Annotated in this window: 102 protein-coding genes, 2 tRNA genes and 1 pseudogene (1 of these 105 only partly in view); 46 read left to right on the top strand and 59 right to left on the bottom strand. The window is 67.3% G+C overall.

The features are described from left to right. Together V2S85_RS11905 and V2S85_RS11900 are read left to right on the top strand one after the other, a co-directional pair. Positions 1-321: the 3' portion of a flagellar biosynthesis protein FlgN gene (locus V2S85_RS11905; protein WP_330703073.1), read on the top strand. Its footprint begins 126 nt before the window's first position; only the last 321 of its 447 coding nucleotides appear in the window; the start codon falls outside the window, past its left edge; its stop codon occupies positions 319-321. 78 nt (positions 322-399) lie between these two features. Beyond that, positions 400-1,641, top strand: coding sequence for an ectonucleotide pyrophosphatase/phosphodiesterase (locus V2S85_RS11900; protein WP_330703072.1), 1,242 nt, complete (start codon positions 400-402; stop codon positions 1,639-1,641). 111 nt (positions 1,642-1,752) lie between these two features. On the opposite strand, the gene V2S85_RS11895 is transcribed toward V2S85_RS11900, so the two are convergent. Next, complete coding sequence (locus tag V2S85_RS11895) at positions 1,753-2,844, bottom strand: helix-turn-helix transcriptional regulator (protein WP_330703071.1); 1,092 nt, start codon at positions 2,842-2,844, stop codon at positions 1,753-1,755. A 916-nt stretch (positions 2,845-3,760) separates the two neighbouring features. Between V2S85_RS11895 and V2S85_RS11890 the strand changes: the two genes are divergently transcribed. After that, positions 3,761-5,311, top strand: coding sequence for a phosphomannomutase/phosphoglucomutase (locus tag V2S85_RS11890; RefSeq protein ID WP_330703070.1), 1,551 nt, complete (start codon positions 3,761-3,763; stop codon positions 5,309-5,311). Positions 5,312-5,525: 214 nt separating this feature from the next. Continuing rightward, the gene (locus tag V2S85_RS11885; RefSeq protein ID WP_330703069.1) at positions 5,526-8,006 is read left to right on the top strand and encodes a ligase-associated DNA damage response DEXH box helicase; all 2,481 of its coding nucleotides are present in this window, start codon (positions 5,526-5,528) and stop codon (positions 8,004-8,006) included. Positions 8,007-8,061: 55 nt separating this feature from the next. Here V2S85_RS11885 and V2S85_RS11880 read toward each other — a convergent pair whose 3' ends face one another. The 4 genes from V2S85_RS11880 to V2S85_RS11865 form a co-directional block, all read right to left on the bottom strand. After that, positions 8,062-9,288: an NAD(P)/FAD-dependent oxidoreductase gene (locus V2S85_RS11880; protein WP_330703068.1), complete on the bottom strand. Its 1,227-nt coding sequence runs from the start codon at positions 9,286-9,288 to the stop codon at positions 8,062-8,064. Between the two features lie 207 nt (positions 9,289-9,495). After that, positions 9,496-10,491 carry an LLM class flavin-dependent oxidoreductase gene (locus tag V2S85_RS11875; protein ID WP_330703067.1) on the bottom strand — a complete coding sequence of 332 codons (996 nt, stop codon included), beginning with the start codon at positions 10,489-10,491 and terminating at the stop codon, positions 9,496-9,498. A gap of 10 nt (positions 10,492-10,501) precedes the next feature. Continuing rightward, positions 10,502-11,422, bottom strand: a complete 921-nt coding sequence (locus V2S85_RS11870) for a hypothetical protein (RefSeq protein ID WP_330703066.1) — start codon at positions 11,420-11,422, stop codon at positions 10,502-10,504. 26 nt (positions 11,423-11,448) lie between these two features. Continuing rightward, positions 11,449-12,207 (bottom strand): alpha/beta hydrolase, encoded by a 759-nt coding sequence (locus V2S85_RS11865; protein ID WP_330703065.1) that lies wholly within the window; start codon positions 12,205-12,207, stop codon positions 11,449-11,451. Positions 12,208-12,389: 182 nt separating this feature from the next. Between V2S85_RS11865 and V2S85_RS11860 the strand changes: the two genes are divergently transcribed. Further along, positions 12,390-13,736 (top strand): ArnT family glycosyltransferase, encoded by a 1,347-nt coding sequence (locus V2S85_RS11860; protein ID WP_330703064.1) that lies wholly within the window; start codon positions 12,390-12,392, stop codon positions 13,734-13,736. A gap of 10 nt (positions 13,737-13,746) precedes the next feature. Here the strand turns inward: V2S85_RS11860 and V2S85_RS11855 are convergent, their stop codons facing one another. Genes V2S85_RS11855 through V2S85_RS11845 form a run of 3 tightly spaced genes read right to left on the bottom strand, consistent with a single transcriptional unit; the run spans position 13,747 to position 14,554 of the window. After that, a complete protein-coding gene (locus tag V2S85_RS11855) occupies positions 13,747-13,890 on the bottom strand; it encodes a hypothetical protein (protein ID WP_330703063.1) in 144 nt (47 codons plus the stop codon). A 44-nt stretch (positions 13,891-13,934) separates the two neighbouring features. Beyond that, positions 13,935-14,129, bottom strand: a complete 195-nt coding sequence (locus tag V2S85_RS11850) for a helix-turn-helix transcriptional regulator (protein WP_330703062.1) — start codon at positions 14,127-14,129, stop codon at positions 13,935-13,937. Continuing rightward, positions 14,126-14,554, bottom strand: coding sequence for a hypothetical protein (locus V2S85_RS11845; protein WP_330703061.1), 429 nt, complete (start codon positions 14,552-14,554; stop codon positions 14,126-14,128). Before V2S85_RS11845 ends, V2S85_RS11850 begins: the two co-directional genes overlap by 4 nt. A gap of 380 nt (positions 14,555-14,934) precedes the next feature. On the opposite strand from V2S85_RS11845, the gene thrS reads away from it, so the two are divergent. From thrS to V2S85_RS11830, 3 genes are all read left to right on the top strand, one after another. Next, complete coding sequence (gene thrS, locus V2S85_RS11840) at positions 14,935-16,929, top strand: threonine--tRNA ligase (protein WP_330703060.1); 1,995 nt, start codon at positions 14,935-14,937, stop codon at positions 16,927-16,929. Beyond that, complete coding sequence (locus V2S85_RS11835) at positions 16,926-17,603, top strand: spermidine synthase (RefSeq protein WP_330703059.1); 678 nt, start codon at positions 16,926-16,928, stop codon at positions 17,601-17,603. Before thrS ends, V2S85_RS11835 begins: the two co-directional genes overlap by 4 nt. A gap of 284 nt (positions 17,604-17,887) precedes the next feature. Beyond that, the gene (locus V2S85_RS11830; RefSeq protein ID WP_330703058.1) at positions 17,888-18,247 is read left to right on the top strand and encodes a hypothetical protein; all 360 of its coding nucleotides are present in this window, start codon (positions 17,888-17,890) and stop codon (positions 18,245-18,247) included. 11 nt (positions 18,248-18,258) lie between these two features. Here the strand turns inward: V2S85_RS11830 and V2S85_RS11825 are convergent, their stop codons facing one another. The 10 genes from V2S85_RS11825 to V2S85_RS11780 all read right to left on the bottom strand — a co-directional run bounded on the left by V2S85_RS11825 (position 18,259) and on the right by V2S85_RS11780 (position 27,866). Further along, positions 18,259-18,930 carry a flagellar hook assembly protein FlgD gene (locus V2S85_RS11825; protein WP_330703057.1) on the bottom strand — a complete coding sequence of 224 codons (672 nt, stop codon included), beginning with the start codon at positions 18,928-18,930 and terminating at the stop codon, positions 18,259-18,261. Between the two features lie 15 nt (positions 18,931-18,945). After that, a complete protein-coding gene (locus V2S85_RS11820; RefSeq protein ID WP_330703056.1) occupies positions 18,946-20,118 on the bottom strand; it encodes a flagellar hook-length control protein FliK in 1,173 nt (390 codons plus the stop codon). Between the two features lie 68 nt (positions 20,119-20,186). Next, a complete protein-coding gene (gene flhA / locus V2S85_RS11815; RefSeq protein WP_330703055.1) occupies positions 20,187-22,301 on the bottom strand; it encodes a flagellar biosynthesis protein FlhA in 2,115 nt (704 codons plus the stop codon). 144 nt (positions 22,302-22,445) lie between these two features. After that, complete coding sequence (locus V2S85_RS11810) at positions 22,446-22,922, bottom strand: helix-turn-helix domain-containing protein (protein WP_330703054.1); 477 nt, start codon at positions 22,920-22,922, stop codon at positions 22,446-22,448. Continuing rightward, a complete protein-coding gene (gene fliN, locus V2S85_RS11805) occupies positions 22,922-23,293 on the bottom strand; it encodes a flagellar motor switch protein FliN (RefSeq protein ID WP_330703053.1) in 372 nt (123 codons plus the stop codon). Before fliN ends, V2S85_RS11810 begins: the two co-directional genes overlap by 1 nt. Positions 23,294-23,303: 10 nt before the next feature. Beyond that, the gene (gene fliF / locus V2S85_RS11800) at positions 23,304-24,884 is read right to left on the bottom strand and encodes a flagellar basal-body MS-ring/collar protein FliF (RefSeq protein ID WP_419198192.1); all 1,581 of its coding nucleotides are present in this window, start codon (positions 24,882-24,884) and stop codon (positions 23,304-23,306) included. Positions 24,885-24,991: 107 nt separating this feature from the next. Next, a complete protein-coding gene (locus V2S85_RS11795) occupies positions 24,992-25,843 on the bottom strand; it encodes a hypothetical protein (protein ID WP_330703052.1) in 852 nt (283 codons plus the stop codon). Between the two features lie 11 nt (positions 25,844-25,854). Further along, the gene (locus V2S85_RS11790) at positions 25,855-26,046 is read right to left on the bottom strand and encodes a hypothetical protein (protein ID WP_330703051.1); all 192 of its coding nucleotides are present in this window, start codon (positions 26,044-26,046) and stop codon (positions 25,855-25,857) included. A gap of 82 nt (positions 26,047-26,128) precedes the next feature. Continuing rightward, positions 26,129-26,821, bottom strand: coding sequence for a flagellar biosynthesis protein (locus V2S85_RS11785; RefSeq protein WP_330703050.1), 693 nt, complete (start codon positions 26,819-26,821; stop codon positions 26,129-26,131). 16 nt (positions 26,822-26,837) lie between these two features. Continuing rightward, positions 26,838-27,866, bottom strand: a complete 1,029-nt coding sequence (locus tag V2S85_RS11780) for a flagellar motor switch protein FliG (protein ID WP_330703138.1) — start codon at positions 27,864-27,866, stop codon at positions 26,838-26,840. Positions 27,867-28,004: 138 nt separating this feature from the next. On the opposite strand from V2S85_RS11780, the gene V2S85_RS11775 reads away from it, so the two are divergent. The 3 genes from V2S85_RS11775 to V2S85_RS11765 all read left to right on the top strand — a co-directional run bounded on the left by V2S85_RS11775 (position 28,005) and on the right by V2S85_RS11765 (position 32,534). Further along, positions 28,005-30,698, top strand: a complete 2,694-nt coding sequence (locus V2S85_RS11775) for a hypothetical protein (RefSeq protein ID WP_330703049.1) — start codon at positions 28,005-28,007, stop codon at positions 30,696-30,698. A gap of 11 nt (positions 30,699-30,709) precedes the next feature. Beyond that, positions 30,710-31,135, top strand: coding sequence for a flagellar basal body protein (locus tag V2S85_RS11770; RefSeq protein ID WP_330703048.1), 426 nt, complete (start codon positions 30,710-30,712; stop codon positions 31,133-31,135). A 97-nt stretch (positions 31,136-31,232) separates the two neighbouring features. Then, entirely contained in the window at positions 31,233-32,534 is a 1,302-nt protein-coding gene (locus tag V2S85_RS11765) for a dicarboxylate/amino acid:cation symporter (RefSeq protein WP_330703047.1), read from the top strand. Between the two features lie 22 nt (positions 32,535-32,556). Here the strand turns inward: V2S85_RS11765 and V2S85_RS11760 are convergent, their stop codons facing one another. Further along, a complete protein-coding gene (locus tag V2S85_RS11760; RefSeq protein ID WP_330703046.1) occupies positions 32,557-32,841 on the bottom strand; it encodes a J domain-containing protein in 285 nt (94 codons plus the stop codon). 11 nt (positions 32,842-32,852) lie between these two features. Continuing rightward, positions 32,853-33,665, bottom strand: a complete 813-nt coding sequence (locus V2S85_RS11755) for a division plane positioning ATPase MipZ (RefSeq protein WP_330703045.1) — start codon at positions 33,663-33,665, stop codon at positions 32,853-32,855. Positions 33,666-33,799: 134 nt separating this feature from the next. On the opposite strand from V2S85_RS11755, the gene panC reads away from it, so the two are divergent. Beyond that, on the top strand, positions 33,800-34,657 hold the full coding sequence (gene panC / locus V2S85_RS11750; protein ID WP_330703044.1) for a pantoate--beta-alanine ligase: 858 nt from the start codon (positions 33,800-33,802) through the stop codon (positions 34,655-34,657). Positions 34,658-34,819: 162 nt separating this feature from the next. Then, complete coding sequence (locus V2S85_RS11745) at positions 34,820-35,599, top strand: CsgG/HfaB family protein (protein WP_330703043.1); 780 nt, start codon at positions 34,820-34,822, stop codon at positions 35,597-35,599. 87 nt (positions 35,600-35,686) lie between these two features. Here the strand turns inward: V2S85_RS11745 and rplL are convergent, their stop codons facing one another. From rplL to V2S85_RS11710, 7 genes are all read right to left on the bottom strand, one after another. Next, positions 35,687-36,061: a 50S ribosomal protein L7/L12 gene (gene rplL / locus V2S85_RS11740; RefSeq protein ID WP_008829397.1), complete on the bottom strand. Its 375-nt coding sequence runs from the start codon at positions 36,059-36,061 to the stop codon at positions 35,687-35,689. Between the two features lie 88 nt (positions 36,062-36,149). Then, positions 36,150-36,665, bottom strand: coding sequence for a 50S ribosomal protein L10 (gene rplJ, locus V2S85_RS11735; RefSeq protein WP_330703042.1), 516 nt, complete (start codon positions 36,663-36,665; stop codon positions 36,150-36,152). Positions 36,666-36,960: 295 nt separating this feature from the next. Then, positions 36,961-38,127, bottom strand: coding sequence for a low temperature requirement protein A (locus V2S85_RS11730; RefSeq protein WP_330703041.1), 1,167 nt, complete (start codon positions 38,125-38,127; stop codon positions 36,961-36,963). Between the two features lie 83 nt (positions 38,128-38,210). Further along, entirely contained in the window at positions 38,211-38,438 is a 228-nt protein-coding gene (locus V2S85_RS11725; protein WP_008829400.1) for a helix-turn-helix domain-containing protein, read from the bottom strand. Then, positions 38,438-38,983 carry a DUF2975 domain-containing protein gene (locus V2S85_RS11720; protein WP_330703040.1) on the bottom strand — a complete coding sequence of 182 codons (546 nt, stop codon included), beginning with the start codon at positions 38,981-38,983 and terminating at the stop codon, positions 38,438-38,440. The genes V2S85_RS11725 and V2S85_RS11720 overlap by 1 nt, the downstream gene beginning before the upstream one ends. Before the next feature lie 24 nt (positions 38,984-39,007). Continuing rightward, the gene (locus V2S85_RS11715) at positions 39,008-39,175 is read right to left on the bottom strand and encodes a hypothetical protein (protein WP_155986405.1); all 168 of its coding nucleotides are present in this window, start codon (positions 39,173-39,175) and stop codon (positions 39,008-39,010) included. Between the two features lie 185 nt (positions 39,176-39,360). Continuing rightward, positions 39,361-40,467 carry a hypothetical protein gene (locus V2S85_RS11710; protein ID WP_330703039.1) on the bottom strand — a complete coding sequence of 369 codons (1,107 nt, stop codon included), beginning with the start codon at positions 40,465-40,467 and terminating at the stop codon, positions 39,361-39,363. 445 nt (positions 40,468-40,912) lie between these two features. On the opposite strand from V2S85_RS11710, the gene rpoB reads away from it, so the two are divergent. The 4 genes from rpoB to V2S85_RS11690 all read left to right on the top strand — a co-directional run bounded on the left by rpoB (position 40,913) and on the right by V2S85_RS11690 (position 50,643). Further along, positions 40,913-45,079, top strand: coding sequence for a DNA-directed RNA polymerase subunit beta (gene rpoB / locus V2S85_RS11705; RefSeq protein WP_330703038.1), 4,167 nt, complete (start codon positions 40,913-40,915; stop codon positions 45,077-45,079). 80 nt (positions 45,080-45,159) lie between these two features. Next, positions 45,160-49,458, top strand: a complete 4,299-nt coding sequence (rpoC, locus tag V2S85_RS11700; protein ID WP_330703037.1) for a DNA-directed RNA polymerase subunit beta' — start codon at positions 45,160-45,162, stop codon at positions 49,456-49,458. Positions 49,459-49,687: 229 nt separating this feature from the next. Continuing rightward, entirely contained in the window at positions 49,688-50,212 is a 525-nt protein-coding gene (locus V2S85_RS11695; protein WP_330703036.1) for a hypothetical protein, read from the top strand. After that, the gene (locus V2S85_RS11690; RefSeq protein ID WP_330703035.1) at positions 50,212-50,643 is read left to right on the top strand and encodes a hypothetical protein; all 432 of its coding nucleotides are present in this window, start codon (positions 50,212-50,214) and stop codon (positions 50,641-50,643) included. The genes V2S85_RS11695 and V2S85_RS11690 overlap by 1 nt, the downstream gene beginning before the upstream one ends. A 10-nt stretch (positions 50,644-50,653) precedes the next feature. Here V2S85_RS11690 and ispG read toward each other — a convergent pair whose 3' ends face one another. Then, a complete protein-coding gene (gene ispG, locus V2S85_RS11685) occupies positions 50,654-51,784 on the bottom strand; it encodes a flavodoxin-dependent (E)-4-hydroxy-3-methylbut-2-enyl-diphosphate synthase (RefSeq protein WP_330703034.1) in 1,131 nt (376 codons plus the stop codon). 91 nt (positions 51,785-51,875) lie between these two features. Here ispG and V2S85_RS11680 point away from each other — a divergent pair, with 91 nt between their 5' ends. Next, complete coding sequence (locus V2S85_RS11680; protein WP_330703033.1) at positions 51,876-52,898, top strand: zinc transporter ZntB; 1,023 nt, start codon at positions 51,876-51,878, stop codon at positions 52,896-52,898. Positions 52,899-52,905: 7 nt separating this feature from the next. Here the strand turns inward: V2S85_RS11680 and V2S85_RS11675 are convergent, their stop codons facing one another. The 10 genes from V2S85_RS11675 to V2S85_RS11630 form a co-directional block, all read right to left on the bottom strand. Next, positions 52,906-53,511 carry a hypothetical protein gene (locus V2S85_RS11675; RefSeq protein ID WP_330703032.1) on the bottom strand — a complete coding sequence of 202 codons (606 nt, stop codon included), beginning with the start codon at positions 53,509-53,511 and terminating at the stop codon, positions 52,906-52,908. Positions 53,512-53,635: 124 nt separating this feature from the next. Further along, a complete protein-coding gene (locus V2S85_RS11670) occupies positions 53,636-54,169 on the bottom strand; it encodes a GNAT family N-acetyltransferase (RefSeq protein WP_330703031.1) in 534 nt (177 codons plus the stop codon). Beyond that, positions 54,169-54,630, bottom strand: a complete 462-nt coding sequence (locus V2S85_RS11665) for a GNAT family N-acetyltransferase (protein ID WP_330703030.1) — start codon at positions 54,628-54,630, stop codon at positions 54,169-54,171. Before V2S85_RS11665 ends, V2S85_RS11670 begins: the two co-directional genes overlap by 1 nt. Before the next feature lie 19 nt (positions 54,631-54,649). Continuing rightward, entirely contained in the window at positions 54,650-55,558 is a 909-nt protein-coding gene (locus V2S85_RS11660) for an RDD family protein (protein WP_330703029.1), read from the bottom strand. Further along, positions 55,555-56,574 carry a stage II sporulation protein M gene (locus V2S85_RS11655; RefSeq protein WP_330703028.1) on the bottom strand — a complete coding sequence of 340 codons (1,020 nt, stop codon included), beginning with the start codon at positions 56,572-56,574 and terminating at the stop codon, positions 55,555-55,557. The genes V2S85_RS11660 and V2S85_RS11655 overlap by 4 nt, the downstream gene beginning before the upstream one ends. Continuing rightward, positions 56,571-57,914, bottom strand: coding sequence for a DUF58 domain-containing protein (locus tag V2S85_RS11650; RefSeq protein ID WP_330703027.1), 1,344 nt, complete (start codon positions 57,912-57,914; stop codon positions 56,571-56,573). The genes V2S85_RS11655 and V2S85_RS11650 overlap by 4 nt, the downstream gene beginning before the upstream one ends. A gap of 4 nt (positions 57,915-57,918) precedes the next feature. Continuing rightward, positions 57,919-58,890, bottom strand: coding sequence for a MoxR family ATPase (locus V2S85_RS11645; RefSeq protein WP_330703026.1), 972 nt, complete (start codon positions 58,888-58,890; stop codon positions 57,919-57,921). Beyond that, positions 58,887-60,212: a DUF4350 domain-containing protein gene (locus tag V2S85_RS11640; RefSeq protein WP_330703025.1), complete on the bottom strand. Its 1,326-nt coding sequence runs from the start codon at positions 60,210-60,212 to the stop codon at positions 58,887-58,889. Before V2S85_RS11640 ends, V2S85_RS11645 begins: the two co-directional genes overlap by 4 nt. Then, positions 60,209-60,865, bottom strand: a complete 657-nt coding sequence (locus V2S85_RS11635) for a hypothetical protein (protein ID WP_330703024.1) — start codon at positions 60,863-60,865, stop codon at positions 60,209-60,211. The genes V2S85_RS11640 and V2S85_RS11635 overlap by 4 nt, the downstream gene beginning before the upstream one ends. A 130-nt stretch (positions 60,866-60,995) precedes the next feature. Then, positions 60,996-61,895 (bottom strand): prephenate dehydratase, encoded by a 900-nt coding sequence (locus V2S85_RS11630; RefSeq protein WP_330703023.1) that lies wholly within the window; start codon positions 61,893-61,895, stop codon positions 60,996-60,998. A 136-nt stretch (positions 61,896-62,031) separates the two neighbouring features. On the opposite strand from V2S85_RS11630, the gene V2S85_RS11625 reads away from it, so the two are divergent. Next, positions 62,032-62,649 carry a cytochrome c family protein gene (locus V2S85_RS11625; protein WP_330703022.1) on the top strand — a complete coding sequence of 206 codons (618 nt, stop codon included), beginning with the start codon at positions 62,032-62,034 and terminating at the stop codon, positions 62,647-62,649. Between the two features lie 91 nt (positions 62,650-62,740). Here V2S85_RS11625 and queG read toward each other — a convergent pair whose 3' ends face one another. After that, entirely contained in the window at positions 62,741-63,787 is a 1,047-nt protein-coding gene (queG, locus tag V2S85_RS11620) for a tRNA epoxyqueuosine(34) reductase QueG (RefSeq protein WP_330703021.1), read from the bottom strand. Between the two features lie 79 nt (positions 63,788-63,866). Here queG and V2S85_RS11615 point away from each other — a divergent pair, with 79 nt between their 5' ends. Beyond that, the gene (locus tag V2S85_RS11615; protein WP_330703020.1) at positions 63,867-64,859 is read left to right on the top strand and encodes an ABC transporter ATP-binding protein; all 993 of its coding nucleotides are present in this window, start codon (positions 63,867-63,869) and stop codon (positions 64,857-64,859) included. Next, positions 64,856-66,067 (top strand): ABC transporter permease, encoded by a 1,212-nt coding sequence (locus V2S85_RS11610; protein WP_330703019.1) that lies wholly within the window; start codon positions 64,856-64,858, stop codon positions 66,065-66,067. The genes V2S85_RS11615 and V2S85_RS11610 overlap by 4 nt, the downstream gene beginning before the upstream one ends. Positions 66,068-66,099: 32 nt before the next feature. Here the strand turns inward: V2S85_RS11610 and V2S85_RS11605 are convergent, their stop codons facing one another. The 3 genes from V2S85_RS11605 to V2S85_RS11595 all read right to left on the bottom strand — a co-directional run bounded on the left by V2S85_RS11605 (position 66,100) and on the right by V2S85_RS11595 (position 67,326). Further along, entirely contained in the window at positions 66,100-66,714 is a 615-nt protein-coding gene (locus V2S85_RS11605; protein WP_330703018.1) for a PilZ domain-containing protein, read from the bottom strand. Positions 66,715-66,891: 177 nt separating this feature from the next. Then, a tRNA-Leu gene (locus V2S85_RS11600) sits at positions 66,892-66,975 on the bottom strand. Positions 66,976-67,041: 66 nt separating this feature from the next. After that, a complete protein-coding gene (locus V2S85_RS11595) occupies positions 67,042-67,326 on the bottom strand; it encodes an integration host factor subunit beta (protein ID WP_330703017.1) in 285 nt (94 codons plus the stop codon). Positions 67,327-67,639: 313 nt separating this feature from the next. Between V2S85_RS11595 and V2S85_RS11590 the strand changes: the two genes are divergently transcribed. The 3 genes from V2S85_RS11590 (at position 67,640) to V2S85_RS11580 (ending at position 72,023) form a co-directional block, all read left to right on the top strand. After that, positions 67,640-69,295: a peptide MFS transporter gene (locus V2S85_RS11590; RefSeq protein ID WP_330703016.1), complete on the top strand. Its 1,656-nt coding sequence runs from the start codon at positions 67,640-67,642 to the stop codon at positions 69,293-69,295. Positions 69,296-69,357: 62 nt separating this feature from the next. Beyond that, positions 69,358-70,734: an amidohydrolase gene (locus V2S85_RS11585; RefSeq protein WP_330703015.1), complete on the top strand. Its 1,377-nt coding sequence runs from the start codon at positions 69,358-69,360 to the stop codon at positions 70,732-70,734. After that, entirely contained in the window at positions 70,731-72,023 is a 1,293-nt protein-coding gene (locus tag V2S85_RS11580) for an amidohydrolase family protein (RefSeq protein ID WP_330703014.1), read from the top strand. Before V2S85_RS11585 ends, V2S85_RS11580 begins: the two co-directional genes overlap by 4 nt. Positions 72,024-72,411: 388 nt before the next feature. Here V2S85_RS11580 and V2S85_RS11575 read toward each other — a convergent pair. The 8 genes and pseudogenes from V2S85_RS11575 to rpe form a co-directional block, all read right to left on the bottom strand. Then, positions 72,412-73,434 (bottom strand): annotated as a pseudogene (locus V2S85_RS11575) (IS110 family transposase). Between the two features lie 958 nt (positions 73,435-74,392). Further along, positions 74,393-76,315, bottom strand: coding sequence for a 1-deoxy-D-xylulose-5-phosphate synthase (gene dxs, locus V2S85_RS11570; protein WP_330703013.1), 1,923 nt, complete (start codon positions 76,313-76,315; stop codon positions 74,393-74,395). 123 nt (positions 76,316-76,438) lie between these two features. Then, positions 76,439-76,900, bottom strand: coding sequence for a Fur family transcriptional regulator (locus V2S85_RS11565; RefSeq protein WP_330703012.1), 462 nt, complete (start codon positions 76,898-76,900; stop codon positions 76,439-76,441). A gap of 57 nt (positions 76,901-76,957) precedes the next feature. Further along, a complete protein-coding gene (locus V2S85_RS11560; protein WP_330703011.1) occupies positions 76,958-77,107 on the bottom strand; it encodes a hypothetical protein in 150 nt (49 codons plus the stop codon). 176 nt (positions 77,108-77,283) lie between these two features. Next, positions 77,284-77,484 (bottom strand): hypothetical protein, encoded by a 201-nt coding sequence (locus V2S85_RS11555; RefSeq protein ID WP_330703010.1) that lies wholly within the window; start codon positions 77,482-77,484, stop codon positions 77,284-77,286. A 36-nt stretch (positions 77,485-77,520) separates the two neighbouring features. Beyond that, positions 77,521-79,113, bottom strand: a complete 1,593-nt coding sequence (gene purH, locus V2S85_RS11550; protein WP_330703009.1) for a bifunctional phosphoribosylaminoimidazolecarboxamide formyltransferase/IMP cyclohydrolase — start codon at positions 79,111-79,113, stop codon at positions 77,521-77,523. Positions 79,114-79,569: 456 nt separating this feature from the next. Further along, positions 79,570-81,444 (bottom strand): heparinase II/III family protein, encoded by a 1,875-nt coding sequence (locus V2S85_RS11545; protein ID WP_330703008.1) that lies wholly within the window; start codon positions 81,442-81,444, stop codon positions 79,570-79,572. Positions 81,445-81,447: 3 nt separating this feature from the next. Then, positions 81,448-82,110 (bottom strand): ribulose-phosphate 3-epimerase, encoded by a 663-nt coding sequence (gene rpe / locus V2S85_RS11540; RefSeq protein ID WP_036525820.1) that lies wholly within the window; start codon positions 82,108-82,110, stop codon positions 81,448-81,450. A gap of 290 nt (positions 82,111-82,400) precedes the next feature. On the opposite strand from rpe, the gene V2S85_RS11535 reads away from it, so the two are divergent. Then, entirely contained in the window at positions 82,401-82,910 is a 510-nt protein-coding gene (locus V2S85_RS11535) for a DUF2141 domain-containing protein (RefSeq protein ID WP_330703007.1), read from the top strand. A gap of 111 nt (positions 82,911-83,021) precedes the next feature. Here V2S85_RS11535 and V2S85_RS11530 read toward each other — a convergent pair whose 3' ends face one another. From V2S85_RS11530 to V2S85_RS11520, 3 genes are all read right to left on the bottom strand, one after another. Continuing rightward, entirely contained in the window at positions 83,022-83,807 is a 786-nt protein-coding gene (locus V2S85_RS11530) for a nucleotidyltransferase family protein (RefSeq protein ID WP_330703006.1), read from the bottom strand. Next, entirely contained in the window at positions 83,804-84,721 is a 918-nt protein-coding gene (locus V2S85_RS11525) for a hypothetical protein (RefSeq protein WP_330703005.1), read from the bottom strand. Before V2S85_RS11525 ends, V2S85_RS11530 begins: the two co-directional genes overlap by 4 nt. Before the next feature lie 90 nt (positions 84,722-84,811). Continuing rightward, the gene (locus V2S85_RS11520; protein WP_330703004.1) at positions 84,812-85,855 is read right to left on the bottom strand and encodes a diacylglycerol kinase family protein; all 1,044 of its coding nucleotides are present in this window, start codon (positions 85,853-85,855) and stop codon (positions 84,812-84,814) included. A 174-nt stretch (positions 85,856-86,029) separates the two neighbouring features. Between V2S85_RS11520 and V2S85_RS11515 the strand changes: the two genes are divergently transcribed. Both V2S85_RS11515 and V2S85_RS11510 read left to right on the top strand, forming a co-directional pair. After that, a complete protein-coding gene (locus V2S85_RS11515) occupies positions 86,030-87,172 on the top strand; it encodes a CDP-alcohol phosphatidyltransferase family protein (RefSeq protein ID WP_330703003.1) in 1,143 nt (380 codons plus the stop codon). Then, a complete protein-coding gene (locus V2S85_RS11510; RefSeq protein ID WP_330703002.1) occupies positions 87,169-87,594 on the top strand; it encodes an HIT family protein in 426 nt (141 codons plus the stop codon). The genes V2S85_RS11515 and V2S85_RS11510 overlap by 4 nt, the downstream gene beginning before the upstream one ends. A gap of 163 nt (positions 87,595-87,757) precedes the next feature. Here the strand turns inward: V2S85_RS11510 and V2S85_RS11505 are convergent, their stop codons facing one another. Further along, positions 87,758-88,513, bottom strand: a complete 756-nt coding sequence (locus V2S85_RS11505) for a phosphocholine cytidylyltransferase family protein (RefSeq protein WP_330703001.1) — start codon at positions 88,511-88,513, stop codon at positions 87,758-87,760. Positions 88,514-88,661: 148 nt separating this feature from the next. Here V2S85_RS11505 and V2S85_RS11500 point away from each other — a divergent pair, with 148 nt between their 5' ends. The 4 genes from V2S85_RS11500 (at position 88,662) to V2S85_RS11485 (ending at position 93,230) form a co-directional block, all read left to right on the top strand. Then, positions 88,662-90,029, top strand: a complete 1,368-nt coding sequence (locus tag V2S85_RS11500; protein WP_330703000.1) for a lipopolysaccharide biosynthesis protein — start codon at positions 88,662-88,664, stop codon at positions 90,027-90,029. Between the two features lie 66 nt (positions 90,030-90,095). Beyond that, the gene (locus V2S85_RS11495; RefSeq protein WP_330702999.1) at positions 90,096-91,301 is read left to right on the top strand and encodes a M20 family metallopeptidase; all 1,206 of its coding nucleotides are present in this window, start codon (positions 90,096-90,098) and stop codon (positions 91,299-91,301) included. Between the two features lie 59 nt (positions 91,302-91,360). Further along, positions 91,361-92,362 carry an NAD(P)H-quinone oxidoreductase gene (locus V2S85_RS11490; RefSeq protein WP_330702998.1) on the top strand — a complete coding sequence of 334 codons (1,002 nt, stop codon included), beginning with the start codon at positions 91,361-91,363 and terminating at the stop codon, positions 92,360-92,362. A 160-nt stretch (positions 92,363-92,522) separates the two neighbouring features. After that, positions 92,523-93,230, top strand: a complete 708-nt coding sequence (locus V2S85_RS11485; RefSeq protein ID WP_330702997.1) for a DUF1013 domain-containing protein — start codon at positions 92,523-92,525, stop codon at positions 93,228-93,230. Between the two features lie 121 nt (positions 93,231-93,351). Here V2S85_RS11485 and V2S85_RS11480 read toward each other — a convergent pair whose 3' ends face one another. After that, complete coding sequence (locus V2S85_RS11480; protein WP_330702996.1) at positions 93,352-93,798, bottom strand: polymer-forming cytoskeletal protein; 447 nt, start codon at positions 93,796-93,798, stop codon at positions 93,352-93,354. Position 93,799: 1 nt separating this feature from the next. Beyond that, positions 93,800-94,885, bottom strand: coding sequence for a M23 family metallopeptidase (locus V2S85_RS11475; protein WP_330702995.1), 1,086 nt, complete (start codon positions 94,883-94,885; stop codon positions 93,800-93,802). 322 nt (positions 94,886-95,207) lie between these two features. Here V2S85_RS11475 and V2S85_RS11470 point away from each other — a divergent pair, with 322 nt between their 5' ends. The 5 genes from V2S85_RS11470 (at position 95,208) to V2S85_RS11450 (ending at position 98,711) form a co-directional block, all read left to right on the top strand. Further along, positions 95,208-96,497 carry a glutamate-5-semialdehyde dehydrogenase gene (locus V2S85_RS11470; RefSeq protein ID WP_330702994.1) on the top strand — a complete coding sequence of 430 codons (1,290 nt, stop codon included), beginning with the start codon at positions 95,208-95,210 and terminating at the stop codon, positions 96,495-96,497. Then, complete coding sequence (locus V2S85_RS11465; protein WP_370423933.1) at positions 96,461-97,171, top strand: nicotinate-nucleotide adenylyltransferase; 711 nt, start codon at positions 96,461-96,463, stop codon at positions 97,169-97,171. The genes V2S85_RS11470 and V2S85_RS11465 overlap by 37 nt, the downstream gene beginning before the upstream one ends. A gap of 113 nt (positions 97,172-97,284) precedes the next feature. Further along, positions 97,285-97,686, top strand: a complete 402-nt coding sequence (gene rsfS / locus V2S85_RS11460; RefSeq protein ID WP_008831383.1) for a ribosome silencing factor — start codon at positions 97,285-97,287, stop codon at positions 97,684-97,686. A 112-nt stretch (positions 97,687-97,798) separates the two neighbouring features. Further along, positions 97,799-98,224: a 23S rRNA (pseudouridine(1915)-N(3))-methyltransferase RlmH gene (locus V2S85_RS11455; protein WP_330702993.1), complete on the top strand. Its 426-nt coding sequence runs from the start codon at positions 97,799-97,801 to the stop codon at positions 98,222-98,224. A 109-nt stretch (positions 98,225-98,333) separates the two neighbouring features. Further along, positions 98,334-98,711 carry a ribonuclease HI gene (locus V2S85_RS11450; RefSeq protein WP_330702992.1) on the top strand — a complete coding sequence of 126 codons (378 nt, stop codon included), beginning with the start codon at positions 98,334-98,336 and terminating at the stop codon, positions 98,709-98,711. 9 nt (positions 98,712-98,720) lie between these two features. Here the strand turns inward: V2S85_RS11450 and V2S85_RS11445 are convergent, their stop codons facing one another. Beyond that, the gene (locus V2S85_RS11445; protein WP_330702991.1) at positions 98,721-99,011 is read right to left on the bottom strand and encodes a GNAT family N-acetyltransferase; all 291 of its coding nucleotides are present in this window, start codon (positions 99,009-99,011) and stop codon (positions 98,721-98,723) included. Positions 99,012-99,069: 58 nt separating this feature from the next. Here V2S85_RS11445 and V2S85_RS11440 point away from each other — a divergent pair, with 58 nt between their 5' ends. Both V2S85_RS11440 and V2S85_RS11435 read left to right on the top strand, forming a co-directional pair. Beyond that, positions 99,070-100,065 carry a threonine aldolase family protein gene (locus V2S85_RS11440; RefSeq protein ID WP_330702990.1) on the top strand — a complete coding sequence of 332 codons (996 nt, stop codon included), beginning with the start codon at positions 99,070-99,072 and terminating at the stop codon, positions 100,063-100,065. 8 nt (positions 100,066-100,073) lie between these two features. Beyond that, positions 100,074-100,994, top strand: a complete 921-nt coding sequence (locus V2S85_RS11435; protein WP_330702989.1) for a DMT family transporter — start codon at positions 100,074-100,076, stop codon at positions 100,992-100,994. Here the strand turns inward: V2S85_RS11435 and V2S85_RS11430 are convergent. After that, complete coding sequence (locus V2S85_RS11430; protein WP_330702988.1) at positions 100,971-101,762, bottom strand: SDR family NAD(P)-dependent oxidoreductase; 792 nt, start codon at positions 101,760-101,762, stop codon at positions 100,971-100,973. The genes V2S85_RS11435 and V2S85_RS11430 overlap by 24 nt on opposite strands. 94 nt (positions 101,763-101,856) lie before the next feature. On the opposite strand from V2S85_RS11430, the gene pepN reads away from it, so the two are divergent. The 6 genes from pepN (at position 101,857) to V2S85_RS11400 (ending at position 109,607) form a co-directional block, all read left to right on the top strand. Then, entirely contained in the window at positions 101,857-104,523 is a 2,667-nt protein-coding gene (pepN, locus tag V2S85_RS11425; protein WP_330702987.1) for an aminopeptidase N, read from the top strand. Then, complete coding sequence (gene pgeF / locus V2S85_RS11420) at positions 104,516-105,286, top strand: peptidoglycan editing factor PgeF (RefSeq protein ID WP_330702986.1); 771 nt, start codon at positions 104,516-104,518, stop codon at positions 105,284-105,286. Before pepN ends, pgeF begins: the two co-directional genes overlap by 8 nt. An 842-nt stretch (positions 105,287-106,128) precedes the next feature. Next, a complete protein-coding gene (gene petA / locus V2S85_RS11415) occupies positions 106,129-106,662 on the top strand; it encodes a ubiquinol-cytochrome c reductase iron-sulfur subunit (RefSeq protein WP_330702985.1) in 534 nt (177 codons plus the stop codon). A 23-nt stretch (positions 106,663-106,685) separates the two neighbouring features. After that, positions 106,686-107,996, top strand: a complete 1,311-nt coding sequence (locus V2S85_RS11410) for a cytochrome b (protein ID WP_330702984.1) — start codon at positions 106,686-106,688, stop codon at positions 107,994-107,996. Positions 107,997-108,022: 26 nt separating this feature from the next. Then, complete coding sequence (locus V2S85_RS11405; protein ID WP_330702983.1) at positions 108,023-108,862, top strand: cytochrome c1; 840 nt, start codon at positions 108,023-108,025, stop codon at positions 108,860-108,862. Positions 108,863-109,061: 199 nt separating this feature from the next. Further along, positions 109,062-109,607 (top strand): adenine phosphoribosyltransferase, encoded by a 546-nt coding sequence (locus tag V2S85_RS11400; protein ID WP_330702982.1) that lies wholly within the window; start codon positions 109,062-109,064, stop codon positions 109,605-109,607. Between the two features lie 161 nt (positions 109,608-109,768). On the opposite strand, the gene V2S85_RS11395 is transcribed toward V2S85_RS11400, so the two are convergent. Further along, positions 109,769-111,187 carry a malonyl-CoA decarboxylase domain-containing protein gene (locus V2S85_RS11395; RefSeq protein WP_330702981.1) on the bottom strand — a complete coding sequence of 473 codons (1,419 nt, stop codon included), beginning with the start codon at positions 111,185-111,187 and terminating at the stop codon, positions 109,769-109,771. A 296-nt stretch (positions 111,188-111,483) separates the two neighbouring features. On the opposite strand from V2S85_RS11395, the gene V2S85_RS11390 reads away from it, so the two are divergent. Together V2S85_RS11390 and V2S85_RS11385 are read left to right on the top strand one after the other, a co-directional pair. Continuing rightward, positions 111,484-111,557: transfer RNA gene (locus V2S85_RS11390), tRNA-Gly, on the top strand. Next, positions 111,539-112,216 carry a DUF6538 domain-containing protein gene (locus V2S85_RS11385; RefSeq protein ID WP_330703137.1) on the top strand — a complete coding sequence of 226 codons (678 nt, stop codon included), beginning with the start codon at positions 111,539-111,541 and terminating at the stop codon, positions 112,214-112,216. The genes V2S85_RS11390 and V2S85_RS11385 overlap by 19 nt, the downstream gene beginning before the upstream one ends. Positions 112,217-112,335 lie beyond the last annotated feature (119 nt).

The raw sequence follows: 112,335 nt of genomic DNA, 5'->3' as shown, positions 1-112,335 counted from the left end.
CTGGCCTCGGCCAAGGCGCGTCTCGTGGGCACGCTGGAGGAGCGCCTCGCCCGCGCCGGGCGGCAGGCACCGGGCTGGTCGGCCGGCATGGACGCGCCCTTGCGCGAAACGTTCGCCGAAGCGCTGGGCGAACTGCGCGCCGCCTCGATGGTCAACGCCGCGCTGCTGGAGCGGCACATAGAGCTGTCCGCCGACCTGATGGGCGCGATCTCGGCCGAGGCCAAGCGCCTGACCGGCAACCGCGCCTATGCCTACGGGGCGAGCGGCAATCTCGCCCGCGCCGACCTGACGACGCCGATCTCCCTCAACGGGGAGTTCTGAAGCGCAATTGCGGCGCGGGCAGCAAGTACCACCGCCTTTGCAATCGCGCCGTCATGATTGGCGCTCTAAAGCGCGGGCATGTCCAGACTTTTCGCGCTGTTCGCCGTCGTTCTCGCGACCTTTTCCGTCCCGCTGGCGGTCCGTGCGCAGGAGGCGCCGCCGCCGGTGACGATCCTCGTCTCGATCGACGGGTTTCGCGCCGATTACCTGGATCGTGGGGTGACGCCCAACCTCTCGGCGCTGGCAGCGCGGGGGATCAGCGCGGCGATGCGGCCGTCGTTCCCCAGCAAGACCTTCCCCAACCACTGGGCCATCGCCACCGGCAAGGTGCCCGACCACAACGGCATCGTCGCCAACCGCTTCGAAGACCCGCGCCGCCCCGGCGAAGTCTTCACCATGGCCAGCGCCGATCCGTTCTGGTGGGCCGAGGCCGAACCCATCTGGGTCGCGGCGGAACGCGCGGGCATCCGCACGGCGGCGATGTTCTGGCCGGGTTCGAGCGTCGCCTGGGGCGGCACCTATTCCGACAAGCCGTTCCCGCAAAGCGAAGGCGGCACGCGGCCGCAGGACTGGCAGCACTTCGATGGCGAGGTGAGCGCGGTGCAGCGCGTCGAGACCGTGCTCGACTGGATGCGCCGCCCCGAGGCCATCCGCCCGCGCCTCGTCACGCTCTACTTCGATACCGTGGACACCGCCGGGCATCGGTACGGCCCGGACGATGCGCGCACCACGCAGGCCATTGCCGAGGTCGACCGCAGTATCGGTGCGCTTGTCTCCGGGTTGCAGGCGCTGGGTCGCGAGGCTAACCTCGTGATCGTGGCCGATCACGGCATGGCGGCGATTTCCGACGCGCGCGTCGTCGCCCTGGACACCGTGGCCGACCCGTCGCTGTATCGTGCGGTCGAGACGGGGCCGTTCGCCTCGCTCTACCCGACCGAGGGTAACGCGGACAAGCTGGCCCAGGCGCTGCAGGGGCATCACGATCACATGCAGTGCTGGCCGCGCGAAAAGATTCCGGCGCGGCTGAATTACGGCACCAACCCGCGCGTGGCGCCGTGGTTCTGCTTGGCCGAGGTGGGCTGGACGATCACGGCCGCCCGGCCGGAGAAGCCGGTCACCGGGGGTACGCACGGCTATGACAACGCGGCGCCGGAAATGGCCGCGCTGTTCGTCGCGGCAGGCCCCTCCATCGCGCCGGCAGGGCGGCTCTCGGCGTTCGACAACGTGGATGTGACGGCGCTGCTGCGAGACCTGCTGCGGATGCCGGCGGATCCCACGGCGGACGGGAATGACGCGCCGTTCCGCAGGGCGCTGCGCTGAGGGAATTCCTCTCCCGGCGTGGGAGCGGGCCATGCGAAGCATGATGAAAGGGCGCCTGCCCCTGCGCCATCCTGTGGGTGGTCCCGCTCCCCGTCCGGGGGCGGAATGCGTTTACTCGAACACCGCCGAGAGCACGGCCGCCACGTCGGTCGGCGCGAGGGTATCGAGTGCAACCTCCAGGTCCGGGCTTTCCGAATAGCCCAGCATGCGCCCGTGGCGGTCGGCGGTGACGGAGAGCACGCGCAGCGCCTCACCTTCCCGCACGACGGCGAGGCCGCCGGTGGCGGGGTAGCGATCGGGGTCCACCACCAAGGTGGCGCGGCCGGGGAGGCCGGCGCCCAATGTCGGGCGGCCGAGGCGCAGCCCGTAAGCACGAGGACCAGCCCCGCGCGGCGCCTCGACTTCGGCGCCGGTGGGCGTCGGTGCGATCAGGCCGCCGGGCAGGGGGGTGCCCAGGACGGGGAGCAGGCGCAGGGTCGCGAGGTTGGCCGAAGCGACTGGCTCCGGCTTCGGCCCGGGTGCAGCGGGCGATGCGGGGGCGGGCACTGCAACCCCGGCTTTCGCGCCTGCCAGTTCGTCCTTCAGCGCGGCGATGCGCGCGCGCGACTTGGCGAGGCGGATCTCCGGGTTGGCGACCAGCGGCAGCACCGCGTCGAGCGCGCCGGAGGCATGGAGCGCCTCGATCTGCGCGGTCAGTGCGGCATCGCCGGCCGCGCCGAACAGGCGGCGCAGGGCGGCGCGTACGTCCTCGTTCCAGCGGTCGAACGGCTTGAGCGCGTTCTCGATCCGCGAGAGCACGACCGGGGCGATGCCGTATTCGCTTTCGAGCACGGCGATCGTCAGCGCCGGATCGCCGCCGCGCCGTGCACGCAGGGCGGCGGCAAGGAGCACCGCGCCGTGCTCACCCTCGGGATCGGTGGGCATGGGGCCGTGCAGCGGCGCCGCCCAGACGGCGATGTCGAAGCCGGGATCGTCGACGTCGATCAGCAGTTCCACCGGGTCCACCCCCAGCGCACGGCCAAGCTCGCGCAGTTCCCCGGCCCGGGCGAAAATCTCCCCCCGCTCGATCTTGGAGAGACGGATATAGGTTATTCCGGAAAGCCGTTCCGACAATTCGAGAAGCGATCCGATATTGAGTTGCTTGCGGAATTTGCGAATGCGATTGGGGAACACGAGCGCGCGATGGAAATCGATTGCGGTCATGGCCATGTCCATTACTTGCCGGTCACCGGCCCGCTGGCTTAATTCGGGCGACTTGTCATTCATCGCAGATCTTGTTCCATTCATGGGATGACCCGGGCTTTTCATGCCCGATCCTCCCGGTCAATGCGCCCGATTGCCTCCCATGCCGAATCGGGTCTTTTTCGGGACCGTCGCATCGGCAGTTGCAACCTGGGACGTGGCGTCTACCTTCTTGCGATATCCTTAAAATTTCACATTCCTCACGCAATACGGGCTTTCCACAGGCGAAAAACGCGTGCCCTTTCGCGCAAAGTGGGGAAATCGAGGCCCTTGCCATGCGTTCTGGGGCAGGCCGGAAGGTCCGTAACGGATGTGGATTTCGGGATAGGTCAAGGCGGCCGCGACCACCAACCGGCGCAAATCATGGATTGCTCCCGTAACTTTCTGCTCCTCCGATTGGTTCCCGAAATGGCGGTCATGGATGGAGCCATGTCCAAGACGAAGGTGGGTTGCGATCGAACGCCTTCTCGTCCCACCGTCGCGGTGAAGACGATAATCAAGCCTATGGCCGTGCAACTGGCGCCATCCGGGGAAGGGTTCCCGCCTTCGCGGTAATGACGAGCAGCCGGGCGTTCACGCGTCATTCGTTTCATGCAGGTACCATCGTACGCGCGGTTCTCCCGGCGGCAGCAGTTACCTCCTTCACGATCCTGCGAGTCCGGGCCTGCGAAGTCCGGGCCTGCGAAGTCCAAGGCGGTTCACCGTAATGCCTTGGGTGATTTCCGGGCGTCTCTCCGCCGGCGGACAGCAATAGCTCGTACCCGTAGCGGCGGTCGTCGCCCGGCCCCTTCGCCCAGCGCGCTCGCGGCGGCCTTGCACCACCTTGGCCTGATCGGGCAAACGGGCCGCCCCGCCACTCGCATCCCAGGCCGAGGCCATGATCGAACCACACCATTTCGACCCCACGATCCTGCGCGAATACGACATTCGCGGCGTATTCGGTGAAACCCTCCACGAAGCCGATGCGCATGCGATCGGGCGCTGTTTCGGCGCCCTGATATGCAATCTGGAGCGAGGTGGGCCGGAGCGCACTTCGGGATGCACGCCGGGACGCCCCGTAGTCGCGGTTGGGCGCGATGGCCGGTTGAGTTCTCCGGCACTGGAACGCGCCCTCGTTGCGGGACTGGCGCAGGGCGGTGTCGATGTTATCCGCATCGGCTTGGCGGCAACGCCGATGCTCTACTTCGCCGAAGCCTCAACCCCAGAGGTGCAGGGCGGCATTCAGGTAACTGGCAGCCACAATCCCCGCGATCACAACGGCTTCAAGCTGGTACTTGGCGGTGCTCCTTTCTTCGGGCCGGACATCGCCGGTCTGGGTGAGATGGCGGCGCGGGGAAGAGGCACCGCGCCGACCCGCTCCGACGCTCCTCTGGAGGGCGCGGGGAATCTGCGCGCGATCGATGCGACCCTCGACCAGACGATCGGCCCGGTCGGCGTCGAGGATCTCGGCATCGTCGGGGATGTCGGTACCGCCGAGGATCGGGATGTCCTGCCCGCCTACGTCGCGCGGCTGCTCGACGGGCTGGCGGGTATCGATGCGGATCACCTGGCCGCCCTGCGCATCGGCTGGGACGCGGGCAACGGGGCCGCCGGCCCCGCGCTGGAACTCCTGACCTCGCAATTGCCGGGCGAACACCATTTGCTTTTCTCCGAAGTGGATGGCCGGTTTCCCAATCACCATCCGGACCCCACGATCGAAGCGAACCTTGCAGACTTGCGCGCGCTCGTCGCCGCGAAGAACCTCGACTTCGGAGTAGCTTTCGATGGCGACGGCGATCGAATCGGCGTGATCGACGGGCGCGGCCGGGTGATCGACGCCGACCAACTGCTGATGATCCATGCCCGCGATGTGCTTGCCCGCCGCCCCGGCGCGACGGTGATCGCCGACGTGAAGGCCTCACGCGCGGTCTTCGAGACGGTCCGCGCGCTCGGCGGCCGGGCCGAGATGGCGCCCTCAGGGCATTCCCATATCAAATCCAGAATGAAGGAAACCGGCGCGCTGCTCGGTGGCGAGACGAGCGGACACTTCTTCTTCGCCGACGACTGGTTCGGCTTCGACGACGGGCTCTATGCCGCCGTGCGCCTGATCGCCGCGAGTGCGCGGCTGGGCATCGGCGTGACCGCACTGCGCGATGCCATGCTGCCGATGCACAATACACCCGAACTGCGCTTCGCAGTTGCGGAATCGCGGAAATTTGCGGTGATCGAGGAGGTGCGCGCATGCCTCCTGGCCAGCGGGGCCCAAGTGAACACGCTCGACGGCGTGCGCGTCGATACTGCCGACGGCTGGTGGCTACTGCGCGCCTCGAACACCCAGGCCGCACTCACCGCGCGCGCTGAAAGCGACGGGGCAGAAGGGCTTGAGCGGCTGGTGGCGCAGATCGATGCGCAGCTTGCAGCTTCGGGTGTGTCCAGGACCGGAAGCTGATTCCGGGGCCATCGCCCCGTCCCCCTTAACTGTAGACCTCGCGCGCGCAGCACCGCCGTGCGCCGATGCCAGGACGGACCGGGGAGGCCGCGTGCGTGGCTTCGCCGACAACGGGGGCCGGGTCGATGGCCCCGGAATCATTCCCTTATTTCCCTCCCATGAAACTGCATCCGCCACGGTGCTTTCCCCCTGACATGCCGATATGCTCCCAGCGATGACGACCGCCCCCGGCCATATCCCGCCCGAGATCGCCGCCTGGTTCGATTCGCGCGGCTGGCGGGTGCGTCGTCACCAGCGCGAGATGCTCGCCGCCGCCGATCGGGGGAACCATGCGCTGCTCGTCGCCGATACCGGCGCGGGCAAGACGCTGTCGGGCTTCCTGCCAACGCTGGCGGCGTTCTGCCCTTCGCGCCTGCAGGGCAAGGTGCCCGAGGGCCTGCATACGCTCTATGTCTCCCCGCTCAAGGCGCTGGCGACCGACGTGCAGCGCAACCTCCTCGCCCCGATCGAGGAGATCGGCCTGCCGATCCGCGTCGAGACCCGCAGCGGCGATACCCCGTCCGACCGCAAGGCCCGCCAGCGCGCCCGGCCGCCGCATGTCCTGCTGACGACGCCCGAATCGCTCTCGCTGCTGCTGACTTATCCCGAGGCGCCCGCGCTGTTCGCCGGGCTGCAGCGGGTGGTGATCGACGAGGTCCACGCCTTTGCCACCGGCAAGCGCGGCGACCTGCTGGCGCTTTCGCTGGCGCGGTTGCAGGCGCTGGCGCCGGGGATGCGGCGCGCGGCGCTCTCGGCGACGCTGGCGGACCCCGATGCCTATCGCGGCTGGCTGGCGCCGTGGGGCGAGATCGACAGTGTCGAACTGGTCGCGGGCGAGCCCGGTGCCGAGCCGCAGGTCGAGATCCTCCTCCCGCGCGAGGAGCGCATTCCCTGGAGCGGCCACGCCGCCACCTGGGCCATTCCGCAACTGATGGAGCAGATCGGCGCGCACCGCACGACGCTGGTGTTCACCAACACGCGGTTCCTGGCGGAGTATATCTTCCAGGAACTGTGGGACGCCAACGAAGGCAACCTGCCGATCGGCATTCACCACGGTTCGCTGTCGAAGGAGGCGCGGGCCAAGGTGGAAGGGGCGATGGCGGAAGGCCGGCTGCGCGCGCTGGTGTGTACCGCCAGCCTCGACCTCGGCATCGACTGGGGCGACATCGACCTGGTCGTACAGATGGGCGCGCCGAAAGGGTCTTCGCGGCTGCTGCAGCGAATCGGCCGCGCCAACCACCGGCTTGACCAGCCCAGCGAGGCGGTGCTGGTGCCGGGCAACCGCTTCGAGTTCCTGGAGGCCTTCGCCGCGCAGCAGGCCGTGCGCGAGGGGCAGCGCGACGGCGATCCGTTCCGCCCCGGCGGGCTCGACGTGCTGGCGCAGCATGTCATGGGCACCGCCTGCGCCGGGCCGTTCCGCGAAGGGGCGCTGCTCGCCGAGGTGCGCTCGTGCCTGAGCTATGCCTGGGTGGACGAGGCGACGTTCGCGCGGGTGCTCGAATTCGTGGCGACGGGCGGCTACGCGCTGCGCTCCTACGACCGGTTCCGGCGCATCGTGCGAGAGCACGACAAGGGAAAATTGCGGGAGCGCGGCGACGGGGAGTGGCGGCTGGCCCATCCCGAGCATGCCGCGCGGCACCGGCTGAACGCGGGCATCATCGTCGATTCCGAGATGCTCGACGTGCGGTTCCGGAACGGCCGCTCGCTGGGCAAGGTCGAGGAGGGCTTCGGCGCGAGCCTGGAGTCGGGCGACACCTTCCGCTTCGCCGGGATGGACCTGGAGGTCGAATCGCTCAAGGATCTGGAACTGATCGTGCGCGCGGCGAAGCGCTCGGCGACGATCCCAAGCTATTCGGGGCAGCGCATGCCGATCTCGACGCATCTGGCCGACCGGGTGCGGGCGATGCTGTCCGACCGTGCGGGCTGGGCGCGCTTCCCGGACGACGTGCGCGAATGGCTGGAAGTACAGGACTGGCGATCGCACCTGCCGGCGCCGGGGCGGCTGCTGGTCGAGAGCTTTCCGCATCGCGGCCTTGCCTATACCAGCTACTACACGTTCGAGGGCTGGAACGCGAACCAGTCGCTGGGCATGCTGGTGACCCGGCGCATGGAGGATCGCGGGCTCGGGCCGCTGGGCTTCGTGGCGACCGACTATACGCTGGTGGTCTGGGGGCTGAAGCCGGTGGAGGATCCTGCGGCGCTGCTCTCGCCCGATATCCTGGCGCATGAGTTCGTCGACTGGGTGCAGCAGTCGTATTTGCTGCGGCGTGCCTTTCGCGAGGTGGCGGTGATCTCCGGGCTGGTCGAGCGGCAGCAGCCCGGGAAGCGCAAGTCGGGGCGGCAGGTGACGTTCTCGACCGACCTGATCTACGACGTGCTGCGCAAGTACGAGCCCGACCATTTGCTGATCGAGGCGGCCTGGGCGGATGCGCGCGCGCGGATGACCGACGTGGGGCGCGTGGCCGACGTGCTCGAGCGCGCGGCGCAGCAGGTCGACCATGTGGTGCTGGACCGGATCAGCCCGCTTTCGGTTCCGGCGTTGTCGATGATCGGGCGCGAGAGCCTGCCCTCCGGCGCGGCGGACGACGACCTTCTGCTGGAGGCGGAGAGCCTGGCGGCGGTGGCGATGCGGGTGGACGCGCCGGAAGAGGATTAAGACGTAAACTCATAAACGGCACCTCCCCGAGACAGGCTCGGGGAGGGATCGGGGGTCAGGCCAGTTCCTTGAGAGGTACGCCGGTGTCGCCAAGGCGCTCCACATCGGGGGTGGCGCCGGCTTCCACCAGCTTGCGGCCCTGGACGTAGTCCTTGACCATGTTCACGCAGTCCAGCGCCACGACCTTGCCCTGCTTGAGGTAGACGACCGAGAAGCTGCGCCCCGCTACGTCGCCGCGCGTCACCGTCTGGTCGAAGCCCATGTTGATGCCTGCGGTCTGCAGCTTGAGGTCGTACTGGTTCGACCAGAACCACGGGAACGCCTTGTAGGGCTTTTCGTCACCGCAGATCGCCTTGGCCACGCACGTCGCCATGTCGTTGGCGTTCTGCACCGATTCGACGCGCATCACGGTCCCGCCCGCATAGTCGCAGGCGAAGGCCGCGCAGTCGCCGATGGCGTAGACGTCAGGCAGCGAGGTGCGGCAGAACTCGTCCACATCGACCCCGTTCGCGCCCGAGGCGCCGGCGAGGATCAGCGGGCCGACGGCCGGTACGATGCCGATGCCGACGATAACCGCCTCGGCCGGGACGATCTCGCCGTCCGCCAGCTTCACGCCGGTCACCCGGTGACCGTCACCCTCGAGGCATTCGACGGCGACGCCGGTGCGCAGATCGACGCCGTGGTCGCGGTGCTCCTGCTGGTAGAATTCGGACAGTTCCTCACCCGCCACACGCGCCAGAACGCGCGGCAGGGCTTCGAGCAGGGTGACGTTGAGGCCCATTTTCGAGAGCACCGCCGCCGCTTCCAGCCCGATGTAGCCGCCGCCGATGACGACGATGTTGCGCGTCCCCGCATCGACTTCGGCCATCAGCGTGTCGCAGTCCTCGCGGGTGCGCACGGCATGGATGCCCGCCAGGTCGGAGCCCGAGCACGACAGCCGGCGCGGATCGCCGCCGGTCGCCCAGACCAGCTTGCCGTAGCCGAACGTCGTGCCGTTCGAGAGCGTCAGTTCCTTCGCCGCCGGATCGACCTTCGTGACTTCGGTGCCCAGCTTGAAGGTTACTTCCTTCTCGGCCCAGAACGTCGGCGGGCGGATGTAGAGGCGGTCGAAGGTCTTCTCGCGCGCGAAGTATTCCTTGGAGAGCGGCGGGCGCTCGTAAGGATACTCCGGCTCGCGGCCGATGACGGTGATGGTTCCCGCGAACCCGTTCTGGCGCAGGGCGAGCGCGCACTGCGCCCCGCCATGTCCCGCTCCCACGATGACGACGTCTGATGTTTCCATGGGCGCCATGCGTTCCGCAATTTAATCGCGCGGTCAATAACCGTTCTTGAAATTCTGTTTGCCTTGTCAGGTATGAGCGGCGGTCATGCAGATAGGATCATGCCCCATTGCGCGCACATCGTCATTGCGAGCGCAGCGAAGCAACCCAGAGCCGCGCAAACTGGCCTGGGTTGCTTCGCTGCGCTCGCAATGACGAAAGGGGGCGATTTACGCCATGACTTGTCCGTGCAGCGCGTCCATCGTCAGTTCCAGCGAGCGGATCTGTGCTTCGGGGTCGTAAGTCGCGATGCTGACGATCAGTTCGTCCGCCTGGGTGCGGGCGATGAAGTCCTCGATCCCGGCGCGTACCGTGGCCGGGGTGCCGACCGCGCTGACCGAGCGGACCTGTTCCAGCATCGCCCGGGCCGCGCCCGGCAGCGTGGCACGGTAATCGGCCACCGGCGGCTTGAGACGGCCCGGATTGCCCGAGCGCAGCGCTACGAAGCTCTGGTCGGTGGACGAGGCGAGCAGCGCCGCCTCTTCGTCGGTGTCGGCGGCGACGACGTTGATCGCGGCCATGAAGTGCGGCTTGTCGAGCATTTCGGAAGGTTCGAACCGCTCGCGGTAGATCCGTGCGGCATCGTCCAGCGCGGCGGGCGCGAAATGCGATGCGAAGGCGTAAGGCAGCCCCAGCATCGCGGCGAGCTGCGCGCCGAACAGGCTGGAGCCGAGAATCCACATCTCCACGTCCGCGCCCGCCGCCTGCGGCGAGGGCACCCCGCCGGCCGCCTGCCCCTCGAACCGCGCGCGCAGTTCGACGACGTCGTTGGGGAACCGTTCGGAGGCGGCATGGATGTCCTTGCGCAGCGCATGGGCGAGCCGTCCGTCGGCGCCCGGCGCGCGGCCGAGGCCAAGATCGACGCGGCCCGGGAACAGCGCGGCCAGCGTGCCGAACTGCTCGGCGATCACGTAAGGCGTGTGATTGGGCAGCATGATCCCGCCGGCGCCGATGCGGATCGTCGAGGTCGCGTTGCCGAGGTGCGCGAGCACCACCGAGGTGGCTCCGCCCGCGATCCCGTCCATGCCGTGATGCTCGGCCACCCAGTAGCGCTTGTATCCCGCCCGCTCGGCCGCCTGCGCGGTGCGGACCGAGATGTCGAGCGCCTGGCCGACGGTGCCGCCTTCGCGGACGGTGACGAGATCGAGGACGGACATCGGGATCATGCGGTGAACCTTATCTTGAGGGCGGGCCCGCCACCTCGGGGGGCTTGGTGGCGGGGGTATCGGTATCGACGCCGAGCTGGGCGAGGTACTGCTTCGCGGTCACCGCCGCTTCGCTGGAGGGGGCGGTCTTCATCACCGATTCCCAACTGCGCCGCGCCGCGTCCTCGTTGCTCGAGAGCATGGCGATGACGCCCGCCTCGAGGCCGATCTCGGGATCCTGCGGGGCGAGGCTGGCGGCCTTCTCGATCTGCGTCTGCGCCACCGCCAGCTTGTCCTGACGGCGCGACAGCGTGGCCGAGAGCAGCCAGGCCTGCGCGTTGTCGGGCTGAGCGGCGCGCGCCTCGGCCAGGGCGTTGGCGGCTTCATCGGGCTGTTTCACCGCGACGAGGCCGCGCGCGCGGTCGAGCGCGATCGAGGCGGTGAGGTCGGTGTCGCCGACGATCTTGGCGTCGGTCGCGGCGGGTGCCAGCAGCGCGAGCGCCTGCCCGGCCTGCCCGGCGGCGAGCGCGGCATTGCCCGCCATCGCGCCAAGCCGGGCGCGGCTGGCATGGTCGGCCGGGTCGGCGGCGTCGCGGGCGTTGACGAAGGCGGTCCGGGCTTCGTCCCAGCGGTCGAGGTTGCTGAGCGCCACGCCGAGGCACAGCCCCGCGCGCACCCGCTCGCGCCCGAGCGCGTCGGCGAGGGCGTCACGGGCCAGTACGGCGGACTTTTCCGGGGCGGCCTCCACCGCGTTCATGCAGCCGGCAGACGCCTGCGCGGTGGGCAGCGCGACGTTGCGGGCCTCCTGCGCGCGGCGGTCGCGGTCTTCCTTGTCCTTCTTCTCGATGATCTCCAGCGGCAGCGAGGAGGCATAGGGCCTGGTGGCGCTCGGCAGGGTGGAAGCCGGGCCGACCTGGGCCATCAGCGGGAGCAGGAGAAGCAGCGAGGACATGGGAAATCAGGACTCCGGGGCGGCCTTCACGCGCTGGCCGATACCGAGGGCAACACCAGCTCGGCGACGGTGCGCAGCAGCAGGCGAATGTCGGATTCGCGCGAAAGGCGATGATCCCCGTCCTTGATGAGCGTGACCTGCACGTCGGCTGAACGCAGTTTCTCCGCCAGGCGCATGGAAATCTCGAACGGCACCTCGGCGTCGCGCTGGCCGTGGAGCAGGCGGACCGGGGCATCGATCGCGATCTCGCCCTCGAGCATCAGGCTGGCCTGCCCGTCGATCCAGAAACCGGCGTGGGTGGGGGTGGGTTCGGGGCCGTAGGGGTTGTCTTCCCAGATCGTCTCGCCCTCGGCCAGCAGGGCCTTGTCCATCTGCGGCACGCCCCATTCGGTGAAGTCCGGCGCGGCGGCGACGCCGACGAGCCCGGCCAGCCGCTCGCCCAGCGCGAGACCCGCCTTGAGCATCAGCCAGCCGCCCATCGACGAGCCGACCAGCACGATCTTCGCATCGGTCTCCAGCGCGGCGACGATCGCGAGCACTTCCTGGCTCCAGCGCGAGAGGGTGCCGTCGGCGAACAGGCCCGGGCTCTCGCCGCAGCCGGAGTAGTCGAACAGCAGGCAGGGCAGGCCGCTGGCGCGCGCCATCTCGAACAGCGCGGTCGCCTTGGAGCCGGCCATGTCGGACATGTAGCCGGGGAGGAAGACGATCACCGGGCCGGTTCCGGGGGTGAAGCGATAGGCGATCGAGCGCCCGTCGGAGAGATCGAGGTAACTGGTCGAGGTCATGGGGCCCTTAGTGGGAATGCGGCGGGGGCAAGGCAAGGTTTAAAGGACCGGGATACCTGGCCTCGGGTCGCAATGACGAAAGAGGGCGATTCCAGCTCATCGCGCAGTCCGGTCCCGAAAACCGCTGGACGCCCCTGCCGTAATGCGATCTTAAGCCGTCTTCCCTACCGCTGCAGGCCGATATGAGCGCCAAGGTCATCCACTTCCCGACCCGTCCCTCGCGGCTTGCGCTGCGGCTCGAATGGTTCGCCGCCGATCGCTCGGTGCTGCTGGCGATCTGGGCGCTCTACTTCGCCCTGCGGGTGGCCGTGCTGCTGATCGATGTGGCGCCGACCTCGGATGCGGAGTGGTACTTCAGCCGTGCCGCCAGCATCGCGGCGGGACAGGGCTATCTCGACAACCACGGCGCGCCGACCGCGTTCTGGCCCGCCGGGTGGCCGATCGCGCTGGGGCTGGTCTTCGCGCAGTTCGGCGTGAGCCAAGTCGCGCTCGGCCTGTTCAACCTGTGCAGCGCGATGCTGACCGGGGCGCTGACGCTGGTGCTGGGGCGGCGGCTGTTCGGCTCGGAGGCCGCCGCGCGCGCCGGGCTGCTGCTGCTGGCGGTCTATCCCAACGCCATCGGCTACGTGCCGCTGGCCTTGACCGAGGTGTTCTATACCGCGCTGCTGCTGGCAGGGTGCTGGGTGATCGTGACGCGCACCAGCCGCTGGCACCTCGTCAGCGCCGGGCTGCTGTTCGGCGTGGCGACGTTGGTGAAGGCGCAGACGCTGGTGGTGGTGCCGCTGCTGTTCGCGATCGAGTGGCTGCGCCAGGGTGGTGGTTGGCGTCAGGTCTGGAAACGGCTGCCCCGCCTGCTCGGCGAGGGGCTGCTGGTGCTGGCGATCGCGGGGCTGACGGTGCTGCCCTGGACGATCCGCAACCATGTCCAACTGGGCCACTGGGTCGCGGTTTCGACCAATGGCGGCTATACCCTGCTGACCGGCAACCACGACACCGCGACCGGAGATTACACACCCGACGCGCCGGTGGTGGCGGCGCTGATGGCCCGCCCCGGCCTGGATGAAGTCCAGCGCGACGCCGAGGCGCGGCGGCTGGGCATGGCTTGGATCACCGACCACCCCGACCGCTTCGTGAAGCTGCTGCCCAGGAAGTTCCTGCGCCTCTGGCTGCCCGACGGCGAGGCCGAGTGGGCCTATCAGGGCGGGGCGCCGGGCTATGCGCGGTTCGAACTGGCCTATCGCGCGGTGCGGGTGCTCAATCAGGGCTACTACGGATTGTTGATGATCGGATTCGCGGCGGCGTTCGTGGTGATGATCGCCCGGCGGCGGCGCGACGGGCAGCGCTGGATCGGCTGGTGGCTGCTGCCTTACGGGATCGCGCTGTATCCCACGCTGATCTGCCTGGTATTCTCGGGCCAGTCGCGCTTTCACTATCCGGTGATGCCGTGGGTCTGCATGACCGTGGGCTGGCTGGCGACGGCCACGCTGGCAAGGCTGGGCGAGCGCCGCGTGCGCCCGACCCTGCATTGATGCCGTTCGCTCAGTAGAGCTTGGGCGCGACCACGCGCAGGATCACCTTGCCGCCGCTGCGCAGCCCGGTTTCCTCGCGCGCAGGGACGGGTTCGGCGGCGGACTGGAACAGCCCCAGCGATACCGCGGCCGCCACCGCGATCGCGACTGCCACGCCGATCCGCGCTCCCCGCTTTCGTTTCAACGGCCCGCCAGCCATCACTCACCCCTCAGGAATATGTCCTCGATGGTCATACCAAAGACATCGGCGATGCGGAAGGCCAGCGGCAGCGAAGGATCGTAGCGCCCGGTCTCGATCGCATTGACGCTCTGGCGCGAGACTTCGAGGCGCTCGGCCAGATCCTGCTGGCTCCAGCCACGCTCGGCGCGCAGGATCTTGAGGCGGTTGTTCACGCACAGGCCCCCGCCGTCCCCTGCGTTATCCTGTTCACCAGCATGCCGACGAACAGGCCCATCGCCCAGAGCGGAAAGACGAGGAAAACCGGCAGCTTCGGCACATCGGTGTAGATTTCCAGAAGGCCCCAGACGCTGCATATGGCAAGGGTCACGCCGGTCGCGACAAGAAACTTGCGAACCTCCAGCATGCGCAAATACTCGTCATCGAGTTCGATGAGCAAGCGCGCCATCGTCCAGATCCAGCCCAGGACCGCAAGGCCCGGCAGCAGCGCGATCCCGATGGTCATCGGATTGGCCTCGGCATGGTCAGGCACCAGTCGCGACGCCAGCATGATGGCTCCCACGTACAGCAGGCTCACCGGCAGCATGCGCAGGGCATAGCGGCGATAGGCTGGATTCTTAACGGATTTTCGACCGAACATGACAAGCCTCCTTGCTCATTTGTAAAGCACACTTGTCTGTTTGAGTGAAAAAGTCAAGTGACATTGACATAAAGGCAGGCAACCTCGCCATCACATTGCCTTTCCGGGCCCGAATCGCTACATCGCGGCAATGCTTTCGCGCACCATCACCACTACCCTCACTACCGGGCTCGTCCGGGCACGGTTGGTCGCGGGCTGAGCCCAAGCGAACCGCCGCAGCCCGGATTTCGGGCGAGAACGGCGTCTCTCTTTCCGAAATAGAGCCATTTCCGCCGACGCCACGCCTTCACCCGAAGGCGCGCCTGTGCCATGGCGCGCCAAAGCTTTGCGGCCCACATGCTCTGGTATGGCATGGGGCAAACGAGAGAATGAGTTCGTCCATGTCCGAAATGTTCAAGATCAGCCTGCCCGACGGTTCCGTGCGCGAAATGCCGCAAGGCTCGACCCCGGCCGACGTCGCCGCCGCCATCGGCCCGGGTCTCGCCAAGGCCGCCCTCGCCGCGAAGATCGACGGTGAACTGGTCGACCTGTCGCGCCCCTTCACCGGCGACGCCAGCCTCGCGCTCGTCACCAGCCGCGACGAGGCCGAGGCGCTGGACCTCGCCCGCCACGACTTCGCGCACGTCCTTGCCGAAGCGGTGCAGGCGCTGTTCCCCGGCACGCAGATCACCTTCGGTCCTTCGACGAACGACGGCTTCTACTACGACTTCGCCCCGGCAGAGCGCCCGTTCACCGACGAGGACTTGCCCGCGATCGAGGCGGAGATGCGCAAGATCATCGCCGCCAACAAGCCGCTGCGCCGCGAAGTGTGGGACCGCGAACAGCTCATCAGCCGCTGGAAGCAGCAGGGTGAGAGCTTCAAGGCCGAATGGGCCGCCGAACTGCCCGGCGACGAACCGCTGACGGTCTACTGGTCGGGCGACGACTGGCTCGACATGTGCCGCGGTCCGCACCTGCCCTCGACGGGCAAGCTGGACCCCGCCGCCTTCAAGCTGACGCGCGTGTCCGGCGCCTACTGGCGCGGCGACCAGAACAACGCGATGCTGAGCCGCATCTACGGCACCGGCTGGCTCAACAAGAAGCAGCTGGCCGAGCACCTGACGCGGCTTGAAGAGGCCGCCAAGCGCGACCACCGCAAGCTCGGTAACGAGATGGACCTGTTCCACCTCCAGCACGAAGCGCACGGCTCGGTGTTCTGGCACCCCAAGGGCTACGTGATCTACCGCGCGCTCGAGGACTACATGCGCCGCGCCGTCAACGACGCGGGCTGCAAGGAAGTGAAGACACCGCAGGTCATGGACGCGCGCCAGTGGGAGCAGTCCGGCCACTGGGGCAAGTACCGCGAGAACATGTTCGTCATCCCCGACGAGGTACCCAACACCGAGGACGACGGCCCGATCATCTCGGACGACGCGCAGTGGATGGCGCTCAAGCCGATGAACTGCCCGGCGCACGTGCTGATCTTCAAGCAAGGCATCAAGTCCTACCGCGACCTGCCGCTGCGCATCGTCGAGAACGGCTGCTGCCACCGCAACGAGCCGCACGGCGCGCTCCACGGCCTGATGCGCGTGCGCCAGTTCACGCAGGACGACGGCCACATCTTCTGCCGCGAAGACCAGATCGTCGGCGAAGTGCAGGCGTTCTGCGAAATGGCGGACAAGGTCTACCGCGACTTCGGTTTCACCTACGCGATCAAGCTGGCACTGCGCCCGGACAACCGCATCGGCACCGACGAGCAGTGGGACAAGGCCGAGGCCGAACTGCGCGACGCCGTGGTGCGCGCAGGGCTCGCCACCGAGGAATACGGCTGGGAAGAACTCCCCGGCGAAGGCGCGTTCTATGCGCCTAAGCTGGAATGGCACCTCACCGACGCGATCGGCCGCACCTGGCAGGTCGGCACGATCCAGTCCGACCGCATGCTGCCCGAGCGCCTCGACGCGCACTACATCGGCGAGGACGGGGAGAAGCATCGCCCGGTCATGCTGCACCGCGCGATCTTCGGTTCGTACGAGCGCTTCATCGGCATCCTGATCGAGCACTTCGCAGGCAAGTTGCCGGTATGGCTGGCCCCGGTTCAGGCGGTGGTGACGACGATCGTTTCGGACGCAGACGGCTACGCCGCCGAAGTCGCCGCCAGGCTGAAGGCGGCGGGCGTACGGGTGGAAACCGACGTGCGCAACGAGAAGATCAACTACAAGGTGCGCGAGCACTCGTTGAAGAAGGTCCCCCACCTCGTCGTCGTCGGCAAGCGCGAGGCGGAGGAAGGCACCGTCGCCCTGCGCACGCTCGGCGCCGAGCACCAGAAGGTCATGACCCTCGATGAAGCCATCGCCCTGCTGACCGCCGAAGCGACCGCGCCGGACTTGAAGGCATGATCCAGCGCGAACTCCTCGACTCTGCGTGGATTCCTGACGGCGAGAAGCTTGAGCTGTTCCGCCACGACAAGGACTTCATGATCGTCATCGGCCACAACGAGCTGATGAGCACGCGCAAGTGGGGCTCGGAAGAAGCCCTCGCGACGATGGCCTACGACCGGATCAAGGGCTCTTCCAAACGCCCGCACTTCCTGATCGGCGGCTACGGCATGGGCTTCACCCTGCGCGCCGCGCTTCGGGTGCTGCCTGCCAATGCGCAGATCACCGTGGTCGAACTGGTGCCGGAGATCATCCAGTGGGCACGCGGGCCCATGGCGCACCTGACCGGGGACTGCCTCGAAGACCCGCGCGTCAACCTGGTGATGGGCGACGTCGCGCAGGCGATCATCGATGGCCACGGCGACTACGATGCGATCCTGCTCGACGTCGACAACGGCCCCGATGGGCTGGTCCGCGAGGACAACAACGTCATCTATTCCAAGGTCGGCCTTCGGGAGGCTTACGGGGCGCTGACCCCGGACGGCGTGCTGGCGATCTGGTCGGCCGGCGCCGATCCCGCCTTCACCCGGCGCATCGAACGGGCGCGGTTCGCGGTGGACGAAGTGAAGGTCCACGCCCGCAGCAACGGCAAGGGGCCGAAGCACGTCATCTGGTTCGCCTCGAAAAGCGAATAGGACCGGGGCGCGCGTCCAGCCCTCCGCCTGAACCACCCCATCGATGTTTTCGCCCGACGGAACAGGGCACGATCTTTCGTGTCCATTCCGGCTGCATCGTGCTGTTATCAACGCCTTGTTTGTGTCCGGCGCTTTTCTGCGGACCGCGCTCGTATAGAGGTAAGCGCGGGGATCGATTGATGAATTTCGGGTTCATCATTCGCTCTCCGGGGGTCGACCTTTCTTCTCGGGTCCGGGGGCAATCGGACGCGGTGGTCTGGTCTGAAGTACTTTTGAGAGTGCGAATGGCGGACAATTCAGGTTGGGGCCTGGGCAACGGCAATGCTCAGGCTGTGGGGGCCCTGGTTTCGGGGACGCAGCAGGAATACTGGTTTTCGCTCAGGCTGCGGGTCGATTCCGCGGCCCAGCTCTGGCAGGCGGCGGCCTTGCGCTGTCTTAGCCAGTCGGATCTGAGCCAGGACGAGGTCGAGGATCTGATCGGCCCGATCGAGGATCCCTCGATCGCCGACTGCCTGATGATGCTGGCACTGCCCGAGCGGCTGCCGGGCTGCACCCGGCTCGATACTGCGCTCCACCCGGTGGACCACCCCGGCTCCCCCGCCCGCGCCGCCCGCGAAACGAGCGACGCGCTGGACGAGAGTTAGCCGGACGGGGCTTAGGACGCGTCCTTCGGCGCCGTCAGGGCAACGAGGCCGGTGGCGGACAGGCGGATGCCGTTGACGCCGAGCATGATGCTCGATCCGTCGGTCACCACGTCGTCCACCACGCCCACCGAGTTGATCGTCGTGTCGAGGCTCGACCCGTCCGCTGCGAGCGCGCTGATCGAGAGGGTATAGGCACCCGCCGCCGCCTTGGTCCCGTCCGACAGCGTGCCGTCCCATTCGTAGGAGCCCTGCGCCTCGGGATCGAGCGTGACGGTGGCCACCGTGCCGCCCAGCGCGTCCTTGATGGTGGCGCTGACCGAGGCGGGGGTACCATCGACGTAATAGGTCCACTTCGCCGGGCTGTCGCCCAGGCCCGCGACCGGGGAATCGAAGCGCGCCTCGCGCCCGATGTAGCTCGATGCCTGCGACATCTGCTGCGACAGCAGCTGGCTCAGGATGTCGTCGAGCTTGCCGGTCTGCTGGATCGACTGCTCCACCTGCGAATATTGCACCAGCTGCTGGGTATATTCTGAGGTGTCCATCGGATCGAGCGGATCCTGGTTGGTCATCTGCGTGGTCAGCAGCTTGAGGAACAGGTTGTAGTCGGTCAGCAGGCCCGAGGTGGAGGCCGCCGTGCTGCTCGTGCTGCTGCCGGTCGAGGTGGTGTCGGTAACCGTCGTCATTGTCGCAAAGCCGCCTTATGCCATGAGATCGACATGGCCGCTGCCGCGCAGCGACCGAAGGATGGGTTCGGCGCCGTCCGTCGCACCGCCTGGCAGGCGCGCGGTTTCGGAGGGCGTCATTGCCTGGTGCTGTCCGCCGCGCTGTTGCCCGGCCGTACCGCCGCCCCCTTGCCCCCCGTCGAAGCGCAGCGACTGCGCATCGGCGCGGATGCCGGCATCGCCGAGCGCGCGGTCGAGGTGCGGGCTTTCGCGCCGCAGGAGGTCCAGCACCGCCGGACTGTCGGCGGAGACGACCGCGCGCAGAGTGCCGCCGTCGTCGAAGGACAGCCGGACGTCGATGCGGCCCATGTCGCGCGGATCGATGCGGATCAGCAGATCGTCGCGGCCGCCGTCCAGCGCGCGGGCGATGGCGACGCCGACGTCGGCGCCGAAGCGCCCTTCGCGCAAGGTCACGGCGGCATTGCCGGCATCGCCGCGGGCGCCGGCATAAGGATGCGGCGCGGTCGAGCGCAGCGCGGCGGCGTCGAGCGTCTGGGTGAACAGCGGGGCGGACACCTTCGCCTCGCCCGCACCGGGATCGGGTGCTTCGGCGACGACGGCGACTGCTTCATGCGGAGCGCGCTGGACGACGGCGGGGCGGGCGGCCTCGTGCGCGGCCTGCCCCGCCGTGACGGCGGCTTTCGGCGATGCAGTGGCGGGCTCCACCGGCGTAGCGGCCGGGACCGGCAAGGTCGGCGCCGAGGCTAGGCCTTCGGTGACGGCGGGGGAGGTTTCCTCCTTGTGCCGGTTCGGCCGGGTGGCGGCGGCCCCGGCCGCAGTCTCCGTGCTCGTATCCGACGAGGCGACCGGGGCCGGGGATCGGGCGGGGGATTGGGCCGGGTCCGGCATGACCGGCAGGGGATCGATCGTCGGTGCGGCCACCGCGAGGGCAGGCGCGGGCGCCTTGGTGGCGGCCTGCTGCGGCTCGGCCTTCTGCGGTCCGGTGTCGGTTGCTGCCGGTTCGGCCGGGGCATCGCCCTGCAGCGGCCCGGCGGCTTCGGTGCTGGCGGTGGAAGCGGCCCGGTCGGCTTCGTCCAGTGCGGCGCTGAAGGAGGGCTGGCCGTCCGCCCCGCGCGGGCGCGCGGCTATCGCTTCGCCGCTCGCGGCCGGCGGGGGAATCGCAGCGGAAGGCAGCGGGGAAAGGGCCATCCCTCCATCATAGAGCGATCACGCTCGGGCCGGTCGCACCCTTACGTTTCGCCGGTGCCCAGAGACCGTCAGCCGATCGCGCCGAGGCTGCGTAGCCGTGCGCGCGGGTGGATCTCGTTCTGCGAGAGCACCACGGTCGCCGGTCGCACCCGCTCGATGATCGAGCGTACGAAGGGGCGCAGCGACGGGCTCGTCAGCAGGCACGGGATCTCGCCCTGCGCGGCAAGGCGGTCGTAAGTCTCGCGCACGGCGGCGATGAAGGCCTGCAGTTGCGAGGGCGCCATGGCGAGGTGGCGGTCGTCGCCCTGGCCGATGATCGCCTCGGAGAACGCCTCGTCCCAGGCCGGGCCGAGCGCGACGATGGGCACCGTCCCGTCCAGCGTGTGCTGCGCCGAGATCTGGCGCGAGAGACGCGCGCGGACATGTTCGGTGACTTGCGTGAGGTTGGCGGTCACCGCGCTCGCCTCGGCCACGCCTTCCAGGATCGTCGGCACGTCGCGGATCGAGACGCCTTCGGCCAGCAGGTTCTGCAGCACCCGCTGCACGCCCGAGATCGAGATGCGCGCGGGGATGATGTCGGCGATCAGCTTGGCCGAATCCTTGTGGACCTCGTCCAGCAGCTTCTGCGTCTCGGCGTAGGAGAGCAGGTCGGCGATGTTGTCCTTGACGATCTCGGTCAGGTGGGTGGTGACGACGGTGCCGCAATCCACCACCGTCAGGCCCCGGAAGCCCGCTTCCTGCCGCATCTCGCGCTCGATCCACAGCGCCGGGAGCTTGAACACGGGCTCCTGCGTGGCTTCCCCGCGCAGGCCGGTGTCGCCGCCGCCGGGATTGATGAGCAGCAGCTTGCCGATCCGCAGCTCGCCGCGCGCGATCTCGGTTTCCTTGACGTAGACGACGTATTCGTTCGCCTGCAGCGCCATGTTGTCGAGAATGCGCACCGAAGGCAGCACGAAGCCGTAGTCGATCGCCATCTGCCGGCGCAGCGCGCGCACCTGGTCGTCGAGGCGCGGCTCGGCGCTGGCGTCGTTGATGAGAGGGAGCAGGCCATAGCCCAGCTCGATCCGCAGCGCGTCCATCGCCAGGGTGCGGGCGATCGGCTCCTCGGCCTGCGCGGCGCTCTGGCGGGCCTGCTGCGCGGCGTCCTCGACGCGGGCGGCGGCGGCCGCGCTTTCGGCCTTCTTCGTCATCGTCCAGGCCAGCCAGCCGCAGGCGGCCCCGAGCAGCGCGAAAGGCAGGAACGGCAGGCCGGGCATCAGCGCCAGCATCCCCATCAGCGCGCCGGCGATGCCGAAGGCCTTGGGATAGCGGCCCAGCTGGTCGCCCAGCGCCGCGCCGGTCTTGCCGACGACGCCGCCCTTGGACACCAGCAGGCCCGCCGCGGTCGAGACGATCAGCGCCGGGATCTGGCTGACGAGGCCGTCGCCCACGGTGAGGATGGTATACGTCGTGAATGCCTGACCGAACGGCACGCCGTGGATCGCGACGCCGACGATGAGACCGACGACGATGTTGATCGCGGTGATGAGCAGCGCGGCGATCGCATCGCCCTTCACGAACTTCGAGGCACCGTCCATGGCGCCGTAGAAGCCGCTTTCCTGCTCGATCTCGGAGCGGCGCGCGCGGGCCTGTTCCTCGGTGATGGTGCCGGCGTTGAGGTCGGCGTCGATCGCCATCTGCTTGCCGGGCATGGCATCGAGGCTGAAGCGCGCCGCCACTTCGGCGATGCGGCCCGCGCCCTTGGTGATGACCACGAAGTTGATGACGATCAGGATCGCGAAGATGGTGAGACCGATGACGGTCTCGCCGCCCATCAGGAACTCGCCGAAGGCCGCGATCACGCCGCCCGCCGCCGTGTGCCCCTCGTGCCCGTGGCCGAGGATCAGGCGGGTCGAGGCGAGGTTGAGGCCGAGCCGCAGCATCGTTGTGATGAGCAGGATCGTCGGAAAGCTGGAAAGCTGCAGCGGCTTCTCGATGAACAGCGCCGTCATCAGGATGAGGACGGAAGCCGTGATCGAAAGCGCCAGCCCCATGTCGAGCATCCACGCCGGCATCGGCAGGATGAGCATCGCGATGATCGCGCCCACGCCCAGCGCCAGCGCCAGGTCGCGCCCCGGTCCGAGGCGGACGAGGAACTGCGTGACCTGCGGCGGGAGCGCGGACTTGGCGGGCGCGGTGGCCATCGGGTCAGGCCGCCGGTTGCGCCAGGGGCTTCGACAAGCTCAGCCTGAGCGGGGTGGGAGTATGGCGCAAACTCCGCTCACCCTGAGCTTGTCGAAGGGGCAGGCTGAGCTTGTCGAAGCCCGCGAGGCTGGGCGCAACGTCGGTCACGCCCCCGCCGCCATCGCGGCCCGCACCGCGCCCGCGCCGGTGCCCATCGGCGCCGGCGGCACCGTCATCCCGTCCGCCTGGAACGAGCGCAGCTTGTTGCGCATGGTCCGCACGGAGATGCCCAGCATCGCCGCCGCCGCGCTGCGGTTGCCGCCGCAGTGGCGCAGGGTCTGGAGGATCAGCTCGCGCTCGACGTCGGCGATGTTCTGGCCGACGAGGCCGGAGATCGAGGCATTGATCGCACCTTCGGGCCGCGCTCCGCGCAGCCGCGCCAGCACGTCCTTGAGGTTCACGGCAAGGTCCACAACCACCATGTCGGCTTCCGGGCCGGCCCATGTCCCAAGCGCGGGCGGAGCAGCGCCGACGCCGATCCGGGTCGCGGAACCGCGCACCATCTCGTTGGCGAGGCCCACCGCATCGCCCAACTCGCCCACCAGCATCAGCCGGGTGGCATCGGAATCGCGCGAGCCCATCATCCTTCCTTGCGGACGATTTCGGTCAGCGTGACGCCCAAGGTGGCATCGATCAGCACGACTTCGCCGCGCGCGATCAGGCGGTTGTTGACGAAGATATCGACCGGCTCGCCGACGCGGCGGTCCAGTTCCACCACCATGCCGGGCTTGAGTCGCAGCAGGTCGCCGATGTCCATCCTGGACCGGCCGAGCACCGCCTGCACCTTCACCGGCACGTCGAACACCGCCTGCAGGTCTTCGGGCGCGGGCGGGGTGGAGGGACGCGGCGGCAGCGCGGTCTGGCTCGGCAGCGGGGCTTCCGGCTCTTCCGGCAGATGCGCCGGGGCCAGCTGCGAGTGGCCGGAGTTCCGGGTTTCGAGCTCGTCGCTCATCGGATACCTTTCACGAGTTCATCCACTGGCGGATGACGGAGGCGGATTCCGCCGGGTTGGAGGCGATGGTGTCGCCGATGCGCTTGATCGCCGAGAGCTTCACGCGCCCGTCGACATGCGCGAGCGCCACTTCCTGATCGAGCAGCGGAGCGCTCTCGGCGCCCTCGGCGAGCGCTTCGAGCTGGGCCAGGCTGACGCCGGCTCCGGGCTCGCGGCGGTCGTCCCCGTCACCGGCGGGCGGCGGCAGCAGCGCCGGGGCATTGGGGCGGCGCAGCATGCGGATGGCGAACAGGACGATGCCGCCCACCAGCGCGATCTTCAGCACGTCGAGGATGCGATCCACGGTCAGGCCGAAGGGCAGGCCGCCGTCGATGCCGTCCACGTCGGGCGCGGCGAAGGCCATGTTCTCCACCACCACGCTGTCGCCGCGCTCGCTGTCGAAGCCGACGGCGTTCTCGACGAGACGCTGCAGGCGCTCGATCTGCGGCTGCGGCAGGCCCTTCTCGCCGCCGTCCACCATCACCGCCACGGTCAGGCGCCTGACCTGCCCCGGCGTGCGCACGGCGACCTTCTGCATGCGGCTGTTCTGGTAGGTGACGTCTTCGGAGGTCTCGTTCTGCGCGGCGTTGCGGCTGTCGTTGCCGGCGCCGTTCTGCGCAGGCCCGGCGTTCTCGGGCAGCTGCGTCGCCACGCTCGCACCCTGGGCGCCGGGGGTCTTCTCGGTGCTCTGGTTGCTCGATTCGACGGTGACCTGATGCTGGATCACCTGCTTGTCAGGGTCGAAGGTCTCGGATTCCTCGCGCACCTGGTCGCGTTCGAGCACGGCGGCCACTTCGGCGCGGACCTTGCCGTGGCCGACGATCGGCTCCACCAGCGTCTCGATCTGGTCGCGCAGCCGCGCCTCGACGGCGGCCTGGCGGTCCTCCAGGTCGCTGGCGTCGGCGCCGCCGCCTTCCCCCGCGCGCGCCAGCAGGGCGCCGGTCTGGTCGACGATCGACACCGCTTCGGGCGAGAGATCGGGCACTGCCGAGGACACCAGGTAGCGGATCGCCTGCACCGCTTCGGCGGGCAGGCGGCCGTTGGTCTTGACGGTGACCGAGGCGCTGGCCTTGCGCGGCTCGGTCTCGAACATCGCGCGTTCGGGCATGACGACGTGGACGCGGGCGCGGCTGACGCGGTCGAGGCTCTCGATCGAGCGGACCAGTTCACCCTCGATCGCGCGCGTCTCGTTCAGCTTGGCGCGCGAGGAGGAGATGCCGAAGGGCTCCTCCTCGTCCAGCACTTCGTAGCCGATCTTGCCGCCGAGCTGCTCGGTGGCCATCGCCATGCGCAGTTCCGGCAGCTTGTCCACCGGCGCCATGATCGCCGAGCCGTCCGCCGAGAGCTGGAACGGGACGCCCTGCGCCTTCAGCTTCTCGGTGATGGTCGATGCGGCGGCGGGATCAAGGTCGGTGTAGAGGTAGCCCATGGCGCTCTGTGGCGTGCGCATCGCCATCCACCCCAGCCCGACGAGCAGCACCAGCGCGACGCCGCCCATCAGCGCGGCCCGGCGCACGCCTATCTGCCCGATGAAATTGCGCAACGCTTCCAAGTCCGGCCTTTCCGAGGTCCGCGGGCTCGCTGTTGCGGCACGCCTCGGGGGCATTATAGGATGAGACTAGGCAAGACTTGCCGGGGCTCGCAAAAATGTGGCGCAGGTCAGCGGACGAAGGCGGCCAGCAGTTTGCCGAGCAGGCCGCGGCGTGCCTTGCCGTCCGTTTCGGCTGGCGACGCTTCCGTATCCAGCAGGGGATTCCAGAGTCGATAGGCGCCGAAATCGAATTCGGTTGCCGACAGGATGTTGTCCTGCCTGAGCGAGATCAGGATGCCGAGATCGACTTCCTCGTAGAAGGTGGTGAATGTGACCTTCAGCGTGTCCTTGTCACGATAGCCGCTCATCAGCGGCATGATCGCGATATCCTGGTCCATCCCGGTGGTGGCGGAAGGTTCGCCCAGATTGATGATCTTGCCGACGTAGACCTTGCGATCCTCCATCGTCAGCATCGCGCTCCTGTCGCGCTGCAGCGACAGGCGGAACAGCAGGTTGTCGAGCGGACTGTCTTCCAGGATTTCGCCGATGACGTGGACCCGCGTGTTCCACTGGCCGAACCGCAGCCGCAGGCTGACATGGCTCCACAGCTTCACGAGATAGGCGGCGGCGAAGGTCAGGAACGAAAGCTCGAAGAACGACGCCATCCGCGTGGCCTCTTCGCTCAGCGAGGCCGGTTGGGTGGAGCTTGCCGCTCCGATCATCGTGGCCATGACCTCGGTGAGCGCGCCGGACAGCGTGAGCGGGATGGCGAACCATCCGATCGGCAGGCGGTCAGGCAGCCAGTAATGCAATCCCAGCCAGGCAAGGAAGGCCAGGAAGAAGCATTTGAGCCCAAGTTCGGCGCTCTTCAGGTAAAGATATTGCCCTTCGTAGCGGTGCAGCCTGTACGAATGGACCGGGTGTATGTGGCATGCCAGGAAACCCGTGACGAGCACGGGGAAGATCAGCAGGAAAATCATCTGTCAGCCGGTCAGGGCCGGACGATCGCGGCCGCCATCTTTCGTGCCCGGCGAAACTCTTCCGAGGATCGCACCTCTTCGGGGTCGATCTTCACGGTTCCGCGACCGACGACCTTCACCGAGGGATAGGATCCGGCGACGAGTTCGCTCAGCTTCCTGTCGCGTGCGCTGGGTGCGAGGCCGATCAGTTCCAGAATCTTCATCGCGATCTCCACAAGGCGGTCTTGCATCCCGAATCTAGTGCATTCGGGCAGGAATGCAATCAGCGTGCTGTACGGGAATGCCTCAGGGCAAGACCCCGGCCAGTTCCGCCATCACCGCCGCGCGGCGGGCACCGGCATCCACGTTCAGTCCGCCCGAACCCCATTCGATGCGGGCATCGCCTTCCGGCACGGCGGCGTCCTCGACGACGGTGATCGCGAGCGGGCGCCCGGCGCTTGCCTCGCGCGCCTCGACCAGCACGGCGAGGTCGTCGCGCATCTCGGGGTTGGTGCGCACGATCAGCACGGTGCCGTGCGCCACCTGGTCGAGCGCGCGGCCCAGCGCCTCGTCGATCGCGCGCGCGGGCTGGGCGGCGATGGCGTGGCCCGCCAGCATTTCGGCGGCGTGCAGCGCCACCGCGCCGGCCTCGCCCGCCATGGCGCGGACCGCGGTGTCGTAGCCGGCGTCCATCCGGTCCAGCGCGGCGTGGAGGGCGTCGGTGGCGGCGAGCAGTGCCTCGCCGCGTTCGGAACGGGCCTGAGTCGCACCCGCCTCGAAGCCGTCGGAGCGGGCGCGGGCGAGTTCGGCGCGGTGGTCGGCCTGCATGCGCTCGATACGGGTTTCGAGTTCCTCGATCCGATCGCGCAGGACTTCGGGCGGCACTTCCGCCACCGGGGGCGTGTCGATGGCCTCGGGCGCGTCGGCGGGCATGTCGATGGGGTGGAAGAACACCCGGTCGAAGCCGAAAGGTTGTATGCTTGCCGCGCCGTCCGTCACTTCATGTACCTTTGGATCAATAGATCATCGCATCGTCGCTCTTGGGGTCCGCCAGCATGATCTCGCCGCGTTCGCCCAGATCCTTGGCCAGGGTGACGAGGTTGCCCTGCGCCGCCTCGCACTCGCGCGCGCGGACCGGGCCCATCGCGGCCATGTCGTCGCGCATCAGCTTGGCGGCGCGTTCGGTCATGGCGCCGAAGAACAGGCGGCGCATCTCCTCCGGCGCGCCCTTGAGCGCCAGCGCCAGTTCGCGCTTGTTGCAGTTGCGCACGATGACCTGGATCGCGCTCGGCAGCAGGTTGGCCAGATCCTCGAAGGTGAACATCAGGCCGCGGATGCGCTCGGCCGCCTCGGGCGCCTTCTCGTCCAGCGCGCCGAGCATGGCTTCCTCGGTCGAGCGGTCGAGCGCGTTGAACAGCTCGGCCATCGACTCGTGCGGATCGCGCCGGGCGCTGCGCGAGAGGTTGGTCATGAATTCGCTCTTGAGCGTCTGCTCGACCTGCACGATCACGTCCTTCTGGACGGTCTCGGTCTTGAGCATGCGCATGACGACTTCCGTGCCGAAATCGCGCGGCAGCGCCGCCAGCACGCGCGCGGCGTGGTCGGGCTTGAGCTTCTGGAGGATCACCGCGACGGTCTGCGGGTGTTCGCTCTTGAGGTAGCCCGCCAGCACGCCCTCGCTGACGTTCGACAGCTTGTCCCACATCGTCCGGCCGGAAGGACCGCGAATGTCCTCCATGATCTCCTTGACCCGGTCCGGCGCGAGCACGCCTTCGAGCAGGCGCTCGGTCGTCTCGTAGGAGCCGTGCAGGGTGGTGATCGAGGAGACCTCGCCAGCGAACTGGCCGAGCAGGTATTCGACGACGACGGCGGGGACGCGGCCGAGCGAGGCGATCGAGGAGGACAGCTCCTTGATCTCGTCGTCGCTGAGCTGCTGCCAGATGGGGATGCCGTGCTCCTGACCGAGCGCCAGCAGCAGCGCGGCGGCGCGCTGGGTGCCCGAATATTTCTTGAGCTCCGGCGGTTCGCCCACCGCGGTCATCATGTTCACTGCGAGATCCCCTAAAACCTGGGCGAAATTTGCCCGACGCCATCCGATCCCGGAGAGTTCCTTCTATTTATAGGAAGGACTCCCGCGCAACCGACAGCCGAGGCACAATTGACGATAAGTCTGAACAATGGGTTGATCGGACTGTCGGTTCTTGGAGGAACCTCGGCCTACTCCTCCTATCAAAGCACCGCCGCCGCCACCGAAAGCCCGGCGGTGACCGCCGCGAAGAAGGCCTTCACCACCCCCGAGACGACGGCGCCGTGGCTGGAGGCGGTGACGAGCGGGGCGAGCAGCGCGCAAGTCGCGGCGGTCAAGCGGCTGGCCTCGATCATCGACACCACAGGGGACAGTTCGCTGGGCGACCTGCCCGATGTCCAGACCGCCTTCACGACGTACAAGGCCCTTGAAAACCTGCGGATTCTTGCCGAGGCGGCGACCTCCAAGACGATCTCCGACACCGAGCGGGCATCGCTGCAGAAGACCTTCGCGCAGGGGCTTTCGGACCTGCAGTCCTACCTCGGATCGGCCGATACCGATCTGCTGAACCTGGCTTTCGGCACCGTGACGAGCAGCGCCCGGTCGCTGGGCGTGGGGACGCGCTATGCCACGGATTCCGTCGCCGGCACCGGTGTCTCGAAGACCCGCGCGGCGGCGATCGAGGGATTGGGCGGCAATGAAATTTTCCAGCTCACGCTGACCAAAGGGGCGACCAGCGAGGTCGTCACCGTCGATCTGTCGCAGACCAGCCAGCCGCCGACGCTCGATTCGGTGGCCGCCGCGCTCAACGCCGCGATCGCCGCGCGGCCGGCGACGGATGCCTCGGGCAACCCCGTGCTCGACGATGCGGGCAATCCCGTCAGCCAGTGGAAGTCGAACTTCACGGTCGAGAAGAGCGACGGCAAGTGGGGCCTGGTGTTCAATCCGGCGGGGATCGAGAAAGTCGCGATCGACCAAGTCGATGCCGGCGATGCGCTGATGGTGGCGAGCGGGGAGACCGCCTCGATCTCGGGCGTCACCTCTCCCACTTCGGCCAACGTCTACCGCGTCGAGGATCTGGCCGGATCGCTGACCTGGGAAAAGCTGGGCAAGATCAACGCGGTCGATACCGCCGCCACCGACCGCGCCGAGGCGGCGGCGCCCAAGACGGACGACGAGGATACCGACTACACCGTCCTGTCCGCCACCGCCGCAAATGCCATCGTCACCGATGCGGACGGCTACAGCTATATCGTGGGCACCACCGCCGGCGATTTCGGCAGCGAGGTATCGGACGGCGCCAACGACCTGATGCTGACCAAGGTGGACAGCGAAGGCAACGTCGTGTGGCAGCGCGGCCTTGGCGCGGCGGGCAGCGCGTCGGGCGCGGCGGTGACGATCGCCCCCAATGGCGAGATCGTCGTCGCCGGCACCGTCAGCGGGGCCTTCAACGGCAGCGACGACAGCCAGACCGACCTTCTCGTCACCCGCTTCAATGCCAAGGGAGACGAGCTTTCCAGCACCGCGATCCGGCAGGTCGGCAACGAGACGGCCAGCGCGGTGACGGTGGGCAACGACGGTTCGATCTACGTCGCCGGTCGTTCGTCCACCGGCGGCGGCGACGCGGTGATCGTCAAGCTGAGCGCCGCCGGCAAGATGGTCGAGCGGCGCACGATCGACAGCGGCGGATCGGATTCGGTCTCGGCACTGGCGATCGACAACGAGGGCAACCTGCTGGCGCTCACCAACGAGAAGGGCGTGGCCACGTTGCGGCGGATATCCTCCGACTCGCTGAGCCAGGACCTCGGCGCGATCGCGCTGGGCACCGCATCGGCCCGGGCGATGGCGGTATCCGACACCGGCCAGATCGCCGTGGTGGGGGCCACCGGCACCGCGCTGAACGGCGCCCAGACCAATACGATGAGCGGCGGCCTCGACGCCTTCGTCACGCTGGTCGATGCGGACTTCACCGCCGCCAGCACCAGCTACATTGGCACCGACACCTCGGATCAGGCCGACAGCGTCGCCTATCTGAACGGCGTGCTCTACGTCGGCGGCCGCACGTCCGGTACACTGGGCGAGAAGAAAACCGGCAAGGTCGATGGCTTCGTCGCCCGGATCGATCCGGCGGACGGCTCGGTGCAGACGGTCTCGCAGTGGGGCCGGCTCAGCAGCACGGTGGAGCCGGTGCGCCTGGCCGCCGTCACCGGCGGCGCGACCTCGCTGGGGGCGCTGGGGCTCCATCGCGGGCTGCTGAACCAGCAGACCACCGGCGATCTGGTGGCCGAGACCAGCCTGCGGGTGGGGGACAGCTTCAAGATCAGCGTCGATGGCGAAAGCGCGCGCATCGTCACCATCGAGAAGGGCGAGACGATGGCGACACTGGCGCAGAAGATCCGCCGCATCACCGGCGCCGACGCCACCATCACCACGCCCTTCACCGAGGGTGCCTCCAGCCTCAGGATCGAGGTCAAGGCGGGGCATACGCTGGAACTGATCGCCGGGGCCGACGGCAGCGACGCGCTGGGCAAGCTGGGGCTCGATCCGGTGCGGCTGGTCCCGCCCAAGGTCACCGACAAGACCGCCGCCAAGGTCACCCCCGGCGGACGCTACAACCTGGGGCTGAGCGATGCGCTGACGCTGCTCGACGCCAAGACCGCCGCGACCGCGCTGACGCGGATCAAGTCGGCGGTATCGATGACGCAGTCGGCCTACCGCTCGCTCTACTGGGATTCGGCCAAGGCGGCGATCGTCGACGGCACCGTTTCCAGCAGCGGCGGCACGGCCTACCAGAAGGCGAAGCTCGCCAGCTACCAGGCCGCGCTGTCGCGGCTGACCGGCTCATCCTGAGAGGGCCCCGGATGTCCACGCTCCCCCCGATCTTCGACGGCATGGGCCGCGCGATGAAGGCGATGGCCGAGAACCAGCGCGTCATCGCCGAGAACATCGCCAATTCCGAAACCCCCGGCTACAAGGCCCGCACCGTCGAGGCGCCGGACTTTTCCGCGCTGGTCGATGGCCAGATGGCGGCGGGCGGGGCTCCGCGGGTTTCGCGCCCGCGGGTGGAACTGTCCAGCGGCATGACCGCGCTGGGGGCGAAGCCGCCGCAGGCCGGCGGGCGGGTCGTGCTCGACGGCAATACCAGCGAGACCAAGCCCGACGGCAACAACGTCACGCTGGAAGACCAGCTCCTCTCCCTCGGTCAGGTGCAGCAGGACTATGCGGCGATGACCAATCTCTACCGCAAGCAGATGGCGCTGATGAAGACGGCGGTGGGCAAGGGGTGATTCCTGCGCGCAGGCGCGGGCGGCAACGTTTGCGCCGCCCGCCGTTTGTACCCTGCAAGGCGCCATGAAGCGGCGCCATCGCAGGAGTGCGGCAGCGATGGACCAGACGCAGAAGGATCGAAGCCCGGGCCGGCTGCAGGTGCAGATCCTGCTTGGCTTCGGGCTCGGGCTCGCCGCCGGGCTGCTCGCCTATACGTTCGCGCGCGATGCGGCTTGGGTCGCGGCGCTGATCGACTACGTGACGATGCCGGTGGGCCAGATCTTCCTGCGGCTGCTGTTCATGCTGGTGTTGCCGCTGCTGTTCTCGGCGCTGGTGATCGGCGTCGCCGAGATGGGCGAGGTCCGCGCGCTGCGGCGGGTCGGGCTGGCCACGCTGGCCTATACGCTCGTCGTCTCGGGGATCGCCGTGGCCATCAGCCTGACGGTGGTGAACCTGGTGCGCCCCGGCGACGGCGTCGATCGCACCGCCGCGCGCGAGCTGCTGGCCAAGGGTGCGGATTCGGCGGGCAGCATCGTCCAGAGTTCAGGCAAGGCGCCGTCCGGCGTCGATGCGGTGCTGGCGCTGGTGCCCTCCAACGTCATCACCGCGATGAGCGAGAACGACATCCTGGCGGTGATGGTCTTCGCGCTGTTCTTCGGGATCGGCCTGCTGCTGGTTTCGAGCCCGCGCACGGCGACGCTCAAGGATGCGATCGAGGGCGTGTTCGAGGTGGCGATGAAGCTGATCGGCGTGGTCATCCGCCTCGCGCCGATCGCGATCTTCTGCTTCATGTTCAACCTCTCCGCCCAGTTCGGCTGGGATCTGCTGGGCAAGCTGGCGGCCTTCGTCGGCGTGGTGCTGCTGGCGCTGGGACTGCAGATGTTCGGGGTCTATCCCCTGCTGCTCGCCTTCGTCGCGCGGCGCAGCCCGGTCGCCTTCTTCCGCCAGACGCGCGAGGTCAGCGTGCTGGCCTTCTCGACCTCCAGTTCCAACGCCACCCTGCCGACGTCGCTGCGGGTGGCGCACGAGGAACTGGGCCTGCCGGACCGCATCGCCCGCTTCGTGCTGACGATCGGGGCCACCGCCAACCAGAACGGCACCGCCATGTTCGAAGGCGTGACGGTGCTGTTCCTCGCGCAGTTCTTCGGGGTGGAGCTGGACCTTGGCCAGCAGGTCTACGTGATGGTCATCTGCATCATGGCCGGGATCGGCACCGCCGGCGTCCCGGCGGGCTCGCTGCCGGTGGTGGCGCTGATCCTGGGCAGCGTGGGCGTCCCGCCGGAGGGGATCGGCCTCATCATCGGCGTCGATCGCTTCCTCGACATGTGCCGCACGACGCTCAACGTCATCGGCGACCTCGTCTGCGCGACGGTGATCTCGGCGATCAGCGGCCCGGACGCGCGGCCGGCAGCGGCCTGAACCGGATCGGCTTTCGACCGCCTCAGCTTTCGACCGGCAGCATCGTCAGCAGCAGGTCGCGCGCGGCATTGGCCTCGTGGACCTGCTCGGGACTGCCGCCGCGATCGGGGTGGACCTGTGCGATGCGGCGGCGGTGCGCTTCAAGGATCTCGCGCCGGTCGGCATCCGCCTCGACGCCCAGCAGCGCACGGGCACGGGCGGTCTCGAAAGAGGGGCCGGGGGCCTTGCGCTTTTCCCAGGGCCAGCGGCCGGTGAACTGCCGCCAGGCGAAGCAGCCGATGGCGATCAGCAGGAGCAGCTTGGTCATCGCGGTTCCCGTCAGTCTGCGTCGCTGAGTGCCAGTTGGGGCGCTCTGGGTGCCGTTAGGGGCAGGTTGAGTCCGGCCACCAATCCGCGCAGTTCCTGCCGCGCGACGAGATGGCTGGTGCCCAGATCGCCCAGATATCCCTTGTCGAGCAGGGTCAGGCCCGAGGGAAACAGCTCGCGGAAGATGACGCGCTCAGACAGCCCCGCCGCGACGCGGAAACCCGCGCGCTTCGACAGTTCCTGCAGCGCCCCGTCGATACGCCGCATGTTGCGCGCCTCGACGTGCTGGACGCGGTTTCTGACCACCACCCAGTCGAGTTCGCGGCGGCCCTCGTTGATGGTCTTGAGGCCGCGCTGCTTGCGGGCTTCCCACATGACCTCGGCGTAGAAGGAGAGGCGCTTGACCTTGAAGGTCTCGCTCTCGACCTGGCCGAGAAGGTCGAAGTCGACGAAGCTGTCGTTGAGCGGCGTCACCAGCGTATCCGCCGTGGTCGCCACGTGGCGGGCGAAGGGATCGTCGCGGCCGGGGGTGTCGAAGACGAGGAAGTCGTAGCCCTCGGCGATCTGCTCGGCGAGATCGTCGAGTTCGGCGATGTCGTCGCCGTCGTAGACCGCGAAGCGGGCGCCGGGCAGGGCGATCTCGCGCTTGCGCTCGGTCTCGATGCGGTTCTCGAGGTAGCGATAGAGCGTGCGCTGGCGGTGGTCGAGGTCGATGCAGGCGACGTTGGCGCCCTGGTAGGCGAGCGCGATGGCGACATGGACGGCGGTGGTGGACTTTCCGGTGCCGCCCTTCTCGTTGGCGAAGACGATGCGATGCGCTGTCACGTGACCGTTATCCTGTTCGCGCGGGACCGGTCGCCCGGCCCGACGTTGAAATCATTGCCCCCGCAGGCGCGCCGGGGCTAATGCCCGAAACGCACCTTTCGGTCGCGCCCATCATACCGGAGCAGCCAAGCCCAATGCAAACCGTCCACGCCCTTGATCCACTGCGCAATGCGGTTGCCGAGCTTCGCAGCCGCGGTCCGGTTGCGCTCGTCCCTACGATGGGGGCGCTGCATGACGGCCATCTGACGCTCGTTCGCGAGGCGAAAAGTCGCGGCGCGAGCATCGTCGTGTCGATCTTCGTCAATCCGCTCCAGTTCGGTGCGAACGAGGATCTCGACGCCTATCCGCGCCAGCTTGCCCGCGATTCCGCGCTGCTGGAAGCCGAAGGCGTCGACGTGCTGTGGGCGCCCACGGTGGAGGCGATGTACCCGGCGGGGTTCGCCTCGAACATTTCCGTCGCCGGGGTCAGCGAGGGGCTGTGCGGAGCCGCAAGGCCCGGCCACTTCGACGGCGTCGCCACCGTGGTGTGCAAGCTGTTCAACCAAGTCATGCCCGACATGGCCCTGTTCGGGGAGAAGGACTGGCAGCAACTGGCGGTCATCCGCCGCATGGCGCGCGACCTCGACCTCACCCGCCCCGCCGCCGACGCGATCCTGGGGGTGCCGACCGTGCGCGAGACGGACGGGCTCGCGATGTCCTCGCGCAATGCCTATCTCTCGGCCGGGGAACGTGCGGCGGCGGTGGCGCTGCCCACCGCGATGCGCAAGGCCATCGCCGCGATCGAGGGCGGAGAGCCGGTGCCCGCGACGCTGGCGACGCTGGAGGCGGATATCCTCGCCGGGGGTTTCCGCGCGATCGACTACGCGGAACTGCGCGAGGCCGGCGGTCTCGCGCCGCTGGCAGCGCGTGCCGATACGCCGATGCGGCTGATCGTCGCCGCGCGGATCGGCTCCACCCGGTTGATCGACAACATGGCCGTCGCCCCGGCCTGAGGTATCCGGATCTCGCTTGATTCTGAAATCCCACGCAAATTTGCGAGAGATTCTCACAGACATCGTCATTTGTTCGTGCCAAGCTGGCGGCCTAAGACCTTCGTTGCCCTGGGGATTGGGCAGCCCGCGCTGGCGGCGCGGCACATTATGGGAGCACATGCGATGAAATCCGCCCTTCACAAGTTCGGTGCCGGCGCGCTCGGCGCACTGGCCGTCCTTTCGGCCACTCCGGCGCTGGCCGACCAGTCCTCCGGACGCAAACTGCAGGACAAGGGCCAGCAGCAAATCCCGATCTGCACCAAGAACTTGGGCACCGTCTCGATCGTCGAGCCCGACAACCAGTGGTGGCGCGAATTCAGCCTCGGCAGCCCCGAGGCGATCCTGAAGGTCTTCGTGCAGAAGTCCGGTTGCTTCACCATGGTCAACCGTGGCCGCTCGCTCCAGAGCAGCGCCATGGAGCGCGCGCTGGCCGAGCAGGGTGAGCTGCAGAAGGGCTCGAATATCGGCAAGGGCCAGATCAAGGCGGCGGACTACTTCCTGCAGCCCGATATTGTCTCGACCAACAACAACTCGGGCGGCGGCGGCCTCGGCGGCGTGCTGGGCGGTGTCGGCGGCCTGTTCGGTCGCGGCGTGGGCGCCATCGCCGGTGGCCTCAACGTCAAGAAGGGCGAGGCGAACGTCACGCTCTCGGTCGTCAACGCACGCACCACCGTGGAAGAGGCCCTGACCGAGGGCTATGCCCGCAAGTCCGACGTGAGCTTCGGCGCGGGCGGCGGCGGTTTCTTCGGCGGCACGTTCGGCGGTGTCGGCGGCGGCGGCTACCAGAACACGCAGATCGGCCAGATCATCGTGCTCGCCTATCTCGACGCCTACACCAAGCTCGTGACCCAGCTCGGCGGCCTGCCGGTGGACGCTTCGGCGGCGGCACCCAAGGCGCGCTGAACGCCTTTTCGCGTCACGCAAAGAAAAAGGGCGGTGCCGCGAGGCACCGCCCTTTCCCATATCTGCCCGGAAGAACCGGGAAGAAGATTACTTGAGCTCGACGGTGCCGCCGGCTTCTTCGATCTTCTTCTTGATTTCTTCGGCTTCAGCCTTGGTCGCGCCTTCCTTGACGGCCTTGGGAGCGCCTTCGACGAGAGCCTTGGCTTCAGCGAGGCCCAGACCGGTGATGGCGCGGACTTCCTTGATGACGTTGATCTTCTTGCCACCGTCGCCGGTGAGGATCACGTCGAATTCGGTCTTCTCTTCAACGGCTTCGGCAGCGGCGCCACCAGCGGCCGGGGCAACTGCGACAGCAGCAGCGGCGCTGACGCCCCATGCTTCTTCGAGAGCCTTGGCGAGGTCAGCGGCTTCCAGAACGGTGAGCTGCGACAGTTCTTCAACAAGCTTGGCGATATCGGCCATGATTTTAACTCCTGATCTGTGGTCCACCGTGAGCCTCATGCCCAGCGGCGGAATAAACCGTTAGAAACGCAATGCTTTCGCTTGCGGCTCAGGCGGCGTCCTTCTCGGCGTAGGCGGCAAAGACGCGAGCCAGCTTGGCCGCCGGAGCGGTCGAGAGCTGGGCGATCTTGGTCGCCGGAGCCTGAACGAGGCCGATGAGCTTGGCGCGCAGTTCGTCGAGCGAGGGCATCGAGGCGAGAGCCTTGACACCTTCGGGGGTCAGAACCTGCGAACCCATCGCGCCGCCGACGATCTCGATCTTGTCGGTCGTCTTGGCGAATTCGACGACGGCCTTGGCGGCTGCAACGGGGTCCACCGAAGAGGAGATACCCGTGGGGCCGGTCAGGAAGTCGCCGAGACCGACGTAGTCGGTGTCCGCGATGGCAAGCTTGGCAAGACGGTTCTTCGCAACCTTGTAGGTCGCGCCCGCATCACGCATCTTTCCGCGCAGGGCGGTGGACTGGGCCACCGACATGCCGAGGTTGCGGGTGATGACCACCGCGCCGGCCTCTGCGAAAACCGCGTTGAGCGAGGCGACCGATTCGGCTTTCTGCGAACGATCCATGCCATACTCCTTCACAATGGCTACGAAAGGCGAACCCCTCGTAGCCGGCTACGTATTGTCCGGGGCGCTTGCAGCACCTCGGGCGAGTCCGTCGAAGGGGAAGGAGTTCTCGTGCATGACCTTTGGTCGAAACACGATGTTGGCACCACGCTCGAAGGAGTGGGCCGGGTGATTTCCTTGTCCCCGTCTAGGCTGCGAATTAAGAGGGGAACCCTCAGCAGCGGTCTCGGACGGATGACAGACGGGAATCACCCCATCAGTCGGAGCGGGCCAATGGCGGATCGGCCTGCGGAAGTCAAGCTTGCCGACATTGCACCTGACTGCGAGCGACGACGGCGAGGATGGTGATGAGCGCCATCGCCGGCAGCGCCCAGTGCCCGATGTGCCCCGCCGCGATCACCGCCGCCGCGAAGGCGAGCAGGCCATGGCGCCACGGTCCCGTCAGCACCAGCCGGTCGCGCACGAACCACAGCGCCACCATGTAGACCGCCAACGGCACCGCGACGGCAAGATTGCTCGCCAGCATGGGCGCATGATGACCCTGCCCTGCAGCATTGTCGATGGCGACCGCAAAGCCCGCCCCGGTCGCCGCGCCGCCCGCGTAGATCAGCGCATGGGCGTAGCTCCAGTTGAACGAGCTGGAAAAGCGCTCCTGATCGAGCGGGCCTTCCTGCGAGAAATAGAGCCACCACGTCGCAAAGGTGATCGCCAGTGCGGAAAGGGCCAGCACGATGAGTTCGGCGGGGTGCCCGCCCGGCGCATCGGCATATGTGAAGGCTGCGGCGCTGGAGAGCAGCACTTCGCCCAGCACGATGATGACGAACAGCCCATGCCGCTCGGCAACGTGGTGGTGGTGCCAGGGCGTCTTGCCGCGCGCTTCGGCGATGACGGGAACGGCCATCTCCATCAGCGCTCCCAGCACGAACAGTCCTGCCACCGCGCCGAACCCGGCCGGGCGCAGCACCAGCAGCGCGAGCGTCCAGTACAGCTGCGTCACCGCGATCCCGACCGCATAGCTCACTGCCGTCGCCCGGTGGCGCGGGTCGGAGCGCGCGGCGATCAGCCAGAATACCACCATCGCCACACGCATGACGATGTAGCCGACGATCACCAGCGTCAGGCTGCCGCCCGCGAAGACGCGCGGAACCCCGGCTGCCACGGCCAGCGCTCCGGCCATGATGACGCAAGTGATGAGACGATAGACCGGCCCGTCGCTGTCGTAGGCCGAGGCGAACCAGGTGAAGTTCATCCACGCCCACCACGTCGCGAAGAAGGCCATCGCAAAGGTCGTCAAGCCCATCGCCGCGTGGCCTGCCGCGACCGCATGGTGCAGCCCTTCGGCGGCGCTGGCCACGGCAATGACGATGACGAGGTCGAACAGCAGTTCGAGCGGCGTGGAGACGCGGTGCGGTTCATGCGGATCGCGGGCGCCGAATGGTCGCCAGCTACGGGTCTTGGTCATCTGTGCGGCGGGGCCCCTGCTGTTTGGTCGATGACCTTAGAGGCGAGACCACCGGGGCGGCAAGTCTCGCCGTGCCCCCGGGTTCAGTGCGCCTCGTAGCCCAGCAGATCGCCCGGCTGGCAGCCCAGTTCGCGGCAGATCGCCTCCAGCGTGGAGAAACGGATCGCCTTGGCCTTGCCGGTCTTGAGGATCGAGAGGTTGGCGAGGGTGATGCCGATCCGCTCAGCCAGTTCGGTCAGCGTCATGCGGCGGGCGTGGAGCAGGTCGTCGAGCTTGACCACGATGTTCGTGCCTTCCGTTTCGTCGCCCATCACACCATCCCTTCGAGGTCGGCACGCATCTGGGCGCCCTTGCGGAAGACGCGGGCGAGGATGAACAGGATCAGCATGAGCAACAGGCCGTTGCCGTCGACGCCGCCGATCACTTCCAGGTCGGTATGGCCCTGGCCCTTGGTGAGCGCGTTGATCCACGCGCCGATGCCGGACATCGGCAGGCCGACCAGCTGCACCGCGAGCGTCAGCCAGGCCATCTGCGTGAGGCGCGAGGCGTTGTCGGGCACGAAAGGATCGCCTTCGCCAACCGTATCGACGATGCGCTTGAGGAGCTGGAACAGGCGCAGCAGCAAGGCGCAGAGCAGTGCCGCCAGCAGCAGGACGCCCGCGATCGCCCAGAGGAACGGTCCGGTCGGCACGCCCGCCAGATGCTCTGCCAGCGCAGTGCTTGCGGGTCCGTGGAAGATCGCCAGCAGCGGCGCTGCCAGCAAGCTCGCGCCCATGCCGAGCGCCAGGACCGCCATGAGGAACCATAGAACGCCTTTGGCGATGGCGAGGAGCGGGTCACGGGTGATCGTGTTCATCGTCTGGTTTCCTTCCCGTCCGGATCACATGAGCGCGGGGACGACCCGCGCTCCGATGACGATCACTTGCCCGTGGGCCGATGCCTCGGCGGGGGCCGTGACGGTGGGGAGCCAGAAGCCGGCCAGGAAGACCGTGGCAAGGAGCAGCGAGAGCAGAGGTGGTGCCATCCGGTGCGTGTCAGGGCGGATCATTGTTCGTTCTCCGATATGCTTGATATCGAAATTCAATAAATCCGATTCTGCATATCGTCAATCGATAATATCGAAAAACGATATGTTGCCGATGGGCGCGCAAAAAAGGGGCGACTCCGGTCTGGAGCCGCCCCCGTTGGGGCTCGACCATGTCGCCGGGCGTGACAACCGGCGGGCCGGGCCCGTCAGGCGTCGGTAAGCTCCCGGTTGGTTGCAGGGGTGGAGGCCCCGGGAGTCTTGATCGACGGCCTGTAGGTGCGGAAGTCGAAGCGGTTTCCAGCCTTGCCCTCGGCTTCCAGGCTCTCGCGATGCTGCAACTGAAGACGCGCGCGGCGCAGGCGGCCCTTGCGCGAGGTGAACGGGTTCCCCTCGTCAGGCTCGGCGGCGGCCATCGCATCAAGCAGTTCGTAGCGCTCCTCTGCCGTCTGCGGCAACGGCGAGGCCGCAAGGATCGCCGTGGCCGAATTGCCCGCGATCACGCGATCACGCTGCACCGGAGCGGGTTCGGCAACGATGGGCTCGGCGACTGCAGGCTGCACCGCTTCGACGACTGGCGCGGGGGCGGGAACCGGTGCGAGCGCACCCATCGGCTCAAGCGGCTCGGGCACATACTCGGCCTCCTCGTAGACCGGATCGGAGCGACGGCGGCGCATCGCGGCGATGCCCACGCCCGCCACGCCAAGCGCGGCAAGAATGCCGGCGACTTGGGCCACCGGGAAGCCATCGCCGTCGGTGGTCGGCGGCGTTGGCTGGGCGGCAGGCGGCGGAATTTCAGCGCGCGCGGGAGCCGGAGCTGCAGGCAGAACGGAACCCTGAGCCAGCGTGCCATCGCCTGCAGTGCCGTTATCCCGAGCGGTCGGGACAGTTGGCTGCGCCGGCGCGGCGCGTTCGGCGCGCGGCGCGGCGGAAGCGCGGTTCGTGCTGCGCGTCTGCACCGCCGTGCTCGACGGTTCGGCTGCGGCCTCATCGGGAGCGGCGGGCGGCGGCACGTCAGGCAGAACGACAGCCTGCTGCTGCGTCGGCGTCACCGAAGTCGGTGCCGTGCCCGCCGTGGTGGCAGTGTCGGTGGGCACGTTGAGCGGCGCGGACGCTTCGGGCGGCAGCGTGACGGTGGGCTCCGTCGCCGGTGCGCTGGCTGGCGGCGTGACAGTAGTTTCCTGCGGCAGTGACAGCGAAGGCGTCGTCGCGGGAGCCTGCACTTCCTGCGCAGCGGCCGGGATTGCGGAAAGCGCGAGGACAGCGGCAATCGCGGTCAGTGCGCTGGGCGAGCGGGGGACGGAAAAGTGTATCATACCGGAAACAATGCGCGCCCTGTGCAAAAGTCCTTTCGCAAGTGCGGAATACGGGACGGTCCGATCGACCTCCTGCGACGAGTTGATGCTTTCGGTAAGAACACGGTTTTCGGCGGATTTACGCCAGATTAACGGCATTCACCCGTTCACGCCGTTTGACACCCCGCACCCCGGCTCCTATATGGCGGCATCGCTCGATCGCTTCGAGCAAGGCATGTCCATGCGCGGGGACACGCCCGGGAAGGAGGCGATCGGGATTTCATCCGACGTGGAAGGCTGCAGGCCGCATGGAGACCCGAACCCCGGGAATCCGCGTGCCAGGCGGCCTTTCTTGCGTTCCGGATGGTCTGCTTTCGGGCAGGCGACGTCACTCGCGACGACGAATTTTTACGAAGGCCGTGTCCCTTGCGACTCGGTCCTCACACGAAGAGGCAAAGACCAGCTCATGGCCACCAAGCCCATCGACACCACCCCGCTGGTGCGCACTGCGAAGAAGCGCATCCGCAAGATCTTCGGCGACATCCACGAAGTCGTCCAGATGCCCAACCTGATCGAAGTCCAGCGCGAGAGCTACGAGCAGTTCCTGCGCTCGGACCCGTCGGTCGGCTACGTCTCGGGCCTCGAGAAGACCCTGCGTTCGGTGTTCCCGATCCGCGACTTCGCGGGCACCAGCGAGCTGGACTTCGTCCACTACGAGCTGGAAGACCCCAAGTACGACGTGACCGAATGCCGCCAGCGCGGCATCACCTACGCCGCGCCGATGAAGGTCACGCTGCGCCTCATCGTGTTCGAGGTCGACGCCGAGACCGAGACCCGCTCGGTCCTCGATATCAAGGAGCAGGACGTCTACATGGGCGACATGCCCCTGATGACGGAGAACGGCACCTTCTTCATCAACGGCACCGAGCGGGTCATCGTCTCGCAGATGCACCGTTCGCCGGGCGTCCTGTTCGACCATGACCGCGGCAAGACCCACGCTTCGGGCAAGTTCCTCTTCGCCGCCCGCGTGATCCCGTACCGCGGTTCGTGGCTCGACTTCGAGTTCGACGCCAAGGACATCGTCAACGTCCGCATCGACCGCAAGCGCAAGCTGCCCGTCACCTCGCTGCTCTACGCGCTGGGTCTCGACGGCGAGCAGGTGCTGAACCACTTCTACGCCACCATGTCGTGGAAGCGTGGTTCGGGCGGCTGGCAGCTGCCCTACACCCCCGAGGCATGGCGCGGCGCGAAGCCGACCTTCGACATCGTCGATGCGAAGTCGGGCGAAGTCGTGTTCGCCGCCGACACCAAGATCTCCCCGCGCGCCGCGAACAAGGCGCTCAAGGACGGCCTGCAGGAACTGCTGCTGCCGACCGAGGAAATCTTCGGCCGCTATTCCGCCAAGGACCTGATCGACGAGTCGACCGGCCGCATCTACATCGAAGCCGGTGACGAAGTGACGCCGGAAAACCTCGACGCGCTCGACGCGGCGGGCTTCGACCAGATCGACCTGCTCGACATCGACGAAGTCAACACCGGTCCCTGGATCCGCAACACGATGAAGGCCGACAAGGCCGAGAATCGCGATATGGGTCTGGAAGCGATCTACAAGGTCATGCGTCCGGGCGAGCCGCCGACGAAGGAAACCGCCGAAGCCCTGTTCGATGGCCTGTTCTTCGACGCCGACCGCTACGACCTCTCGGCCGTTGGCCGCGTGAAGATGAACATGCGCCTCGGCCTCGATGCCGAGGACACCGTCACCACCCTGCGCGTCGAGGACATCCTCGCCGTGGTGAAGGAACTTGTCGGCCTGAAGGACGGCAAGGGCGAGATCGACGACATCGACAACCTCGGCAACCGCCGCGTGCGTTCGGTGGGCGAGCTGCTGGAAAACCAGTACCGCGTCGGCCTGCTGCGCATGGAGCGCGCCGTGAAGGAGCGCATGTCGTCGGTGGACGTGTCGACGGTCATGCCGAACGACCTTATCAACGCCAAGCCCGCCGTGGCCGCGGTGCGTGAGTTCTTCGGTTCCTCGCAGCTTTCGCAGTTCATGGACCAGACCAACCCGCTTTCGGAAGTCACCCACAAGCGCCGTGTTTCGGCCTTGGGCCCGGGCGGTCTGACCCGTGAGCGCGCCGGCTTCGAAGTCCGCGACGTTCACCCGACCCACTACGGCCGCATCTGCCCGATCGAAACGCCGGAAGGCCCGAACATCGGTCTGATCAACTCGCTGTCGACCTTCGCGCGCGTCAACAAGTACGGCTTCATCGAAACCCCGTACCGCAAGGTGCTCGAGGGCAAGGTGACCAAGGACGTCGTCTACCTCTCGGCGATGGAAGAGCAGAAGCACACCGTCGCGCAGGCTTCGGCCGAACTGACCGGTGACGGCTCGTTCGTCGAGGAACTCGTCTCGGCTCGCCAGAACGGCGAATTCGTGATGAGCCCGCGCGACCAGATCACGCTGATGGACGTTTCGCCCAAGCAGCTCGTCTCGGTCGCCGCCTCGCTCATTCCGTTCCTGGAAAACGACGACGCCAACCGCGCTCTCATGGGCTCGAACATGCAGCGTCAGGCCGTGCCGCTCGTCAAGGCCGATGCGCCTTACGTCGGCACCGGCATGGAAGAGACCGTCGCTCGTGACTCGGGCGCCGCGATCTCGGCCCTGCGTGCGGGCATCGTCGACCAGGTCGATGCGACCCGTATCGTCATCCGCGCCTCGGGCGACATCGAAGCCGGCAAGTCGGGCGTCGACATCTACCGCCTGCAGAAGTTCGAGCGTTCGAACCAGTCGACCTGCATCAACCAGCGCCCGCTGGTGAAGGTGGGCGAGCTGGTCGAGACCGGCACGATCATCGCCGACGGCCCGTCGACCGAGTTCGGCGAGCTGGCGCTGGGCCGCAACGTGCTCGTCGCGTTCATGCCCTGGAACGGCTACAACTACGAGGACTCCATCCTCATCTCCGAGCGCATCGTGAAGGACGACGTGTTCACGTCGATCCACATCGACGAGTTCGAGGTGATGGCCCGCGACACCAAGCTCGGGCCGGAGGACATCACCCGCGACATCCCGAACGTCGGCGAGGAAGCCCTGCGCAACCTCGACGAAGCGGGCATCGTCTACGTGGGCGCCGAGGTTCACCCGGGTGATATCCTCGTCGGCAAGATCACCCCGAAGGGCGAAAGCCCGATGACGCCGGAAGAAAAGCTCCTGCGCGCCATCTTCGGTGAAAAGGCTTCGGACGTCCGCGACACCTCGCTGCGTCTGCCGCCGGGCGTTTCGGGCACCATCGTCGACGTGCGCGTCTTCAACCGCCACGGCATCGAGGTAGACGACCGTACCCGCGCGATCCAGAACGAGGAAATCGAACGCCTCGCCAAGGACCGGGAGGACGAGCGTGCGATCCTCAACCGCGCCACTTACAACCGCCTGAAGGACATGCTCCTCGGCCAGGTCGCCACTTCGGCGCCCAAGGGCCTCAAGAAGGGCGTGGACATCACCGACGAGGTGCTGGCCGAAGTCGAGCGTCACGAGTGGTGGAAGTTCGGCGTTGCCGACGACCACGTCCAGTCGCAGCTCGAAGCGGTCAAGACCCAGTACGACCTCACCGTCAAGGCGATCCAGGAGAAGTTCGAGGACCGCAAGGAAAAGCTGGAGCGCGGCGACGAGCTGGCTCCGGGCGTCCTGAAGATGGTCAAGGTCTTCGTCGCGGTGAAGCGCAAGCTGCAGCCGGGCGACAAGATGGCCGGCCGTCACGGCAACAAGGGTATCATCAGCCGCATCCTGCCGCTGGAAGACATGCCCTTCCTGGAAGACGGCACCCCCGTCGACTTCGTCATGAACCCGCTCGGCGTGCCTTCGCGCATGAACGTGGGCCAGATCTTCGAGACGCACCTTGGCTGGGCCGCCCGCGGTCTGGGCAAGCGCATCGGCGATGCTCTGGACGCATGGCGCGTGGCCAACCCCAACCCGGTCGCAGGGCAGCCGCCCGAGGCCGTTCGTGAACTGCTGACCGAAATCTACGGCGACAACTACGCCGAAGACATCGCGACGCGCACGGACGACCAGATCGTCGAGTTCGCCGACTCCGTCCGCAAGGGCGTGCCGATGGGCTCGCCGGTGTTCGACGGCGCGGTCGAGAAGGACGTCACCGACATGCTCCGCCTCGCAGGGCTGGACGAGTCGGGCCAGGTGGACCTGTTCGACGGCCGCACCGGCGACCGGTTCGACCGCAAGGTGACCGTGGGCATGAAGTACGTGCTCAAGCTGCACCACCTTGTCGACGACAAGATCCACGCCCGTTCGATCGGTCCGTACTCGCTCGTCACCCAGCAGCCGCTGGGCGGTAAGGCGCAGTTCGGTGGCCAGCGCTTCGGTGAGATGGAGGTCTGGGCTCTCCAGGCCTACGGCGCCGCATATACCCTGCAGGAAATGCTGACGGTGAAGTCGGACGACGTTGTCGGCCGTACCAAGGTCTACGAAGCGATCGTCAAGGGCGACGACACCTTCGAGGCCGGCATTCCCGAGAGCTTCAACGTTCTCGTCAAGGAAATGCGCTCGCTGGGTCTCAACGTCGAGCTGACCAGCCACGACGATGCCGAAGACGACGACGGCGTCGCCCTGGCGGCGGAGTAAGGGATGCAAGGGCGGGGCTTCGGCCTCGCCCCTACTCTCCCCCGCCCAGACAAGATTTCACCCTCTAGAGGGATAAAACTATGAACGACCTGACCAAGTTCACGAACCAGATGGCGAAGCCCGAGACGTTCGACCAGATCCAGATCGGTCTGGCGAGCCCCGAGCGCATCCGCTCCTGGTCCTTCGGCGAGATCAAGAAGCCGGAAACCATCAATTACCGCACGTTCAAGCCCGAGCGTGACGGCCTGTTCTGCGCCCGCATCTTCGGTCCCGTGAAGGACTACGAGTGCCTGTGCGGCAAGTACAAGCGCATGAAGTACAAGGGCGTCGTCTGCGAAAAGTGCGGCGTCGAAGTCACCGTCACCAAGGTGCGCCGCGAGCGCATGGGCCACATCGAGCTGGCCGCCCCGGTCGCGCACATCTGGTTCCTCAAGTCGCTGCCTTCGCGCATCGGCCTGCTGCTCGACATGCAGCTCAAGCTGCTTGAGCGCGTCCTCTACTTCGAGAGCTATATCGTCATCGAGCCGGGCCTGACCCCGCTCGAGAAGTACCAGCTGCTGACCGAAGACGAGATGCTCGACGCGCAGGACGAGTATGGCGAAGACGCCTTCTCCGCCGGCATCGGCGCCGAGGCCGTCAAGCACATGCTGATGAACCTCGACCTCGAGCAGGAGCGCGCGGATCTGCTGCAGGAACTTGAGACGACCAAGTCGGAACTCAAGCCCAAGAAGATCATCAAGCGCCTCAAGGTCGTGGAATCGTTCATCGATTCGGGCAACCGCCCCGAGTGGATGATCCTCGACGTCGTGCCGGTCATCCCGCCCGAACTGCGCCCGCTGGTGCCGCTGGACGGTGGCCGCTTCGCGACTTCGGATCTCAACGACCTGTATCGCCGCGTCATCAACCGCAACAACCGCCTGAAGCGCCTGATCGAACTGCGCGCGCCGGACATCATCGTGCGCAACGAAAAGCGCATGCTGCAGGAAGCGGTCGACGCCCTGTTCGACAACGGCCGCCGTGGCCGCGTCATCACCGGCGCCAACAAGCGTCCGCTGAAGTCGCTGTCCGACATGCTCAAGGGCAAGCAGGGCCGCTTCCGTCAGAACCTGCTCGGCAAGCGCGTGGACTACTCGGGCCGTTCGGTCATCGTGACCGGGCCGGAACTCAAGCTGCACCAGTGCGGCCTGCCCAAGAAGATGGCGCTCGAACTGTTCAAGCCGTTCATCTACGCCCGTCTGGACGCCAAGGGTCTGTCGATGACCCTGAAGCAGGCCAAGAAGTGGGTCGAGAAGGAGCGCAAGGAAGTCTGGGACATCCTCGACGAAGTGATTCGCGAGCACCCGGTCATGCTGAACCGCGCGCCGACACTGCACCGTCTGGGCATCCAGGCGTTCGAGCCGGTCCTGATCGAAGGCAAGGCGATCCAGCTGCACCCGCTCGTCTGCTCGGCCTTCAACGCCGACTTCGACGGTGACCAGATGGCCGTCCACGTGCCGCTCTCGCTGGAAGCCCAGCTCGAAGCGCGCGTGCTGATGATGTCGACCAACAACATCCTCTCGCCCGCCAACGGCAAGCCGATCATCGTGCCTTCGCAGGACATGATCCTCGGCCTGTACTACCTGTCGCTCGACCGCGACGGCGAGCAGGGCGAAGGCATGAAGTTCGCCGACATGGCGGAAGTCCATCAGGCGCTGCACGTCGGTGCCGTGACCCTGCACTCGAAGATCGAGGCCCGCGTGCCGCAGACCGACGAAAACGGTCAGCAGTACATGAAGCGCTTCCAGACCACGCCGGGCCGCATGCTGCTGGGTGAATGCCTGCCGAAGTCGCACACGGTGCCCTTCGACGTCGTCAACCGCCTTCTCACCAAGAAGGAAATCGGGGACGTCATCGATCAGGTCTACCGTCACACCGGCCAGAAGGACACGGTGCTGTTTGCCGACGCGATCATGTCGCTCGGCTTCCGCAACGCGTTCAAGGCGGGCATCTCCTTCGGCAAGGATGACATGATCATCCCGGACTCGAAGGTGGCGCTGGTGGCCGAGACCAAGGAACTGGTTGCCGACTACGAGCAGCAGTACCAGGACGGTCTGATCACCCAGCAGGAGAAGTACAACAAGGTGATCGACGCCTGGAGCCGCTGCGGCGATCAGGTTGCGAACGCCATGATGGACGAGATCAAGGCCCAGCCAATCGACCCAGAAACCGGCCGCATGGCACAGATCAACTCGATCTACATGATGAGCCACTCGGGTGCGCGTGGTAGCCCGGCGCAGATGAAGCAGCTTGCCGGTATGCGCGGCCTCATGGCCAAGCCGTCGGGCGAGATCATCGAAACGCCGATCATCTCGAACTTCAAGGAAGGTCTGACCGTTCTTGAATACTTCAACTCGACCCACGGCGCTCGTAAGGGCCTCGCGGATACGGCGCTCAAGACGGCGAACTCGGGTTACCTGACCCGCCGTCTGGTCGACGTTTCGCAGGACTGCGTCGTCGTCGTCGATGACTGCGGCACCGAGCGCGCGCTGGAAATGCGTTCGATCGTGCAGGGCGGTTCGGTGATCGCCTCGCTTGCCGAGCGTATCCTGGGCCGTACCCTGGCCGAGGACATCGTCGACAAGGAAGGCAATGTCATCGCGACCAAGGGCCAGCTCCTCGACGAAGCCGCCGTGGCTGCGATCGAAGTGACCGGCCTGCAGTCGGCGCGCATCCGCTCGCCGCTGATCTGTGAAGCGACCCAGGGCGTCTGCGGCACCTGCTACGGCCGTGACCTCGCTCGCGGTACGCCGGTGAACATCGGTGAAGCCGTCGGCGTCATCGCGGCGCAGTCGATCGGTGAGCCGGGCACGCAGCTGACCATGCGTACCTTCCACATCGGCGGTGCGGCACAGCTGAACGAAACCTCGCACCTCGAAGCGATCAGCGCGGGCCATGTCGAATATCGCGACATCCCGACGATCGTGGACAAGCGCGGCCGCATGCTGTCGCTGGCCCGTAACGGCGAGATCGTGCTGTTCGACACCGAAGGCCGTGAACGCGCACTGCACCGCGTGCCTTACGGTACGGTGCTGCTGCACAAGAACGGCGCCAAGGTCGAGCAGGGCGAACGCCTGGCCGAGTGGGATCCGTTCACCCTGCCGATCATCACCGAGACGTCGGGTATCATCAAGTATCAGGACCTGATCGACACCCGCACGCTGACCGAGCACGTCGATGACGCCACCGGCATGACCAGCCGCGTCGTCACCGAGGACCGTTCGACGGCCCGCGCCAAGAAGAAGGAAGATCTGCGTCCCCGCATCACCCTTCTCGACGACGCGAGCGGCGAATCGGCCCGCTACATGATGGCGCCGGGCACCACGCTCTCGGTCGAGGACGGCCAGACGGTCGAAGCGGGCGACATCATCGCCCGTGCCAGCCGCGAAGCCGCCAAGACCCGCGACATCACCGGTGGTCTGCCGCGCGTCGCCGAACTGTTCGAGGCCCGCAAGCCGAAGGACAACGCGGTCATCGCCAAGGTCTCGGGCCGCATCGAGTTCGTCCGCGACTACAAGGCCAAGCGCAAGATCGCGATCATCCCGGAAGAGGGTGAACCGGTGGAGTACCTGATCCCGAAGTCGAAGGTCGTCGACGTTCAGGAAGGCGACTGGGTCAAGAAGGGCGACAACCTGGTTTCGGGCTCGCCCGATCCGCACGACATCCTGGAAGTCCTCGGCGTGGAAGCGCTGGCGGAATACCTGGTTGCGGAAATCCAGGAAGTCTACCGCTTGCAGGGCGTGAAGATCAACGACAAGCACATCGAGGTGATCGTTCGCCAGATGCTGCAGAAGGTCGAGATCACCGACGGCGGCGACACCACGCTGCTGGCGGCCGAGCAGGTCGACTACGAGGAAATGGCCGAGATCAACAGCAAGCTTCCCGAGGGCAAGCGCCCTGCAGTGGGCAAGCCGGTGCTGCTGGGCATCACCAAGGCCTCGCTGCAGACCCGCTCGTTCATCTCGGCGGCGTCGTTCCAGGAAACCACCCGCGTGCTCACGCAGGCGGCGGTCGAGGGCAAGAAGGACTCGCTGATCGGTCTCAAGGAGAACGTCATCGTCGGTCGTCTGATCCCGGCCGGTACGGGTGCGGGCATGAACCGCGTTCGCGTGGCGGCTTCCAGCCGTGACGCGGCGCTCCGCGCGGCCACCCGCCGCGTGCAGGAAGCCATGATCCTCGCCAACACCGCCGAGGAAGAGCACAAGGCCGAACTGCTGCGCAACGCGGCGGACGACCTGGGCGACAGCCCGCTCGCGGCAGTCGAGGGCGAAACCCATGGCACCGACGCCGATGCCGGCGATTACCTGATCAAGGGCGACGATCAGGACAACGGGGCCGAATAAGCCTCCAAGTCTGATGGCCAACGAGAGGCCCCGCTGGAGCGATCCGGCGGGGCTTTTCTTTTGGGCTTGTTCACAATGATGAGGCAGGTCGAAGTCTCAGTATCGCTGCCAGTATGGAGTACAAATTCTGTTACTTCCGCGCGAGTAGCCTCAATTCTGTTTCCTCCTGCATGATATCGCTGCAGAAATAGCCGCAAGACAGTTGTTTCGAGCATGGGGAGGATTCTGCGTGACCTTGAAATTGAACAGCTTGAACAAGGATGATCTCGCCGCTTTCGAGGGCAAGGGGGCGGCAGACTTCTGCAATACCGGGCTCACCACGGCGGATCAGAACCACTGCGCGCATTTCGTTTGCCACGCGCTCGGCTTCGACAAGGCTACCCCGCTGTGCGGCGACATGAAATGGGCGACGCGCAAGACCGGCGTGACTATGCGTGTCGATGGACTGTTCAATTATTGCACGGTTACCGGCGTGTTCGACGATCCCAAGACGGTTCCGACCGACATGGTTGGCAAGACCGCGTTCCTCGTCGTGGCGACGCTGTCTTCCAACATGTCCGAAACCGGCGGCACGCTATTCCTGGGGAGTAGCCCGAAGAAGCACGTCGGCATCTACGTCGATGGCTCGGTATGGAATTTCTCGAACGGCAGGCACAAGGTGGTGAAGGACACCGTCGAAAAGTTCTTCTCCAAGATGACCAGCAACTATGGCAAGAGCACGAAGTTCTACTACGCCTATCGCCAGGACATCTGATGCGGCCCGGCCTCCCCTTTGCTGTCCTGATTGCCGCCGTCGCAGCCGCAACGGCCGCCTGTGCGCATGGCCGTCCGGCCGAATCCGCGGGTGCCGTACCCGATATCGATCCCGGGCAGACGGCCTCGCTGCTTTCGGCCGTGCTCGATTCGCAGGAGGGGCATGCCGGCGTTTCGGCCGAGGGCCCTTGCCCGAAAGCCGGTCCGGCGAGCACGGTCCGCGATGATCTCGTTTATTTCCTGGGCGAACTGCGCGACCATTCGCGTATCACCTCGCAATGCCAGGTGCGCGGGGGCGAGCGTGAATGCGATCTCGTGCTGGGACGCGCGGTGCCCAAGTCGGAAGAAGTCTGGACGCGGACGTATACCATCCGGCAGGATGTCGCGAGCGGACGCGTGCTGGCGCCGATCGCCTGCTATTCGATTCCCTGAGGGGCTCGCGTCACTCCGCCGCGACGGCCGCCGCCGCTTCGTTGGCCGCCTCGATCTCCGCTGCCTTGGCTTCCACCAGGCTGACGATGTGGTCGAGCATGGATTCGCTCTGGACGGTGTGGTCGGTCACGCCCGAGAGGTAGACCATGTGCTTGCCGTTGCCACCGCCCGTCAGGCCGATGTCGGTTTCGCGCGCTTCGCCGGGGCCATTGACCACGCAGCCCAGCACCGAGAGCGACAGCGGCGTCTTGATGTGCTGCAGGCGCTCTTCCAGCGCCTCCACGGTGCGGATCACGTCGAAGCCCTGACGCGCGCAACTGGGGCACGAGACGACGCGCACGCCGCGCGTACGCAGACCCAGGGCCTTGAGCATTTCGAAGCCGACGCGCACTTCTTCCTCGGGTTCGGCCGAGAGCGAGACGCGCAGGGTGTCGCCGATGCCGGACCACAACAGCATGCCCATGCCGATCGAGGACTTGACGGTGCCGCCGATGAGGCCGCCTGCCTCGGTGATGCCGAGGTGCAGCGGGCAGTCCACCGCGTCCGCCAGGCCCTGGTAGGCGGCGACGGCAAGGAACACGTCACTGGCCTTCACCGCCACCTTGTATTCGTGGAAGTCGTGGTCCTGCAGCAGCTTGATATGATCGAGAGCCGATTCGACCAGCGCCTCGGGGCAGGGCTCGCCGTACTTTTCCAGCAAGTGCCGCTCGAGGCTGCCGGCGTTGACGCCGATGCGGATCGCGCAGCCGTTGGCCTTGGCGGCGCGCACCACTTCGGCGACGCGGTCGGCCGAGCCGATGTTGCCCGGGTTGATGCGCAGGCAGGCCGCGCCCGCATCCGCAGCTTCGAGGGCGCGCTTGTAGTGGAAATGGATGTCCGCGATCAGTGGCACGCGCGAGCCGCGCACGATCTCGCGGAAGGCCGCGGTGCTCTCGACATCGGGGCAGGAGACGCGGATGAGGTCGGCCCCGGCATCCTCGCAGCGGCGGATCTGCTCGATCGTCGCCTTGGCGTCGGAGGTCAGGGTGTTGGTCATGGTCTGGACCGTGATCGGCGCATCGCCGCCGACGGGGACACTGCCGACCATGATCTGGCGGCTCTTGCGGCGCTCGATATCGCGCCAGGGACGTACGGAGGACATGGCCCCTCTATAGGCGCTCTGCCCCGCGGATTGAAGACGGTTTGCGAAGGGCCGCTGGCGACTTCGTCCGATTTCGGGCATTTAGCCGGGCATGACCGTCCATGCCGCTGCCGCTTCGCTTGCCGACGACGAGAATTGCGAACTCCCGCTGCTGTTCGCCCGCGTGCTCGACGGGCGGGGTGGAGCGCGGATCGTGAACTGGAAGGAGGCGCAGCGCTGGCGTCCGGATGCTGAGGGAGAAGTGCTGTGGGTCCACCTGCTGCGCACGCATCCCGGCGTGCAGGACTGGCTGGAGGCGCACTGCGCGCTGCCCGAGCCGACCGCCGAACTGCTCACCAGCGATGCCAACCGGCCCCGTGCCTTTCGCGAGGGGCAGACGCTGGTGGCGACGCTGCGGGGCATCAACTTCAACCCCGGCGCGGCGCCGGAGGACATGCTCTCGCTGCAATTGTGGAGTGACGGGCGGCGAGTCGTCACGCTGCGGCGGGCGCCGTTGCAGACCCCGCGTCTGGTCGCCGACGACCTCGACGCCGGAGAAGGTCCGGAGGATGCCGGTGCGCTCATCACCGCGCTTACGGAGCACCTGATCGACCGCATGAGCCACGCCATCGTCGACATGAACGCGATGATCGACGAACTCGAGGACGAGACGGCGGATACCTATTCCGACCGGACGCTGGACAAGATCGCGGCGATCCGGCGCCAGAGCCTTGCCCTCAAGCGCCACATGTCGCCGCAGCACGAGGCGCTGACGGCAATCGCCAACAGTGCGCCGGGCTGGTTCGAGGATCATGACCGGCGCGAAATCGCCGAATCGATCGCCCGCCTGCGCCGGTATCTCGACGACCTCGACATCAGCAAGGAATCGGCGCTGGTGCTGCAGGACGACATCCGCGCCCGCGCCGCCGCCAATTCCCAGCGTACGCAATACGTGCTGGCGGTGGTGGCGGGGGTGTTCCTGCCGCTGACCTTCATCACCGGGCTATTGGGCATCAACGTAGGCGACATTCCGCTGGCGCACGAGGGCTCGCACGGGTTCTGGATCATCACCGGCCTGTGCGGCGCGATCCTAGGGGTGGAGATCGCGCTGCTGCGGCGGTTGAGGTGGTTTTAGGGAAGCCTCAGAGTATCCGGCTTGCGGCGAGCACGGCTCCATTGGCGTCGAATTGCTGCTGGTAGATGCCCCATACCCCGGCCTTGCGGACGCCGATGACCGTGCTTGACCGCCCGCCTTGCGTATCCGGGTAGTTGGCGCGGCCATAGACCAGAAGCGGTCCGGGGTCGCCGTGGAAGCCCGCATTGTTCACCATTCGTACGTTGAGGCGTGCTCCGCCCTCGCCGGGAGCGGGGCGCAAATGGGCACAGCGCACCTGCGTCCGCGCGGCATTCGCCTTCATGAGAAAGCTGCACCCGTTCAACATGCCGGTGACCATCAGGTCTGGGCCATTCTGGTCGAGCACGTAGCCATCCAGAGCGACGACGTTGTATGGCGCATTCCCCGGCACCATGTAGATGCTATGGGCGTCGAATTCGAAGTTTCCCGGATAGATGTGCTCGTCGTGCGTGATCTGGAAGATTTCCGTCCCCGAAGTGACGTCGGACGAGATGTAATACGTGACGACTTGCGATGGCGGGCCCGGCCGCCCCGCGATCTTGATTTGATAAGCCTGAAGAAATTCGACCGTCGTGGGGCCACGCAGGAAGCCAAGGGCCTGATCCGGAGTCATGATATTCTCCCCCGCCGCAGTATTGCGTCATCCCCCTGCAAGCGGCGATCGTCCAGACGAGGATTCCATACTTTCCCGGGACTGGATCATATGCGGCCACCGTGGTCAACGATGCGATCGTTTGTCAGGTGCTCCGGTCGGCCTGCGCGGCGAGCCGGGCGAACAGGAATTCCTCGTCGCGGTGCTCGCCGACCATGAAGTGGATGTCGGCGACTTTCTCGAACCCGTAGCGCGCGTAGAATTTCTGCGCGCCGGGGTTGTCGGAATAGACCGAGAGCTGCATTTCATCGGCGCCGAAGGCCGCGCCCTCGGCTAGCGCCCAGTCCATCAGTATGGCGCCGATGCCCTGGCCGGTGGCGGCAGGGTCGGTGTAGAGCTGCTTGAGTTCCACCACCGTTTCTCCGCGCGCGTGCTCGGGCCAGCCGCAGGCCATGACCAGCTTGCAGAAGCCGAGCAGGTGCCCGTCCCGCTCCGCCAGCATCACCCGCATCGCCGGGTCGGCGATCTCCTTGCCGACCTTGCCCTCGCTGTGCGAGCCGGCGAGGAAGTTGGCGAGGTTCTCCGCCGTATAGAGGTGTCCGAACTTGGCGACGAAACTGTCGGTGCCGAGCCGCGCCAGGGCGGGGGCATCGGCGGTGGTGGCGGGGCGCAGGTCCATCACAGTTCCTTGGTCATGCAGATCGAGAAATCGTCGGAGACATAATCGCCGAATGGCGGGCACTCGACGAAGCCATTGGCGCGGTAGAGCCCGTGGGCGGGGTGGAACGGCTCGGGCCGCCCGGTCTCTAGGCTGACGCGGGCGTAGCCGCGCGCGCGGGCCTCCTCCAGCAGGTGGGCGAGCAGCGCCTTCCCGACGCCTTTGCCGCGATAGTCGGGGGCGGCGCGCATCGACTTGAGTTCGCCGTGGCCCTCGGCCAGGTGCTTGATCGCGCCGCAGCCGGCCAGCGTCTCCCCGTCCCAGGCGGAGAAGAAGGCGACGTCCGACTGGCGCAGGCGCGCTGCGGGCATGGCGTGGACGCTTTCGGGCGGCGACCAGCGGTGCATCTCGTCGAGGTGGAACTGGAGCAGGGCCAGCACCGCCTCGCCGGTGAGGTCATCGGGTACGATGCGCAGGTTCATGGTCTCGTCCGCCGAAGGGTCAGGAATGCTTGTCCGCCTTGCGGCGTCCCATCCGCATGCCCGCTTCCAGCCGCGCCCGCAACTGGGTGTAGTAGTCCGAGAGGAAGCGTCGTTCCGAACCCCAACCGTCGTTGCGGCCGATCTTGGTGGAGATCGTCTGGTAGACCGTTTCCAGCGAATCGGCGCGATCCTCGCGCAGGACGCGTTCGAGCGCCTGCAGTTCGAACTCGCCGTAGACGGCCAGTTCGGCATCGTCGAAGTGGAACTGGAAGCGTTCGGCATCGGTGCTTGGCCCGGCGGTGGACATCGCCGCTTCCAGCTTCTGCTTCGGGCGTTCGAGCACCCAGCTTCCGGCGATCACGTCGCCGGCGCGCAAGCCGTCGCGGTTGAACAGCGGGAACAGCAGGAAGATCGCCAGCCACGCCGCCGCCGCCAGCCAGGCCATGCCGCTGTCGATGCCGGCCATGGCGATCAGCGGGATCGGCAGGAACATTTCTATGTCGCGCAGCAGGTTGCGGGCGATCACCATCTCGGCGGTGAGCCTGCCCCCGTCGCGCGCGGCGATGCGAATGCCGGTCAGCCGCTTGCCGGGGGTGGCGCCGCGCGGACCCAACTCGAAGAACAGGAAATAGGCGTTGCGGAAAAGGAACATCGCGATGATCCACACGATGAACAGGAACTGCAGCGCCTGCGCGGCCACACCCCGACCTTCGGCGGCACGGGCGAACTGCACGGTGCCGCCTGCGATCTGTACCAGCGCGATCGTGGTGCCCACCATCAGCAAAACGATGATGACGAGGTCGAGGATCAGCGCGCCGACCCGCGCCCCGCGCCCGGCCACCGTGACGGGAAGCGATATCCCCTCGGGCGTGACCAGCACGCGTTGCTTGCCCGAACGGTCGAGCGGGCGACGGGGCGCGCGGCTCATCGTCCGGCTTTCCCGCGATAGGCGAAGAAGTAGGCGCTCCACGCCAGCAGCATGAACCCGCCGACCGCGAAACGTCCCGGCGTATGATCGACCAGCTGGCGCGCGAAGCCTTCCAGCAGCGCGGCGACCACCAGCATCAGCACTACCCCGGTCATCACCAGCGCGGCCCGCCGTCCTGCCTCGGCGGTCGCCTGCAGTACCGGGCGATTGCCGGGAAACGCGATGGCGCGCCCGATGTGCAGGCCCGCAGCCCCCGCCAGCAGGATCGCGAACAGTTCGGTGGTGCCGTGGATGCTGATCCATCCGGCGAAGTCCACCAGCAGCCCGGCCTTCCAGTAGACCCAGCCCATCGCCCCCAGCCCGGCCAGGTTGTGGACCAGCAGCAGCAGCGAGGGGATGCCCAGCGCAAAGCCCAGCGCGAAGGCGAGGATCGAGACTTGCGCATTGTTGCTGAACAGCTGCGCGGCGAAAATGCTCAGACCGTCCTTGTCGGCATGGCCGAACAGGGTGCCGCGCAGCACCGCCGCGCTGGCGCCGGGGGCTCGCTCGCCCGCCATCTCGCGGCCCATCAGTGCGAAGTACCATTCGGGATCGTGCGAAACCAGCAGCCAGCCGACCACGGTGCCCGCGACCATCACCGTCAGCGCGATCGCGATCTCGAAGCCGATCGCGCGCACCGCCCGGCTCCAGCCGCCGCCGAGGAACCCGCGCAGCCACTCGAACAGCGAGGAGCGCGGGCCGTAGACCACATACCAGGCGCGCTGCACCAGCGTTTCCAGATAGCCCAGCGTCGCCGCATCCAGCGACGTTTCGCGCGCGATGGAAAGGCTGGAGGCGACAGTGCGATAGAGCCCGGGCAGGGCGAGCAGGTCTTCGTCGGAGATCCCCCGCAAGCGCCCCTTCTCCATGCGCACGACGATGTGCTCCAGCCGCTGCCAGTCGCTTTCGCGCTCCAGCCGGAAGCGGTCGGAGCGCAAGGCGGCGCTCTCGATGGCGGCATTCGATATGGCGTTCATCCGATCGCTCCCGAACGCTTTATGGCAAGGTAGGCGTCGATCAGCCGCGTGCCGACCTGTCGCCACGGGGCCTCGATCACATCGACGCCGATCTGCCGCAGGCGCCGGGTGACGAGCGCGCGCTGCCGCAGCAGGCCATCGGCGGCTACTGCCATCGACAGTACTTCCATGTCGCCTGGCTCGGCGGTGGAGAGTTCTTCCAGTTCCTCGTCCACCATCGTCACGAACAGCACGACGTGGCGCGAGACCAGGCGGCCGATGCTCTCGATCATCAGTTCGGCGCTGGTCGGATCGGAGAAGTCCGAGAACACCACGATCAGCGAGCGGCGCTGCAGCCGCCCGGCCAGCGTGGCGAGCGCGAGCGTGAAGTTGGGCTCTTCCGAGCGGTACTCCAGCCCCGCCGCACCACGTTGCAGGCGGTGGAACTCGCTGCTGGCGGTGACGAAGGGCGTCGCCACCTCGGGCCTTTGCGCAAAGCCGAACAGCGAAACACGGTCGCCGCCCTTGAGCGCCACGAAGGCGGTCGCCAGCGCCGCCGACACGGCGCGGTCGAGGCGCGGCATCCCGGCGATCGGCTCGCACATCGCCTGCCCGCAGTCGAAGGCGAAGACGATCTGGTTGTTGCGCTCGACCTCGTATTCCTTGGCGTAGAGGTGGACGTGGCGGGCCGAGCTTTTCCAGTCGATCCGGCGGCGGTCCATGCCCGGCTGGTATTCGGCCAGCGCCTCGAACTGCGTGCCTTCGCCCCGGATGCGGCGGGCGAGCAGGCCGTACTGCGAATCCTTGAGGAAGGCCTGCAGCGTGGGCGAGCGCACTGCCGCGATGTTCGGCCAGACGCGCACTTCCTCGTCGAGCGTGCCCGAAAGCTGCCGCGCGCCGAGCCCCAGCGGCCCGGTCCAGCGCAGCCACGCCCGCGTGACGTGCCCGGTGCCCCGGCGCGAAGGAGTGATGGCGCCGGTGCCTTGCCAACCGGCATCCGCCGGCGTCAGCGGGAAGACCAGGCGGCCTCCGGGGGCGAGGCGCGGGTCGCATTCCAGCGCGATTTCCGCGCGTGAAGGTCTGCCGAGGCGCAGTGTCGCATCGGCCTGCATCAGTCCTTCGGCGCCGACCTCGACGTCTCCGGGCACGCTTACGCGCAGGTTCGTGATGCGCCCCGCCAGCAGCGCGTCGATCACCACCAGCACCAGCACGGCGAGCCCGGCGACGGGGGCGATCACCCACAAGTCCGGGCGCGCCGCCGCGATCACCAGCGCGACCGGCGCGATCACCGCCAGCGCGATCGCCGCGCGGGCGGTGGGGACGATGGGGGCCAAAGACCGGGAGAGGGCGCGGGCCGTCACCGGATCAGCGCGGCGCTTCGGTCTGCTCGACGAGCTGGGCGACCAGCGCCTCGACCTGCTTGCCCTCGATCTCGGCCGCCGGGCTCAGCAGCAGGCGATGGCGCAGCACCGAAGTCGCCAGCGCCTTCACATCGTCGGGCACTACATAGTCGCGCCCGTCGAGCGCGGCGCGGGCACGGGCGGCGCCCGCCAGCAGCACGGCGGCGCGCGGGGAGGCGCCGCTCGACAGGTCGGCGCTTTCCCGCGTGGCGCGTACCAGCCGCACGATGTAGTCGATCACGCTGTCGGCCAGCTTTACCGAGGCGACAGCCTGCGTCACCGCTTCGAGCTGCGCCGGCGTGGTCACCGTGGCGATGCCGACGTCGGCAGGCGTCGGCGCGCCCCGGTTCTCGCCATAGCGGGCGACGATCGCGCGCTCTTCCTCGGCGCTGGGATAATCGACCAGCACCTTGAACAGGAAGCGGTCGAGCTGCGCCTCGGGCAGGGGGTAGACGCCCTGGCTCTCGATCGGGTTCTGCGTGGCGACGACGGTGAAGTGGGTGGGCAGCGGGTGCGCGGTGCCGTCCAGCGTGACGCGGCGCTCCTGCATGGCCTCAAGCAGCGCCGCCTGGGTCTTGGGCGGGGTGCGGTTGATTTCGTCCGCCAGCAGCAGGTCGCAGAAGATCGGGCCGTGTGTCAGGGTGAACTGGCTGGTCTGGAAGTTGAACAGGTTGGAGCCGAGGATGTCGCCCGGCATCAGGTCCGGGGTGAACTGGATGCGCCCGAAATCCAGCCCCAGCGTTGCCGCAAAGCACTGCGCGAGGAAAGTCTTGGCGGTGCCCGGAGGCCCTTCGAGCAGGACGTGGCCGCGCGCCATCAGCGCGATCAGCAGGTGGTCGACGGTCTCGGCCTGGCCGATCACGCCCTTGCCCACTTCGGCGCGGATCGCCTGCGCGAGCGCGCCTACCTGTGCGATGTCGGGTACGGTATCGGTCATCGGGTCAGCGTCCTTTCGAGCGCGTGGAGATCGCGCGCGGCCTTGAGCAGTTCGTGCGAGCGATGCGCCGAGCGCAGCCGCGCGGCGATCACGGAGAAGGGTTCGGTGTCGTGCCCGCGCGCGGTGAGCGCCCGGTCGATGGCGGCATCCGCACGCTCGGCGTCGAGCGTGCGGGGCAATGCCAGTGCCGTCACCAGCCGTTCGCGTGCGCGGTCGGCATAAGGCGGACCCAGCAGGTGCAGGCGGCGGGTGCGGCGCACCAGCCCGGCGGCGTTGCTCACCAGCGCGTGCTTGCCGAAGGCGATCGCGCGCTCGGGGCTCAGCGGCGGGCCGAAGCGCAGGAAGGCCCGCCAGCCGACCACCACGGCGGCCAGCAGCAGGCACAGCGTCGCGGCCAGGAACGGCGGGGTGAACGCCAGCGTCAGCAGGTTCTGCGAGCGACCATAGCCGGGAAGGGTCATGTCGAAGACGATCGGGTCGCCGGGGGCCACCCCTGCGGCGCGCACCAGTGCCTCGGCCAGCCGGGCGTTCTCGAACCGTGCCATGCCGTAGTTGTCGAGCAGGTCGGGTTCGAACACCAGGATCAGCGGCTGGCGTTCCTCGTCGGGCTCACCGTCGAAGGTCATGCGCTGCCGGGCCATGCCTTCCAGTTCGGGATAGTAGCCGCCGTCGTTCATGAAGCCGGCCAGCGTGGCGCCGCCGTCGTGGGTGACGACCAGTGGCACCAGCCCTTCGCCCTCGCCCGCGCGCACGGTGTCGGGCGCAGGCAGGGTGCCGGCAAGGGCCATGCCGCGCCACTCCGCACGGGCGCTGTCCAGCTTGGTGGTGCGGATGGTCAGCTGGTCGAGGAAGCCGGGCCACTCCAGCGTGCTCTCGCCGCCGAGATTGATCCAGCCTTTCTTCGCCTTGTCGCGTTGTTCCGCGACCGGCGGCGGGGCCAGCCACTTGGGCGCGATAACCAGCGTTGGGCCGACGTAGCGGCGCGCGGCGACGATCTTGTTGAGCTCTGCCCCCTTGATGAAGGCGGGCGGAGTGAGAACGAGCAGCCCCGGCTTCGCCAGCGCGCCCGAATTGCGCGTGGTTTCGACCGCGAAGCCCCGGCGCTCTAGGTAGTCCGCCATTGCCGCATAGCCGTTGAGGCCCTTGCCCTCGCCGTGCGCCTTGCCGTCGTTGGCGCTGCCCATGCCGACACCGGTGCCGATCATCCACAGCAGCGCCACGAACAGCAGGCCGCCGAGCACGACGATCGCCGCGACCGCCCAGATCGAAAACGGGTTCGCGCCGACGGCAACGCTCCCGTTTCTGGCGCTCCTGGCGTTCATGCCCGCAGCTCGATCTGGGCGAACTGCGCGTAAGCGGTGCGCGCCGCCGTCCAGTCTCCCGCGTCGAGGTCACGCAAGGCGAAGTAGGCACGCTCCACGCGCTGCGCGATCACCGCGAAGGCGCTGCGGCCGGTTTCCGGCAGCAGCGGCAGCACCGCGATCTCGCGCGCGGTGGAGGCGGGGTTCAGCCAGTCCGGCCGGGCGTCAGAAATCTGGCGCACGCTGCGCTGGAGCAGCAGGTGCGCAGCCTCGCCATAGCGGCCGGCAGCGGCGAGCCGGTCGGCATCCTCTAGCAGGGCGACGGCTTCGGCGCGGTTCGGGGTCCAGTGGACCTGCTCCGCCTTGGGGCGGCGGCCTCGCCATGCCTCCAGCCCCGGTTCGAGCAGCAGGCGCCACAGGATGAAGGCGCCGAGCAGCACCGCACCACCGATCAGGATCCACTGGAACACCGGCCACGACATGCCGAGCAGCTTGCCGATCGGCGCGAAGATTGCCTCCAGCAGGCGGCCGAGCGCCTTGAGCCATTCGGGAATGTCGGTCGGCGGCTGAGGCTTGATCTTGGGGAGAGGGGTATACTGGATGTCGGCCGCATCGCGCACGGCCTTCCAGTCCTGCGCGGCCGAACCCGCCTCGTTGCCCCCGCCAATCGTCACGCGGCGCACGATTGCATGGGCAGGCGGAGGGTGCAAGCGATTGAAATCGGATGTGGAAGCTTTGGCCAAAGCCCCGGCCCCGGCCCTTCCGGCAAGTGTAGGGGCCGGGGGGCGGCTCTGCGCCGCCCGCTCAGCCCCGCTTGCGGGCCTGCCGGTAAGTTCCCAGCGGGCGCACGTACTTGCAGTGGAAGGCCAGTTCGCCCAGCGCCGAATCGATGCGCGGGTCGCCCGGGGCGCCCTCGATGTCGGCATAGAAGGTCGTCGCCGCGAAGCTGGCGCCGATCTGGTAGCTTTCCAGCTTGGTCATGTTGACGCCGTTGGTGGCGAAGCCGCCCAGCGCCTTATAGAGCGCCGCCGCGATGTTCTTCACCTCGAAGATGAAGGTCGTCATCGCCTGCACGCCCTCCAGTTCGAACGGATCGAGCGGCTCGCGCGCCAGCACCACGAAACGGGTGGTGTTGTCGGCCGCGTCCTCCACCCGGTCCTCGACGATATCGAGGCCGTAGAGTTCGGCCGCCAGCCTGGGAGCGATGGCGCAGGCTTCGGCATCGCCCTGTTCGCGGACCAGCGCGGCGGCGCCGGCGGTATCGGCATAGGCCATCGGCACGATGCCCCGCGCCCGCAGGTAGTGGCGCGACTGGCCGAGCGCCTGTGGATGGCTGTAGGCCGCAGAGAACGGGCCTTTCGCGCCGGGCAGGGCCATCAGCGCGTGGCTGATCGGGGTGAAGTGTTCGCCGACGATCGACAGTCCGCTCTCGGGCAGCAGGAAGTGAATGTCGGCCACGCGGCCGTGCTGCGAATTCTCGATCGGGATGATCGCGCGGTCGGCGCGGCCTTCCTTCACCGCGTCCAGCGCATCCTCGAACGAGAAGCAGGGCAGGGGCAGGCAATCGGCGTCGTATTCGAGCGCGGCGCGGTGGCCGTTGCAGCCCGGTGCGCCCTGAAACGCCACGGCGCGCGGGGGTTGAGCCTTGGCGGCGGCTTCCATCTCGGCGACGAGGGCGAGGGCGGGCTGAGGATAAGCATGCATGACGTGCGCGCGATTAGGCGGCGTGGCAATGTTGTGCAATGGCCGAATTCCGTATCGGCACTTGCGCTGGATCAAGGCGGACATTAATGCCCGAAGCCAACAGGATGAGCTAATAATCACCCGCGGGGCATGCTGAATGGACGATCGTTTCAATACAATCGCCGGTTGGACTCTGTTTGCAGGCATCGTCGGCCTGGGACTGACGATCGCCAGCTCTATGTACTTCCAGGCTGACAAACATCATGCTCCGGAGACTCCCGGCTACGCGGTAGAGGGCGTGGCCGAGGAAGGTTCGGGCAGCGGGGAACCGCCGATCGCGACGCTGCTGGCAAGCGCGGACGTCGCGAAGGGCGAGGCGACTTTCGCCAAGTGTACCTCGTGCCACACCATCAATTCGGGCGGTGCCAACGGCATCGGTCCGAATCTGCACGGTGTCGTCGGCGAGGCGATCGGTCAGGGCGTGGGCGGCTTCGCCTTCTCCGACGCGCTCAAGAGCAAGGGCGGCAACTGGACGTTCGACAGCCTGAACGAATGGCTCAAGAGCCCTAAGGCCTTCGCGCCCGGCACCAAGATGACCTTCGCCGGCCTCTCCAAGCCGGAAGACCGCGCCAACATCATCGCCTACCTGAATTCGCAAGGGTCGAACCTGCCGCTGCCGGCGGCCGACGCGGCGCCTGCGGCTGATGCTGCCGCAGCGCCGGCGGAAGGCGCCAGCGAAGCCGCTCCCGAAGCGTCGGAAGCGGCCGCGCAGTAATCCTAATCCGGCCCCTTCGGGGATCGCCGGTTGAAAACGGTCCGCTAGCGCCGCCGAGTCGCTAGCGGGCCGTTTTCGTCTTCGCTCGGCACTATCCTTGCGGTTTTGCCGCGTGGAGCCGGCCTTTCGCCCACCGCGCCGCCTCCGCGACTGCCGGGTCCGGATCGGCCAATAGCGGCTCCACTTGCGATAGCAGCGCGGCACTGCCGCTGTTGCCCGCCGCATAGAGGCAGTTGCGCACGAATCGGTCCCGGCCGATCCGCTTGATCGGGCTGCCCGAGAACAGCTTGCGAAACCCCGCGTCGTCGAGCGTCAGCAGATCGGCGAGTCGCGGTGCGGTAAGTTCCGCACGCGGCAGGAAGGCCTTCATGGTGTGCGCGGTCTCGGCGAACTTGTTCCACGGGCACACCGCCAGGCAATCGTCGCAGCCGTAGATGCGGTTGCCCAGCCCCTCGCGCAGATCCTCGGGCACCGGACCCTTGTGCTCGATCGTCAGGTAGCTGACGCAGCGCCGCGCATCTAGGCGATAGGGTGCGGGGAAGGCTCCGGTCGGGCAGGCGTCCTGGCAGGCGGTGCACGACCCGCAACTGTCGCGCCCCGGCGTCGAGGGCGGCAGGTCCAGCGTCGTGTAGATCTCGCCCAGGAACAGCCATGATCCGTGCTCGCGGCTGACAACGTTGGTGTGCTTGCCCTGCCAGCCGAGGCCGGCGGCGACGGCGAGCGGCTTTTCCATGACCGGCGCGGTATCGGTGAAGACCTTCACGCCGACTTCGCCCAGCCCGCACTTCGGCCCGGCCTCGACCATCCAGCGGGCGAGGTGCTTGAGCGCCTTCTTGACCGTGTCATGGTAGTCGGCGCCCTGCGCATACGTGGAAATCCGGCCGATCGCCGATTCGCCCTCCAGCCGCAGCGGATCGGCGGCGGGGGCATAGCTCATGCCCAGCGCGATCACCGTGCGCGCCTCGGGCCAGAGTCCCTGTGGGCTGCGGCGGTGGTGCGCGCGTTCCTCCATCCAGGCCATCGTGCCGTGCATCCCCGCCGCCAGCCAGGCTTCGAGCCGCGCGGCGCGCGCTTCGTCCGGCGCGGCCGAGGCGATGCCGAAGGCGCAGAAGCCGAGCGCGCGCGCCTGGGCCTCCACCGCCTTCGCAAAATCGCTTAGCGCGGTCTTAACCAGGGCTGCGTCATCATGCGCACAAGTGGTAGAGCCAGGGGGCTTCATGGATGCGCAAGTAGGAGATCCTCGGTTGACCGGCAATGAGCGAAGCTTCGATCTGCCGCTGGCGATCGAGGCGCGCGGACTCGTCAAGCGATTCGACGGCTTTACCGCCGTGGACGGGGTCGACCTGACGGTTCCGCAAGGCACCGTCTACGGCATCCTGGGCCCCAACGGCGCGGGCAAGACGACCACGCTGCGCATGCTGCTGGGCATCATCGAGCCCGATTCGGGCTATCGCCGCATCCTCGGCGCCGACCGCCCGCACGACGTCGCCCATGCCATCGGCTACCTGCCCGAGGAACGCGGTCTCTATCCCGCTATGAAGGCCACCGAGGCGATCGCGTTCCTCGGCGCGCTGCGTGGCCTGCCGCTGAAGGAAGGCCGCCGCCGCGCGCACGAACTGCTCGAACGCCATGGCCTGGGCTATGCCGCCGATCGCCAGATCCGCCAGCTTTCCAAGGGCATGGCGCAGCAGGTGCAGATTCTCGGCACGTTGGTGCACCGGCCGCGTCTGGTGATCTTCGACGAGCCGTTCTCGGGCCTCGACGCGCTCAACCAGGGCAAGCTGGAGGCGATGATGCGCGGTCTGGCGGAGGACGGTACGACGGTGATCTTCTCCACCCACGTCATCGCCCATGCCGAGCGGCTGTGCGACGAGGTCGCCATCATCGCCGGGGGCCGGGTGCCCTTCGCCGGTCCGGTGGACGTGGCGCGCGACCGCATTCCCGCGCAAGTCCGGCTGGAAACGCGCGAGGAAACCGGTCTGTGGCGCGCGGCGCTGCCGCCCGATGCCCGGCACGAGGGACGCTACTGGACTTTCGTGCTGCCCGAAGGCGGCATCGAACCGCTGCTGCGCGCGCTGATCGCGGGCGAGGCGGGCATCCTCTCGCTCTCGATCGAGCGGGCCGGTTTGCACGATGCCTTCGTCGCCATCGCTGGTGCCGCCGCTGCCCGCGCGCTCGAAGAAGAAAAGCCCGAGGAGCCGCGCCGATGATCGCCGAATCGCATGTGGAGCACCATAAGGGCCGTCTATCGCTGTTCGCCGCCGCCTGGGTCGTGGCGCGGCGGGACTTCACCGCGATCCTGTTCTCGCGCACGTTTTTCTTCTTCCTGCTCGGGCCGTTGTTCCCGGTGCTGGTGGGGGTGCTGGCGGGTAGCGTCGGCCAACGGGTCGATCAGAGCGGTGATACGGCGGTGATCGGCGTCGCCATGGCACCGGCCGATGCAAAAGCCGTGCTGCATGCGCACGATGCGCTGTCGGACCGGCTCGGAGGGCTGCCCGACATGCGGATCGTCGCGAGCGACAAGGATCGCGCCTCTGCTACTGCAATTCTTTCCGGATCGCCCGGAGAGCCGGTGCTGCGCGGTCCTTCCGCACAGATCGAGGTCTGGAGCGGCGACGTCGAACTGATCGCGGCGCAGGCGCGAGACGATATGCTGAAGGCATGGCCCCGGGTCAGGCTGGAGGCTGCGAACGCCGGCACGGGTGCCGGCGACCACCGCTCCCGGCTACGCACCGCGCAAGCCGCGCAGACGTTGCTGTTCCTGCTGACGATGATGCTGGCGGGCATGGTCCTGTCCAACCTCGTAGAGGAAAAAGCCAACAAGATCATCGAGGTGCTGGCTGCCGCGATTCCGATGGAGTCGGTGTTCTTCGGCAAGTTGTTCGCGATGCTGGGCGTTTCGCTGGTCGGCATCGCGGCCTGGGGCGGGGTCGGCGCGGGGCTGTATCTGGTGGCGGGATCGGCCTTCCCGCACCTGCCCGACCCGGCGGTCGGCTGGCCGTTGCTGGTGGGGCTGGGCGTGGTCTACTTCGCCATGGCCTACCTGCTGCTGGGTTCGGTGTTCCTCGCCATCGGCTCGCTCGCCAATACCGTGCGCGAGGTGCAGACGCTGTCGATGCCGGTAACGATGATGCAACTCATGCTCTTCTTCTTCGCGACTTATGCGATGACACAGCCGGGAAGCGGGATCGAGATGCTGGCGACACTGCTGCCGTTCAGTTCGCCCTTCGCGATGCTGGCACGCGCGGCGCAGGATTCGGCGCTGCTGCCGCATGTCGCGGCGCTGGCGTGGCAGGCGCTCTGGGTGCTGCTGCTGGTGCGCGGCGGCTCGCTTCTGTTCCGCCGGAAGGCGATGAAGTCCGGCCCGCAGGGCTCGGGCGGCAGGCGCCGTCGGTGGTCCTGGTCAGTACGGGCCTGAAGTCACCTATCGCAAGCGAAGCGCTGTCGCTTTCAGCGCAGGCGGCCCGGCTGCATGCGGAACGCGCGGACGGCCAGTTCTTCCAGACTCATCAACTGGCGGAAGACGAGGCCATAGGACGGGTGCCGCCGCCAGCATACGGTGGCTTCGAATTCGGGCAGGGCATCGGCCTCGATGCGCAAGTGCTGGCCGATCGCGAGGTGGCGGTCGATATCGATCCCGGCGCCCTGGCGCGACAGGTCGCGCAGCCGGGCCACGGTGGTTTCCCCGGAGACGGTGATGCGCGCCACGTCTTCCACGCCGACGCGGATCGGGCGCTTGGGATAGGGACCAGCCTCGGCGATGAAGCGCTGCACGTCGATCGACACGTCGAAACGGAACCCCGCCTCGCCGCCGTTCTCCCAGACTTTCTCGATGCCGAGCCGCTCGCCCGCAGCGCTCTCCAGCGCCAGCCGGCGCTCCGCCGCCAGCGAGTGGAACAGCCGCAGCCGCACCCCGGTCTCCGAAACGTCGCGCACGATGCACAGGTATTCGCCCTCAGCACCGACCAGCTTAGCGGCGCGCAGCAGCAGCGCGAAACGCGGGCTGGCCCGCTGTTCCTCGTAGCTCTGCGCCCGGTCGGCGGGCAGGCTGCCCTGGAAAGTCATGCGAAGATACCCCTCGGCCCCACGCTGCAGCCGTTCCGATCGGCTCATGCGCAGTGACGCCTAGTAATTGATACCAGTTCGCAAGTTACGCATTTGTAAACGCAATCGATTGAGATAAGTCATATCGGCAAATAAATATCCGATACTGACGTTTCCGCCATGAATTTCGGGGAAAGCTGGTGCGGGCGGCGGGACTCGAACCCGCACTGGATACCCAAGCGGATTTTAAGTCCGCAGCGTCTACCATTCCGCCACGCCCGCACGGCCCGACTGCAGGCCGCGTCTAGCGGCCCGCAACCAGCGGCGCAATCTGTCGAGAATGTCTTTCTATCCCTCGACGTTGAGCCGCGCGCGCATTTCCTTGCCGGGCTTGAAATAGGGGACGCGCTTTTCGGGCACTTCCACGCTTTCGCCGGTGCGCGGGTTGCGGCCCTTGCGGCCTTCGCGGTGGCGGGTCGAGAAGGCGCCGAAGCCGCGCAGTTCCACGCGGCCGCCGTCCGCCAGTCGCTGGCTGATCTCCTCGAAGAACGTGTCGACCGCACGCTCCACGTCCTCGGCGCGCAGTTCCGGGTTGTCCCGACCGAGAACCTGCAGCAATTCAGACCTGATCATGGCGACTATCCCCCGTAAAAAACCATTTGTCGAAACGCGGCCAAAATTTTTCATGGCCGCGTGGCGAAACACAAAAATTACGCGCGGCCTCCCCATGGCCTGCCGGGAAAATGCCACCGGTGGCCACTTCGCGCAATGGCTCGCGTGAGGTGCGCGCAAAGTGCTCGTCCGGGCGCGGACCATGCACCGTCCGTGGCGCCTGGCCCCCATTTACAGCGGAAAATAGGTCGCTAACCTGCCGTTCCTTCACGCGCGGCCCTTAAGCCGTGGGACAAGAAACAACGCACACACAGGGCGCGAAGGCACCGGTATCATGAAAGACATGTCACTCTGGACCGAAGGCGACTGGATTGGCGCAGCGGGCGCGGTCTTCCTCTTCGCGGTGCTCGCGGTGGGGGGCATCATCGCCGCCCGCAAGAGCGACGAATTCGCCGGGCACCCGCGCGGTCTCTTCGTGCTGTTCTATGCCGAGATGTGGGAGCGCTTCTCCTACTACGGCATGCGGGCGCTGCTGATCCTCTACCTCGTCAAGTTCTGGCTGTTCTCGGATGGCCAGTCGAACCTGATCTACGGGGCCTATACCAGCCTCGTCTACATCACCCCGGTGCTGGGCGGCTATATCGCCGACCGCTGGCTGGGGCAGCGCAAGGCGGTGCTGTTCGGCGGCATCGTGCTCGCCGTCGGCCACCTGTTCATGGCCTACGAGGGGCTGCAGGGCGTCACCGACCCGGCGACGAAGCAGGCCGACCCGGCGATCAACGTGTTCTGGCTGGCGCTGGCGCTCATCATCGTCGGCTCGGGCTTCCTCAAGGCGAACATCTCGGTGATCGTCGGCCAGCTCTACAAGATGACCGACACCCGGCGCGATGCGGCCTATACGGTGTTCTATATGGGCGTGAACACCGGCGCGACGCTGGGCACGATCCTGGTCGGCTATCTGGGTGAAACGATCGGCTGGTCGTGGGGCTTCGGCCTTGCCGGCATCGGCATGGTGCTGGGGCTCATCATCTTCGTGGTCGGCCGCCCGGCGCTGCAGGGGCGGGGCGAGCCGCCCAGACCTCTGGCCCGCAACCGCGAATTCCTGCTCTACGGGGTGGCCGTGGCCTCGGTCGCGGTGATCTGGTTCCTCATCCAGTATGTGGACGTGATCCAGAGCCTGCTGGTGGTCTCGGGCATCGCGATGCTGCTCTACACGCTCTACGAGGCGTTCAAGCTGCCGAAGGACGCGCGCGAGCGGATCTTCGCGATCCTGTTCCTGATCGCGCTCAACCCCCTGTTCTGGGGCCTGTTCGAGCAGGCGGGCGGTTCGCTCAGCCTCTATACCGACAAGTTCGTCGATCGTGGCGGGGTGCCGACCAGCCTGTTCCAGTCGATCAATCCGATCTACATCGTGCTGTTCGGCCCCATCTTCGCGGGGCTGTGGGCGTGGCTGGGCAAGAAGGGTCTGGAGCCGAGTGCGCCGGCCAAGTTCGCGCTGGCGCTGGCGCAGGTGGGCCTCGGATTCCTCGTCTTCGTGTGGGGTGCGGGTACCGGCGATCCGGCAGTGATGACCTCGGTGGTCTTCGTGTTCCTGATCTACATGCTGCACACCACCGGCGAACTGTGCCTTTCGCCCGTCGGCCTCTCGGCGATGACGCGCCTGGCGCCGCTGCATCTGGGCAGCTTCATCATGGGCGCGTGGTTCTACATGACCGCGGTGGGCAACTTCGTGGCGGGCAAGATCGGCGAGGCCACCGGCGGCGAGAGCGGCACCATGGACAAGGCGCTGACCTTGGCGATCTATACGAAGATCGGCTGGATCACGCTGGGCGTTGCGGTGGTGGTGCTGGCGCTTTCGCCGATCGTGAAGCGCTGGATGCACCTCGATACGCTGGGCGACCGGGCGATGGACGCGGACCTCGCAGGAAAGCCCGAGTTCGGGCTGGAGGCCCAGGAGGCCGGCTTCCACCCGGCGATGAAGCAGGACTGACACCGACCGACCGGCCCGAGCGATCCTCGGGCCGGTTTTCCATTGCAGCAGGGGGAATGCCGATGAGGAACACGCCTTGGAGCCGGCGGGCAATCTGCGGCGCGGCGATAGCGCTCGCGCTCACCGCCCAGACCGTCGATGCGAAGAAGAAGGACAAGGAGGCCAAGCCCTCCGAGGCGCCTTACGCCTCGACCTACAAGCCCTATCCCGGCCGGCCGACGGCGCTGGTGGGCGCGACGGTCTACGACGGGCGCGGCGGCCGGATCGAGGGCGGCACCGTCCTGTTCGAGAACGGCAAGGTCGTGGCCGTGGGCGGCGCGGACCTCGCGATTCCAGCGGGTTACGACCGGGTGGACGGCACCGGCAAGTTCGTGACGCCGGGCGTGATCGACATCCACTCGCACCTCGGCGTCTATCCCAGCCCCGGCGTCGATGCGCTGTCGGACGGCAACGAGATGACCAGCCCGACCACCCCCGACGTCTGGGCCGAGCATTCGGTCTGGCCGCAGGACCCCGGTTTTTCGCGGGCTCTCATCAACGGCGGGGTCACCACGCTGCAGATTCTCCCCGGTTCGGGCAACCTCATCGGCGGGCGATCCGTGACGCTCAAGAACGTGCCGAGCCGCACCGTGCAGGGCATGAAGTATCCCGGTGCGCCCTATTCGCTGAAGATGGCCTGTGGTGAGAACCCCAAGCGGGTCTACGGCTCCAAGGGACAGAAGCCCATGACTCGCATGGGGAATTTCTCGGTCGACCGGCAGGCGTGGATCGATGCGAGGCAGTACATGGACGGCGACCATGCCGAGCGCGATCTTGGCAAGGACACCCTCGAAGGTGTGCTGAAGGGCGAGATTCTCGTTCAGAATCATTGCTATCGCGCGGACGAAATGGTGCAGGTCCTCGATATGGCCAAGGAGATGGGCTACAAGGTCACCGCCTTCCACCACGCGGTCGAGGCCTACAAGATCGGCGATCTGCTCAAGGCCAACGATGTCTGCGCCGCGATCTGGGCGGACTGGTACGGCTTCAAGATGGAAGCCTACGACGGAATCCCTGAAAACGCTGCACTTTTGTCCAAACAGGGGGCCTGCGTGGTGATCCATTCCGATGACGAGAATGGTATTCAGCGGCTCAACCAGGCGGCGGCGCGGGCGCAGGCGGCGGGCAAGCGGATCGGGGTGGATATTTCCGATGCGCAGGTCGTCGGCTGGTTCACCTACAACGCGGCCAAAGCCATGGGAATCGGGGATAAAACCGGCAGTCTGGAGGCCGGGAAGATGGCCGACGTGGTGCTCTGGAACGGCAATCCGCTGTCGGTCTATTCGCGCCCGGAGAAGGTCTGGTCGGACGGCGCGCTGCTCTACGACGCCGATGACCCCAAGCGAAAGCCGGTCAGCGATTTCGAACTCGGCCAGCCCGGTGAAGGAGACGTGAAATGAAGCGCCTGATCCTCGCTATGCTGCTCGGCGCCGCGCCGGTTTCCGTTTCCGCTCAGGACTTTGCCATCACCAACGCGACCGTCGGCACCGGCGATGGCAGTGCCCCGATCGAGCACGCAACCGTCGTCGTCCGGGCCGGAAAGATCGTTTCGGTAGGAAGGGACACAACGGCAACCAGCGGCACCCAAGTGGTGGATGGAACGGGCAAGTGGGTCACACCCGGCCTGTTCTCGGCGGTCACCGACCTCGGCCTGTGGGACGTCGAGGCGGTCGACGACAGCAACGACACCTCGGCCGAAAAGTCCCCCTTCAACGCCGCGCTCGACGTCGCCACCGCGCTCAACCCCGCGAGCGAACACATCGCCGTCAGCCGCGAAGGGGGTGTCACCCGCGCCAGCGTGACCCCGTTCAACGGCGGCTCGATCTTCGCCGGGCAAGGCGCGGTGATCGACCTCGGCAAGGACGCCGCGATTCTCATGAAGCCGCGCGCTTTCCAGTATGTCGAACTGGGTGAAAGCGGGGCGAAGCTGGCCGGCGGCAGCCGCGTCGCCGCGCACACGGCGCTGCGCAATGCCTTGCGCGAAGCCCGCGAAGTCGCCGCGCTTCCCGCAGGGGCGCAGCGGCAGGGCGACGTCCTCCTCACCCGCGCCGACGCCGCCGCGCTGGCGAAAGTCATCGACGGCACGCAGACGCTCTACGTCGGCGTCGAACGCGCCTCCGACATCCGGGGTGTCCTGGCGCTCAAGACGGAGTTCCCGAAACTCGACCTCGTCCTCGTCGGCGCCACCGAAGGCTGGCTCGTCGCGCCCGAGATCGCGGCGGCGCGGGTGCCCGTCATCACGATGCCGATGCGCGACCTGCCCTCTGCCTTCGAGGCGCTGGCGGCGACCATGTCCAACGTCGGTCGGATGAAGAAGGAGGGCGTGAAGGTCGCCATCGGCCTGTTCGAAGGCGGCAACCAGCCCCGCAACGCCCCGCAGCAGGCCGGCAACCTCGTCGCCCTGACGAAGATCCCCGGCGCCTCGGGCCTCACCTGGGGCGAGGCACTGGCGGCGATCACCTCGATTCCCGCCGAGATCAGCGGGTTCGGCGGAAAAGCGGGCGTCCTCGCCCCTGGCGCCGTGGGCGACGTGGTGCTGTGGGACGGCGACCCGCTCGAACTGTCCTCCGCGCCGGTCTCGGTGTGGATCGACGGGGTGAAGCAGCCCACGGGCAGCCACCAAGCGCGGCTGCGCGAACGGTACAAGGATCTGGACGAAACCTATCTGCCCAAGGCCTACGACTGGTAAGAGAGAAGGTAAGCAGGGGGCCATCGCCCCCTGCACCCCCGTTACTGGCGTCGTTGCGCGTGCTGCTGGGCGGGAGGTGATGGGGGGCAGGAATGGCGTTGCATAGAGAGGTGCCAGGGCGGTTTACGCCCTGTGTGGACGGCCCTCCGTTGGCAAGGGTGTTTGTCGCGAGGCAACGCTGGTTGAGGCGCCCATGTGTACGGCCTTTGATTGCGGCGGTTTGTGCCGCTAGCCATGATGCTAATCGCGCGGAACGGGTCCCAACCAATTGCACGCACTCATGGTGCTGGGGCGTTTCGGGTTTCCTGCTCCGGCGGATTTCAACCGACTTGTTGCGTCACTTCAATCAGGCCCTTTCCAACTCGTATTCGCCGCTAGGCGCAAACTCTCATGCAGCGATGGGTTGTTGGTATTCCGCTCCACTGATCATCATCGCCCAGATCACACGCGCGTTCTTGTTCGCAAGCGCGACGGCTGCCACCTTGGGCTTCTTGTGCTCCAACAGGCTCTCAAGCCAAGGTCGCTTACCTTCTTTACGCTGCGCAATGCGAACGACGGCCATCGCTTCCACGACGAGCAATTCACGTAGGTATCGGTTTCCGGCCTTTGAGATGGCTCCGAGCCTTTCCTTACCTCCGCTCGAATTTTGGCGCGGTGTGAGACCAATCCACGCCGACATACTTCTGGCATTCTAGAAGACTGCCGGATTAGGTGCGCTTGCAACCATGGCGCTTGCTCCCAACGGTCCAATGCCAGGGATCTTCATAAGTCGGCGGCCAAGCTCTGTCCGACGCGCATCGTCCATGATCCTGCGGTCGTTCTCCAGGATCTGTTCCTTCACCAGTTGCAATTGCTGGACAAGCATTTGGAGGCTCATACGCGCTTCACTTGGCACACGGACATCGTCGCCATCGGCGATAACGCCAAGGAGATGATCCAGCCCCAAGCGCCCAACTGCGGCGGTAATGCCAAACTCGGCGAGGTGAGAACGCAGGGCGTTGGAAAGCTGCGTTCTTTGACGCGTGAGGATCTGGCGGACCCGATGCAACATCATTGCGGCCTGCTGATCTGGGTTTTTGATGGCGACGAACCGCATCGTAGGCCTCGTTACCGCCTCACAGATGCCTTCCGCGTCGGCTGCGTCATTCTTGCCACGCTTTACATATGGCTTCACATACTGCGCTGGCATCAGCTTTACTTCGTGACCTAGCGCTATCAATTCGCGAGCCCAGAAGTGCGCCGAAGCGCAGGCTTCCATGCCAATCAGGCAGGGCGAAAGCTTCGCAAAAACCTTCAGCATCTGGCTGCGTGGAATGCGCCTGCGTAACACAACATCACCGGCGGCATTAATCCCGTGGGCTTGGAAAACCGATTTGGCCAGATCAAGGCCGATCGTAGCAACCTGTTCCATCCATGCTCTCCTTCCGACTCAACAGCAGAAATATCTGCGCGGAGTGGAGAGCCGTCCACATCATCAATTGCCGACATGCCGCGCGAAGCGATATCGAAGGTGTACTGATGCCGGGGGCGCTCGTGATTTCGATCTTCGATTACGGATCGTGAATAGAAAGCGGCTCATCTGCGCCGCCCTCTGGGCCACGTCGCTAATTGTAGCCGTGTGGTGCGGGTCCAATTGGTACAGCATCGCATATTTCAACGATGACCTAGATGTGGTAGAAAATCTCCTTTCGGAAGCTAAACGCGCCATGCCTGACGTAGATGGACACCCCGATTTTTTTAGGTCCAGAAGCTTTGATTGTGTCCGCTTTATGCCCGCACGCGGGGTTTACGGCCACGTAATGATCTACTGTAAGGACAGGCAGACCGGCTCAGTTGTAAAAGAGAATTACTGAACGATCACCTAGACAAGGGCAGCTTGCTACCTAACGCAAATGACCGCTTACCACCCAAATCCGCCGTCACCCTGAACTTGTTTCAGGGTCCATCGAGCGGATAGCGCAGGTTCTTGATCCGCAAACCGAGATAGCAGTTTGCGACTCAACACTACCGGCACCAACCGCCCGATGGATCCTGAAACGAGTTCAGGATGACGAAGCCTATTGGGACAAGTACACTTTCCACCCTTTGCCGTCATTCTCGCGAAAGCGGGAATGACGAAGTGTAGTTGACCGGGTTTGTAAGTTACTCGTCCGCGTGGCAAGCTGCGCGAATAATCATGCAAGGCTAGCAATTTTGCTCAACGCGGCTGCACGCGCGGCGACGACAGTACCGGGGTTTGGGGCAATGGCCCCAGGATGATCTTTCCTAAGACGAAATCGGCCCGTCATTGCGAGCACAGCGAAGAAACCCGGAAAAACACCAAGCCGCCCAGGGTTGCTTGGCTGTGCTTGCAATGACGAAAGGGAGCCTTACGCCCGCGCCTCGTTCACCCCTGCGCTGTTATGCCGCAGCGCCTTCAGCACCGTGTCGACGATCTGCGGCGCGTTCAGCCCCGCTTCGTCGTACTGTGCCTCGGGCTTGTCGTGGTCCTGGAAGGTGTCGGGCAGGCGCATGGTGCGGATCTTCAGTCCGGCGTCGGTCAGGCCTTCGTCGCTGGCCATCGTCAGGACGTGGGCGCCGAGACCGCCGATCGAGCCTTCCTCCACGGTCACCACGACTTCGTGGGACAGCATGAGGCGGCGGATGAGGTCGGTGTCCAGCGGCTTGGCAAAGCGCAGGTCGGCCACCGTGGTGGACAGGCCCTTGGCCTCCAGCTGGTCGGCGGCCTTGAGGGCTTCGCCGAGGCGGGTGCCGAGCGACAGCAGGGCGACCTTGGTGCCTTCGCGGACTATGCGGCCCTTGCCGATCTCCAGCAATTCGGGAGTCTCGGGCAGGGCGACGCCGGTGCCGTTGCCGCGCGGGTAGCGGAAGGCGATGGGGCCTGCATCGTACTGCGCGGCGGTGTGGACCATGTGGACGAGTTCGGCTTCGTCGGCCGCGGCCATGACCACCATGTTGGGCAGGGTGGCGAGGTAGGTGACGTCGAACGAACCGGCGTGCGTGGCGCCGTCCGCGCCGACGAGCCCGGCGCGGTCGATGGCGAAGCGCACGGGCAGGTTCTGGATCGCCACGTCATGCACGACCTGGTCGAAGGCGCGCTGCAGGAAGGTGGAGTAGATCGCGCAGAACGGGCGCATCCCCTGCGCGGCGAGGCCCGCCGCGAACGTGACGGCGTGCTGTTCGGCGATACCGACGTCGAAGCTGCGTTCGGGGAACAGCTGCGCGAACTTGTCGAGCCCGGTGCCGGACGGCATCGCGGCGGTGATCGCGCAGATCGTGGCGTCCTTTTCCGCTTCGGCGACGAGGGCCTTGGCGAACGTGCCGGTGTAGCTGGGCGGGCCGGCGGGGGCCTTGGCCTGCTCGCCGGTGATGACGTCGAACTTCTGGACGCCGTGGTACTTGTCCGCCGCGCTTTCGGCCGGGCCGTAGCCCTTGCCCTTTTGCGTCACGACATGGACGAGGATCGGGCCTTCGCCCGCGTCGCGCACGTTTTCCAGCACGGGGACGAGGGCGTCGAGGTCGTGGCCGTCGATCGGGCCGACGTAGTAGAAGCCCAGTTCCTCGAACAGGGTGCCGCCCATGGCCATGCCGCGCGCGAATTCGTCGGTCTTCTTGGCGGCGAGGTGGAGCGGGCGGGGCAGCTTGCGGGCGAACTTGCGGGCGAGCTCGCGCAGGCCGAGGAACTGGCCCGACGAGACGAGGCGGGCAAGGTAGGCCGAGAGGCCGCCGACCGGCGGGGCGATCGACATGTCGTTGTCGTTGAGGATGACGACGAGGCGGTTTCCGGCCTCGCGCGCGTTGTTCATCGCCTCGTAGGCCATGCCCGCGCTCATGGCGCCGTCGCCGATCACGGCGATGCCGCGTCCGGGCTGGCCCTTGATCTTGCTGCCCATGGCGAAGCCGAGCGCGGCGGAGATCGAGGTGGAGCTGTGGGCGGTGCCGAAGGGATCGTATTCGCTTTCGGAGCGCTTGGTGAAGCCGGACAGGCCGCCACCCTGGCGCAGGGTGCGGATACGGTCGCGGCGGCCGGTCAGGATCTTGTGCGGGTAGGCCTGGTGGCCGACGTCCCAGATCAGGCGGTCGACGGGCGTGTCGAAGACGTAGTGGATCGCCACGGTCAGTTCGACCACGCCGAGGCCGGAGCCGAGGTGTCCGCCGGTCTGTCCGACCGCGGATATCATCTCGGCGCGCAGTTCGTCGGCGAGCTGGCGCAGTTGCGCGGGCTTGAGGCCGCGCAGGTCTTCGGGAGTCGAAACGGTGTCGAGCAGAGGTGTGGCCGGATTGGCAGTCATCTTTTCGGCCCTACACCCTTGTTGCGGACGTGTCGATTGACGGCTGCGGTAATATCGCGCCGAAATGCAGCACAGTTGCAGAGGGCAAGGACTTGTCGTGCCGATCGTTTCCGGCAGCGGCTTCTAGCTGCAGTCGGCGCAGATGCCGCGCAGTTCGACCACCGGGCGGACTTCGGTGAAGCCCGCGCCCTTGGCGGCGGCGATGAGGGCGCCGGTCAGCTTGTCGTCGTCGATGTGGACGGCCTGGCCGCAGCTGTCGCAGATCAGGAAGATGCAGTCGTGCTGGCATCCCGGATGGCTGTTGGCGACGTAGGCATTGGCGCTTTCCACGCGGCGGGCGAGGTTGGTGCGCACGAACAGGTCGAGGATGCGGTAGACGCTGTTGGGCGCCACGCGCTTGCCGCGCAGGGCGGATACGTTCTCGGCGAGATCGTAGGCGGAGGCGGGGCGTTCGCGTTCGGCGAGGGCGCTGAATACGTCGGCGCGCATCTCGGTCCACTGTTCACCCGCATCGACGAGGGCGTGGCGGGCGGCCTTGACGAGATTGTCGCCCGAATGTTCGTGGTGATGATGGTTGCCGGACATGGCCCCCATATGGGGCCTGTCGCGGTCTTGCGCAATCAGGGGCTGATCAGTGGCGCATCAGTGGCTCTGGGCGGCCTGGGCGGGCGGCACCAGATCATTCGAAAGCGGGGAGACATGGCCGATCCCCATCGCACCGAGCACCAGCAGCGCGCCACCGGCGAAACCGAAGGCGAAGTAGCGGTAGAAGTCGGCCTTGAAGATACCCATTGGAACGGCTTTCGAATTGTCTTTCAGTGCCCGGGCGCGCTCTGGCGGCCGGTCGGGAAGGGCGGTGGCGTCCCTTTGGCCCGAAATGGCTTGCCGTCCAGTGAACAAAAGGGTTCACATCGCAATTCTTCGATGAACGGTTAAGCTGGCGGGACGAACGGCAGGAACATCCGCCGTCATTGTCCATAAGCTGCCATAATCACCGAGAATGCCACCAGCACCGCCACCGGCAAGGCCGCGCAGCCGAACGGCAGGGAGGCCGCAGCCAGCGCGCTCATGGGCGTGCGCAGCTTGCCGAGCCGCAGCAGCACCGAGGCCAGCGTCAGTCCGCAGAGGAAGCCGACGACGACGAGCGGGCCGAGAAAGGTCGCCGTCATCGTCGCTGCTTCTCCCATAGGACTGCGTGAGTGCCCTTAGTGCTTGAAGTGGCGCATGTTCGTAAAGACCATGGCGAGACCGGCCTCGTCGGCGGCGGCGATGACCTCGTCGTCGCGGATCGAGCCGCCCGGCTGGATCACCGCCGTCGCGCCCGCCTCGGCCGCAGCCAGCAGGCCGTCGGCGAAGGGGAAGAAGGCGTCCGACGCCACGGCCGAACCGACGGTGCGTGCCTGCGCCCAGCCGAACTTCTCGGCGGCTTCGGCGGCCTTCATCGCGGCGATGCGCGAGGAATCGCGGCGGTTCATCTGGCCCGCGCCGATGCCGGCGGTGACGCCGTCCTTGGCGTAGACGATCGCGTTCGACTTGACGTGGCGGGCCACGGTCCAGGCGAACAGGCAGTCGGCCAGTTCTCGGTCGGTGGGCGCGCGCTTGGTGACGACCTTGAGATCGTCGAAGCCGATGGCGCCATTGTCGCGGCCCTGCACCAGCAGGCCGCCGGTGATCTGGCGCACGGTCAGGCCAGCGCGGCGCGGATCGGGCAGTTCGCCGGTCAGCAGCAGGCGCAGGTTCTTCTTCTTCGCGAAGAAGGCGCGGGCTTCCTCGTCGGCGTCGGGGGCGACGACGACTTCGGTGAAGATCTTGCAGATCGCCTCTGCGGTCGGGCCGTCCAGCGTCTGGTTGACCGCGACGATGCCGCCGAAGGCCGAGACGTCGTCACAGGCCAGCGCGCCTTCCCAGGCACCCAGCAGCGTATCGCCCTGGGCCACGCCGCAGGGGTTGGCGTGCTTGACGATGACGACGGCGGGCTTCTGGCCCCGGAACTCTGCGGCAAGTTCGAGCGCGGCGTCGGCGTCGTTGTAGTTGTTGTAGGACAGTTCCTTGCCCTGCACCTGCTCGGCCTGCGCCAGACCCTTGGTGAAGGGGCCGACCGGCGTATAGAGCGCCGCCTTCTGGTGCGGGTTCTCGCCGTAGCGCAAGCTGGTCGACAGACGGCCGTTGACGCTCAGCATCTCCGGGAACTCGAGGCCCTGGTCGGCGAAGGCGAACCACTGCGAGATCATCGAATCGTAGGCGGCGGTCTGCGCATAGGCGCGCGCGGCCATCAGCTTGCGGAAGCCCAGCGTGGTGCAGCCATCGGTCGCTTCCAGCTCGACCATCAGGCCTTCGTAGTCCTTGGGGTCGGTGACGATGGCGACGAAGGCGTGGTTCTTGGCCGCCGAGCGCACCATCGAGGGGCCGCCGATGTCGATGTTCTCGATGATCTCGTCGCGGCTGGCGCCCTTGGCGACGGTCGCCTCGAACGGGTAGAGGTTGACGACGACGAGGTCGATCGCGCCGATGGCGTGTTCCGCCATGGCGGCGGCGTGCTCGGGGTTGTCGCGCACGGCGAGGAGCCCGCCGTGGACCATCGGGTGCAGCGTCTTGACGCGGCCGTCCATCATCTCGGGGAAGCCGGTGATGTCGGAGATGTCCTTCACCGCCAGGCCCGCATCGCGCAGCGCCTTGGCGGTGCCGCCGGTCGAAACCAGTTCGACGCCCCGGTCGCTGAGCACCTTGCCCAGTTCGGCAAGGCCGGTCTTGTCGGACACGGACAACAAGGCGCGGCGGATCTGGACGGAATCGGTCATGAGGCGGGCTTCCCTGGCGAGTGGCTCTTTGCGCGCGCCCTTAGGACGGCAGGGCCACGGGGGCAAGGGCGGGGCGGTTTTCCGGGCCGTAGAGGGGGCGGGACGGTGAAGGAGCGTTAACCGCTGCCGCTCGCCGTTTTCGGCTAAGCCGCTGGGGCAGCGCGGGGAAACCCGAATTCCCGCTGCAGCAAGGGGGTGATTATCATTGATATAAAGACTGCAATCCTAATCGTCATGGCGTGCTTCGCCTTCACGACGCTTGTTCTCAAGATCGTGGAGATGGGCCGTAACAAGTGATGACGGGCGGGGGATGGGCTGGCACCCGTCCCCCAAACGGCGAGAGGCGCGCTACTGGCATAGCGCGCCTCTCTTGTTTCTGAGGTGATTTATCATCAATGTTCAGACTGCGCATTCGATATACACCGCCTGGTGCATGTCTTCAAGTCGTGCGCTTGCTCAATTCATCTTCTTGATGATCCATCCGAAAGTCCCGCCGCCGCGTGAGACCATGCCCTGCATGACGATCTGCTGCGTCGCCTGCGGGCGACCCTGACCATCGACCCACAGCGAATCCTCGACCGTCATCTCGCCCTCGTCGGTGGCGGAGCGGAACTGCCAGTAGCTGCCGTCGGGCAGCGAGAGTCCGGCGCCCTTGCCGTCGGCGGTGACGCTGACGTCCACGTCGGGGCCAAGGTGGAAGCGGATCGCGAAGCCGACCTTGCCGCGCTTGCCCTTCTTGCCCGCCGGAAGCAGCAGGTCTTCGCCGCGTAGTTCGCTGCCGTCGTCGCGCAGCAGCAGGATGCGCTGGTGGGTCAGGCCATAGCGGGTGGCGTAGCCGTTGTGACTGGCCTCCAGCCGCGTGGCGTTGGAGCCGGTTTCCTGCGGCAGTGTCTTGCGATCCACCGCCACTTCGGTGACGCCCGATCCGATCATGCCGTTGATCAACACGGCCGTGGAATTCGCATCATCGAGGGTCAGCGTCGAATGCGCCGCCGTCGCCCGCAGGCCCTGTTCCAACCGCACCGGGACCAGCCCGCCGCCGCTCGCCGCGCCGCCGCAGTTGACGACGATGCGGTGCGGCCCGTGGGAGAACTCGAAAGCCAGCGTCGAGGCGCAGCCGAAGCGGGCCTGCGCGGGCATCGGCGGCGGCGCGGTATCGAACTGCAGGATCGACTTGTGTGCCGAAACGCGCTGGTAGCCCCATTGGCGGACGTCGCGTAAGGGGCGGGTGCGCACGCCGCTGGCCTGGATCAGCGCCTCGACGTCGGCGCCGTCGACGGCCCAGCCGCCCTGCCACGAACCGAGGCCGCCGTCGCCGTGCGTCAGCGCCAGCAGCGGCGGCACCAGCAGTTCGACCACGCGCTCAACGGCGGGCGGGGCATCGCGGCGGGTGGCGTGATAGCAGCCGCGCAGCCGCACCAGCAGTGCGATCGCCTCCATCTGCGCCAGCGGGCTGCGCGACAGGACGCCGCCGTCGTCGCCCATCAGTTCGCCGAGCGCCTTGATCAGCCCGGCCTCGCCATAAAGGCGGCGGGGGCGGCCGTCGGGCAGCAGTAGTCCGGCGGCGACGATGCCGACCCAGCCCGCCACTTCGGCAAGACCGTCCTCGGCATTGGTGACGTGGCGATCGAGCCAGCGCGCGGTGGCGGCGATGTGCGCCAGCGTGCGGATGCGCAGCGCCTTCTCGCCCGAGAGGATCAGCGGGGCATGGGCCAGCCAGTTGGCTAGGCGCGCGCCGGTGTTGCCGACGCTCCACGCGGGGCCCTTACCCGGCTTGGCGGGGGGCTTGGGATTGGCCTGGAGCCAGGCCATGAGAATGCGTTCCGCCACCGGCGCGGCCTGTTCGCGCGCGGCGCAGGCTTCGAGGTCGGTGAGCCACGAGAAGGAGTGGACCACCTTCTCCAGCGGCGGGGTGACGCGCGCGGCACCGGCGAAATCGACTTGCGCGATCGGCGTCTTGGCGCCGTGGACGAGGAAGTGCCCGGCCCGGATCGCGGTGCCTGCCGCGCGATTGCCGGGCAGGGTGTTGTTGACGGTCGCCAGCAGGCGGGTGCGCGCCTTCTTGCCCATCGGCCCGGACAGCATCGCGCCGGGCACGCCGAGGCGATAGGCCATGCGGATCAGCCGTTCGCCGACGCCCACGGACGGCGGCGAGAAATCGACCAGCGCCAGCGCACGGCCCGGTTCGATATGGGGCGTTTCGGCCGGAGCGGGCGCGCGGTTGTCAGCAATTCCGGTCACCACACCCTCCTCAGTCTCACGCGACAGGGGAAGCGCCCGGGCGTTGTCCGGGTTCCATGCCGCCGGGCTGAAGCGGGTGTCGGCGCCCATGCCTTATTCGAGGCCCTTGAGGGTCTTGATGTTCGCCGCATACTGCGACGGCCCGCCCTTGAAGGTCGCGGAGCCCGCCACCAGCACGTCGGCACCGGCCGAGACGCACAGCGGCGCGGTCTTGGCATCGACGCCGCCGTCCACTTCGAGGCGGATGTCGCGGCCGGACTTGTCGATCATCTTGCGCACCGCCTCGATCTTGCGAAGCTGGCTGGAGATGAAGCTCTGGCCGCCGAAGCCGGGGTTGACGCTCATGATGAGGACGAGGTCGATGTCGTCGATCAGGTAGTCGAGCATCTTGGCCGGGGTCGCCGGGTTCAGCGAGATACCGGCCTTCTTGCCGAGATTGTGGATCGTCTGCACCGTGCGGTGGACGTGCGGCCCGGCCTCGGGGTGGACGGTGATGTAGTCCGCGCCCGCGTCCGCGAAGGCTTCGAGGTAGGCGTCGACCGGAGAGATCATCAGGTGGACGTCGAAGGGTTTGGCGCTGTGCGGGCGCAGGGCCTTCACCACGGCCGGGCCGATGGTGATGTTGGGGACGAAGTGGCCGTCCATGACATCGACGTGGATCCAGTCGCAACCGGCCTCGTCGATGGCGCGCACTTCCTCTCCGAGCCGGGCGAAGTCGGCGGACAGGATCGAAGGGGAAATCAGCGGGATTGTCATGGTGGGAAACGAGCGCTCCTTTTCCCAGCGATACGCCACTAGATCTTGGGGCCACAAGCGCCCGTGCCAGCGTTTTCCACACGCGATCTGGTGGCAAGGGCCGCGCCGCGCGGTTTCCGGCATGCTGCGACGGGCCGGTGCCGCGAAATCCGCCCGAGGCGGATTTCCAGATCGCACCGAACAGGAAATTCAGTGCGTGTTCACGGCATTTCGGGCACCTGGGCCCTCGATACGGGTTTCATGCGGCCACGAGCCGGCATGAGTCCGCACGCTGATCGCACGGGAAAGAGATGACCAAGACGAAGCTTCCGCACCGTACCCTTGCCGCCGGAGCCCTGCTCGCCGCGGCGGGTCTTGCCGCGCCGGCCCCGGCGATGGCGGAGCCCTATCGCAACGAAATCCGCAACGAGATGGGCCGCTGCCAGTCCGATCGCGGCCCCGCGATCATGGTGACGGTGGACGGTATCAAGTCGTCCTCGGGCAAGGTGCGCGTCCAGTCCTACCGCGCGACCTCGGGCGAGTGGCTGGTCAAGGGCAAGTGGCTGTCGCGCATCGAGGTGCCGGCGCGGGCGGGCTCGATGAGCTTCTGCGTCCCGGTGCCCGCCTCGGGCTCCTACGGGATCGCCGTGCGCCACGACGTCAACGGCAACGGAGAGACCGACATCCGCACCGATGGCGGGGCGATGTCCAACAACCCCTCGATCAACATCTTCAATCTCGGCAAGCCCAGCTACACCAAGGTCGGCGTGCCGGTGGGCGAGGGCGTGAAGTCGATCCGGATCCAGATGAAGTATATGTAACGGTGCGCGTCACTGCCTGACCCTTCGACAAGCTCAGGGTGAGCGGGGGCGGAGTAAATTTCCCAATTCCGCTCAGGCTGAGCGGGGGTGAAGTAAGTCTCCCGATTCCGCTCAGGCTGAGCCTGTCGAAGCCCCATCGGCAGCGCGCTGCGCCAGGATCGCTCTTGCATCGACGAGGTCGGACGGCTTGTCCACGTCCACCGCCGCCAGCCCGTCGCGTGCGGGCACGAGGGCCGCCGCGACGCCGATCTTGCGGCCCAGCTTCGCGATCGCATCCGCCAGCGTCAGGCGGCCGAGCGCGTAGCCCAGCAGCATCCCCGCCCCCAGCCGCGCGGCGATGCGCCAGGGGCGCTTGCGGTCGGCCTCGACCATCTTCCAGGTCTCGATCGCCAGCCCCGCGCGCGGGGTCGCCAGCAGGAACAGGTTGCAGCCGGACCAGTGGCCGTCGGCGAAGCGCAAGTACGTGCGGCGGCTGCCGGGCATCGCCGCCTCGATCGCCTCGCGCCGGGCGAGGAGGATGGCGACGTCGCTGCCTGCCGGCGTGTCCGCCAGGAAATCGCGCACCCAGGCGCCCTGCAGCAGGGCATGGTCGCTGGTGGTGACGAGCAGCGGCGCGCCCAGGGCTTCCAGGCCGATGGCGACGCTGGCGCTGGGGCCGCTGCCGGTATCGAGCACCTCGCAGCCGAGCGCGAGGGCCAGCGCGCGCACCGCGTCGTCACTGGCCGAGACCGCGATCCGCGCGATGCCGGCCTCGCGCAGCGCGGCGACGACGAGGGCCAGCATCGGCCGTCCGGCGATCTCCACCAGCGACTTGTGCGCGACGCCCTCGGCGGCGGCGACGGGATCGACCGCGCCGGGGCGCGATCCGGCCAGAATGAGCGCGGCGGGAGAATTCATGCGATGCGCGTCCGCTTGCCGCGCCAGACCTGCCACAGCACGCCGGGGGCGGAGAGGATGGGGTGGCGCTCGCGCCAGGGGGTGATCTTCACGGGAATGCCGGTGTGGCGCTCGATCTTCCAGGCGGCATAGCGCGCGGCGCCCTCGAAGGTGGTCGAGGCCTTGAGCAGGCGCAGGACGTTGTAGGGCTTGCCCAGCCGGCGCCGCCGCGTCCACCAGCCGAGGATGCGGGCCCGTTCCGCCGGGGCGAGGGCGGGGCGCAGGCGTTCGCCGTCCTGGGTAAAGGCGATCCCGGCGCCGTCCAGCGCCAGCGGCAGCAGCCCGTCGAAATGCGCGCGGTTGGCGGCGAGGATCGAATCCTCGCGGCCGGCCTGCTCGACGCGGAACTCGGCGGCGTAGGTCGCGCGGAACAAGGCGCGCCAGTAGTCCTCGGGGGTGCCCTCCTCGGGGCCGAGCGCCACCGCCAGCCGGGCGGCGGTCCGCGCCGCGCTGGCGACGGCCCGTGCGATCGCCGGGCCTGCGGTTTCGTCATCCGCCGCATCATTCACCCACGCGAGGCCGCTGGGCTGGACGAAGCGGGCCCAGATCGTGGTGTCCACGCGCTCTCCGGCGGCGGCGGCGCGGAAAGTTTCCAGCGCCATCGTCGCCACCTTGGCGCGCAAGGGCACGCCGCCGTACGTCCATTCGTGGTAGCTTACGCGCGGCCAGATCCGCTCGACCTGCGCGCCGGGCAGCAGCACGTAGAAGTCGAGCACGCCCTCCAGCGATCCGGTGCGCAGGTTCGATCCGTAGAACAGCACGCCCAGCGCGCCTGCCGCGCTGCCGAGGCGCTCGGCGAAGGCGCGGACCTCGGGCACGACTTCGCGCGCGAGGGCGGCGGCGATGCGCTGATCCAGGGGAGAAGTTGCAGTCATCGTCGCGTCCATCGGACAGGCCCACGCGAATTACAACCCGTGACGATCGGCCGTGACGACTGGCCGTGACGACCGGGCCCGACTATGACGTCAGGGAACCACGAAGTTGATCTGCGGGCCTTCGCCGAGCACGTAGCGGCCCGCCGGGAATGCCTCGCCGTCGAGGATGAACGTGCCGCCGATGTCGAGTTCGACTTCGCTGGCGCTGACCCGCTGGGCTCCCTTGCGGGCGAAAATGGGCAGGCTGAACCCGAACATCATCGCCGGCAGCAGCGCGATCAGCCAGCGCACCGGCCAATCGATCACCGCCAGCTTGAGCCCCGGCGCGGGATTGCGGCCGAACGGCTTGGCTCCGAGCGGAAAGCGCTCGAAAGTGGTGGCGATGGTCAGGTAGCGCTGTTCCTGGTTGCCCGGCCCGCGATAGGGCAGGTGCTCGCCGGTGCGGCGATCGACGATGCGGGTGGGGGTGCAGGCGCGCCAGGCGTTGCGGGCGCCGCCGAACAGCGTCTGCATGATGCCCCACAGGATCGTCAGGCCGACCGCGAAGCTGTTGAACAGGCCGCGCCGGTGCGCTTCCTGCCCGGCCTCGGTGGCGATCGAGAAGACGCCGGTACCCAGGATGAAGCCCTGCACGCAGCGCGCGGTGCCGTCGATGGGAGAGATTCGCAGCGGCGCGCGCTCGACCGTGCGGCCGCGATGGGCGGCGCCCAGCGCCTCGGCCAGCGACCACTTGTTGGGCAGGCCGAGATCGACCGCCAGCGCGTTGGTCTTGCCCTTGGGCAGCACGATCACGGTCGGCCAGTCGTTGCCGAAGATGTCGGCGCCGGCGGACAGCGCGTCGCGCACGGTGCCGTCGCCGCCATCGACCACGAGGTAGTCGATCCCGCGCCGCGCGAATTCGGCCAGCGTATAGTGCAGTTCCTCACGCGTGGAGGGGGTCTGCGTCAGGATGTTGGAGCAGTCCGCCATCTCGGGCTTGATGCCCTTGTTGCGATGGCTGCGCGGGTTGCGGACGATGCCGACGAGCGGCACCGCGCGCCCGCGGCGGACAGGCCGGACGGTGCGCGCGCCATCGCGGCGACCAAGCTCACCGAAGATCGGCAGCGTTTCGAACGTATGAATGCTTCCGTGCACGGGCGCCTATTTAGTGTCGCTCGCCCGTAAAATCACCCACAAATATGCTCTGACACATTTGGGTTACAGTTTCATGGCGTCGGCAAGGGTATTGTGATCGGATCGACACGCCTGTGGCGAAAGCGGGTCAGGCGGCGATTGTCACTGCCGCCGAGAGCCACTACCTGCCGGTCCATGGTCCAGAATACACATGTGCTGCCGGTGGCGACGATCGGCGAGAATCCCGTGAGGCTCTGGGGTCTGAGCCCCGCCCGGCGGGTCGGCCGGATCGCCCGCGCGGCGGGGCTCGACCCGGTCGAGACGGTCCCGCAAGGCCCTGCGATCCTGTCGAATGCGGCCTTCGCCTGGGATCCGGCGTGGTTCGGAAACATCACCGGCCGGCCGGGCACGGTACTGACCCTGGGCGGTGTTCCCGCCCTTGCCCATGCCGCCGACGCGGACCAGGCGGCGCGAATCGCCCGGGCCATGGGCGAGGGGCGACCCGTCGACGATGCCGCCGGGCTCGAACTCGTGGCGTACGAGGACGGGCCGACGATCGAGAACAAGCAGTTGCGCAAGCGTGAGACGCCGTTCCTGATGGCGCTGACCCCTTCGACGCTGCGGCCGATCGAGCGGGCCAGCTACTTCGGCGCCTACAAGGGCGTCACCGATGTCCTCACCAAGTACCTGTGGCCCGAATGGGCGCTCGTGCTCACGCGGATCTGCGCCAGGCTGGGCGTGACGCCGAACATGGTCACCACCATCGGCGCGGCGTTCTGCGTGGTCGCGACGGTGCTGTTCGCCTACGGCCATTACTGGCTGGGTATGGCGCTGGGGCTGGTGTTCATGGTGCTCGACACCGTGGACGGCAAGCTGGCGCGCTGCACGATCACCTCCTCGGCCTGGGGCAACGTGTTCGATCACGGCATGGACCTTGTCCACCCGCCGTTCTGGTGGTGGTTCTGGGCGACCGGCCTGGCCTACTGGGGCATGGCCTACGACCACGCGACGTTCTGGTGGGTGCAGGGCGCGATCCAGGGCGGCTACGTGGTGCAGCGCCTGATCGAGGGCGCGTTCATCCGATTCGCCGGCATGCACATCCATGTCTGGGAGCGCTTCGACAGCCGCTTCCGCCTCTTCACCGCGCGGCGCAATCCCAACATGGTGATCCTCTTCGTGGCGATGGTCTTCGCGCGGCCCGACCTCGGCCTGATCGCGGTGGCCTGGTGGACGGCGCTGTCGTGCCTGGTCCATGCGGTGCGGCTGGTGCAGGCCTGGATCGTGAAGGCGCGCGGTGGCAGGATCGTCTCGTGGCTGGCGGAAGGACAGGACCGGTGAACGCGACTTTCGAGAAATTCGGTTGGCCCGCGACTTTGGTGGTCGAATTCGACCACTGGGCCGTGCTGGCCCGCCCGGCACAGCCCACGCTCGGCGCGCTGGTGCTGGCGGCGAAGAGCGATGCGACCGCATTCGGCGATCTCCCGGCCGATGCGCATGCCGAACTCAAGACGGTGACTGCCGCGATCGAGGCGGCGCTGGGCAAGGCGGTGGGCTATGCTAGGCTCAACTACCTGATGCTGATGATGGTGGACCCGCACGTCCATTTCCACGTCATCCCCCGCTACGAAGGCGTGCGCGAATGGCAGGGGCGCGAGTTCGTCGACTGCGGCTGGCCCAAAGTGCCCGACCTCGGCCACGCGGTGGCGCTGGAGGGCGCGGACCTCGACGCGCTGGTGGCGTGGCTGAAGGGGTGGTTCTGATCTTGCGTCATCCCGGCGGATGCCGGGAGCGTGGCCAAATCTTGAGGCGATAGTGTGCGGCGAGGCGCTCTGAAGCAAGGGCGCGCCTAAAGACCGCCCACGGTCCCGGCATTCGCCGGGATGACGATCGTGTCAGACGGCCAAGATGGGCCCTCCCCCTACCTCACCAGGTATCGGTCAGCTTCGTCGCGATCTCGATGTCGTTGAGGAAGTCCACCTCGGCCCAGTCCAGCCCCTCGATCGAGACGGTGCCGACCTTGCCGGTGGGCGCGATCGAATCGATGACCTTGAGATACCAGTGCTGGACACCCTCGGGCGTGCGCATGGCCTGGCGCACGGTTTCGCGGAACACGTCGGCGCCTTCGCCGCGGAAGGCCAGGAAGCCGATCGATTCGGCATTCGACTGCGCCGCCGTCAGCGTCTTGCCGATGTGGACGAGGCGGCCTTCGGGGCTGCGTTCCACCTTCATGTCGTCGCTGTCGTAGCCGTCCGCCTTGACGTCCACCGTCACGGTGATCGGCCAGGGCTTGCCGTCCGGGCCCGCCGCGCCCTGCTGGACCTTGCGGACGATCTCCTCCGAAACCAGCGTGTCGCCGTTGAGGATGAGGAAATCGCCGCGCATCGCCTCACGCGCGATCCAGCAGGAGCCGAGGTTGTCGGCCACCTTGAAGAACGGGTTGAAGCGCACCGTGATCTCCACGCGCGGGTCGCGGATGGCGGCGAGGTGCGCCTCCAGCATGTCGGTCATGAAGCCGGTGACCACGTCGATCCGCTTCACCCCGCCGCGCGCCAGCATCTCGATCTGCCAGGCGATCAGCGAGCGGCCGGAGAAGTCGATCAGGCACTTGGGGCGCTCGGCGGTAAGGGGCAGCAGGCGCGAGCCCTGTCCGGCGCTGAGGAGGATGGCATGTTCGATCATGGTGCGTTCAGTCTGTTTGGGGGAGGGGGCCATCTAGCGACTGCGACGCGAAAGGGAAAGCTCCGGCGGGGGCGATCCTGTCCTGCATCCGTACATAGAACGAGCGATACCCTTGCAACTGACCGCCCCCTCGTCCAAATGCGAGCCAATGTCCGCCAAACGCTACCGCCAGGAGAGCGCATCTCCGCTAGGGCGGATTCTCCAGAACACCGCCTGGCTGCTCGGCGGCAAGGGCTTCGGCGCGATCTGCGGCCTGGCGTACCTCGCCATCCAGACTCGCACCCTCGGCCTCAAGGATTTCGGCCACTTCTCGCTGATCTTCGGCACCGCGCAGGCGCTGACCTCGCTCGCGGGGTTCCAGACCTGGCGAGTCGTCGTGCGCTACGGTTCCGAGCACGTCCACGCCAAGGACTGGGAGAAGTTCGGCCGGCTCGGCATGTTGTGCGGGGTGATCGACGCGCTCGGCGCGGTGATCGGCTGCGCCATGGCGGCGGTGCTGATCTACGGCTTCGCGCATATGCTGGACCTCAACCCCGCCTTCATCGACGTGGCGTTCTGGTTCTGCGTCGCCTCGCTGTGGGCGCTGGTTTCGGCGCCGACCGGCATGGTGCGTGCGCTCAACCGCTTCGACATGGCGGTCTACGTGGAGGCCATCGTGCCGAGCGGGCGGCTGGTGCTGGCGCTCGTCATCTGGGCGACCGGGCCGAGCGTCGGGCGCTTCCTGGCGGCCTGGGCGGCGGTCGATATCCTCGAGGCCATCCTCTACTGGATCATGGCCCGGCGGCTGAGCCCGCAGGCGGTGCGGATTTCCTACCTCTTCCAGCTGCGCCGGGCGATCCGCGAGAATCCCGGCGTCGCGCAGTTCTTCTTCGTCACCTACATGGGCTCGGCGATCGACGCGGCGATGAAGAACGGGCCGCTGCTGGTGGTCGGCGGCTGGGTCGGCACCAAGGCGGCGGGCCTCTACCGGCTTGCCGCGCAGCTCTCTCAGGCGCTCAGCAAGCTTTCCACGCTGCTGACCCGCTCGGTCTACGCCGAAGTGGCGCGCGTGCGAGTCGCCTCCAAGGCCGACGAGTTCCGCAAGCTGGCGCTGCAGACCAGCGTGATCGCCGGCGGCGCCGGCCTGGCGGTGGTGGCGGTCGCCTATTTCCTGGGCGAGCAGTTGCTGGCGATGATCGGCGGCGATGCCTTCGAGAGCGGCGCCTCGATCCTGGTGCCGCTGGCGATCGCGGCCAGCTTCGACCTTGCTAGCGTCGCCTTCGAGCCGGTGCTGCATTCGACCGGCAAGGCGCGCCTGTCGCTGTTGGCGCGGCTGATCGCGCTGGCGGCGCTGGGCTTCGGCCTGTGGAAGTTCATTCCGATCGGTCCGAGCGGAGCGGCCTGGGCCGTGGCGCTGGCCGGCGCGGTATCCTACGTGGCGATGGGCGTGATGGCCTGGCGCACGCTCAAGCAGGTCGAGGGCGGCAAGATCGCGGTCGGCCTTCCCGACGATGCGGAAGTCGGTCCGGAGGAGTAATCCGGCTCGCCTCCCTTGCTTGACTCCCCGGCTCGACAGGGCGAGCGGCCGGGGTATCATGCGGCGATGACTCTCGTTGCCGAAGCCGCCGCCCTGACCGACCGCATCGTCGCGCTGCGCCGCGCCATCCATGCGGAGCCGGAGATCGGGCTCCATACCCCGAAAACCCGCGACAAGATCCGCGCGGCGCTCGCCCACCTGCCGCTGGAGTGGGCCGAAGGGCCCTCGACCACCGGCCTCGTCGCGACGCTGCGGGGTGCGCAGGAGGGGCGCTGCGTCCTCTTGCGCGGCGACATGGACGCCCTGCCGATGCCCGAGGAGACCGGGCTCGACTTCGCCTCGACCATACCCGGCGTCATGCACGCCTGCGGGCATGACACCCACGTCGCGATGCTGGCCGGCGCCGCGCAGATCCTGGCCGACCGGGTGGACGCGCTGGCCGGCGAAGTCCGCTTCATGTTCCAGCCCGGCGAGGAAGGCTACCACGGCGCCCGCTTCATGCTGGAGGACGGGCTGCTCGGCGGCGCGGGCTGCGACCGGTCGCTGCCGGACGCGGCTTTCGCGCTCCACGTCATGCCCAATGCGCCGCACGGGATCGTCGGCGGGCGGGCCGGGCCGCTCATGGCGGCGGCGGACCAGCTGAAGATCACCGTCACCGGACGCGGCGGCCATGCCTCGATGCCGCACGACACCATGGACCCGGTGCCGATCGCCTGCGAGATCGTCGGCGCCATCCAGACCATGGTGGCGCGCCGGTTCAGCGTGTTCGATCCGGTCGTCGTGACGATCTCGAAGATCGAGGCGGGCACCGCGCACAACGTCATTCCCGACAGCGCCCGGCTGACGGGCACGATGCGCACGCTTTCCGCCGCCAACCGCGCGCGGTTGAAGGAGGAACTGCCGCTGCTGGCCGCCGGCATCGCCGGGGCGCACGGCCTCGTCGCCGAAGTCGAGATCGTCGAGGGCTTCCCCGTCACCGTGTGCGATTCGCGCGCGGTGGACTTCGGCGAGGCGGCGGCGCGCGATCTGCTGGGCGAGGAGGCTTTCCTGCGCCTCGCCGATCCGATCATGGGGGCCGAGGATTTCGCCTATGTGCTGGAGCAGGTGCCCGGCGCGATGTTCTTCCTCGGCGTCAGCCATGCGGGCGCGGACTGGCGCCAGTGCTGCGGCATCCACTCGACGCGGATGATGGTGGACGAGAGCGTGATGCCACGCGGCTCGGCCTTCCTCGCCGGACTGGCCGAGCGGTTCCTGAAGCAGGGTTTCGCCTGAAGGATCCGGCTCATAAAGGGAGTTCCCCGGACCCCGCTTTGTGTGGCACAGGGAGGTTCATGTTAGCTGACCTTCCTGTCACCATGACCGCCGTTGGCTACGATGCGCCCGGCGGCCCCGAAGTCCTGCGGCCCGAGACCGTTACCGTGCCCCGTCCGGGCCCGGGCGAGGTGCTCGTCAAGGTCGCCTTCGCCGGGGTGAACCGGCCCGACGTGGTGCAGCGGCTGGGCAACTACCCGCCGCCGCCCGGCGCCTCGCCGATACCGGGGCTGGAAATCTCGGGCACCATCGCCGCCCTGGGCGAAGGCGTCAGCGAATTCGTCCCCGGGCAGGAAGTCTGCGCGCTCGTCACCGGCGGGGGCTATGCGCAGTATTGCATCGCAAAGTCGGGCCACTGCCTGCCGGTGCCCGAAGGGCTCTCGCTGGCGGAGGCGGCGGCGCTGCCCGAAACCCTGTTCACCGTCTGGCACAACGTCTTCGAGCGCGGTCATGCGCGCGAGGGAGAGTGGCTGCTTGTCCACGGCGGCACCAGCGGCATCGGCACGATGGCGGCGATGCTCGGCCGGCACTTCGGGCTGACGGTGATCGCCACTTGCGGCTCGCCCGAGAAGTGCGCGGCGGCGCTGGAGATCGGCGCGCACCACGCGATCGACTACAAGGCCACCGACTTCGTCGAGGAAGTCGCGCGCATAACCGAGGGGCGCGGCGTCGACGTGGTGCTCGACATGGTGGCGGGCAGCTACGTGCCGCGCAACCTCAAGTGCCTCGCGCCCGATGGCCGGCATGTCACCATCGCGGTGCAGGGCGGGGCGAAGGCGGAGATCAACATGGCGGTGGTGATGTCGCGCCGCTACGTGCTGACCGGCTCGACTCTGCGGCCGCGCAGCGATGCCTTCAAGGCCGTGCTGGCGCAGGAAATCCTCGACTGCGCCTGGCCGCTGGTCGCCGAAGGGCTGCTGCGGCCGGTCATGGATACCCGCTTCCCGCTGGCCGAGGCGGCCGCCGCGCATACGCGGATGGAAGCGGGCGCGCACGTCGGCAAGATCGTGCTGGAGGCCTGAGATCGGGCGCCCGCGCCCGCCCGTTCACTAGCCCATTCGGCGGGGCGAGGCGATTTTCCGCCCCTTTTGCTTGCTCCTGCGGCAAAAATTCCCTAAATCGACCCGGTGAGGCCGCTCCGCGAAGGGGCGGCCCTTATTGTTTCCGCCGGAGATAAGAGACATGAGCCAGCCCACTCCGCTGATGCCGCACGCGACCGCCTCGTGGCTGGTCGATACGACCGCGCTGACGTTCGAGCAGATCGCAGAATTCTGCGGCCTTCACATGCTCGAAGTGCAGGCGATGGCCGACGATCTGGCATCCAGCAAGTATACCGGCCGCGACCCCGTTCGCTCGGGCGAGCTGACGATGGAAGAGATCGAGAAGGGGCAGGCCAACCCCGAGTACAAGCTGCGCATGCACAAGGTGCCGCTCGCGCAGAACCGTACCAAGGGCCCGCGCTACACCCCGGTGTCGAAGCGCCAGGACAAGCCGGACGGCATCGCCTGGATCCTGCGCAACCACCCCGAGGTTTCGGACGCGCAGATCGGCAAGCTGATCGGCACCACGCGCAACACCATCGCGGCGATCCGCGACCGTTCGCACTGGAACATCGCCAACATCACCCCCAAGGACCCGGTCACGCTGGGCCTGTGCTCACAGCGCGAACTGGACGCCCTCGTCGCCAAGGCCGCGAAGAAGGCGGGCATCCAGGATACCGGTGAAGGTGACGAGCGTCTGGTCGACGATCGCCAGGCCTTGATCGACGAACTGCGCGCAGAGCGTCAGGCGCAGGTTCAGGCCGCGTCGGAAGCGGCGCAGGAAGCCGAAGTCGCCGCCTGGCTCGAAGCCAAGCGCGCTGCCGAAGCCGCCGAGGCCCGCGGCGAGTAACTTCGCTTTGGCCTGACGGCTGAATCGAAAAGGGGACATGGGAGCCGATCCCATGTCCCCTTTTTCGTGTCCGCTTTCGGCTGAGCTTGTCGAAGGGTCACGGCTGCGCTTGCCGAAGCCCTTACTCCGCCGCTGCCGAAAGCTCCTCGTCCGCTTCCTCGGCGACGACCTCGATCGGCGCCGAAGCAGGCAGGCGAGCGATCGACGGCGGCATCTGTCCGCCGTTGGGAGACAGGCGCCCTTCCAGACGCGCGCCCTGCTCGATGGTCAGCGTGTCGTACGACACGTCGCCCTCGATCCGCGCGGTCTTGAGGATCACGACCTCGCGCGCCGAAACCGATCCGCGCACGAGCCCGGCGACGCGCACCGATTCGGCCCTCACCGCGCCGTTGATCTCGCTGCCTTCGCCCTGGACCAGGGCCTTGCACGCTATGTCGCCATTGACGCTGCCGTCGATATGCAGGTCGGCACTGGCGGTGATATCGCCGCTGATGACGGTGTCCCCGCCCAGCATCGAAAAGCTCGTGCCGTTGATGCTCGCACGCGAGCTGATGAAGGCCTTGGCCATGTCAGTGGTTCTCCTCCTGGCCCCCTGTTGCACTTTTGTTGGCCCCCTGAAGACGTTGTGCCGCCTCGAGGAACGGGCGCGGGTTGACCGGGCGGTCGTTCACGCGAACCTCGAAGTGGAGATGCGGGCCGGTCGAGCGCCCGGTGCTGCCCATCGCACCGATCAGCGCCCCGGCATCGACGTCCTGACCCACACGGGTGCGGAAGCCGGAAAGGTGCCCGTAGCGGGTCATCAGCCCGTTGCCGTGCGTCACTTCGATGCAGTTGCCATAGCCGGACTTCTGCCCGACGAACGTAACGCGCCCCTTGGCGGCGGCATAGATCGGCGAGCCCATCGGCCCTGGGAAGTCGAGGCCCGCGTGGAACGCGGCGCCGCCGGTGAAGGGGTCCGAACGATAGCCGTAGCTGGACGAGACATAGGCGACGTGCGCCGGGCTCACCTGCGGGATCGAGGCCAGGCCGTTCTCCAGCGCGTCCATGCGGGCAAGGCTCTTGCCCATCGTCAGGAAGCGCGGATCGACGCTGCCGTCGGCCCCGGTCGCCAGCTTCACCAGCGGACCACCCTCGGCCATGCGCGCGCGCGAGATCATGGCATTGGGGTTGATGCCGAGCTGGCGGATCGAGGCCATGGCGGCCTGCGAGCGGCCGTCGGCGTAACGGGTGAGGCGTTCGACGAGCGCCAACTGCTTCGCCTCGACATCGGCCAGAGAGCCGCTGCCGGGCACGATCAGGCTGACTTTCTTCGCCTCGGCGTCCGGCTTGGCAGTGGACTGCGCATCGCCGGACTCTTCGGGGAGTTCCTCGATATGCGCATCGACCATCTGTTCGATGAACTGCTGGCGGCGCGCGAGGTCCGACAAGTCGGCCGCGACGTTCTCGCGGTACCTGGCGACGTTCTTCTCGGCCTTGGCGACGCTCGCCGCGCGCTGGGCGAGTGCGGCGCTTTCGCTGCCGGCGGACCATTGCGAAAGCGCGAGTGCGCCGACAGATGCGGCCCACATCCCGAGCACACCGACAGCCGCCCCCGCAGCGATCTTCTGTGCCCGCGAGGAAACGCGGATGAAACGGACCTGTCCCTGCGATCGCATGATGAACTCGCGATCAGGGAATAGCGTCCGGAGGCGCTGGAGGAGCACCTCGGCTGGCTTGGAAGGCAAAACGACCCCGCTTGAAATCTATGTCTCAGTCCCGGAGCGTGCAGCTAGCATTCGACGGTTACCAAGGCGAATCGACTGGCCGTGAAGCCTTGTCGAATCGCGCCGAATCGAAATGGGCGAGCGGCGAACTGAGTAAATCGCTCTATTCGTGGCTGGAACCGGGCATGCGAATCGATTTCATGACACCAATTTGGCAGCGGCGATGTGGCCGCAATCCGGTGACAACTGCGCGGTTGAGTGTTAGTCCGCGCCCATGACCTTGCAGAGCACCCTGACCGCCGAACCTGCAGCGCTTTCGCCCGAGGCGCTTGTCGAGCAACTGGCCCGCGACGGCCGCGCCGCGCAGCGCGTGCTGGCGAAGCTGACCGATGCCGATAAGGCCGCCGCCCTGCGCGCCGCCGCCACGGCGCTGCGCGAGGCTGAAGGGGAAATTCTCGAAGCCAACGCAAAGGACATCGCGGCTGGCGAGGCCAAGGGGCTTTCGGGTGCGATGCTCGACCGCCTGCGGCTCGATGCCGCGCGGCTGGCCGGAATCGCCGATGCGGTCGATCAGGTCGCGGGCCTGCCCGACCCGGTGGGCGAGGTGATCGCTTCCAGCGAACGCCCCAACGGCCTCAAGCTGTCGCGCGTGCGCATTCCCATCGGCCTGATCGGTATCATCTACGAGAGCCGTCCGAACGTCACCGCCGACGCTGCCGCGCTGTGCCTGCGCTCGGGCAACGCGGTGCTGCTGCGCGGCGGCAGCGAGGCGATCCATTCCAACCACGCGATCCGTGCCGCCTTCGCCAAGGGTCTCGCCACCGTGGGTCTGCCCGAGGCGGCGATCCAGCTGGTGCCGACGCAGGACCGCGCGGTGGTCGGCGCGATGCTGACGGCGGCGGGCCTCATCGACATGATCGTGCCGCGCGGGGGCAAGAGCCTCGTTGCGCGCGTCCAGGCCGATGCGCGGGTGCCCGTGCTCGCCCACCTCGACGGCATCTGCCACACGTATGTCCATGCCTCGGCCGATGCCGGGATGGCGCGCGACCTGACGCTCAACGCCAAGATGCGCCGCACCGGCATCTGCGGGGCGATGGAGACGCTGCTCCTCGACACCCAGTTCCCCGAGAGCGAATCGGTCGTTGCCGGCCTGCTCGACGCGGGCTGCGAACTGCGCGGCGACGCCCGCGCGCAGGCGCTCGACCCGCGCGTGCTGCCCGCCAGCGAGGAGGACTGGGACACCGAATACCTCGACGCCGTTCTGGCGGTCGCCGTGGTCGACGGCATCGAACCGGCGCTTGAGCACATCGCGGCGCATTCCTCGCACCACACCGATGCGATCGTCACCGAAGACGCGGAATCGGCCGAGCGCTTCCTTGCCGAAGTCGACAGCGCGATCGTGATGGTCAATGCCTCCAGCCAGTTCGCCGATGGCGGCGAGTTCGGCCTCGGCGCGGAGATTGGCATCGCCACCGGCCGCCTGCACGCGCGCGGTCCTGTCGCGCTGGAGGGTCTGACCACCTACAAGTGGCAGGTGCGCGGAACCGGGCAGGCCCGGCCCTGAATCTGGTTCTGAGGCGGACCCGAACCCGCCCCGGCCCCGTCACGGGCCTGCTCGGCGGCAGTTTCAACCCGGCCCACGGTGGACACCGCCGTGTCACCCTGTTCACCGTCGAGGCACTGGCGCTCGACGAAGTGTGGTGGCTGGTTTCGCCGGGCAATCCGCTCAAGCCCAAGGCCGGGATGGCCCCGCTGGCTGCGCGGATGCGTTCGGCACAGCGGCAGGCGCGGGGTGCCCGCATCCGGGCCACTGCGATCGAGCGCGAACTGGGCACCCGATACACCGTCGACACCCTCCGCGCGCTCCTTCACCGTTACCCGAAACGGCGCTTCGTATGGCTGATGGGGGCGGACAACCTCGCCCAGTTGCACCGCTGGAAGGACTGGCGGACGCTGTGCCGACTCATGCCGATTGCGGTAATCGCGCGTCCGGGGTATGATGGCGCTGCCCTCGCGAGCCCCGCGATGGCCTGGCTGGGGAAATTCCGGAGACCCCTGACCAGTCTTCGCGGTCCGGAAGAGTGGAGCGCACCCGCGCTGGTGACATTGCGATTCGACCCCGATACGCGGTCGGCAACGGCGATACGCCAGGCCGATCCGGACTGGGCACGAAGGTTCTCAGATCGACCTTCGCGTGACGCGGTCACGTACCACTTGATCCCCGGAACGGCGGAATGATCGGCTTTCAGGCCATCTTCCCGCATACCCGGCTTACACGGCAAACGATCGAACGCGGCAGGATGGCCTTCATCCTGCCCGGTCGGTTTTGAAAGGAGCAGAACCCAACCAAGATGCCACAGGCAGAACTACAGCCGGAATCAACCGGCGCCACCCCGCTTCCGGTCACGATCGAAAGCGATGATCCGTTGCTGAACCTCGTGCTCTCTTCGCTGGACGACGATCAGGCGCAGGAACTGGTGACGATCGACCTCGACGGTAAATCGAGCATCGCCGATTTCATGGTGATCGCCTCGGGCCGTTCGACCCGCCAGGTTGCGTCCATGGCGCAGAAACTCGGCGAGCGACTGAAGCAGAACGGCTTCGGCCATCCGCGTATCGAGGGCCTTCCGGCGGCCGACTGGGTGCTCGTCGATGCGGGCAGCGTGGTCGTCCACCTGTTCCGTCCCGAAGTGCGCACGTTCTACAACCTCGAGCGGATGTGGGGCTTCGACGGCCCGTCCGGGGCAGCCTGATCGCTGCCTAGAGGATGATCCTCCGGTCGCGACGGTGACCGGAAAATCGCGAGGAAATCACGCGGGGGCCCTGCTCCGTCCCCGCGTTCCGGCCTGATTGCACCCTGAACCCATGCTGCTGCACATCATCGCTCGCGGAAAGATCGCCCGCTCGCCCGAGGGTGAGATGCTGGATCGCTACGCGAAGCGCATCACCTGGCCGTTCAGGCACAGCGAGCTGCCCGATGTCGGCGGCAAGGTGCCGCCTCCCGTCCATACCCCGGTCCGCGAAGTCCTGCTCGACGAGCGGGGCAAGCTGATGAGTTCGGAAGAATTCGCCGCGCTGCTCGGCCGCTGGCGTGACGAGGGCGTGCGCGAATGTCGCTTCCTGATCGGCGCTGCCGACGGCCACGGCGACGAGGCGCGGGCGCAGGCCGACCACCTGCTGTGCTTCGGCCGCATGACCTGGCCTCACCTGATGGTCCGCGCGATGCTCGCCGAACAGCTGTGGCGCGCCACCGCGATCCTGGCGGGGCATCCCTACCACCGCTCGGGCTGATGAAGCAGTCCCTCATTCGTCATTGCGAGCGTAGCGAAGCAATCCAGCTTCGCATAAGCCGCTCTGGATTGCTTCGCTGCGCTCGCAATGACGAAGGCGGGCGGATGGGATGAAGCGCCTGAAGGTTTTCTTCGATGGCGGTTGCCGTCCGAATCCGGGGCCGATCGAGGTCGCCGTGGTGATACGCGGGGTGGCGCATGTCTTCGAGGATTGCGGCTGCGGCACCAACAGCGATGCCGAGTGGCTGGCGCTGATCCGCGCGCTGGAGCTGTGCCGGCAGCAGCGTCTGGAGCATGTCGAACTGATCGGCGATGCGGTCGAGATCATCCGGCAGGCCAACCGCGCCTTGCGCGATGGAACCGGCCCGCAGGCCCACGCCGCGCGCTTTCTCGAACTGGCGGCACAAGTCGGCCCCGACCGCCTGCGCTGGATCCGGCGAGAGCAGAATCTGGCGGGGATCGCCCTGGCGGCCCGCCATCCGCGCTGAGCAGGCGCCTTATGCCTTGACGTCGGCCCATTCCGGATGCCGCCGGAACGCGACTTCGACGTAGCTGCAGACCGGGCCGATCTTGAAGTGGTTCTCGCGCGCGTCGGCCACCATCGCCTCGACCAGCCGCATCGCCACGCCGCGCCCGCCGATCGCGGTGGGGACCAGCGTGTGTTCGGCATAGCGCACGAGGCCGCGCTCGGTCCAGGTGAGCCGCCCGATGTGCTCGCTGTCGGCGACGTGGGCGTGGTATTCGCCCGCGGAGCCGAATTCGTGTTTGGTGATGGTGACGCCGACCATGCATGGTTCTCCTCGTTGCGCTTGACGGAAACCGCCGGCGCTTTCAGGGCATATGGTCATGCAGTTCAATTCCGACAACGCCGCCGCCGTCCATCCCGCCGTGTGGAAGGCGATGATGGCCGCCGATGCGCCTGACGCGCCGTATGACAACGATGCGCTGAGCAAGCGCCTCGACGGTGCGTTCACCGACTTGTTCGGGCGTGACTGCGCGGTGCTGTGGGTGGCGAGCGGGACTGCCGCGAACTGCCTCGCCCTCGCCGCGATGGTGCCGCCGCACGGCGCCGTGGTGTGCCACCGCGAGGCGCATATCGAGATGGACGAGGCTGGCGCGCCGGGCTTCTTCCTCCACGGTGCCAAGCTGCTGCTGGCCGACGGCGCCAGCGCCAAGGTCACCCCCGAGACGCTCGGCGCGGTGATCGACCCGATCCGCGACGACGTCCATCAGGTCCAGCCCCATGCGATCTCGATCACCCAGGCGAGCGAGTACGGCTGCGTCTACCGCCCGGACGAGGTCGCCGCGATCGCCGCCTTCGCGCAGGCGCGCGGGCTTGGCCTGCACATGGACGGGGCGCGCTTCGCCAATGCGGTCGCCCATCTGGGCTGCACCCCGGCCGAGGCGGCGGGCGCGGTCGATGCGCTCAGCTTCGGCTTCGTCAAGAACGGCGGCATGGGCGCGGAGGCGATCGTCTTCTTCGATGTCGCGGCGGCGCAGGTGATCCGCTACCGCCGCAAGCGCGCCGGGCACCTGCAGTCCAAGGGCCGGTTCATGGCCGCGCAGATACTGGCGATGCTGGCCAACGACTTGTGGCTCGACAACGCGCGCGGCGCCAATGCGGCCGCCGCCGCGATCGGCGCCGCCGCGCCAGACCGGCTGCTGCATCCGGTCGAGGCCAACGAGGTCTTCCTCACCTGCACCGCCGCGGAGCGCGAGGCGCTGCGCGGGCAGGGCTTCGCCTTCTACGACTGGGGCGTGGATGCGGCGCGGCTGGTGGCCTCGTGGGATGCGAAGGACGGCCACGTCATGGCACTGGTCAAGGCGCTGGCGGCGCTATGAGGGGAGCCATGGGCGGGGCCACGAGCGGGGGCGCGGAACCCGCGTCCCGCTCGCGGGTGATCGCGGCGTTCCTGGTGGTCACGGCGATCTGGGGGTCGACCTGGCTGGTCATCAAGGACCAGGTCGGGGCGGTGCCGCCGACGTGGTCGATCACGTATCGCTTCGCGCTGGCGGGCGCCGCGATGCTGGTGCTGGCGCTGGTGCGGCGCGACAGCCTGCGCCTTTCGAGGCAGGGAATGGGGCTGGCGCTGCTGGTCGGGTTGAGCCAGTTCGTGTGCAATTTCCAATTCGTCTATCAGGCCGAAATCCACCTGACCTCCGGGCTGGTGGCGGTCTGCTATGCCTTGCTGATGGTGCCCAACGCGGTGCTGGCACGGCTGTTCCTGGGGCAGCGGGTGACCGGCGGCTTCATCGCCGGTTCGCTGGTGGCGATCGCCGGCATCGCGCTGCTGATGATCCACGAATACCGCAGCGCCCCGCCCGAGGGCCGGGTGGCGCTGGGTGTGGTAATGACTTGCGCGGGCATCCTCAGCGCATCCACCGCGAACATCCTGCAGGGGACGCAGGTGGGGCGGGCGCAGCCGATGGTGCCGATGCTGGCCTGGGCGATGCTGCTGGGCGCCGCGATCGACGCCTGCTGGAGCCTCGCCACGGTCGGCGCGCCGGTGATGGAGACGCGCTGGGAATATCTGGCTGGCATCGTCTATCTCGCCATCGCCGGCTCGGTGGTGACCTTCCCGCTCTACTTCATGCTGATCCGCGAGCTTGGCCCGGGCCGCGCGGCCTACAACGGGGTCGCGGTGCCGGTGGTGGCGATGGCGCTTTCGACTGTGTTCGAGGGCTATCGCTGGACCGGCCTCGCGATCGGCGGCGCGGTGCTGGCACTGGGCGGGCTGGTGATCGCGTTAGCGGCGAAGAAGCGCGTCTAGCCCCTCGACATAGCCGGGATAGCGCGGCCGCCAGCCGAGCACGCGCTTGGCCTTGCCGTTGGCGACGCGGCGGTTCTCCGCATAGAAGGCGCGTGCCATCGGCGAGAGGGCGGCCTCCTCCAGCGTCTGCAGGGGGGGCAGGGCGGTGCCGGTCAGGCGGCAGGCATGCTCGACCAGCCGGTTCTGCGCGCAGGGCAGGTCGTCGGCGAGGTTGTAGGCCCCCGGCGGGGCGGTGATTCCGGCGAGCACACCGGCGGCGATATCCTCGACATGGATACGGCTGAACACTTGATCCGGCAGGTCGATGCGGTGGGCGCGGCCTGCGGCAAGGCGGTCCAGCATCGAGCGGCCGGGGCCGTAGATGCCGGGCAGCCGATAGACCCGCGCGCCGAGCGCGAGCCATGCCGCGTCCGCCTCGGCCCGGGCGGTGCGGCGGCCGGTGCCGGTGGGGGCGCTCTCGTCCACCCAGGCCCCGCCGGTGTCGCCGTAGACGCCGGTGGAGGACAGATAGGACAGCGGCAGCGCGCGGATGGCATCGCCATAGCGCTCCAGCACCGGGTCGAGCGGCTCGCCGCGCCCCTCGTTCCCCGGCGGGACCGAGGAGAGGACGTGGTCCGCATCGGCGAGCGCGAGCCTGACGCTGCCCTCGTCGTCGAAGGCCAGCGTACCCTCGCGCCCGGTCGAGACGACCTCCCAGCCGCGCGCCTCGAACGATGCGGCGACGAAACCGGCGGTGTAGCCGAAACCGAAGATGAACAGGCGGGGCATGGCGCATACCTAAAGACCGCCGCTGGTCGCGGATCAAGTCCGGGATGGAGAAACCGACTCTGGCAATCGCCCCGCGACACTCTAAGTAACGGCAATGGACATCGCCAGCAGACCTTCCGAACCCGCCGAGAACGCCCAGCTTGCGCCTGAGCTTGGCAATACCGCGCCGCCGCCCGTCGCGGCCACGGTGATCCGGCGCGAGGACTACCAGCCGCCCGCCTGGCTGGTGCCCGAAGTCGCGCTCGACTTCCGGCTCGGCCTCGATGCCTCGCACATCGTCGCGCGGCTCTCGGTCGTGCGCAATCCTGCCGGTAGCGGCGAAAGCACGCTGCGGCTCAACGGCGACCAGATCGCCCCGCTGGCGGTCCGGGTGGACGGGCGCGAGGTGAACGACTGGCGCCTCGACGGCTCCGACCTCGTGGTCGAACTGACCGGTGATGCGCATGCGGTGGAAGTGGAAACCGCCGTCAATCCCGCCGCGAACAGCCAGCTCATGGGCCTCTATGCCTCGGGCGGGATGCTCTGCACCCAGTGCGAGGCGGAAGGGTTCCGCCGCATCACCTTCTTCCCCGACCGGCCCGACGTGCTCTCCACCTACACGGTGCGGATGAGCGGCGAAAAGGCGCAGTTCCCGATCCTTCTCGCCAACGGCAACTGCACCGCGAGCGGTGAGGCCGACGATGGGACTCACTGGGCCGAATGGCACGATCCCTGGCCCAAGCCGAGCTACCTCTTCGCGCTCGTCGCCGGGAACCTGACCGCCAACAGCGCCCGCTTCGAGACGATGGGCGGGCGCCAGGTGGCGCTCAACATCTGGGTCCGTCCGGGTGACGAGGACCGCACCCAGCACGCGATGAATTCCCTAATAAATTCAATGAAATGGGACGAGGAAACGTTCGGCCGCGAATATGACCTCGACTTGTTCAACATCGTCGCCGTGTCCGATTACAACATGGGCGCGATGGAGAACAAGGGCCTCAACATCTTCAACACCCGCTACGTCCTGGCCGATCCGGACACCGCGACCGACGGCGATTACGATGCGGTCGAGGGGGTGATCGGGCACGAGTATTTCCACAACTGGTCGGGCAACCGCGTGACCTGCCGGGACTGGTTCCAGCTCAGCCTCAAGGAAGGCTTCACCGTCCTGCGCGACCAGCTGTTCAGCGCCGACATGGGATCGGAAGCGGTCAAGCGGATCGAGGACGTACGGATCCTGCGGGTCGGCCAGTTCCCCGAGGATTCGGGCCCGCTGGCGCATCCCATCCGCCCCGATTCCTATGAGGAAATCAGCAACTTCTACACCGCGACCGTCTACAACAAGGGCGCCGAGGTGATCCGCATGATGCGCACCATGGCCGGGGTCGAGCGGTTCCGGAAAGGCACCGACCTCTACTTCGACCGCCATGACGGCGAGGCCGCGACCTGCGAGGATTTCGTGCGGGCGATCGAGGACGGCGCCGGTCTGGACCTGGCGCAGTTCCGCCTGTGGTATTCGCAGGCGGGCACTCCGCAGGTCTGCGCAGAAGTGGCACACAGCGGCACTCAAGTCGTCCTCAAGCTCACCCAGACGGTCCCGGCGACGCCCGGCCAGCCCGACAAGCAGGCGATGCCGATCCCCTTGCGCGTGGCCCTGTTCGATCGCGCCACCGGCACCCATTCTGGCGAGCGGCTGATCGTCCTCGACCAGGACAGCCAGACTTTCACTTTCGATGGCTTCGCCGCGCCGCCGGTGCTGTCGATCAACCGCGGCTTCTCCGCCCCCGTCGCGATCGACTTCGCGCGCGAGAAGGCGGACCTCGTGTTCCTCGCCGCGCATGACGACGATCCCTTCGCCCGCTACGAGGCGATGCAGGGCCTCGTCCTCCAGCACCTCGTCGCCGGGGTGTCCGGGCGGCTGGACGATGCGGCCCGCGCCGAGGGGCAGGCGGCGATCGGCGAGGCGCTGGGGGCGATCATCGCCGACCCCGCGATCGACGACCTGATGCGCGGCGAACTGATGATCCTGCCCGCCGAAAGCTACATCGCCGAGCAGTTGCCGGTCTCCGACCCCGGCCTGATCCATGCCGAGCGCGAGGCGCTCAAGGCCTGGCTCGGCCGCGCGCTGGCAGAGCCGCTCAAGGCGCTGCACGACCGCGCCTGCGCCGTGCCCTATTCGCGCGAGGCGGCGGCACGCGGCGCGCGCAAGATCAAGACGCAGGCGCTGGTGCTGATCGCCGCCGGCGACCCGGCCGAAGGCGCCGCGCGCGCCTTCGCGCAGTACCGGGCGGCCGATACCATGACCGACCGGCAGGGCGCGCTGATGGTGCTGTGCAACCTCGATGCGCCCGAACGCGAGACCGCGCTGGCCGACTTCCACGATCGCTACCGGGACAATGCGCTGGTTCTCGACAAGTGGTTCTCGCTGCAGGCGGGCGCGCTGAACCCGAAGGTGCTGGAGCACATCGCGGCGCTGGCGCAGCATCCCGACTTCACCATGACCAACCCCAACCGCGTCCGCGCGCTCTACATGGCGGCGGCGGTCAACCCGCGCGCGTTCCATGACGAGAGCGGCGCGGGCTACCGCATGATCGGCGACCTGATCCGCCGGCTGGACCCGATCAACGCCCAGACGGCGGCCCGCTTCGTGCCCTCGCTCGGCCGCTGGCGCCGGGTCGAGCCGGTCCGCGCGGCGATGATGCGCGCCGAACTGGAGCGCATCGCGGCGCTGCCCGGCCTTTCGCGCGACGTGCGCGAGCAGGTGTCGAAGTCCCTTGGCTGAGCCGGTCGAAGTCAACCGCGCCGCCCTGCTCGAAGGTATCCCCCACGGCTTCCTCGGCCGCCGGGGCGGGGTGAGTGAGGGCGAGGTGGCGGGCCTCAACGCCGGGCGCGGTTCGGGCGATGATCCGGGCCTCGTCGAACGCAACCGCGCGCTGGCGGCCGAAGCGGTGCTGCCCGGCGCGCGGCTGGTCACGGTCTATCAGGTCCACTCGGCCGACTGCGCGGTGCTGGGCGGCGAACCATGGTCCGAGGAAGACCGCCCCAAGGCCGACGCCATCGTCACCGACCAGCCCGGCGCGGTGCTGGGCATCCTCACCGCCGACTGCGCGCCGGTGCTCCTCGCCGACCGCGAGGCCGGCGTGATCGGCGCGGCCCATGCCGGCTGGCGCGGCGCGCTGGGCGGCGTTACCGATGCCACCATCGCCGCGATGGAGGCGCTGGGCGCCCGGCGGGAAAGCATCGTCGCGGCGGTGGGTCCGTGCATCGCGCAAGGCTCCTACGAGGTGGACGCGGCGTTCCGCGAGCGCTTGCTTGCCGACGACCTGCCCAACGCGCGGTTCTTCCGCGAAGGGCGGCCCGATCATTTCCAGTTCGACCTCGAAGGCTACGTGCTGCGCCGGTTGCGCCTCGCCGGGATCGCGCATCCCGAGGGGCTGCGGCTGGATACCTATGCCGAGCCCGAGCGGTTCTACTCCTTCCGCCGCGCCACCCATCGCGGGGAACTGAGCTACGGGCGGCAGATCTCGCTGATCGGGTTGGGCTGAGGGCTTGGCGCTTCGCCCTCATTCGTCATTGCGAGCGTAGCGAAGCAATCCAGGGCTGTATGACGCCGCCCTGGATTGCTTCGCTACGCTCGCAATGACGAACTTGGTAGTTGGCAGCTTACCCCCATTCCTCCCCCTTGGGGGAGGGGGACCATGCGAAGCATGGTGGAGGGGCACGCGGTGGATCGCCAGACCTCGATCGGCGGGCATTGGGAAGCGTATCAACGCGATGGCATGCAAACCGAGGGTGCCCCTCCACCACCCTGCGGGTGGTCCCCCTCCCCGTGCCGGGGAGGAACTGACGACAGCTTCCACCCAAATCCGCCGTCACCCTGAACTTGTTTCAGGGTCTATCAGGCCGATCGCCCAGTTCATGAGCGGCCAAATCGACGGGGCGGTTTTCGCCTTCCGGGTTCGGTACCAACTGCGTGATGGATCCTGAAACAAGTTCAGGATGACGAAGGGGAGGGCGCGATCTTGACGTCTCACTCATAACCCCCAACCCGCTCAGGCTGAGCTTGTCGAAGCCCCCGAGGCTGGGCGCTGCGGCCTGCCGTGGTTCGGCAGCCCGAACGAGCCGCCACGACGTCCCACCCCGAAATCACCGGTATCGCCAAGCCGATCGGCCTAACTTCCGTCTGTTACAGTAGCTTGCCTTGACCAAAATCAAGGTTGGCACAGGCGGCGTTCATCTATAACAGAAATCCCAAAGTCGGGAGATTCATGGGTTCTGCCCATGGTTCGTGAGCCGACACGGGGGATACCAGGATACCATTCGGTCTGATAGACCTCCTGCCGCACCTCCGGCAGAGAGGGTTGTCGAAAGCAAGGCAAGGGCAAACATGGCAGAAACAGAGGGCGTAAGGCGGCGCGATTTCATCAACATCGCCGCAGTCAGCGCTGCAGGCGTTGCAGGAATCGGGATCGTCGTCCCGCTCGTGAGCCAGATGTCGGCATCGGCCGACGTTCTCGCGGCTTCCTCCACCGAAATCGATATCTCGGCGATCCAGCCCGGGCAGGCGATCAAGGCGGTGTTCCGCAAGCAGCCGGTCTTCGTGCGCAACCTGACCCCGCACGAGATCGAGGCCGCCAACAAGGTCGACGTCGCCTCGCTGCGCGATCCCCAGACGCTGGAGGAGCGCACCAAGGAGGGCAAGGAGAACTGGCTCATCACCATGGGCGTGTGCACCCACCTCGGCTGCGTGCCGCTGGGCGCCGGCGAGGGTGAGATCAAGGGCGAGTTCGGCGGCTACTTCTGCCCCTGCCACGGTTCGTCCTACGATACCGCGGCGCGCATCCGCAAGGGCCCCGCGCCCAAGAACCTCGAGGTGCCGAAGTACGAGTTCTCGTCCGACACCGTCGTCAAAATCGGCTGAGCCCAAGAGAGAGGATCACGACCATGAGCTTTCCCTGGGCAAAGCACTATACCCCCGCGCACCCGCTGATGAAGTGGATGGACGAACGGCTGCCGATCCCGCGCCTCGTCTACAATGCCGTGGGTGGTGGCTACGAGGTTCCGCGCAACCTCAACTATTTCTGGAACTTCGGTTTCCTCGCCGGTCTGTGCCTCGTGCTGCAGATCGTCACCGGCATCGTCATGGCCATGCACTATGCGGCCAATTCGGCGGTGGCGTTCGACACCATCGAGATGACCGTGCGTGACGTGAACTGGGGCTGGCTGATGCGCTATGCGCATGCCAACGGTGCCTCGGCGTTCTTCGTCGTCATCTACGTCCACATCTTCCGCGGCTTCTACTTCGGCTCCTACAAGGCGCCGCGCGAAATGGTGTGGCTGCTGGGCGTGGTGATCTTCCTGCTGATGATGGCCACCGCCTTCATGGGCTACGTGCTGCCCTGGGGCCAGATGAGCTTCTGGGGCGCCAAGGTCATCACCGGCCTGTTCGGCGCGATCCCCTTCGTGGGCGAGCCGCTGCAGCAGTGGCTGCTGGGCGGTTTCGCGCCTGACAACGCCGCGCTCAACCGCTTCTTCTCGCTCCACTACCTGCTGCCCTTCGTGATCCTGGGCGTGGTGATCCTGCATATCTGGGCGCTGCACATCCCCGGCTCGTCGAACCCGACCGGCGTGGAAGTGAAGTCCAGCTCGGACACGGTGCCGTTCTATCCCTTCTACGTCGCCAAGGACGGCTGGGCGATCGGCGTCTTCGCGATCCTCTTCGCGATCGCGGTGTTCTACTTCCCCAACGCGCTCGGCCACCCGGACAACTACATCCCGGCGAACCCGATGAGCACGCCCGCGCACATCGTGCCCGAATGGTACTTCTGGCCGTTCTACGCGATCCTGCGCGCCTTCACGCAGGACTTCTTCTTCATCCCGGCCAAGCTGATGGGCGTGCTCGCCATGTTCGGCGCGATCCTGGTGTGGTTCTTCCTGCCCTGGCTGGACAAGTCGCCGGTGCGTTCGGGCACCTATCGCCCGCTCTACAAGAAGTTCTTCTGGGTGCTGGTGCTCGACATGCTGGTGCTGTTCTACTGCGGCGGCGCCGCGGCGGCGGAGCCCTACGTGATGATCTCGCAGCTGGCGGCGCTCTACTACTTCGCGCACTTCCTCATCATCATCCCGGTGGTTTCGGCGATCGAAAAGCCGCTGCCGCTGCCGTTCTCGATCACCGAATCGGTGCTCGGCAAGGATGACGAGGCGCAGCTCTCCCCGTCCGCCGATCTTGGCGCCGCCCCGGCTCCGGCCGTCTGATCCAGCCAGAACGAAAGACGAAAGACATGGCACGCATTCTCTCGATCCTCGTCGGGCTGTTCTTCACGCTGGCGCTGGCGTGGTCCTTCGGTGTGGGCTTCTACACCTGGGCCACCGAACCGGCCGCAGTGACGGCGGAGCACGAGTTCCACCTGCCGCCCAAGGAAGTCCACTTCACCAGCGATGGCCCCTTCGGCAAGTTCGACAAGCAGCAGCTCCAGCGCGGCTTCCAGATCTACAAGGAAGTCTGCTCGGCCTGCCACTCGCTCAGCCACGTCGCCTTCCGCGACCTGGCGGCGCTGGGCTATTCCGAAGGCCAGGTGAAGGCCATCGCGGCGGGCTTCCAGGTTCCCGGCGTGGACCCCACCACCGGCGAGGCCAACACCCGTCCGGGCATGCCGACGGACTACTTCCCCAAGCCCTTCGCGAACGACGTCGCCGCGCGCGCCGCGAACAACAACGCGATCCCGCCCGACCTCTCGCTCATCACCAAGGCGCGTCATGACGGCGGACCCTACGTCTATTCGCTGCTGACCGGGTTCCAGGCCCAGCCCGCCGCGCTGTTGAAGGAGTTCCCGGACTCCAAGACGCCCGACGGCCTGCACTACAACCCGTACTTCGCGAACCTCAACCTCGCGATGGCCCCGCCGCTGATGAGCGACGGCCAGGTCGAGTATGGCCCGGGCAACCCCAAGCCGACGGTCGACCAGATGTCGAAGGACGTCGCGGCCTTCCTGATCTGGACCGCCGAACCCAAGCTGGAGAAGCGCAACCAGACCGGCCTTGCCGTGGTGCTGTTCCTGATCTTCGCGACGGTGCTGGGCTATATGTCCTACCGCAACATCTGGGCGGGCAAGAAGCACTGAGCCCACCCATTTCGTCATTGCGAGGGGCGTAAGCCCCGCGGCAATCCAGCGCAGGGCAAACGGCTCTGGATTGCTTCGCTTCGCTCGCAATGACGAAGGGTTTTGGCGATGCCCTGCTTGCTGCTAAGGGCTCCGGCGCCCCGTCATCCTCGGTGATGGCGGGGCGCCTTGCTTATGTGCTGCCGGAGATTTTCCCCCAATGCCGGATCCGACCGTCGAAGACCTGCGCCTGCTGGTGCGGACGATCCCCGATTTCCCCAAGCCCGGAATCCTGTTCCGCGACGTCACCACGCTGATCGGCGACGGTCCGGGCTTCGCGGCCGCCGTCGCGCATATGGCCGACCGGGCGCAGCAGGCGGGCGCGCAGGTGATCGCCGGGGTCGAGGCGCGCGGCTTCATCTTCGGGGCGGCAATGGCGGCGCGCATGGGGCTGCCCTTCGTACCAGTGCGCAAGCCGGGCAAGCTGCCGGTGCCGGTCCTCGCGATCGACTATGCGCTGGAATACGGCACAGACACGCTGGAGGTCGATCCCGGCGCCGTGCCGGACGGCGCGCGGGTGGTGCTCGTCGATGATCTCATCGCCACCGGCGGCACCGCGCTGGCCGCCGTGGAACTCCTGCGCCGGGCCGGGGGAGAGGTGGTGCACTCACTTTTCGCCATCGACCTGCCCGACCTCGGCGGCGCGCAGCGGCTGCGCGATGCAGGCGTCCCGGCCGATGCACTGATGACCTTCGCGGGGCATTGAGGGTCCCTCCCGTCATCCCGGCGCACGCCGGGACCGTGGGCAGGTCTTGAGGCGGTAGCTATCGCGCCAGGGCGCCCCGGCGCGGCGGCGCTTCTAAAGACGGCCCACGGTCCCGGCATGCGCCGGGATGACGGACGGGCTTCGGGTAAAGGCGATCGCGATCACGCCGCCACCGCGTCCTTCTTTTTCCCCGCCTTCTTCGCCCCGGCCTCCGGATCCTCCACCAGCGCCTGCACCGCCTTCGAGGTTGCCACCGTGCCCAGTTCGGTCAGCGCGAAGACGTTCGCCTCGATATCCGTCAGGTCGTAGAGGTAGTTCACCATGACCCCGTGCGCCTGCTTCTGCCCATTGGCCGAGAGGTCGGCATTGGCGTGGATCGCCTCTAGCCGCGCCCCGTTGCCGAGGTGGAAGCGCGCCACCGGATCGAGCGGCTGGTTGCCCTTGCCCTTGGCCTCCACCAGATAGCGTGCCGCCAGTTGCCGCAGTTCCTGCGCGCCCGGCACCGGGGCGTCGCCCTCGGTCTCCTTCGCCAGCCACTTCGCGAACCCGGGGACCGGCGAAAGCGTGGCGAAGGTCTTGAGGTGCGGCAGTTCTTCCCGGAGCAGCCCGACCACGCGCTTGATGAGGTGGTTGCCGAAGGGGATTCCCTTGAGCCCGACCTGGCAGTTGCTGATCGAATAGAAGATCGCGCAGTTCGCCTCGCTGGGCGGTACCGTCTCGCGATCCTCGGCGATGATCTGGTGGATCGAGCCGGGGATCTGCGGGGTCAGCGCCACTTCGACGAAGATCAGCGGATCGTCGCGCATCTGGGGATGGAAGAAGCCGTAGCAGCGCCGGTCCACCGGCTCGACGCGGCGGCGCAGGTCGTCCCAGCCCTGGATCTGGTGGACCGCTTCGTAGCGGATGATGCGTTCGAGCAACTGCGCCGAGCTGTCCCAGCCGATCCGCCGCAGTTCCAGGAACCCGGCGTTGAACCATGCGGTGAAGGCGCTTTCGAGGTCGCGGTCGAGCGCGGCGAGGCCCGGCGTGCCGGCGGCGCGGGGTATCGCCAGCAGATCCTCGCGCAGGGCGATCAGCCGCGGCGTGCCCTGCGGCGCCAGGTTGAGCTGGTTGATGAGCCGCCGGCTGGGTGACTTGCTGGCGAGGTTGAGCGCGAGGGCAGCGGCCTCGTCGCGCTTCTCGTTCCATTTGGCGATGGCCTTGTCGATGGCCTTGGCGTCGGCCGGGTGCATGTCGTGGACTTTGCCCAGGAAATCCTGCCGGGCGGCGACGTCGCTGGCTTCGTAGAGGTCGAAGAACGCCGAGGCCAGCGCCGGCCCCGAGGCGCGCCCACGCAGCGAGAGCAGGGCGTCCGCCAGGTCGAGCAGGCTTTCCGCGCGCTCCTGCCGGGGGGCGATGCCGATGCCGCGCAGCATCTTGCCCAGCCCCGAATTCATCAGCATGTCGAGCGGGCTGCGCCGCCGGGCTCCGGGTGCGGCGCCTGATACCGGGCCTGATACGGCACCTGATACGGGCCCCGATGCAGGTGCGGCGCTTGCAGCGGGGGCTTCGGTGGCGGGGCGCGTCCGGGGCGTGTTCATGATGTCCTCGTTTTCCGTCGTCGGCCGTTGGGTGCCAAGGCTATCACTGCTGCACCTGCGATAGAATACGGCGAAACCGACAGGCCGCCGCATGAGCGCGTCATCGCAGCGGCGAACGGCGGTTTTGCGTGCCCGAGGCACCAGAAGCCGCCCCGGCGATCCGCTGCGGCGACTTGCCGTGACGGGGGCTGGCCACAGGATGATGCAGGAGAAGTGTTGACGCATGCCACCCGGCCGTGGCAAGCGCCTGTTCACGACGCGGCCCGGCAACCACGGGGCCGTGCCGGACGCGACGAGCGGGTATAGCTTAGTGGTAAAGCTCCAGCCTTCCAAGCTGGCTATGCGGGTTCGATTCCCGCTACCCGCTCCAAGCCGCCTCAACCCCTTCAAAAGACGCGGAAATCTATCGCTGCCGCGACCGACTCCGATTTTTGTGCCACCAATGCGGCATACCTCGACGCACAAAAATTAAGCGCAACGCTCTCAAATCGTTCAAAAAAACGTCATCCGGGTTGTTGCACCAGATCGTCATACGAACCGTCTGCGCGTGGACTGTGGCTGCGAGGGTCGATCTATCAGTTTCGAGTCAAAGTGCCCGCCAACTTGCGAGAGGCGATGGGATGCGCTCATGTGAATCGCTCACTGCGAACAGACAGCCCATCGCTTGCCATTCGTCTGGCCCGCAAAGCCGCTTTCGAGATCGACGCAATGTTCGAGGCAAAACGACAGCAAATCGGTATGGAGTACGATGAGCGGCTGGTCGTTGATCAAGACGTCGTGGCTTCAGTCAGGGCTGCGCGTTCATCACGATCTGCGGCAGCAATCGCCGCTCGCATCAAACCTGAGACGCTCGAAGAGGCGGCGGCGACAAATTCGATTTTGACGCTCTCGGACATTTACGACCGATACATCAAGGACCCCACGAAACGCCGCTCGGCGCGTACCATGCTCGCGCACGACACGACCCGGCGAGTTGTCCAAGATGTGCTTGGGGCATCAACCCCGATCTCGGAGATTTCCCGCGAGTGACCTGCCCCCCGAAAGGTCCCTCATTCTGATGTAGAGTCTGCCCACGAGAAGGAGCAGACGCATGAGGAAGAGCCGTTTTACCGAGGCGCAGATCATCGGGATGATCAAGGAGCAGGAGT

Origin of the sequence: Novosphingobium resinovorum (genome assembly GCF_036352595.1) — a bacterium.
Taxonomy (GTDB): domain Bacteria; phylum Pseudomonadota; class Alphaproteobacteria; order Sphingomonadales; family Sphingomonadaceae; genus Novosphingobium; species Novosphingobium resinovorum_B.
This window is presented reverse-complemented; position numbering and strand designations above follow the sequence as displayed.

What these genes read in the sequence shown, in the direction of transcription:
- V2S85_RS11545 (WP_330703008.1), bottom strand. Translation starts at nt 81,444, where the DNA reads ATGGGCGCCGACACCCGCTTCAGCCCGGCGGCATGGAACCCGGACAAC.
- V2S85_RS11870 (WP_330703066.1), bottom strand. Translation starts at nt 11,422, where the DNA reads ATGTCCTCGCTGCTTCTCCTGCTCCCGCTGATGGCCCAGGTCGGCCCG.
- V2S85_RS11615 (WP_330703020.1), top strand. Translation starts at nt 63,867, where the DNA reads ATGGATGCGCAAGTAGGAGATCCTCGGTTGACCGGCAATGAGCGAAGC.
- ispG (WP_330703034.1), bottom strand. Translation starts at nt 51,784, where the DNA reads ATGTCCTCCGTACGTCCCTGGCGCGATATCGAGCGCCGCAAGAGCCGC.
- V2S85_RS11810 (WP_330703054.1), bottom strand. Translation starts at nt 22,922, where the DNA reads ATGGGCTCGCGCGATTCCGATGCCACCCGGCTGATGCTGGTGGGCGAG.
- V2S85_RS11630 (WP_330703023.1), bottom strand. Translation starts at nt 61,895, where the DNA reads ATGCATGCTTATCCTCAGCCCGCCCTCGCCCTCGTCGCCGAGATGGAA.
- rplJ (WP_330703042.1), bottom strand. Translation starts at nt 36,665, where the DNA reads ATGGATCGTTCGCAGAAAGCCGAATCGGTCGCCTCGCTCAACGCGGTT.
- V2S85_RS11515 (WP_330703003.1), top strand. Translation starts at nt 86,030, where the DNA reads ATGGTCCAGAATACACATGTGCTGCCGGTGGCGACGATCGGCGAGAAT.
- V2S85_RS11880 (WP_330703068.1), bottom strand. Translation starts at nt 9,288, where the DNA reads ATGGAAACATCAGACGTCGTCATCGTGGGAGCGGGACATGGCGGGGCG.
- V2S85_RS11795 (WP_330703052.1), bottom strand. Translation starts at nt 25,843, where the DNA reads ATGATTTTCCTGCTGATCTTCCCCGTGCTCGTCACGGGTTTCCTGGCA.
- V2S85_RS11860 (WP_330703064.1), top strand. Translation starts at nt 12,390, where the DNA reads ATGAGCGCCAAGGTCATCCACTTCCCGACCCGTCCCTCGCGGCTTGCG.
- V2S85_RS11725 (WP_008829400.1), bottom strand. Translation starts at nt 38,438, where the DNA reads ATGGGCGACGAAACGGAAGGCACGAACATCGTGGTCAAGCTCGACGAC.
- V2S85_RS11480 (WP_330702996.1), bottom strand. Translation starts at nt 93,798, where the DNA reads ATGGCCAAGGCCTTCATCAGCTCGCGTGCGAGCATCAACGGCACGAGC.
- rpe (WP_036525820.1), bottom strand. Translation starts at nt 82,110, where the DNA reads ATGACAATCCCGCTGATTTCCCCTTCGATCCTGTCCGCCGACTTCGCC.
- V2S85_RS11715 (WP_155986405.1), bottom strand. Translation starts at nt 39,175, where the DNA reads ATGATCCGCCCTGACACGCACCGGATGGCACCACCTCTGCTCTCGCTG.
- V2S85_RS11455 (WP_330702993.1), top strand. Translation starts at nt 97,799, where the DNA reads ATGCTGCTGCACATCATCGCTCGCGGAAAGATCGCCCGCTCGCCCGAG.
- V2S85_RS11605 (WP_330703018.1), bottom strand. Translation starts at nt 66,714, where the DNA reads ATGACTTTCCAGGGCAGCCTGCCCGCCGACCGGGCGCAGAGCTACGAG.
- V2S85_RS11525 (WP_330703005.1), bottom strand. Translation starts at nt 84,721, where the DNA reads ATGACTGCAACTTCTCCCCTGGATCAGCGCATCGCCGCCGCCCTCGCG.
- V2S85_RS11565 (WP_330703012.1), bottom strand. Translation starts at nt 76,900, where the DNA reads ATGTCCGGCAACCATCATCACCACGAACATTCGGGCGACAATCTCGTC.
- V2S85_RS11845 (WP_330703061.1), bottom strand. Translation starts at nt 14,554, where the DNA reads ATGTTCGGTCGAAAATCCGTTAAGAATCCAGCCTATCGCCGCTATGCC.
- dxs (WP_330703013.1), bottom strand. Translation starts at nt 76,315, where the DNA reads ATGACTGCCAATCCGGCCACACCTCTGCTCGACACCGTTTCGACTCCC.
- V2S85_RS11495 (WP_330702999.1), top strand. Translation starts at nt 90,096, where the DNA reads ATGACTCTCGTTGCCGAAGCCGCCGCCCTGACCGACCGCATCGTCGCG.
- V2S85_RS11890 (WP_330703070.1), top strand. Translation starts at nt 3,761, where the DNA reads ATGATCGAACCACACCATTTCGACCCCACGATCCTGCGCGAATACGAC.
- V2S85_RS11400 (WP_330702982.1), top strand. Translation starts at nt 109,062, where the DNA reads ATGCCGGATCCGACCGTCGAAGACCTGCGCCTGCTGGTGCGGACGATC.
- V2S85_RS11830 (WP_330703058.1), top strand. Translation starts at nt 17,888, where the DNA reads ATGGCGGACAATTCAGGTTGGGGCCTGGGCAACGGCAATGCTCAGGCT.
- V2S85_RS11690 (WP_330703035.1), top strand. Translation starts at nt 50,212, where the DNA reads ATGCGGCCCGGCCTCCCCTTTGCTGTCCTGATTGCCGCCGTCGCAGCC.
- V2S85_RS11445 (WP_330702991.1), bottom strand. Translation starts at nt 99,011, where the DNA reads ATGGTCGGCGTCACCATCACCAAACACGAATTCGGCTCCGCGGGCGAA.
- V2S85_RS11440 (WP_330702990.1), top strand. Translation starts at nt 99,070, where the DNA reads ATGCAGTTCAATTCCGACAACGCCGCCGCCGTCCATCCCGCCGTGTGG.
- thrS (WP_330703060.1), top strand. Translation starts at nt 14,935, where the DNA reads ATGTCCGAAATGTTCAAGATCAGCCTGCCCGACGGTTCCGTGCGCGAA.
- V2S85_RS11760 (WP_330703046.1), bottom strand. Translation starts at nt 32,841, where the DNA reads ATGACCAAGCTGCTCCTGCTGATCGCCATCGGCTGCTTCGCCTGGCGG.
- V2S85_RS11560 (WP_330703011.1), bottom strand. Translation starts at nt 77,107, where the DNA reads ATGGGTATCTTCAAGGCCGACTTCTACCGCTACTTCGCCTTCGGTTTC.
- purH (WP_330703009.1), bottom strand. Translation starts at nt 79,113, where the DNA reads ATGACCGATTCCGTCCAGATCCGCCGCGCCTTGTTGTCCGTGTCCGAC.
- V2S85_RS11895 (WP_330703071.1), bottom strand. Translation starts at nt 2,844, where the DNA reads ATGACCGCAATCGATTTCCATCGCGCGCTCGTGTTCCCCAATCGCATT.
- V2S85_RS11505 (WP_330703001.1), bottom strand. Translation starts at nt 88,513, where the DNA reads ATGATCGAACATGCCATCCTCCTCAGCGCCGGACAGGGCTCGCGCCTG.
- V2S85_RS11790 (WP_330703051.1), bottom strand. Translation starts at nt 26,046, where the DNA reads ATGAAGATTCTGGAACTGATCGGCCTCGCACCCAGCGCACGCGACAGG.
- V2S85_RS11670 (WP_330703031.1), bottom strand. Translation starts at nt 54,169, where the DNA reads ATGGACCTGCGCCCCGCCACCACCGCCGATGCCCCCGCCCTGGCGCGG.
- V2S85_RS11640 (WP_330703025.1), bottom strand. Translation starts at nt 60,212, where the DNA reads ATGAACGCCAGGAGCGCCAGAAACGGGAGCGTTGCCGTCGGCGCGAAC.
- V2S85_RS11590 (WP_330703016.1), top strand. Translation starts at nt 67,640, where the DNA reads ATGAAAGACATGTCACTCTGGACCGAAGGCGACTGGATTGGCGCAGCG.
- V2S85_RS11680 (WP_330703033.1), top strand. Translation starts at nt 51,876, where the DNA reads ATGACCGTCCATGCCGCTGCCGCTTCGCTTGCCGACGACGAGAATTGC.
- pepN (WP_330702987.1), top strand. Translation starts at nt 101,857, where the DNA reads ATGGACATCGCCAGCAGACCTTCCGAACCCGCCGAGAACGCCCAGCTT.
- V2S85_RS11485 (WP_330702997.1), top strand. Translation starts at nt 92,523, where the DNA reads ATGAGCCAGCCCACTCCGCTGATGCCGCACGCGACCGCCTCGTGGCTG.
- V2S85_RS11765 (WP_330703047.1), top strand. Translation starts at nt 31,233, where the DNA reads ATGGACCAGACGCAGAAGGATCGAAGCCCGGGCCGGCTGCAGGTGCAG.
- V2S85_RS11900 (WP_330703072.1), top strand. Translation starts at nt 400, where the DNA reads ATGTCCAGACTTTTCGCGCTGTTCGCCGTCGTTCTCGCGACCTTTTCC.
- fliN (WP_330703053.1), bottom strand. Translation starts at nt 23,293, where the DNA reads ATGAGCGACGAGCTCGAAACCCGGAACTCCGGCCACTCGCAGCTGGCC.
- rpoB (WP_330703038.1), top strand. Translation starts at nt 40,913, where the DNA reads ATGGCCACCAAGCCCATCGACACCACCCCGCTGGTGCGCACTGCGAAG.
- V2S85_RS11530 (WP_330703006.1), bottom strand. Translation starts at nt 83,807, where the DNA reads ATGAATTCTCCCGCCGCGCTCATTCTGGCCGGATCGCGCCCCGGCGCG.
- V2S85_RS11780 (WP_330703138.1), bottom strand. Translation starts at nt 27,866, where the DNA reads ATGATGACCGCGGTGGGCGAACCGCCGGAGCTCAAGAAATATTCGGGC.
- V2S85_RS11410 (WP_330702984.1), top strand. Translation starts at nt 106,686, where the DNA reads ATGAGCTTTCCCTGGGCAAAGCACTATACCCCCGCGCACCCGCTGATG.
- V2S85_RS11475 (WP_330702995.1), bottom strand. Translation starts at nt 94,885, where the DNA reads ATGCGATCGCAGGGACAGGTCCGTTTCATCCGCGTTTCCTCGCGGGCA.
- V2S85_RS11555 (WP_330703010.1), bottom strand. Translation starts at nt 77,484, where the DNA reads ATGACGGCGACCTTTCTCGGCCCGCTCGTCGTCGTCGGCTTCCTCTGC.
- V2S85_RS11665 (WP_330703030.1), bottom strand. Translation starts at nt 54,630, where the DNA reads ATGAACCTGCGCATCGTACCCGATGACCTCACCGGCGAGGCGGTGCTG.
- V2S85_RS11470 (WP_330702994.1), top strand. Translation starts at nt 95,208, where the DNA reads ATGACCTTGCAGAGCACCCTGACCGCCGAACCTGCAGCGCTTTCGCCC.
- V2S85_RS11730 (WP_330703041.1), bottom strand. Translation starts at nt 38,127, where the DNA reads ATGACCAAGACCCGTAGCTGGCGACCATTCGGCGCCCGCGATCCGCAT.
- V2S85_RS11595 (WP_330703017.1), bottom strand. Translation starts at nt 67,326, where the DNA reads ATGATCAGGTCTGAATTGCTGCAGGTTCTCGGTCGGGACAACCCGGAA.
- V2S85_RS11675 (WP_330703032.1), bottom strand. Translation starts at nt 53,511, where the DNA reads ATGACTCCGGATCAGGCCCTTGGCTTCCTGCGTGGCCCCACGACGGTC.
- V2S85_RS11820 (WP_330703056.1), bottom strand. Translation starts at nt 20,118, where the DNA reads ATGGCCCTTTCCCCGCTGCCTTCCGCTGCGATTCCCCCGCCGGCCGCG.
- V2S85_RS11660 (WP_330703029.1), bottom strand. Translation starts at nt 55,558, where the DNA reads ATGAGCCGCGCGCCCCGTCGCCCGCTCGACCGTTCGGGCAAGCAACGC.
- V2S85_RS11770 (WP_330703048.1), top strand. Translation starts at nt 30,710, where the DNA reads ATGTCCACGCTCCCCCCGATCTTCGACGGCATGGGCCGCGCGATGAAG.
- V2S85_RS11710 (WP_330703039.1), bottom strand. Translation starts at nt 40,467, where the DNA reads ATGATACACTTTTCCGTCCCCCGCTCGCCCAGCGCACTGACCGCGATT.
- V2S85_RS11865 (WP_330703065.1), bottom strand. Translation starts at nt 12,207, where the DNA reads ATGACCTCGACCAGTTACCTCGATCTCTCCGACGGGCGCTCGATCGCC.
- V2S85_RS11500 (WP_330703000.1), top strand. Translation starts at nt 88,662, where the DNA reads ATGTCCGCCAAACGCTACCGCCAGGAGAGCGCATCTCCGCTAGGGCGG.
- petA (WP_330702985.1), top strand. Translation starts at nt 106,129, where the DNA reads ATGGCAGAAACAGAGGGCGTAAGGCGGCGCGATTTCATCAACATCGCC.
- V2S85_RS11395 (WP_330702981.1), bottom strand. Translation starts at nt 111,187, where the DNA reads ATGAACACGCCCCGGACGCGCCCCGCCACCGAAGCCCCCGCTGCAAGC.
- flhA (WP_330703055.1), bottom strand. Translation starts at nt 22,301, where the DNA reads ATGGCCACCGCGCCCGCCAAGTCCGCGCTCCCGCCGCAGGTCACGCAG.
- V2S85_RS11535 (WP_330703007.1), top strand. Translation starts at nt 82,401, where the DNA reads ATGACCAAGACGAAGCTTCCGCACCGTACCCTTGCCGCCGGAGCCCTG.
- V2S85_RS11585 (WP_330703015.1), top strand. Translation starts at nt 69,358, where the DNA reads ATGAGGAACACGCCTTGGAGCCGGCGGGCAATCTGCGGCGCGGCGATA.
- V2S85_RS11435 (WP_330702989.1), top strand. Translation starts at nt 100,074, where the DNA reads ATGGGCGGGGCCACGAGCGGGGGCGCGGAACCCGCGTCCCGCTCGCGG.
- V2S85_RS11580 (WP_330703014.1), top strand. Translation starts at nt 70,731, where the DNA reads ATGAAGCGCCTGATCCTCGCTATGCTGCTCGGCGCCGCGCCGGTTTCC.
- V2S85_RS11875 (WP_330703067.1), bottom strand. Translation starts at nt 10,491, where the DNA reads ATGATCCCGATGTCCGTCCTCGATCTCGTCACCGTCCGCGAAGGCGGC.
- V2S85_RS11720 (WP_330703040.1), bottom strand. Translation starts at nt 38,983, where the DNA reads ATGAACACGATCACCCGTGACCCGCTCCTCGCCATCGCCAAAGGCGTT.
- V2S85_RS11450 (WP_330702992.1), top strand. Translation starts at nt 98,334, where the DNA reads ATGAAGCGCCTGAAGGTTTTCTTCGATGGCGGTTGCCGTCCGAATCCG.
- V2S85_RS11835 (WP_330703059.1), top strand. Translation starts at nt 16,926, where the DNA reads ATGATCCAGCGCGAACTCCTCGACTCTGCGTGGATTCCTGACGGCGAG.
- V2S85_RS11745 (WP_330703043.1), top strand. Translation starts at nt 34,820, where the DNA reads ATGAAATCCGCCCTTCACAAGTTCGGTGCCGGCGCGCTCGGCGCACTG.
- V2S85_RS11825 (WP_330703057.1), bottom strand. Translation starts at nt 18,930, where the DNA reads ATGACGACGGTTACCGACACCACCTCGACCGGCAGCAGCACGAGCAGC.
- V2S85_RS11405 (WP_330702983.1), top strand. Translation starts at nt 108,023, where the DNA reads ATGGCACGCATTCTCTCGATCCTCGTCGGGCTGTTCTTCACGCTGGCG.
- V2S85_RS11490 (WP_330702998.1), top strand. Translation starts at nt 91,361, where the DNA reads ATGTTAGCTGACCTTCCTGTCACCATGACCGCCGTTGGCTACGATGCG.
- rpoC (WP_330703037.1), top strand. Translation starts at nt 45,160, where the DNA reads ATGAACGACCTGACCAAGTTCACGAACCAGATGGCGAAGCCCGAGACG.
- V2S85_RS11885 (WP_330703069.1), top strand. Translation starts at nt 5,526, where the DNA reads ATGACGACCGCCCCCGGCCATATCCCGCCCGAGATCGCCGCCTGGTTC.
- rsfS (WP_008831383.1), top strand. Translation starts at nt 97,285, where the DNA reads ATGCCACAGGCAGAACTACAGCCGGAATCAACCGGCGCCACCCCGCTT.
- V2S85_RS11430 (WP_330702988.1), bottom strand. Translation starts at nt 101,762, where the DNA reads ATGCCCCGCCTGTTCATCTTCGGTTTCGGCTACACCGCCGGTTTCGTC.
- V2S85_RS11610 (WP_330703019.1), top strand. Translation starts at nt 64,856, where the DNA reads ATGATCGCCGAATCGCATGTGGAGCACCATAAGGGCCGTCTATCGCTG.
- rplL (WP_008829397.1), bottom strand. Translation starts at nt 36,061, where the DNA reads ATGGCCGATATCGCCAAGCTTGTTGAAGAACTGTCGCAGCTCACCGTT.
- V2S85_RS11625 (WP_330703022.1), top strand. Translation starts at nt 62,032, where the DNA reads ATGGACGATCGTTTCAATACAATCGCCGGTTGGACTCTGTTTGCAGGC.
- V2S85_RS11645 (WP_330703026.1), bottom strand. Translation starts at nt 58,890, where the DNA reads ATGACCGATACCGTACCCGACATCGCACAGGTAGGCGCGCTCGCGCAG.
- V2S85_RS11655 (WP_330703028.1), bottom strand. Translation starts at nt 56,574, where the DNA reads ATGAACGCCATATCGAATGCCGCCATCGAGAGCGCCGCCTTGCGCTCC.
- panC (WP_330703044.1), top strand. Translation starts at nt 33,800, where the DNA reads ATGCAAACCGTCCACGCCCTTGATCCACTGCGCAATGCGGTTGCCGAG.